110 protein-coding genes and 7 tRNA genes (2 of these 117 cut by a window edge) are annotated in these 115,343 nt (G+C 52.7%); 41 read left to right on the top strand and 76 right to left on the bottom strand.

The features are described 5' to 3' along the window. Positions 1-406, top strand: partial view of an endonuclease SmrB gene (gene smrB, locus OGY67_RS00895; protein ID WP_003839296.1) — the 3' portion only. It extends 146 nt beyond the left edge of the window; 406 of the gene's 552 nt are visible here — the last part of the coding sequence; the start codon falls outside the window, past its left edge; it ends in the stop codon at positions 404-406. Between the two features lie 74 nt (positions 407-480). Here the strand turns inward: smrB and sixA are convergent, their stop codons facing one another. From sixA to OGY67_RS00875, 4 genes are all read right to left on the bottom strand, one after another. After that, entirely contained in the window at positions 481-966 is a 486-nt protein-coding gene (gene sixA, locus OGY67_RS00890) for a phosphohistidine phosphatase SixA (protein WP_003028179.1), read from the bottom strand. 208 nt (positions 967-1,174) lie between these two features. Next, a complete protein-coding gene (fadJ, locus tag OGY67_RS00885; protein ID WP_286573130.1) occupies positions 1,175-3,322 on the bottom strand; it encodes a fatty acid oxidation complex subunit alpha FadJ in 2,148 nt (715 codons plus the stop codon). Then, positions 3,322-4,632, bottom strand: a complete 1,311-nt coding sequence (gene fadI / locus OGY67_RS00880; protein WP_008785369.1) for an acetyl-CoA C-acyltransferase FadI — start codon at positions 4,630-4,632, stop codon at positions 3,322-3,324. Before fadI ends, fadJ begins: the two co-directional genes overlap by 1 nt. 177 nt (positions 4,633-4,809) lie before the next feature. Continuing rightward, positions 4,810-5,094, bottom strand: coding sequence for a YfcZ/YiiS family protein (locus OGY67_RS00875; protein WP_003834838.1), 285 nt, complete (start codon positions 5,092-5,094; stop codon positions 4,810-4,812). Positions 5,095-5,465: 371 nt separating this feature from the next. Between OGY67_RS00875 and fadL the strand changes: the two genes are divergently transcribed. After that, positions 5,466-6,797, top strand: a complete 1,332-nt coding sequence (gene fadL / locus OGY67_RS00870) for a long-chain fatty acid transporter FadL (protein ID WP_020996688.1) — start codon at positions 5,466-5,468, stop codon at positions 6,795-6,797. 59 nt (positions 6,798-6,856) lie between these two features. Here the strand turns inward: fadL and mlaA are convergent, their stop codons facing one another. Then, positions 6,857-7,612: a phospholipid-binding lipoprotein MlaA gene (mlaA, locus tag OGY67_RS00865; RefSeq protein ID WP_003028190.1), complete on the bottom strand. Its 756-nt coding sequence runs from the start codon at positions 7,610-7,612 to the stop codon at positions 6,857-6,859. Positions 7,613-7,900: 288 nt separating this feature from the next. Between mlaA and OGY67_RS00860 the strand changes: the two genes are divergently transcribed. Next, positions 7,901-8,842 (top strand): formate/nitrite transporter family protein, encoded by a 942-nt coding sequence (locus OGY67_RS00860; protein WP_048215842.1) that lies wholly within the window; start codon positions 7,901-7,903, stop codon positions 8,840-8,842. 75 nt (positions 8,843-8,917) lie between these two features. Next, a tRNA-Arg gene (locus OGY67_RS00855) sits at positions 8,918-8,992 on the top strand. 46 nt (positions 8,993-9,038) lie between these two features. On the opposite strand, the gene OGY67_RS00850 is transcribed toward OGY67_RS00855, so the two are convergent. Both OGY67_RS00850 and OGY67_RS00845 read right to left on the bottom strand, forming a co-directional pair. Next, entirely contained in the window at positions 9,039-9,671 is a 633-nt protein-coding gene (locus tag OGY67_RS00850; protein ID WP_020996689.1) for an ECs1377 family protein, read from the bottom strand. A 186-nt stretch (positions 9,672-9,857) separates the two neighbouring features. Then, entirely contained in the window at positions 9,858-11,756 is a 1,899-nt protein-coding gene (locus OGY67_RS00845) for a methyl-accepting chemotaxis protein (RefSeq protein ID WP_286573129.1), read from the bottom strand. 372 nt (positions 11,757-12,128) lie between these two features. On the opposite strand from OGY67_RS00845, the gene OGY67_RS00840 reads away from it, so the two are divergent. Continuing rightward, positions 12,129-12,668, top strand: coding sequence for a DUF2058 domain-containing protein (locus OGY67_RS00840; protein WP_020996692.1), 540 nt, complete (start codon positions 12,129-12,131; stop codon positions 12,666-12,668). A gap of 105 nt (positions 12,669-12,773) precedes the next feature. Here OGY67_RS00840 and pgtA read toward each other — a convergent pair whose 3' ends face one another. Genes pgtA through pgtC form a run of 3 tightly spaced genes read right to left on the bottom strand, consistent with a single transcriptional unit; the run spans position 12,774 to position 17,216 of the window. Continuing rightward, complete coding sequence (gene pgtA / locus OGY67_RS00835) at positions 12,774-14,021, bottom strand: two-component system response regulator PgtA (RefSeq protein WP_286573128.1); 1,248 nt, start codon at positions 14,019-14,021, stop codon at positions 12,774-12,776. After that, entirely contained in the window at positions 14,011-16,005 is a 1,995-nt protein-coding gene (pgtB, locus tag OGY67_RS00830; RefSeq protein WP_172111188.1) for a two-component system sensor histidine kinase PgtB, read from the bottom strand. Before pgtB ends, pgtA begins: the two co-directional genes overlap by 11 nt. Before the next feature lie 11 nt (positions 16,006-16,016). Further along, a complete protein-coding gene (gene pgtC, locus OGY67_RS00825; protein ID WP_103285598.1) occupies positions 16,017-17,216 on the bottom strand; it encodes a phosphoglycerate transport regulator PgtC in 1,200 nt (399 codons plus the stop codon). 415 nt (positions 17,217-17,631) lie between these two features. On the opposite strand from pgtC, the gene pgtP reads away from it, so the two are divergent. After that, positions 17,632-19,023 carry a phosphoglycerate transporter PgtP gene (gene pgtP / locus OGY67_RS00820; protein WP_048234793.1) on the top strand — a complete coding sequence of 464 codons (1,392 nt, stop codon included), beginning with the start codon at positions 17,632-17,634 and terminating at the stop codon, positions 19,021-19,023. A gap of 109 nt (positions 19,024-19,132) precedes the next feature. Here pgtP and OGY67_RS00815 read toward each other — a convergent pair whose 3' ends face one another. Then, entirely contained in the window at positions 19,133-19,375 is a 243-nt protein-coding gene (locus tag OGY67_RS00815) for a DUF2545 family protein (protein ID WP_008785383.1), read from the bottom strand. Positions 19,376-19,815: 440 nt separating this feature from the next. On the opposite strand from OGY67_RS00815, the gene lpxP reads away from it, so the two are divergent. Continuing rightward, positions 19,816-20,736, top strand: coding sequence for a kdo(2)-lipid IV(A) palmitoleoyltransferase (lpxP, locus tag OGY67_RS00810; RefSeq protein WP_020996694.1), 921 nt, complete (start codon positions 19,816-19,818; stop codon positions 20,734-20,736). A gap of 41 nt (positions 20,737-20,777) precedes the next feature. Here the strand turns inward: lpxP and OGY67_RS00805 are convergent, their stop codons facing one another. Then, positions 20,778-21,392 (bottom strand): lysozyme inhibitor LprI family protein, encoded by a 615-nt coding sequence (locus tag OGY67_RS00805; RefSeq protein WP_032944115.1) that lies wholly within the window; start codon positions 21,390-21,392, stop codon positions 20,778-20,780. Positions 21,393-21,735: 343 nt separating this feature from the next. Here OGY67_RS00805 and ypdK point away from each other — a divergent pair, with 343 nt between their 5' ends. Then, positions 21,736-21,807, top strand: coding sequence for a membrane protein YpdK (ypdK, locus tag OGY67_RS00800; protein ID WP_010723117.1), 72 nt, complete (start codon positions 21,736-21,738; stop codon positions 21,805-21,807). A 67-nt stretch (positions 21,808-21,874) separates the two neighbouring features. On the opposite strand, the gene alaC is transcribed toward ypdK, so the two are convergent. Next, complete coding sequence (gene alaC / locus OGY67_RS00795; protein WP_111465284.1) at positions 21,875-23,113, bottom strand: alanine transaminase; 1,239 nt, start codon at positions 23,111-23,113, stop codon at positions 21,875-21,877. A gap of 387 nt (positions 23,114-23,500) precedes the next feature. Between alaC and OGY67_RS00790 the strand changes: the two genes are divergently transcribed. The 3 genes from OGY67_RS00790 (at position 23,501) to OGY67_RS00780 (ending at position 27,115) form a co-directional block, all read left to right on the top strand. Further along, positions 23,501-25,198: a sensor histidine kinase gene (locus OGY67_RS00790; protein ID WP_286573124.1), complete on the top strand. Its 1,698-nt coding sequence runs from the start codon at positions 23,501-23,503 to the stop codon at positions 25,196-25,198. Positions 25,199-25,212: 14 nt separating this feature from the next. Further along, a complete protein-coding gene (locus OGY67_RS00785) occupies positions 25,213-25,947 on the top strand; it encodes a LytR/AlgR family response regulator transcription factor (protein ID WP_003834866.1) in 735 nt (244 codons plus the stop codon). A gap of 121 nt (positions 25,948-26,068) precedes the next feature. After that, a complete protein-coding gene (locus OGY67_RS00780) occupies positions 26,069-27,115 on the top strand; it encodes a hypothetical protein (RefSeq protein ID WP_286573122.1) in 1,047 nt (348 codons plus the stop codon). Positions 27,116-27,117: 2 nt separating this feature from the next. Here the strand turns inward: OGY67_RS00780 and glk are convergent, their stop codons facing one another. After that, the gene (gene glk / locus OGY67_RS00775) at positions 27,118-28,083 is read right to left on the bottom strand and encodes a glucokinase (protein WP_286573118.1); all 966 of its coding nucleotides are present in this window, start codon (positions 28,081-28,083) and stop codon (positions 27,118-27,120) included. 204 nt (positions 28,084-28,287) lie between these two features. Between glk and OGY67_RS00770 the strand changes: the two genes are divergently transcribed. After that, on the top strand, positions 28,288-29,523 hold the full coding sequence (locus OGY67_RS00770) for an ion channel protein (RefSeq protein ID WP_008785389.1): 1,236 nt from the start codon (positions 28,288-28,290) through the stop codon (positions 29,521-29,523). Here OGY67_RS00770 and OGY67_RS00765 read toward each other — a convergent pair whose 3' ends face one another. Continuing rightward, positions 29,524-31,176, bottom strand: a complete 1,653-nt coding sequence (locus tag OGY67_RS00765) for an alpha-keto acid decarboxylase family protein (protein WP_286573116.1) — start codon at positions 31,174-31,176, stop codon at positions 29,524-29,526. Positions 31,177-31,358: 182 nt separating this feature from the next. Here OGY67_RS00765 and mgrA point away from each other — a divergent pair, with 182 nt between their 5' ends. Both mgrA and ypeC read left to right on the top strand, forming a co-directional pair. Beyond that, positions 31,359-32,348 carry an L-glyceraldehyde 3-phosphate reductase gene (gene mgrA, locus OGY67_RS00760; RefSeq protein ID WP_071445181.1) on the top strand — a complete coding sequence of 330 codons (990 nt, stop codon included), beginning with the start codon at positions 31,359-31,361 and terminating at the stop codon, positions 32,346-32,348. A gap of 137 nt (positions 32,349-32,485) precedes the next feature. Next, entirely contained in the window at positions 32,486-32,812 is a 327-nt protein-coding gene (gene ypeC / locus OGY67_RS00755) for a DUF2502 domain-containing protein YpeC (RefSeq protein WP_003834889.1), read from the top strand. 32 nt (positions 32,813-32,844) lie between these two features. Here ypeC and OGY67_RS00750 read toward each other — a convergent pair whose 3' ends face one another. Beyond that, positions 32,845-34,083 (bottom strand): Nramp family divalent metal transporter, encoded by a 1,239-nt coding sequence (locus tag OGY67_RS00750; RefSeq protein ID WP_008785392.1) that lies wholly within the window; start codon positions 34,081-34,083, stop codon positions 32,845-32,847. Next, positions 34,080-34,154 (bottom strand): hypothetical protein, encoded by a 75-nt coding sequence (locus OGY67_RS23745; protein ID WP_418219455.1) that lies wholly within the window; start codon positions 34,152-34,154, stop codon positions 34,080-34,082. Before OGY67_RS23745 ends, OGY67_RS00750 begins: the two co-directional genes overlap by 4 nt. A 273-nt stretch (positions 34,155-34,427) precedes the next feature. On the opposite strand from OGY67_RS23745, the gene nupC reads away from it, so the two are divergent. Continuing rightward, positions 34,428-35,630, top strand: a complete 1,203-nt coding sequence (nupC, locus tag OGY67_RS00745) for a nucleoside permease NupC (RefSeq protein WP_003834893.1) — start codon at positions 34,428-34,430, stop codon at positions 35,628-35,630. 150 nt (positions 35,631-35,780) lie between these two features. On the opposite strand, the gene OGY67_RS00740 is transcribed toward nupC, so the two are convergent. Both OGY67_RS00740 and OGY67_RS00735 read right to left on the bottom strand, forming a co-directional pair. After that, positions 35,781-35,856, bottom strand: a tRNA-Ala gene (locus OGY67_RS00740). A 42-nt stretch (positions 35,857-35,898) separates the two neighbouring features. Continuing rightward, a tRNA-Ala gene (locus tag OGY67_RS00735) sits at positions 35,899-35,974 on the bottom strand. A 221-nt stretch (positions 35,975-36,195) separates the two neighbouring features. On the opposite strand from OGY67_RS00735, the gene OGY67_RS00730 reads away from it, so the two are divergent. Together OGY67_RS00730 and OGY67_RS00725 are read left to right on the top strand one after the other, a co-directional pair. Further along, positions 36,196-36,558, top strand: coding sequence for a YfeC-like transcriptional regulator (locus OGY67_RS00730; RefSeq protein ID WP_003028277.1), 363 nt, complete (start codon positions 36,196-36,198; stop codon positions 36,556-36,558). A gap of 1 nt (position 36,559) precedes the next feature. Beyond that, complete coding sequence (locus OGY67_RS00725; protein WP_267442252.1) at positions 36,560-36,952, top strand: MerR family transcriptional regulator; 393 nt, start codon at positions 36,560-36,562, stop codon at positions 36,950-36,952. Positions 36,953-37,008: 56 nt separating this feature from the next. On the opposite strand, the gene gltX is transcribed toward OGY67_RS00725, so the two are convergent. Beyond that, positions 37,009-38,424 (bottom strand): glutamate--tRNA ligase, encoded by a 1,416-nt coding sequence (gene gltX / locus OGY67_RS00720; RefSeq protein ID WP_008785393.1) that lies wholly within the window; start codon positions 38,422-38,424, stop codon positions 37,009-37,011. 258 nt (positions 38,425-38,682) lie between these two features. Here gltX and OGY67_RS00715 point away from each other — a divergent pair. The 4 genes from OGY67_RS00715 (at position 38,683) to OGY67_RS00700 (ending at position 39,083) form a co-directional block, all read left to right on the top strand. After that, a tRNA-Val gene (locus OGY67_RS00715) sits at positions 38,683-38,758 on the top strand. 46 nt (positions 38,759-38,804) lie between these two features. Next, positions 38,805-38,880 (top strand) — tRNA-Val (locus OGY67_RS00710). Between the two features lie 47 nt (positions 38,881-38,927). Beyond that, positions 38,928-39,003, top strand: a tRNA-Val gene (locus tag OGY67_RS00705). 4 nt (positions 39,004-39,007) lie between these two features. Then, a tRNA-Lys gene (locus OGY67_RS00700) sits at positions 39,008-39,083 on the top strand. A gap of 229 nt (positions 39,084-39,312) precedes the next feature. On the opposite strand, the gene OGY67_RS00695 is transcribed toward OGY67_RS00700, so the two are convergent. The 7 genes from OGY67_RS00695 to OGY67_RS00665 all read right to left on the bottom strand — a co-directional run bounded on the left by OGY67_RS00695 (position 39,313) and on the right by OGY67_RS00665 (position 46,187). Continuing rightward, positions 39,313-40,197 carry a LysR family transcriptional regulator gene (locus OGY67_RS00695; protein WP_191226957.1) on the bottom strand — a complete coding sequence of 295 codons (885 nt, stop codon included), beginning with the start codon at positions 40,195-40,197 and terminating at the stop codon, positions 39,313-39,315. Positions 40,198-40,295: 98 nt separating this feature from the next. Beyond that, positions 40,296-41,552: a nucleoside permease gene (locus OGY67_RS00690; RefSeq protein WP_003834901.1), complete on the bottom strand. Its 1,257-nt coding sequence runs from the start codon at positions 41,550-41,552 to the stop codon at positions 40,296-40,298. Positions 41,553-41,608: 56 nt separating this feature from the next. Further along, on the bottom strand, positions 41,609-42,442 hold the full coding sequence (gene xapA, locus OGY67_RS00685; protein WP_008785395.1) for a xanthosine phosphorylase: 834 nt from the start codon (positions 42,440-42,442) through the stop codon (positions 41,609-41,611). Positions 42,443-42,767: 325 nt separating this feature from the next. Next, the gene (locus tag OGY67_RS00680) at positions 42,768-43,037 is read right to left on the bottom strand and encodes a YdgH/BhsA/McbA-like domain containing protein (protein ID WP_008785396.1); all 270 of its coding nucleotides are present in this window, start codon (positions 43,035-43,037) and stop codon (positions 42,768-42,770) included. Between the two features lie 230 nt (positions 43,038-43,267). After that, positions 43,268-43,663, bottom strand: coding sequence for a DUF302 domain-containing protein (locus OGY67_RS00675; protein WP_286573109.1), 396 nt, complete (start codon positions 43,661-43,663; stop codon positions 43,268-43,270). Positions 43,664-43,740: 77 nt separating this feature from the next. Next, a complete protein-coding gene (locus OGY67_RS00670) occupies positions 43,741-44,832 on the bottom strand; it encodes a YVTN family beta-propeller repeat protein (protein WP_153752525.1) in 1,092 nt (363 codons plus the stop codon). Between the two features lie 428 nt (positions 44,833-45,260). Further along, complete coding sequence (locus OGY67_RS00665) at positions 45,261-46,187, bottom strand: LysR family transcriptional regulator (RefSeq protein ID WP_003834913.1); 927 nt, start codon at positions 46,185-46,187, stop codon at positions 45,261-45,263. 89 nt (positions 46,188-46,276) lie between these two features. Between OGY67_RS00665 and OGY67_RS00660 the strand changes: the two genes are divergently transcribed. Continuing rightward, the gene (locus OGY67_RS00660) at positions 46,277-47,275 is read left to right on the top strand and encodes a bile acid:sodium symporter family protein (RefSeq protein WP_003038103.1); all 999 of its coding nucleotides are present in this window, start codon (positions 46,277-46,279) and stop codon (positions 47,273-47,275) included. On the opposite strand, the gene OGY67_RS00655 is transcribed toward OGY67_RS00660, so the two are convergent. The 3 genes from OGY67_RS00655 to zipA form a co-directional block, all read right to left on the bottom strand. After that, positions 47,272-47,490 carry a DUF3820 family protein gene (locus OGY67_RS00655; RefSeq protein WP_153752523.1) on the bottom strand — a complete coding sequence of 73 codons (219 nt, stop codon included), beginning with the start codon at positions 47,488-47,490 and terminating at the stop codon, positions 47,272-47,274. The two genes, OGY67_RS00660 and OGY67_RS00655, sit on opposite strands and share 4 nt — an antisense overlap. 1 nt (position 47,491) lies before the next feature. Further along, a complete protein-coding gene (gene ligA / locus OGY67_RS00650) occupies positions 47,492-49,507 on the bottom strand; it encodes an NAD-dependent DNA ligase LigA (protein ID WP_060683464.1) in 2,016 nt (671 codons plus the stop codon). A 71-nt stretch (positions 49,508-49,578) separates the two neighbouring features. Continuing rightward, positions 49,579-50,592 (bottom strand): cell division protein ZipA, encoded by a 1,014-nt coding sequence (gene zipA, locus OGY67_RS00645; protein ID WP_048215814.1) that lies wholly within the window; start codon positions 50,590-50,592, stop codon positions 49,579-49,581. A 230-nt stretch (positions 50,593-50,822) separates the two neighbouring features. Between zipA and cysZ the strand changes: the two genes are divergently transcribed. The 5 genes from cysZ to crr all read left to right on the top strand — a co-directional run bounded on the left by cysZ (position 50,823) and on the right by crr (position 55,683). Further along, positions 50,823-51,584, top strand: coding sequence for a sulfate transporter CysZ (gene cysZ / locus OGY67_RS00640; protein ID WP_057066948.1), 762 nt, complete (start codon positions 50,823-50,825; stop codon positions 51,582-51,584). Between the two features lie 163 nt (positions 51,585-51,747). After that, on the top strand, positions 51,748-52,719 hold the full coding sequence (gene cysK / locus OGY67_RS00635; RefSeq protein ID WP_003038091.1) for a cysteine synthase A: 972 nt from the start codon (positions 51,748-51,750) through the stop codon (positions 52,717-52,719). Between the two features lie 383 nt (positions 52,720-53,102). Continuing rightward, on the top strand, positions 53,103-53,360 hold the full coding sequence (gene ptsH / locus OGY67_RS00630) for a phosphocarrier protein Hpr (protein WP_002913505.1): 258 nt from the start codon (positions 53,103-53,105) through the stop codon (positions 53,358-53,360). A 45-nt stretch (positions 53,361-53,405) separates the two neighbouring features. Then, complete coding sequence (ptsI, locus tag OGY67_RS00625; protein WP_008785405.1) at positions 53,406-55,133, top strand: phosphoenolpyruvate-protein phosphotransferase PtsI; 1,728 nt, start codon at positions 53,406-53,408, stop codon at positions 55,131-55,133. Positions 55,134-55,173: 40 nt separating this feature from the next. After that, positions 55,174-55,683 (top strand): PTS glucose transporter subunit IIA, encoded by a 510-nt coding sequence (crr, locus tag OGY67_RS00620; RefSeq protein WP_000522253.1) that lies wholly within the window; start codon positions 55,174-55,176, stop codon positions 55,681-55,683. 148 nt (positions 55,684-55,831) lie between these two features. Here the strand turns inward: crr and OGY67_RS00615 are convergent, their stop codons facing one another. Together OGY67_RS00615 and pdxK are read right to left on the bottom strand one after the other, a co-directional pair. Further along, positions 55,832-56,071: a hypothetical protein gene (locus tag OGY67_RS00615; RefSeq protein ID WP_008785406.1), complete on the bottom strand. Its 240-nt coding sequence runs from the start codon at positions 56,069-56,071 to the stop codon at positions 55,832-55,834. After that, positions 56,068-56,934: a pyridoxine/pyridoxal/pyridoxamine kinase gene (gene pdxK, locus OGY67_RS00610; protein ID WP_057066918.1), complete on the bottom strand. Its 867-nt coding sequence runs from the start codon at positions 56,932-56,934 to the stop codon at positions 56,068-56,070. Before pdxK ends, OGY67_RS00615 begins: the two co-directional genes overlap by 4 nt. 82 nt (positions 56,935-57,016) lie before the next feature. Here pdxK and ptsJ point away from each other — a divergent pair, with 82 nt between their 5' ends. Together ptsJ and OGY67_RS00600 are read left to right on the top strand one after the other, a co-directional pair. Then, positions 57,017-58,309: a MocR-like B6 salvage transcription factor PtsJ gene (gene ptsJ, locus OGY67_RS00605; protein WP_286573105.1), complete on the top strand. Its 1,293-nt coding sequence runs from the start codon at positions 57,017-57,019 to the stop codon at positions 58,307-58,309. A 13-nt stretch (positions 58,310-58,322) separates the two neighbouring features. Next, entirely contained in the window at positions 58,323-59,039 is a 717-nt protein-coding gene (locus tag OGY67_RS00600) for a type 1 glutamine amidotransferase (RefSeq protein ID WP_286573103.1), read from the top strand. A gap of 91 nt (positions 59,040-59,130) precedes the next feature. On the opposite strand, the gene cysM is transcribed toward OGY67_RS00600, so the two are convergent. The 10 genes from cysM to OGY67_RS00550 form a co-directional block, all read right to left on the bottom strand. Continuing rightward, complete coding sequence (gene cysM, locus OGY67_RS00595) at positions 59,131-60,042, bottom strand: cysteine synthase CysM (protein ID WP_003835014.1); 912 nt, start codon at positions 60,040-60,042, stop codon at positions 59,131-59,133. A 119-nt stretch (positions 60,043-60,161) separates the two neighbouring features. Continuing rightward, a complete protein-coding gene (gene cysA, locus OGY67_RS00590) occupies positions 60,162-61,259 on the bottom strand; it encodes a sulfate/thiosulfate ABC transporter ATP-binding protein CysA (protein ID WP_048234762.1) in 1,098 nt (365 codons plus the stop codon). Continuing rightward, on the bottom strand, positions 61,249-62,124 hold the full coding sequence (gene cysW, locus OGY67_RS00585) for a sulfate/thiosulfate ABC transporter permease CysW (RefSeq protein ID WP_003038064.1): 876 nt from the start codon (positions 62,122-62,124) through the stop codon (positions 61,249-61,251). Before cysW ends, cysA begins: the two co-directional genes overlap by 11 nt. Further along, complete coding sequence (gene cysT / locus OGY67_RS00580; protein ID WP_003038061.1) at positions 62,124-62,957, bottom strand: sulfate/thiosulfate ABC transporter permease CysT; 834 nt, start codon at positions 62,955-62,957, stop codon at positions 62,124-62,126. The genes cysW and cysT overlap by 1 nt, the downstream gene beginning before the upstream one ends. After that, positions 62,958-63,974, bottom strand: coding sequence for a thiosulfate/sulfate ABC transporter substrate-binding protein CysP (gene cysP / locus OGY67_RS00575; RefSeq protein ID WP_003835019.1), 1,017 nt, complete (start codon positions 63,972-63,974; stop codon positions 62,958-62,960). Positions 63,975-64,131: 157 nt separating this feature from the next. Next, positions 64,132-64,923 carry an SDR family oxidoreductase UcpA gene (gene ucpA / locus OGY67_RS00570; RefSeq protein WP_003835020.1) on the bottom strand — a complete coding sequence of 264 codons (792 nt, stop codon included), beginning with the start codon at positions 64,921-64,923 and terminating at the stop codon, positions 64,132-64,134. 172 nt (positions 64,924-65,095) lie between these two features. Further along, positions 65,096-65,995 carry a porphyrinogen peroxidase gene (yfeX, locus tag OGY67_RS00565; RefSeq protein WP_153752515.1) on the bottom strand — a complete coding sequence of 300 codons (900 nt, stop codon included), beginning with the start codon at positions 65,993-65,995 and terminating at the stop codon, positions 65,096-65,098. A 93-nt stretch (positions 65,996-66,088) separates the two neighbouring features. After that, the gene (locus tag OGY67_RS00560) at positions 66,089-66,664 is read right to left on the bottom strand and encodes an RpoE-regulated lipoprotein (RefSeq protein ID WP_100272046.1); all 576 of its coding nucleotides are present in this window, start codon (positions 66,662-66,664) and stop codon (positions 66,089-66,091) included. A gap of 59 nt (positions 66,665-66,723) precedes the next feature. Beyond that, on the bottom strand, positions 66,724-67,173 hold the full coding sequence (locus OGY67_RS00555) for a DUF2919 domain-containing protein (protein WP_003835027.1): 450 nt from the start codon (positions 67,171-67,173) through the stop codon (positions 66,724-66,726). Next, positions 67,160-67,585 (bottom strand): GNAT family acetyltransferase, encoded by a 426-nt coding sequence (locus OGY67_RS00550; protein WP_003038048.1) that lies wholly within the window; start codon positions 67,583-67,585, stop codon positions 67,160-67,162. The genes OGY67_RS00555 and OGY67_RS00550 overlap by 14 nt, the downstream gene beginning before the upstream one ends. Positions 67,586-67,797: 212 nt before the next feature. Here OGY67_RS00550 and amiA point away from each other — a divergent pair, with 212 nt between their 5' ends. Beyond that, entirely contained in the window at positions 67,798-68,667 is an 870-nt protein-coding gene (amiA, locus tag OGY67_RS00545) for an N-acetylmuramoyl-L-alanine amidase AmiA (protein WP_003038046.1), read from the top strand. A gap of 2 nt (positions 68,668-68,669) precedes the next feature. Continuing rightward, positions 68,670-69,569: an oxygen-dependent coproporphyrinogen oxidase gene (hemF, locus tag OGY67_RS00540; protein ID WP_048224960.1), complete on the top strand. Its 900-nt coding sequence runs from the start codon at positions 68,670-68,672 to the stop codon at positions 69,567-69,569. Positions 69,570-69,664: 95 nt separating this feature from the next. Here hemF and eutR read toward each other — a convergent pair whose 3' ends face one another. The 18 genes from eutR to maeB all read right to left on the bottom strand — a co-directional run bounded on the left by eutR (position 69,665) and on the right by maeB (position 86,964). After that, the gene (gene eutR / locus OGY67_RS00535; RefSeq protein ID WP_286573098.1) at positions 69,665-70,717 is read right to left on the bottom strand and encodes an HTH-type transcriptional regulator EutR; all 1,053 of its coding nucleotides are present in this window, start codon (positions 70,715-70,717) and stop codon (positions 69,665-69,667) included. Positions 70,718-70,765: 48 nt separating this feature from the next. After that, positions 70,766-71,296 carry an ethanolamine utilization microcompartment protein EutK gene (eutK, locus tag OGY67_RS00530; RefSeq protein ID WP_003835033.1) on the bottom strand — a complete coding sequence of 177 codons (531 nt, stop codon included), beginning with the start codon at positions 71,294-71,296 and terminating at the stop codon, positions 70,766-70,768. Positions 71,297-71,307: 11 nt separating this feature from the next. Then, the gene (gene eutL / locus OGY67_RS00525) at positions 71,308-71,967 is read right to left on the bottom strand and encodes an ethanolamine utilization microcompartment protein EutL (RefSeq protein WP_003838537.1); all 660 of its coding nucleotides are present in this window, start codon (positions 71,965-71,967) and stop codon (positions 71,308-71,310) included. Positions 71,968-71,976: 9 nt separating this feature from the next. After that, positions 71,977-72,873, bottom strand: coding sequence for an ethanolamine ammonia-lyase subunit EutC (eutC, locus tag OGY67_RS00520; protein WP_008785418.1), 897 nt, complete (start codon positions 72,871-72,873; stop codon positions 71,977-71,979). Between the two features lie 20 nt (positions 72,874-72,893). After that, positions 72,894-74,255 (bottom strand): ethanolamine ammonia-lyase subunit alpha, encoded by a 1,362-nt coding sequence (gene eutB / locus OGY67_RS00515; protein WP_003038029.1) that lies wholly within the window; start codon positions 74,253-74,255, stop codon positions 72,894-72,896. 11 nt (positions 74,256-74,266) lie between these two features. After that, a complete protein-coding gene (gene eutA / locus OGY67_RS00510) occupies positions 74,267-75,670 on the bottom strand; it encodes an ethanolamine ammonia-lyase reactivating factor EutA (RefSeq protein ID WP_071446821.1) in 1,404 nt (467 codons plus the stop codon). Beyond that, entirely contained in the window at positions 75,667-76,899 is a 1,233-nt protein-coding gene (gene eutH, locus OGY67_RS00505) for an ethanolamine utilization protein EutH (protein ID WP_003835043.1), read from the bottom strand. Before eutH ends, eutA begins: the two co-directional genes overlap by 4 nt. Before the next feature lie 119 nt (positions 76,900-77,018). Then, entirely contained in the window at positions 77,019-78,206 is a 1,188-nt protein-coding gene (gene eutG / locus OGY67_RS00500) for an ethanolamine utilization ethanol dehydrogenase EutG (protein WP_008785420.1), read from the bottom strand. Beyond that, entirely contained in the window at positions 78,196-79,035 is an 840-nt protein-coding gene (eutJ, locus tag OGY67_RS00495) for an ethanolamine utilization protein EutJ (protein WP_048234757.1), read from the bottom strand. Before eutJ ends, eutG begins: the two co-directional genes overlap by 11 nt. Before the next feature lie 12 nt (positions 79,036-79,047). Beyond that, positions 79,048-80,451 carry an aldehyde dehydrogenase family protein gene (locus OGY67_RS00490; RefSeq protein ID WP_003835050.1) on the bottom strand — a complete coding sequence of 468 codons (1,404 nt, stop codon included), beginning with the start codon at positions 80,449-80,451 and terminating at the stop codon, positions 79,048-79,050. 11 nt (positions 80,452-80,462) lie between these two features. Next, positions 80,463-80,750: an ethanolamine utilization microcompartment protein EutN gene (gene eutN / locus OGY67_RS00485; RefSeq protein WP_003038011.1), complete on the bottom strand. Its 288-nt coding sequence runs from the start codon at positions 80,748-80,750 to the stop codon at positions 80,463-80,465. A gap of 114 nt (positions 80,751-80,864) precedes the next feature. Further along, positions 80,865-81,158 (bottom strand): ethanolamine utilization microcompartment protein EutM, encoded by a 294-nt coding sequence (gene eutM / locus OGY67_RS00480; RefSeq protein WP_003835054.1) that lies wholly within the window; start codon positions 81,156-81,158, stop codon positions 80,865-80,867. Between the two features lie 36 nt (positions 81,159-81,194). Next, complete coding sequence (pta, locus tag OGY67_RS00475) at positions 81,195-82,211, bottom strand: phosphate acetyltransferase (RefSeq protein WP_286573095.1); 1,017 nt, start codon at positions 82,209-82,211, stop codon at positions 81,195-81,197. Next, a complete protein-coding gene (gene eutT, locus OGY67_RS00470; protein WP_003835057.1) occupies positions 82,208-83,011 on the bottom strand; it encodes an ethanolamine utilization cob(I)yrinic acid a,c-diamide adenosyltransferase EutT in 804 nt (267 codons plus the stop codon). Before eutT ends, pta begins: the two co-directional genes overlap by 4 nt. A gap of 9 nt (positions 83,012-83,020) precedes the next feature. Beyond that, on the bottom strand, positions 83,021-83,719 hold the full coding sequence (gene eutQ / locus OGY67_RS00465; protein ID WP_032944171.1) for an ethanolamine utilization acetate kinase EutQ: 699 nt from the start codon (positions 83,717-83,719) through the stop codon (positions 83,021-83,023). After that, positions 83,697-84,176: an ethanolamine utilization acetate kinase EutP gene (gene eutP / locus OGY67_RS00460; RefSeq protein WP_003037998.1), complete on the bottom strand. Its 480-nt coding sequence runs from the start codon at positions 84,174-84,176 to the stop codon at positions 83,697-83,699. The genes eutQ and eutP overlap by 23 nt, the downstream gene beginning before the upstream one ends. A gap of 12 nt (positions 84,177-84,188) precedes the next feature. After that, on the bottom strand, positions 84,189-84,524 hold the full coding sequence (gene eutS / locus OGY67_RS00455) for an ethanolamine utilization microcompartment protein EutS (protein WP_003037995.1): 336 nt from the start codon (positions 84,522-84,524) through the stop codon (positions 84,189-84,191). A 160-nt stretch (positions 84,525-84,684) separates the two neighbouring features. Beyond that, complete coding sequence (gene maeB, locus OGY67_RS00450; protein ID WP_003835063.1) at positions 84,685-86,964, bottom strand: NADP-dependent oxaloacetate-decarboxylating malate dehydrogenase; 2,280 nt, start codon at positions 86,962-86,964, stop codon at positions 84,685-84,687. Between the two features lie 280 nt (positions 86,965-87,244). On the opposite strand from maeB, the gene tkt reads away from it, so the two are divergent. Continuing rightward, on the top strand, positions 87,245-89,239 hold the full coding sequence (gene tkt / locus OGY67_RS00445) for a transketolase (protein ID WP_267445841.1): 1,995 nt from the start codon (positions 87,245-87,247) through the stop codon (positions 89,237-89,239). Here tkt and OGY67_RS00440 read toward each other — a convergent pair. From OGY67_RS00440 to aegA, 3 genes are all read right to left on the bottom strand, one after another. After that, on the bottom strand, positions 89,229-90,272 hold the full coding sequence (locus OGY67_RS00440; protein WP_079935173.1) for a DUF1176 domain-containing protein: 1,044 nt from the start codon (positions 90,270-90,272) through the stop codon (positions 89,229-89,231). The two genes, tkt and OGY67_RS00440, sit on opposite strands and share 11 nt — an antisense overlap. A gap of 123 nt (positions 90,273-90,395) precedes the next feature. Further along, positions 90,396-90,971, bottom strand: coding sequence for a GDP-mannose pyrophosphatase NudK (gene nudK / locus OGY67_RS00435; protein WP_008785426.1), 576 nt, complete (start codon positions 90,969-90,971; stop codon positions 90,396-90,398). A gap of 156 nt (positions 90,972-91,127) precedes the next feature. Further along, complete coding sequence (gene aegA / locus OGY67_RS00430; protein WP_008785428.1) at positions 91,128-93,107, bottom strand: formate-dependent uric acid utilization protein AegA; 1,980 nt, start codon at positions 93,105-93,107, stop codon at positions 91,128-91,130. A gap of 260 nt (positions 93,108-93,367) precedes the next feature. Here aegA and narQ point away from each other — a divergent pair, with 260 nt between their 5' ends. Together narQ and acrD are read left to right on the top strand one after the other, a co-directional pair. Continuing rightward, the gene (narQ, locus tag OGY67_RS00425) at positions 93,368-95,065 is read left to right on the top strand and encodes a nitrate/nitrite two-component system sensor histidine kinase NarQ (RefSeq protein ID WP_286573087.1); all 1,698 of its coding nucleotides are present in this window, start codon (positions 93,368-93,370) and stop codon (positions 95,063-95,065) included. Positions 95,066-95,249: 184 nt separating this feature from the next. Further along, positions 95,250-98,363 (top strand): multidrug efflux RND transporter permease AcrD, encoded by a 3,114-nt coding sequence (gene acrD / locus OGY67_RS00420; RefSeq protein ID WP_079935150.1) that lies wholly within the window; start codon positions 95,250-95,252, stop codon positions 98,361-98,363. A 75-nt stretch (positions 98,364-98,438) separates the two neighbouring features. Here the strand turns inward: acrD and ypfM are convergent, their stop codons facing one another. Further along, the gene (gene ypfM / locus OGY67_RS00415) at positions 98,439-98,498 is read right to left on the bottom strand and encodes a protein YpfM (protein WP_001386977.1); all 60 of its coding nucleotides are present in this window, start codon (positions 98,496-98,498) and stop codon (positions 98,439-98,441) included. 389 nt (positions 98,499-98,887) lie between these two features. On the opposite strand from ypfM, the gene OGY67_RS00410 reads away from it, so the two are divergent. Genes OGY67_RS00410 through OGY67_RS00400 form a run of 3 tightly spaced genes read left to right on the top strand, consistent with a single transcriptional unit; the run spans position 98,888 to position 100,603 of the window. Continuing rightward, positions 98,888-99,244 (top strand): ArsC family reductase, encoded by a 357-nt coding sequence (locus tag OGY67_RS00410; protein WP_003835078.1) that lies wholly within the window; start codon positions 98,888-98,890, stop codon positions 99,242-99,244. 3 nt (positions 99,245-99,247) lie between these two features. Beyond that, positions 99,248-100,375 (top strand): succinyl-diaminopimelate desuccinylase, encoded by a 1,128-nt coding sequence (dapE, locus tag OGY67_RS00405; RefSeq protein WP_003037976.1) that lies wholly within the window; start codon positions 99,248-99,250, stop codon positions 100,373-100,375. Between the two features lie 27 nt (positions 100,376-100,402). Then, the gene (locus OGY67_RS00400) at positions 100,403-100,603 is read left to right on the top strand and encodes a YpfN family protein (RefSeq protein ID WP_003835080.1); all 201 of its coding nucleotides are present in this window, start codon (positions 100,403-100,405) and stop codon (positions 100,601-100,603) included. Positions 100,604-100,706: 103 nt separating this feature from the next. On the opposite strand, the gene ypfH is transcribed toward OGY67_RS00400, so the two are convergent. The 6 genes from ypfH to dapA form a co-directional block, all read right to left on the bottom strand. After that, positions 100,707-101,405, bottom strand: a complete 699-nt coding sequence (ypfH, locus tag OGY67_RS00395) for an esterase (protein ID WP_057066931.1) — start codon at positions 101,403-101,405, stop codon at positions 100,707-100,709. 73 nt (positions 101,406-101,478) lie between these two features. Beyond that, complete coding sequence (locus OGY67_RS00390) at positions 101,479-103,494, bottom strand: tRNA(Met) cytidine acetyltransferase TmcA (RefSeq protein WP_286573085.1); 2,016 nt, start codon at positions 103,492-103,494, stop codon at positions 101,479-101,481. Between the two features lie 15 nt (positions 103,495-103,509). Then, entirely contained in the window at positions 103,510-104,373 is an 864-nt protein-coding gene (ypfJ, locus tag OGY67_RS00385; protein WP_032944186.1) for a KPN_02809 family neutral zinc metallopeptidase, read from the bottom strand. Positions 104,374-104,501: 128 nt separating this feature from the next. After that, a complete protein-coding gene (gene purC, locus OGY67_RS00380) occupies positions 104,502-105,215 on the bottom strand; it encodes a phosphoribosylaminoimidazolesuccinocarboxamide synthase (RefSeq protein ID WP_003835086.1) in 714 nt (237 codons plus the stop codon). Between the two features lie 110 nt (positions 105,216-105,325). Continuing rightward, positions 105,326-106,360 carry an outer membrane protein assembly factor BamC gene (bamC, locus tag OGY67_RS00375; RefSeq protein WP_286573083.1) on the bottom strand — a complete coding sequence of 345 codons (1,035 nt, stop codon included), beginning with the start codon at positions 106,358-106,360 and terminating at the stop codon, positions 105,326-105,328. Between the two features lie 16 nt (positions 106,361-106,376). Continuing rightward, complete coding sequence (gene dapA, locus OGY67_RS00370; RefSeq protein ID WP_003037957.1) at positions 106,377-107,255, bottom strand: 4-hydroxy-tetrahydrodipicolinate synthase; 879 nt, start codon at positions 107,253-107,255, stop codon at positions 106,377-106,379. 145 nt (positions 107,256-107,400) lie between these two features. On the opposite strand from dapA, the gene OGY67_RS00365 reads away from it, so the two are divergent. Both OGY67_RS00365 and bcp read left to right on the top strand, forming a co-directional pair. Continuing rightward, positions 107,401-107,973 carry a glycine cleavage system transcriptional repressor gene (locus OGY67_RS00365; protein ID WP_003037954.1) on the top strand — a complete coding sequence of 191 codons (573 nt, stop codon included), beginning with the start codon at positions 107,401-107,403 and terminating at the stop codon, positions 107,971-107,973. Beyond that, positions 107,973-108,443: a thioredoxin-dependent thiol peroxidase gene (bcp, locus tag OGY67_RS00360; RefSeq protein WP_286573081.1), complete on the top strand. Its 471-nt coding sequence runs from the start codon at positions 107,973-107,975 to the stop codon at positions 108,441-108,443. The genes OGY67_RS00365 and bcp overlap by 1 nt, the downstream gene beginning before the upstream one ends. A 107-nt stretch (positions 108,444-108,550) precedes the next feature. On the opposite strand, the gene iadA is transcribed toward bcp, so the two are convergent. The 4 genes from iadA to OGY67_RS00340 form a co-directional block, all read right to left on the bottom strand. Then, positions 108,551-109,714: a beta-aspartyl-peptidase gene (gene iadA / locus OGY67_RS00355; RefSeq protein ID WP_079935146.1), complete on the bottom strand. Its 1,164-nt coding sequence runs from the start codon at positions 109,712-109,714 to the stop codon at positions 108,551-108,553. Between the two features lie 11 nt (positions 109,715-109,725). Next, positions 109,726-110,187, bottom strand: a complete 462-nt coding sequence (locus OGY67_RS00350; protein ID WP_003835099.1) for a YjiG family protein — start codon at positions 110,185-110,187, stop codon at positions 109,726-109,728. A 1-nt stretch (position 110,188) separates the two neighbouring features. Beyond that, a complete protein-coding gene (locus OGY67_RS00345; RefSeq protein WP_032944189.1) occupies positions 110,189-110,848 on the bottom strand; it encodes a nucleoside recognition domain-containing protein in 660 nt (219 codons plus the stop codon). A gap of 166 nt (positions 110,849-111,014) precedes the next feature. Continuing rightward, complete coding sequence (locus OGY67_RS00340; protein ID WP_286573079.1) at positions 111,015-112,079, bottom strand: AI-2E family transporter; 1,065 nt, start codon at positions 112,077-112,079, stop codon at positions 111,015-111,017. A gap of 226 nt (positions 112,080-112,305) precedes the next feature. Here OGY67_RS00340 and bepA point away from each other — a divergent pair, with 226 nt between their 5' ends. Next, positions 112,306-113,769: a beta-barrel assembly-enhancing protease gene (bepA, locus tag OGY67_RS00335; RefSeq protein ID WP_286573077.1), complete on the top strand. Its 1,464-nt coding sequence runs from the start codon at positions 112,306-112,308 to the stop codon at positions 113,767-113,769. A 122-nt stretch (positions 113,770-113,891) separates the two neighbouring features. Beyond that, positions 113,892-114,251 (top strand): arsenate reductase (glutaredoxin), encoded by a 360-nt coding sequence (gene arsC / locus OGY67_RS00330; protein WP_003037937.1) that lies wholly within the window; start codon positions 113,892-113,894, stop codon positions 114,249-114,251. Positions 114,252-114,286: 35 nt separating this feature from the next. Here the strand turns inward: arsC and OGY67_RS00325 are convergent, their stop codons facing one another. Together OGY67_RS00325 and uraA are read right to left on the bottom strand one after the other, a co-directional pair. Beyond that, positions 114,287-114,988 carry a DnaA inactivator Hda gene (locus tag OGY67_RS00325; protein ID WP_211924219.1) on the bottom strand — a complete coding sequence of 234 codons (702 nt, stop codon included), beginning with the start codon at positions 114,986-114,988 and terminating at the stop codon, positions 114,287-114,289. 95 nt (positions 114,989-115,083) lie between these two features. After that, positions 115,084-115,343 carry the 3' end of a uracil permease gene (gene uraA / locus OGY67_RS00320; protein ID WP_003835107.1) on the bottom strand. Its footprint extends 1,030 nt past the window's final position, so the window shows 260 of its 1,290 coding nt (coding positions 1,031-1,290); the start codon falls outside the window, past its right edge; the stop codon is at positions 115,084-115,086.

Here is a 115,343-nt window from a genome sequence, read left to right as displayed (position 1 = left end):
GGAGCAGGCTGATGCCAGCCACTATTTCTCGGATGAGTTTCAGCCGCTGCTGAATACGGACGGTCCGGTAAGATACCTGCGCGCCGACGTCAGCCATTTCGAACTGAAGAAAATGCGCCGTGGCGATTACTCTCCGGAGCTGTTTCTCGATCTGCATGGGCTGACCCAGCAACAGGCCAAACAAGAGTTAGGCGCGCTGATTGCCGCCTGTCGCCGTGAGCATGTGTTTTGTGCCTGCGTGATGCATGGCCACGGAAAACATATTCTGAAACAGCAGACGCCGCTCTGGCTGGCCCAGCATCCGCACGTAATGGCCTTTCATCAGGCACCGAAAGAGTACGGTGGCGACGCCGCGCTGCTGGTGCTGATTGAAGTGGAAGAGTGGCTACCGCCCGAACTTCCGTGATGCAAAAAAACAAAAAGAGCCGCATTTGCGGCTCTTTGATTTTCCGGGTGGCGGCTGCGCCTTATCCGGCCTGTTTAAATCGCTTTTGCCATTTTCAGGTTACACGGGCTCATCTGCCAGTTAAAAGTACCCTTCCCGCTCTCATCAAGCGTAACGCTGGCAATCGCTGATGTGGTAAACATCGGCGGTGTTTCACCTGGGCAAAGCTCAGACACCAGATATCCCACTAAAGGCAAGTGAGAGATAACCAGTGCCGTGGCGATACCTTCATTGGCCAGAGCCTGTAAATAGGCGCTGACCAGACCGACATCGCCGCAGGGAGTCAGCTCCGGCAAAACATCAACACCGGTTGGCAGGTTCATACACTCCCCCACCACATCCAGCGTTTGTTCGGCTCGTAGGAACGGGCTCACCAGAACACGTTCGATATCCACTTTTTGACCTTTCAGCCAGTTCGCCATCAGGCGAGATTCGTCACAACCACAGGAGGTTAAGGGACGAACCGAATCACTGGCGGCATCGAGGGCCGCGTCGCCGTGACGCATGATAAAAACTTGCATATTGCACCGCTTTTGTTAACCAGAATCACCACTACCTTTATTCACAGCCCCTATTGGCTGTGGTAACGATATGGTGGCCGGCATTGTGCCTTATCCATTCACCGAATGAAACGCTGTTTTTTACCTCAACGGCGTAAGTATAGTCAATCTCTGTTTACATTTTGAGCGCGACCCATACATTCAGTGCGGATTCATCCTACCTTTGACCTCATGAATTCAGGTCAGTTTCCCCAATATTCCAGAATCTTTCACTGCGTTCCGCCATCTGCAATAACTGCTCACACGGTGTAAACCGCGAGCCGTACTGCGTGGTCAGCCGTTGCAGAACCGCAACCACTTCACCCGCGCCGAGAGAATCCATATACCGGAACGGGCCGCCGAGGAATGGCGGAAAACCAATACCAAATACAGCGCCGATGTCGCCATCACGTGCGCTGCGGACTATCTTCTCGTCGAAACAACGGGCTGCTTCATTGAGCATTAACATAACGCACCGCTCTGCTATCTGCGCAGCGGTAAGTCGGCCCTGACCCTGGACGCCAATAAGCGTATAAATTGCAGGGTCGACCTGTTTTTTGCTTTTACGCCCTTTCGCACCATAAAGATAGAAACCCCGACCATTTTTTCTACCTTTGCGATCGTCATTCAAAATTGAAGCAACAACATTTGCAGGCGCGCTAAAACGTTCTCCATATGCAGCCTCAAGCACTGGTATAATTTTAGTGCCCGTATCAATTCCGACCTCATCCAAAAGTTGGATTGGCCCAACTGGAAAACCAAACTTAACCAGCGCGGCGTCTATGGTTTCGACCCGCTCGCCTTCGGTCAACATGCGAATCGCTTCGTTAATATAAGGCGCTAAAATGCGGTTAACGTAAAAGCCGGCCTTATCTCTGACCACTATCGGCGTTTTACCCTGTTTTTTCGCTAACTTAACGGTAGTTGCAATTGTCTGCTCAGAGGTCGTGGCATGCGGGATCACTTCGACCAAAGGCATTTTTTCCACCGGACTAAAAAAGTGTAAACCAATCACTTGTTCGGGCCTTGCAGCGTTCGCAGCAATATCGCCAATGGGCAAAGATGAGGTGTTAGAAGCAAAAATGGTATGAGGTGCGCAATTTTGCTCAACTTCTGCCACCATCCTTTGTTTTAGCGACAGATCTTCAAACACGGCTTCAATAATTAGATCGCGATGCGCAAAGCCACGGTAGTCGATTGATCCCGAAATCAGCGCCAGCTGTTTATCGCGTTCGCTGGCTTTGATATGACGGCGGCGAACCTTCGTTTCAAGCTGATCCCAGCTGTACTTCAGCGCGTGGTTGATTCCCTTAGCGTTTATATCTTTGATGCGCACAGGCAAGCCGCCTTTACAGGCCGTCACGTAGGCAATACCGCCGCCCATCAGACCGCCGCCCAAAATACCTACGCTGTTTAGCGGGCCAGGTTTCGCATCACTTCCGGGATCTTTTTTCACATCGGTGTTGGCAAAAAAGATGTGCCGTAGCGCCTGAGACTGGGATGTCATCACCAGTTCACCAAACGCGCGGGCCTCAGCGTCGTAACCGCTACTGCTGCCTTGCGCTAGCCCGGTTTCGATGACCTCAAGGATACGTTCTGTTGCAGGGTAGTTACCTTGCGTTTTTTGCACCGTCTTTTTACTGGCCATGCGGAACAACAGCGCCCGCCCTAGCGGCCCCGCCAACACTCGCTCTCTCACGGGCAGTGTTCGATGCGCAGAACTGTCCTTTTTAGCCAGTTCAACGGCCGCTTCCAGCAAAATGGAATGCGGTACAACTTCATCTACTAAACCAACTTTCAGCGCCTGTTTTGCGCGTAATTGTTTTCCGGTGAGGATCATATCCAGTGCGGTACTTACGCCAATCAGGCGCGGCAGCCGCTGCGTACCACCGGAGCCGGGCAACAAGCCAAGTTGTACTTCCGGTAAACCCAGTACGGTTTTAACATCATCGGTACAAATACGGTTGTGACACGCCAGCGCCATCTCCAGGCCACCGCCGAGGCATGCGCCATGAATCGCGGCGATAACCGGGATCGGCAAGGCATTAATTTCCGCCATCATCTGCTGCCCCTGACGGGCCAGCGTTTCGGCTTCCTGCGCGCTGCGACAGCTACCAATCATGTTGATATCCGCCCCGGCAATGAAGTTATCGGGTTTAGCCGAAATAAACACCACGCCGCGCAATGCTTTGTTATCGCGGATTTGCTTCAGAATGGCCCGTACCTGAGAAGCAAACTCCGCTTTCAGGGTGTTCATTTTCTCTCCGGGCACATCAATGGTGACAACAGCAACGTTATCCAGACGTACGTTTAGTGTAAAAGCCGATGCCATTTCCATTATTCCGCCTCCAGAACCATGGCTGCACCCAAACCACCAGCTGCACAGGCGGTCACTAAACCAAAACCACCGCCACGACGTCGTAACTCATGGAGGGTTTGGGTAATCATGCGCGCACCAGTGGCGGCGAAGGGGTGTCCATAGGCAATCGATCCACCCAGCACGTTAAATTTACTGTCATCAACTTCGCCAGTGGCATGTGCTCTGCCCAGCACGTCGCGGGCAAAACGTTCGCTACCCAGCAACTGAATATTCGCCAGCGTTTGAGCGGCAAAGGCTTCATGCATATCGATTAGGGTTAAATCTGCCATGGTCAGACCCGCTCTCTCCAGGGCAAGCGGCGTTGACCACGCAGGTCCCAGCAGCATGTCCTGCCAGACATCGATGGCGGTAAAAGCAAAACTACGCAGGTATCCCAGCGGCACCAGCCCCAACTCTTTCGCACGCGACTCCGTCATCATGATCACGGCGGCTGCACCGTCCGTCAGTGGGGTACTGTTTGCTGCGGTGACAGTGCCGTGCTTGCGGTCAAACGCCGGACGTAGTTTGGCGTAATCGGCCAGCGTAGAGTTACCGCGAATATTGTTATCTTCTGAAAAAGGATCTTTAAACGGTGGCGCGTAGGTAGTCATTACCTCATCTGCCAGCTTTCCTTCAGCCCACGCCTGAGCGGCACGCTGATGAGAGCGGTGCGCCAGAGCGTCCTGCTGTTCTCGGGTAATACCATAGGTTTTGGCCATTTGCTCAGCCGTATCCCCCATACGCAAACCGGTGGAATACTCAGCGACGGCTGGCGGCACAGGCATCAGGTCACGTAAACGCAGTCGGGAAAAGAGTTTAAGGCGTTGACCGGTAGTCCGGGCCTTATTGACATCCACCAGCACCCGCGCCAGCTTTTTACTAACGCCAATAGGCAAGACTGACGAGGAGTCCGCACCACCCGCAATTCCCGCACGAATAGACCCCGCCATCAGGCTTTCCGCGACATTCGCCACTGCCTGAAAACTGGTCGCGCAGGCTCGGCTTACGCTATAGGCATCCGTATGCACATTCATGCCGGTTCCCAGCACGATTTCACGAGCAATATTTGGCGCTTCAGGCATTTGCACCACCTGACCAAAAACCAGTTGCTCAATCACATCAGCAGGTATTTCGCTGCGCGCCAGCAGCTCACCGACGACCATTTTTCCTAAATCAACGGCGGGAATGCCATGAAACGCGGTAGCCTGACGAGCAAATGGCGTACGCAACCCACTTACAATGGCAATACGGTCGCCCTGGCGGGTAACCAGCGGTAAAGCCTGACTCATAACACTCCCCTGTAAAAAAATAAAATAAGTGGTCTGACCTGATCATAGTCTTAACCAATTTTTTACATTTAGCCAAGCGGAGAGAAAAGAAAGTGGGAGCTAAGACACAGTGAATAATCACTGACAGTTACGAAAAAGCCCTTGCTATCAGATAGCAAGGGCTTTTGCAGAGGGGGATTAACGCAGGCCCAGCTGGAAGATCAGCGTTTCAGCTTCACAGGCAAAAACAAAGTCGATATCCAGACGCACACCTTCTGACTCTTCAGTAAAGGTCGAGGTGATTTGGCAAGGCTCAGATTCCACGCCACGCGCCTTTTCGGTCAGAGCAGCCAGCGTTTCTTCTGCCTCTGCGCGGTTCGCGAACACACGGCTGTAGGACGCGGTGCAATCGGAGTTGTCCATGATGGTGCCAACATCCATACAGCAGCAAACCGGGGTTTCATCAGCACTGCATTTACTCATTGTAGATTTCCTCTGTATTCGCACCTGAGGTGCCAGATAAACGATAGGGATATTTTACGCTCCCATTATTCGCCTCTCCAGTCGTTAATTGTATGAAATGCGATAAGTGACCGAAATCACACTTAAAAATGATCTAAAACAAAAATCGCCCAAACAGGTGAGTGCGCACCCCCGCAATTTTGCCAGCTGGATCGCGTTTCTCTGATCAAATTTGAAAATATTTATAAACATACTTGCAACATTCCAGCTGGTCCGACCTATACTCACGCCACTGGTCTGATTTCTAAGTCGTACCTCAGACCCTACACTTCGCGCTCCTGTTACGGCATGTAACATTGTTTGTATAAAAATAAATCTATGAGGTTATGGTCATGAGCCAGAAAACCCTGTTTACAAAGTCTGCTCTCGCAGTCGCAGTGGCAATTATCTCCACACAGGCCTGGTCTGCAGGCTTTCAGTTAAACGAATTTTCTTCCTCTGGCCTTGGCCGGGCATATTCGGGTGAAGGCGCAATTGCAGATGATGCAGGTAACGCCAGTCGTAACCCGGCATTGATTATGATGTTCGATCGCCCTACTTTCTCAGCAGGTGCAATTTTCGTTGACCCGGATGTAGATATTTCCGGTCGCTCGCGTATTGGCAATGACGCCAGCCAGGATAATATCGCCCCAACAGCCTGGATACCGAACGTGCATTTTGTTGCTCCAATTAACGATCAGTTTGGTTGGGGGGCCTCAGTCACCTCTAACTACGGCCTGGCTACGGAGTTTAACAATAATTACACAGCAGGCTCGATGGGCGGGAAAACCGATCTGGAAACGCTCAATCTAAACCTGAGCGGTGCTTATCGCCTGAACAATCATTTTAGCTTCGGTCTCGGTTTAAACGCCGTCTATGCAAAAGCGAAGCTTGAACGCTATGCTGGCGATTTACCACAGCAGATCGTTGCAGGCTCCGGGGGCAGAATTCCTCCATCACTGGCCGCGCAATATCCGGCAGATACACAGATTGCGCGCCTGAAAGGTGACGAGTGGGGCTTCGGTTGGAATGCTGGCCTTCTTTATGAAGTAGATAAAGATAACCGCTACGGTTTCACCTACCGTTCTGAAGTAAAAATTGACTTCAACGGCGATTACCGCAGCAATCTGCCATCAATGGACCGTATTCCTGCGCAGTTGCGTCCGGTGTTCGCGAGCCTGCCAGCAGGAACCAACGGCAGTACGATCGATGGTTCACTTGATCTGAACCTGCCAGAAATGTGGGAGTTTTCAGGTTATAACCGCGTTGCACCACAGTGGGCGGTTCACTACAGCATGGCTTATACCAGCTGGAGTCAGTTCCAGGAGCTGAAAGCAAAAGGCAACAACGGCCAAACCTTGTTCTATAAAGAAGAAGGCTTCAAAGACTCCTATCGCATCGCGCTCGGTACTACCTATTACTATGATGATACCTGGACGTTCCGTACCGGTATCGCCTTTGATGATAGCCCGGTTCCGGCAAACCGTCGTTCCATCTCTATTCCGGATCAGGACCGCTTCTGGCTGAGTGCGGGTACAACCTACGCCTTTAATAAGGATGCATCGTTGGATGTTGGCATCTCTTATATGCACGGTCAGAAAGTGAAATTCGAAGAAGGCCCATACTCCTTTGAATCTGAAGGGAAAGCCTGGTTGTACGGTATGAACTTGAACTACGCATTCTGATTTTCTTCAGACGTAAAAAAGGTGAGCTTTTTAGCTCACCTTTTTATTTGCCCAATTCCTTACTCAGAATCGATCTCTTTTAAATCATCCTGAATATCTTTCGCGTTCGGGTTTTCTTCTGGTTTGAGTTTCCCGCCGTTCGCAATAAAGTCATGACGCTGGAAGTAAGCTTCACGCACCATGATGTAAGGATCGGAAGACTGACGCAGCAGACCGTCAGAGTCGAGCAATTGCGCGCGAGTTTCAATCCCTTCAACCGTCCATTTGCCTATCGACAACGGCCAGGTCAGCCAGGACAGTACCGGATACAGCGTATCGACCATATCGCCGCCGTCATCACGCAGCGTGAAACTACCGTAGAACGGAAGCTGCATATACGGCCCGTAACCAACATCATAGTGGCCTAACGTACTGCCAAAGCGGTGTGGTTCAACGCGCTGCAACTTCGGATTAGCCATACCTGCCACATCGATAAAGCCGCCCATACCTAACAGGGTATTCAGGAAGAAACGGGTAAAGTGCACCATCCCCTGATAAGGATCGCCTTGCAGGAAATAGTTGACCATGACGGCCGGCTCTTCAAGGTTCCCCGTAAAGTTGCTTAAACCATTACGCGCCGGCTGCGGAACATAGTCACGCCAGGCAACAGCTACGGGTCTAACAACGTATGGATCTAAAACATTAAAGTTGAAGTTGTACATGGTGCGGTTGAACCCTTCAAATGGATCCGAACGCCCCTGCTGTTCAGTACCGGAGCTCGCACACCCCACCAAAAGTGTGGTTCCCAGCGCAAGCGCCGACAGGCGAAGCTTCATAAGTGTCTCCCTGTGTTTTATGGCTATCGCTGATTGCCATCCATGACGGAACGATGACGTATCCGCCTGTTTAGATGTGAGCGATTGTAACAGCACGTCAAATGATGTCTATATACCCTGTCTTACTGATTTGATCATAGCCTGGTAATGCGCACTCCGCGGCGGTTCTATTCTAACTAACCCGATAAAAACAAACGTTACTATTTTTGCTATCTCAGACTTTCTCCCGCTGATTTTCAGACAAAAGCCGCTACGCTTTAGCAATACGTGCTTATTCAGGATTCGGCCATGAATGACATCAAGAAAGATAAGATCGATCGACACAGCGACGAACTCGAGGTGGAAAGCGATGAAAAGCTAACAGGGAAAAAGATAGAGCTTGATGAGGACAGACTCCCCTCCCGCGCCATGGCAATCCATGAACATATTCGCCAGGATGGGGAGAAAGAGATGGAGCGTGACGCGATGGCGCTACTGTGGTCAGCCATCGCAGCAGGACTGTCGATGGGAGCCTCGCTACTGGCAAAAGGGATTTTTCACGTACAGCTGGAAGGCGTGCCAGGGGGATTTTTACTCGAGAACCTCGGTTATACCTTCGGCTTTATTATTGTCATTATGGCCCGCCAGCAACTTTTTACCGAAAATACCGTCACCGCTGTACTGCCGGTGATGCAAAACCCTACCCTCGGCAATTTTGGCCTGTTGATGCGCCTGTGGAGCGTGGTTCTGCTGGGTAATATTATTGGCACCGGGGTTGCCGCATGGGCCTTTGAACATATGCCGATTTTTGATGAAGAGACCCGCGATGCTTTTGTCAAAATCGGCATGGATGTGATGAAAAATACGCCAACAGAGATGTTTTCCAACGCCATCATTTCTGGCTGGTTAATTGCCACCATGGTGTGGATGTTTCCCGCCGCCGGAGCGGCAAAAATTGTGGTCATTATTCTGATGACCTGGCTGATTGCCCTCGGTGATACCACACATATCGTCGTCGGCTCGGTGGAAATTCTCTATTTGGTCTTTAATGGCACGCTGCACTGGAGTGATTTTTTCTGGCCCTTTGCGCTACCAACGCTCGCCGGGAATATCTGTGGCGGAACGTTTATTTTCGCGCTAATGAGCCATGCGCAGATCCGCAATGATATGAGCAACAAACGCAAGGAAGAAGCCAGGTTGCAAGCAAAGCGTGATGAGCAAACGCAGAAAAACCAGAAAAAACAGGCCTGAATGGTGACTGTTTGAGCAGTCGGGCGGCTTGAGACTTACCGTTGTGAGTAAAAAACGCTATACTCGTGCCGCTTCGTCCCCTTAGTTAAATGGATATAACGAGCCCCTCCTAAGGGCTAGTTGCAGGTTCGATTCCTGCAGGGGACACCATGAATTCTTATGCTCCCCGTTATAATCCCTTCATTTACCAGTCAGTTCATCCCTGGGCCAGGCGATAAAAAGGCACATTCCTCACTGTTGCAGTAAGATTGTCGGACACCATTGTCTGCTTTGTCGCTATCCGCATCCCTGCTTTTCTCAGCCTCAACACATCAGCGGCAATACGCTGGCTGCCAAACCAGAAAAGCCCGTCCAGCGCAGTAACATCAAGGCCCAATTCCAGTGCCAGCTTCAGACGTTCACGCGGCGCTTTTACTGTTTTAGCAATCTGCTGATATGGCGCTTCGCTTGAACCTTCAGGACTAATGCGCCGGATACGATGTGACAAGCGGTACTGAAATTCATCCGGTATCCCACCGAGACTCGCTTTCAGGCTGTAAACACAACCAAAGCGTTTGCCGTTAAAGATGACGTTTTTCTGACTAATCTGCAGCTCTTCACGCACGCTGGCAATCAGTTGCGGGGTACGGAGTAATAACAGGCGGAAAGGCAGCTCAAAGCTGGTCACGTAGTCCACATTCAATAAAGCAATACGCAGACGTTCTTGGGGCCCCGCCTTCATTTCCCGGCATTCAGCAATAACATCAGCCCACTGGCCGGTAAGACGGGAACACTCTGTCGCCTCAGTAAAACTATATTTTTCAGCCTGATAATCAATACGCTCGGTCACACTGAATTCCCTTCTGGCCAGATCTCGGTATTGGTTGCTCACTTTACCAGCGACGACATCCCTGTGTCAGAAATCTTTTTCTAACCCACTGAAAGTGCCTGACCAATCTTCCCTCGTATCCTCACCATGAGGATACGACAACTAACCGACCCGGTATGTTTTCCGGATCGGTTAAACTGCATCACGTCAGACAACAAAACGGTTAACCAGCTCCTTCATGGTTGCCGACAGATTGTCCAGCCGCTGGCTGTCGCTCGCAGCCTGAGATACCAACGCCGCATTTTGCTGTGTAACCTGCTCCATCGGTCGCAATGCCAGGTTTATCTGGGTTACCCCTTGTGACTGCTCCGTCGCCACACGAGCGATATCTGCAATATATTGCTTCATACTGGTGGTATTATCCGCCGCGGCTTCCAGCGCGGTAGCAGATGCAGTAACCCGCTCAACGCCCTCACTAATTTTGACCATATTCTGCGCGACCAACTCACGGATTTGGTTAGCCTCTTTGGCGCAACGCTGCGAAAGATTTCTCACTTCACTGGCTACGACAGCAAACCCCCTGCCCATCTCTCCTGCCCGAGCAGCTTCCACTGCCGCATTCAGCGCCAGTAAGTTAGTCTGAAACGAAATATCATCAATCGAGGTCACAATATTCGAGATTTTCTCACTGGAAGCGCGAATATCCCCCATGCTCTGGTTCGCCGCACTGGCAACGTTACTGGCCTGTCGGACCTCTTTTTCCAGTCTGATTGTCAGATGCTCAGCTTCGCGGGCATTATCCGCCGTTTGCGTAATCGCAGTTGATAGCTGCTCCATGCTGGCCACAGCTTCTACTATTGATGCAGCCTGTTCATCTGTACGTTGAGCCAGATCCTGATTTCCCGCCGTAATACTGCTACTGGCATCGGACAAAACCACGGAGCCTTGCTTAATCTCCTGTACGATATGCTGAATACTTTCCAGCATCGTGTTATATGCACGATTAAGTGAGGAAAGCTCATCTTTGCCCGGGGTCGCCAGACGTTGAGTCAGATCGCCATTCATACCCGCAATCTTGCGTAGCGTGTCACTAAACTGACGGTGCATATTGATTGCGATGGCCCCAGCGAACGTCAATGATGCCAGGAGCGCTAACAGGCTAACAGCCATATATATTTGCCAGTTTTTTCGTGCATCCTGCGCGAGTTTTTCTGCATTCGCCAACAGACGATTCGCCGTCACATTTTCTATCTGCCGCATCACTTCAATACGCTGGGTTTGTACTTTAAACCAGACCGTAGGATCGACACCAAATCCACCGTTCTCGACATGGTTAAACGCGATCTCGCGAAATGAGAGGGCTTTTGACGCTTCTGCTGACTGTAAGCGGCTTTTCAACATGGCCGCCTGTTCCGGTGAACTCAGGCGTAACGATTCTGCCAACCAAACGTTCTGTTTACTGACGACATCACTGAGTTGATGTAACTGTCCGTCGGCGAAATGGCCGGAGGAAAAGATATTTGATAACAGCGCCCGTTCAATACCCGCCTGTTCTTTCAAATTCAGCAGGTTGTAGTAGGCGGCGAATGCGTTTGCCATCTCACCAGAATCCGTCAACTGCCCCAATCTACCCACAAAATTCAGCACATCAGCAATGACGTTGGTATAAAACTTAACCACATCTGAAGCCGGAAGCCCCAACTGCGTGACGTTTTCGCGGATGGTAGCGAGCGAAAGAATATTTTTCTTAAACGCAGCGACAGAAGTGGCGACATCCCCTTCCGGTAAGGCAGTATCGGACAGTGACCGCACAAATATCTCGATCTCGCGATCGGTCAAAGTCCGCTGTGCGTTTAACTCATCTTTGAACGTCTTCCCTTCAGCCCCCAGAAACCCGACACTCATGCCGCGTTCTTTTTGCAATTCATGCACTACATTTCCGGCACTGCGTGCGAGCGCTGTCAGTTGGGCAATATTCTCCATCTGCCGTTCTGTCTCAATGCGCGTTAATATTCCTGAACCAGCAAGCCAACATAACGCCAGTAATAATGGTTGTAGCGCAATTATTAACTTCATTTTCATCGGCATTCGATAAACCCACCACATGCCACTTCCCTCCATTATCCATATTTTCATTATGGTTATCGGCGTAAAGAAGCGGCTCTTTAAATTTGAACAATGGGCAACTGTTTGTTTTTTAGATTAAATTTTTGCCAAGATAACTCTATTTAATTACTTCAATTAGAATAAAACTCTAAATAATTAACACATGCGAATCTATGCTCCATTTTGCTAACTTATTTGGCATATTATTTTTTATTAAAGAATCAGGTAATCATCAACTGATTCAGATAGAGAGAGAAGCACAGGACAATGACAGCAGCCCGAGATAACAGCCATGGCGCGGCCATCATTCTGGCGTCCCGTCGAACGTTAAGGTTATAATCCTTACAACGATTTTTTGGATTAGAAGCGACAATGACAAAACTTACCCTACAAGAACAGATGCTTAAAGCAGGTCTGGTCAGCAGCAAAAAAATGGCGAAAGTGCAGAGAACGGCGAAAAAATCGCGCGTTCAGGCTCGTGAAGCCAGAGAAGCGGTTGAAGAAAATAAAAAAGCACAGGTCGAGCGTGATAAGCAGCTCAGCGAACAGCAGAAGCAGGCCGCATTGTCTAAAGAATACAAAGCGCAGATCAAGCAACTGATTGAAATGAACAAAATCACCATTTCCCGTGGCGATATTGGTTACAACTTTACCGACAATAACCTGATCAAAAAAGTTTATGTTGATAAAGTAACCCAGTCTCAGTTGATCAAGGGCCGTCTGGCCATTGCCCGCCTGACGGCTGAAAGCAGCAGCGAGAGCGAATACGCCATTATCCCGGCTGTTGTCGCCGACAAGATTGCCCAGCGCGATGCAAGCTATATTGTTCTCAATTGCGAACTGAGCCAGGAAGCGAAGGACGAAGACGATCCGTATGCTGATTTTGTCATTCCTGACGATTTGATGTGGTAAGAAAAACACCCCGATAATCACCCAGAGTTCCGTCGCGTATTTCGGTGAACGCTAGCGCCGCCACCGAAATGCCGTCAACCGCTCTTCTTCCCCACACGCCATCTGCTAAAACTTATAGTGTTCCTTGCTCAGTCCGTATTTTCTCATGCGCAAATACAGTTTCTTACGCGGAATTTGTAAATACTCCGCCACTTCATTAATACGTCCCTGATGAATATTAAGCGCTTCGGTAATGATCTGTCGCTCGTACTCGTCGACCCGACGATCGAGCGGTGTCGGTTCGGGCAAATGTAGCTGTGGATTCGCGGTTTCAGCCAGTGGCAATAACCCAACGGCAAAAAGCTCGGCGGCATTGGCCAGCTCTCGAACATTGCTTAACCACACGCGACGCCGCATTCCTTTTAGTAATTCCCCGTCAACCTCGGGCACGGGATGATTCAGGCGCAGACAGGCTTTCTGCAGATAATGGCGAAACAGCGGCTCAATATCATCCGGGCGCTGAGACAGCGGCTGGCAACCAATTTGCGTCATCGCAAAACAGTAATAAAGTTCGGCCACAATCTGATTAGTTGCCGCCAGTTCCACCAACGAAGTGGCGCCAATGCCAATTAAGCGAAACGGACGCCGCTCCTGGCTTTGCAAATGCACCAGCTGGTGCTGCTGTTCGCGCGTCAGGCACTCAATATGGCTCAGGACCAGCGTTCCCCCTTGCGCCTGGGCAATAAGGTCATTGAGTTGCCCCGCATTCTCTAACGTCAATTCCCCGCGGATAAACGGTCCTTCAGCGCTGCGCCCAAGCTGATGCAAATAACGGGCTCCGGTCATACGCCCCGTTCCCGGCTCGCCATAAAACCAGACGGCAATATCCGTTTCAGCCAGTTGCCGTAAGCGCTGGCGGTACTGATTAACCCAGTCACTGTAGCCGACCAGTTCAACCTGGAGCTTTTGCTGGCAATAGTGACGACGTGCAATCACAGATTTTCTCTGACGCAACGCATCCTCTACTAACACCAGCAGTTTGCCTGGATCAGCCGGTTTTTGCAGAAAATCCCACGCACCTTTCTTCACCGCGTCCACCGCCATCGGGACATCGCCATGTCCGGTGATCAACAGGATCGGAAGCTGATTGTCATCCTGATGAAACAACGTCATCAGGTCAATTCCATTACAGCCAGGCATACACACGTCGCTCAGGACAATCCCTGGCCAGTCGGCCTGCAGCCAATTTCGGGCATCAAAAGGGTTACTGCATGCGAATACATGATATCCCTCCTGTTCAAGCAACAAGGTGTAAGCGTCAAGAACATCGGCATCATCATCAATAAGTAGAACAGAATATTCATCACTCAACATCGTTTACATCCGTCAGATTAAATTGCAGAACGACGCAGGCATTGCGCCCCGGGGTCGACGCCAGGCGCAGTTCGCCGTTCATTTGCATCATTAACGATACACAAATCGATAAGCCAATACCGAGGCCAACATCCTTACTGGTGGTAAACGGTTTTAACAGTGATGGTAATAATGCTCCAGGCCAACCGGGGCCGTTATCGCTGATAAATACGCACAACCGGCTGCCTTCGGTCTGCCAGTGAACCTCTATTTTCGCCGCAACCGGACAGGCATCCAGCGCATTTGCCAGGACGTTTACCAGCACCTGCTGGATACGCACTTCATCACCAGCCACCCACACGCCCCGGTCTGGGAGCGTCAGCGTACCCTGCTGTGGCTTGTGTCGCATGGCCAACAGTTCCCAGGCAGCGTTGAACGTTTGTCGGAGATCGACCGGATGCAGAGGCGTGCCAGGCTCGGCCCGGCGCGCAAACTGACGCAGTGAACGGATAATGGCATCGATGCGAGTAATCAGCCCCTCCGCTTTGGTTAATGTGCTTCTGGCCTGAGCGGGTTGCCCCTGTTCGATTGCCCTCCCCGCCGTAAACAGGTACATCGACAGCGCATTCAGCGGTTGATTAATCTCGTGCGCCAGCGTGGTCATAGTCTGGCCGACCACCGCCAGTTTTGCCGTCTGGATCAGCTCATCCTGCGTTGCGCGAAGATCGGATTCAATCTCCTTGCGTTCGGTCACTTCCTGCTCCAGCTGATTTTTTTGCGCACTCAACTGGCCCAGGGTATGACGCAGCAAGCCTGCAATACGCCCCAGTTCATCGCGTCCATATACCGGAATAGAGGCATCCGTTCTGCCAAGACCAATTTGCACCACGGCCTGGTTGAGCGCAGTAAAACGCTTCACCAGACGCGAGCGAATGAAGTAGTGGTTAAGCCCCCAGGCGAGAAGTAGCGCCAGCAGCGTCGCCAGCAGGATAAGTCCACCGCTGACGCGAACAATTTGTTCCAGCCGCTGGTTAAACGTCTGCATTTGCTGATGGCTACTCCCCAGTTGCGCTTCCAGCAGTGTTCGAAAGCGCCCAAGCGTGGCCTCTCTGGCATGGCTGGCATCAACCAGCGCTTTTTGCGCTGCGACATAATCGCGCATCGTATCGGGCATTTTATTTTTCATCATCCCGATTTCCAGCAGCTCATCGATAGTTTGTCGCAGTGTGATAGTACTGGGCCAGTCATCGAGGGTGCGGATATTTTCATCCGCCGTTTTCTTCAGATTTTCCAGGTAGCGGATGTGATTCTCCACCAGCATGCCATCGTCGCTACCCGATTTCAGTTCATTGAGCCTGTCGCGTAAATCATCAACGATCTGGTTTTCAATTCTTGCCAGGGTGTAGACCTGCTGCTGCTCGTTTTGCACCTCTCGGGCACGTTTGAGATACAGCGCCGCATCACCATTTTTGGCCTCGATTTGATCCAGCAACGTCCCCTGCTGCCAGGTAAAATCCTGCACCAGTGAATTCAGCTCAGTAGTAAAATCATCATGTAGCCAATCAATGCGCGCGGAAAGCTCGCTCACTTTTTCGCGTACAAGGAACATGTTGTAGAGCACCCGGTCCAGTTCCGCCATCAGCGCCCGGCTGTCCTGCAAAATCACCGCCAGCTGCTGCTGTTCTGCTGGTTGCAACCCCCTGCTCAGCACTTCGATTTTATCCAGATGCGAGATTATCTGATTGCGCAGTTGCAGCCTTACTGTTGTATTGGGAGCCAGCAGGAATTCATTTAGCTGGTCCACAACCAGGTTAAGATTTCCTTCAATCAAGAAAGCGGAATGCACGCGCGGGAAGTAATCATCAAGCGAATAGCGTATCTGCGAGCTCTGCTCATGCCAGGAGTATAAACTGACGCAGCTTACGCTCAACGTCAGTAATGCGCCCGTTAGAAAGGCTCCCCGCAGGCTGCTGCTGATGCTGAGTTGGCGAAGGCGTTGCAGTATCGATCCACCTTTCATTTTAATTCTTCCAGTTTTGATATCGCCTGACGCTGGTTTTTAAGAAACCAGAGCTGCCACTCCATCATCTGCTGTTCGGCAACGCTTTTATTATCAAACTGCGCAAGCCAGGCTTCATCTTCACTACTTTTGGCATCTATCGGAACGCTGGTCAGTAAGGCTCTGATTTCGGGTAGCGGGCGTTTCAGGCGTGCTTCCGCACTGTATAGTGCCCGCCATGCATCCTTCAGTTGCGCAAGACGAAAACTGATGGCGGTATCAAACATCCGCTGCACTAACTGTTGTCGCTTAAGGATCAGCCGATAATTAAGCGGAGGCTGGTTCAGTAAAATAGCCTGCTGAGCAGCGCGGGGATTATCAGATGCGAGCTGCGTTACCGGATATTTCCCCGTATTCGCATCAGCAAGGATCCGCTGTCCCTCCGGGCTTAACAAATAGCGGATAAAACGACGCGCTTCATTGGGGTGCTGGCTGTTCTTGAGAACAGCAACATAGGTTGGCGATACCGCCGAGCGTGGAAAATAGGTAAAAGCCAGGTGAGGATCGTTAAGCAACAGGTTGGCATAATTATCAATGACCGGCCCCGCCACGCCCAGGCCACTCTTAATTTTGTCGGCTACGCCAAAACTGCGTGATGAAATTGTCACCAGATTTCCAGCACTCGCCAGCAGCGTCGCCCACCCCGCTTCCCACCCTTTTTGCTGTAGCAATGACTCAACCATCAGATGGTTGGTATCCGAACGCGATGGGCTACTCATCAACAGCGCGTTCTGATATTTGGGCAGCGTTAAATCCCCCCAGTCGGCAGGAGGCGACAGATGTCGTGCCACCAGCGCAGAACGATTAATCAACAGACCAAAACCAGATATCGCCACTGCCACGGAGGTCGAACGTATAGAGTCTGGCACCAGCCGCTGGCTTTCCGGCAACGCATTTTCGAAAGGCGCCAACTTCTGATGTTCCTGCAGATGCTGCAACAGCATAGGGGATGAGGTCAAAATCAGATCAACATTTTCCGCATTCGCGGTATCCAGCAGTTGCTCCAACGAACTGCTGGTCCGGTTTAAGGTGCGAATCATCACCGACCCCGGTTCAGTCTGCCAACGCTGAATAATCCAGGCCGTTGCCCCAGGGGAAAAGGTTGTCGCCATTACCAGCTCTTTACCCTGCGCCAGGCAACTCACCGACAACGACATAAAACAGAGCGAGAACGCCCAACAACGCCCCCGGCCCAAAAGTCTGTTTGTGATCCCGTTCATAAATACCAACATATGCAAAAAATAATATTGAGACAAAACTTACCCGTTTATCACCGACTGGGGGAAGAATAAGGTTATTCGTAGAATAACCAAACGGAAAGTGACGACATCGGTAAAGAATACCCGAAAACGCAGTCTGAATTTGTTAATATCCGCACACGCCGATGATAAAAGCGTTCGTAAAAGAATAGAATTGAAAAGCCATTATTTAAAAAGAGTCAAAATCAGCCACGTAATCCACAAATTGTGTCAATAGTGACTCATTTCATCAACTTGAGTTTCTCTGCCGTCTATTTCACTCTTCACTGCGAAAAATCCTGATATTCACATCAATATAAATTTAGGTGATGATATGTTATCCATATTTAAGGCAGGGCCAGCGGCAAATAAAGTCCCGGCGGAGAAAGTCCAGGAAACTTATGGCCGATACCGCATTCAGGCATTACTCAGCGTATTTCTTGGCTATCTTGCGTACTATATTGTGCGTAATAACTTCACGCTATCAACACCGTACCTGAAAGAACATCTGGATCTCAGTGCCACGCAAATTGGTCTACTCAGCAGCTGCATGCTTATTGCCTATGGGATCAGTAAAGGCATTATGAGTAGTCTGGCAGACAAGGCCAGCCCTAAGGTCTTTATGGCATGCGGCCTGGTTCTGTGCGCCATCGTAAACGTCGGTTTAGGATTCAGTACCGGATTCTGGATTTTTGCCGCTCTGGTCGTTTTCAACGGTTTGTTTCAGGGAATGGGCGTTGGTCCTTCATTTATTACCATCGCCAACTGGTTTCCGCGTAAAGAACGTGGACGCGTCGGCGCATTCTGGAATATTTCTCACAACGTTGGCGGTGGTATTGTCGCTCCGATTGTTGGTGCCGCCTTTGCCATTTTAGGGAGCGAGCACTGGCAAAGCGCCAGCTATATTGTCCCGGCCGGTGTTGCCGTACTGTTTGCTTTTATTGTGCTTATTCTGGGGAAAGGTTCACCGCGCCAGGAAGGCTTACCGGCTCTGGAACAAATGATGCCGGAAGAAAAAGTAGTATTAAATTCCCGACACACTGACCAGGCGCCAGAAAATATGAGTGCCTTCCAGATCTTCTGCACCTATGTGCTGCGTAATAAGAATGCCTGGTATGTTTCACTGGTAGATGTCTTCGTCTATATGGTGCGTTTTGGCATGATTAGCTGGTTGCCTATTTATCTGTTAACCGAAAAACATTTCTCGAAAGAGCAAATGAGCATCGCTTTTCTGTTTTTTGAATGGGCGGCAATCCCTTCCACATTACTGGCGGGCTGGCTTACCGATAAACTGTTTAAAGGCCGTCGCATGCCGCTGGCCATGATTTGTATGGCGCTGATTTTCGTCTGTTTGATCGGCTACTGGAAAAGTGAATCCCTGCTGATGGTCACTATTTTTGCCGCCATTGTGGGTTGCCTGATCTATGTTCCACAGTTCCTCGCTTCTGTTCAGACGATGGAAATCGTCCCCAGCTTCGCAGTAGGTTCTGCAGTAGGACTGCGCGGATTTATGAGCTACATTTTTGGCGCATCGCTGGGCACCAGTCTGTTTGGCGTAATGGTCGACAAAATGGGGTGGCACGGCGGCTTCTATCTGCTGATGGGGGGTATTGTTTGCTGCATCCTGTTCTGCTACCTCTCTCATCGCGGTGCGCTGGAACTTGAGCAACAGCGAAAAAATGCTCAGCAAGAGGAAGCATCACTCCAGTTGGCGGATGCCCGGTAATTCATTTCGGTCTCACAAAAAAGTGCCAGCGATGCTGGCACTTCGATAAACTCAGATAAATAATAAATAACTCAAAGTGATAATTTATTGCTAAACGTAAGATTGCAAATTATTGCTTACCATCCGCGACCATAAAGCGAATGATCAAACCACATGTCGGAGCAAGAAACAGGAATAATCCAGTTACCATTTCGTTACCATTGGTCAGCCGCATAGTAAAAACGTAAATTAATGCCGTAAGGATGGCCATGCCGAGAAAAGCGCTAATTGACGCCGCAGCGCCTATAACCTGCCAGATATAGCAACTGACGCACAGAATGCTCAGTATGAGAAAGGTCCAGAAATAGAGCATAGCGATACCTCCTGTCTGCCGTAAACTTAACGTAAGTCCTTACACTCCCTTAACTTTATATTCTAAGACAATTCCTATCCGCATGCAATTTGAGCAACATTTTATTCACAAAAATTATTCGACCGCTTACTATTACACTGTTTCTCCGTCGTTTATTTAATCATCATAAAAACAACGAATTATATATAGGCGAAATTTTGCCCTTAATCGCCCTAAAAACATTTACGAATCTTGAGTAATTATTTCTGGCTGACATTAATTTTCGGGTGTACATTGTGCGTCCGATCATTCATGCCCCCTCGTGGTTTTGTCCTGACTCAGTTTTACACTCTTTACAGGAACCAATGTCGTTCATGGCGGCCTAACGATCAGTGCAGAGTGTAAAGCGACAGCCAAAGAATCTTCGCGATACATCTATTTCGTATCAACAACAGGTGCTTATGTTCCCTCAATGTAAATTTTCACGCGCGTTTTTGCATCCGCGCTACTGGCTCACATGGTTTGGTGTTGGTGTGCTCTGGTTACTGGTACAGCTTCCCTATCCCGTATTGTGTTTTCTTGGTACCCGTACAGGAACGCTGGCTCGTCCATTTTTAAAACGCCGTGAATCTATTGCACGTAAAAATCTCGAACTCTGTTTCCCAAATCTGTCACAGGAAGAAAGAGACAAACTGGTCGATGAGAATTTCCGTTCGCTCGGCATGGGGCTACTTGAAACAGGTATGGCCTGGTTCTGGCCGGACCGTCGGGTGCGTAAATGGTTTGATGTAGAAGGGCTGGACAACCTGAAGCGCGCTCAGATGCAAAACCGTGGCGTGATGGTCGTTGGCGTACACTTTATGTCGCTCGAGTTGGGTGGTCGCGTAATGGGGCTTTGCCAGCCAATGATGGCAACCTATCGTCCGCACAATAATAAGTTGATGGAGTGGATCCAAACCCGCGGTCGTATGCGCTCCAACAAGGCGATGATCGGCAGAAATAATCTGCGTGGTATTGTCGGCGCCCTGAAAAAAGGCGAGGCAGTGTGGTTTGCCCCCGATCAGGACTATGGTCGTAAAGGGAGTTCATTCGCCCCCTTCTTCGCAGTCAAAGACGTGGCGACCACCAACGGTACCTACGTGCTGTCACGATTATCGGGCGCAGCAATGCTGACCGTAACCATGGTGAGAAAAGCAGATAACACCGGTTACCGCCTGTTCATCACCCCAGAAATGGAAGGTTACCCGGCAGATGAAAGCCAGGCTGCGGCGTATATGAACAAAATTATCGAAAAAGAGATCATGCGTGCACCCGAGCAGTATCTCTGGATCCACCGTCGCTTCAAAACTCGCCCGATGGGTGAAGCTTCGTTGTATATCTAAAAAGAAAGGCCGTAAGGCCTTTCTTTTTTTCTACGGTTGAATTACTTAACGCCCCATTTGCTGTGCAGCTCAGCCATTCGCTCGTTGTAGTTGCGGGCGATGCAGGCTGATTTATCCTGTTCCTTCCAGCACTCGTTGCGCCCTTTCACCCAACCGCGCTGCTCTGCTTTCAGCGTCGGGTTATTGCTCGATTTAACCAGCGCCTGCTTGTAGGCCCCGTTTAACGCTAAATCCATTTCTGAGAGCGAAGGACTCTGGCAGATAATCTCTTCGATACTGCCCTTTGCAACCGCAGCGCAGGAAAAAGAGGGTCCAGTGCTGGTCGATTTTTTGGCCCCAGAAAAGTCAATATTATCTTCAGGCAGGCATACCCCGTGCTTTCGATTCGGCCCACTCCAGGAAACGTCCGGGTTTCCGTCATCTTTACGAGAAATAGAAACCGTATTGTTCCCGCTTTTGGCTTCCCAGTAATTTTCATTGAAGGCCTTCACCGTCGCCTTCGAGCCATCAATCCAAACATTGCCTTTGCCATCACTATTCACACCACCAATACTTGCGCAGCTGAAATTAAACGCCAACGGTGAGGCCGCCATCGACGTCAGTGGCGTAAAAACGAGTGCTAACATCATTAATCTGGTCATTTTTAACCTTTTCATTATCTCATTCCGCGAAAAATTAACCGCATTAACATCATGGCGATATGAGAATTCTCCGAGTAACCATTCCGTCGCTCAATAGCAATTTATTACCGGCAGAAATTAAACTGTCGCCGAATCACGACAGTTGTAAGTTATTAAAATTAAATAAAAAAATGCCTCTTGTCTCTCCTCATTTTTAGGCGTACATTAGCGCCGTCTGGAGCATTAAAGCTCAGAATTCTGAGGTGATGCAGCCAAGCAAATGAGGGGTATTCTCCCTTTCGTTCGCGAGTGCATCAGCTCTCTGTCAGGTAAGCATATGTTCATTTAGACGTACCTCAGGTACGCGGAGAGATGAAAAGTGAAATATTTCTTTATGGGCATTTCTTTTATGGTCATCGTTTGGGCCGGTACTTTCGCCCTGATGATCTAAATTAAAAGACGCAGCAAAAAAACAGGAGCCATCAGGCTCCTGTTTTGCATTTTGGGGGAACATTCTGTCAGTCGGTACTTTCAGAAGTCGATTTTGCACTGGTCGGTAACAGGCCATCTGCGCGAAACATCGCCTTGATGCCGCGAATAGCCTGGCGGGTACGGTCACGGTTTTCAATCAACGCAAATCGCACATGCGTATCACCATAATCACCAAACCCAATCCCTGGCGAAACGCATACCTTCGCTTCGTTCAGCAGCTTCTTGGCAAACTCAAGTGACCCCATCCCGGCGTATTGCTCTGGAATTTTCGCCCAAACGTACATTGAGGCCTTTGGCATCTCGACCATCCAGCCTGCTTCATGCAGTCCTTTGACCAGTACATCGCGACGACGTTTATATTGCTCAGCGATATCCCGCACACATTGCTGATCGCCTTCCAGCGCGGCAATTGCCGCAACCTGCAGTGGCGTAAAGGTCCCGTAATCGTGATAGCTCTTGATTCGCGCCAGCGCGTTCACCAGCGTTTTGTTGCCCACCATAAACCCGATACGCCATCCCGCCATGTTGTAGCTTTTCGACAGGGTGAAAAATTCAACAGCGACGTCGCGAGCGCCGGGTACCTGCATAATCGATGGTGCCTTCCAGCCGTCATAAACAATATCAGCGTAGGCCAGGTCGTGAACCACCAGCACGTCATAGCGTTTAGCCAGGGTCACCACTTTCTCAAAGAATTCCAGCTCGACGCACTGCGCGGTCGGGTTGGATGGGAAACCTAAGATCATCATCTTCGGCTTCGGGTAACTTTCGCGTATTGCGCGTTCCAGCTCATTAAAGAAGTCGACCCCCTCAACCAGCGGCACTGAACGCACCTGCGCGCCGGCAATCACCGCGCCATAGATATGGATGGGATAACTTGGGTTGGGCACGAGGACCGTATCACCGTGATCGAGTGTTGCCAGCATCAGGTGCGCCAGCCCCTCTTTGGAACCGATGGTCACAATGGCTTCGGATTCAGGATCGATCTCAACGTCATAGCGTTCCTGGTACCAGCGGGAAATCGCCCGACGCAAACGCGGAATGCCGCGTGAGGTGGAATAACCGTGAGTATCCGGGCGCTGCGCCACGGTACACAGTTTTTCGACAATGTGAGGAGGCGTGGCCCCATCCGGGTTCCCCATACTGAAATCGATAATATCTTCGCCGCGCCGACGCGCAGCCATCTTCAGTTCAGCGGTGATGTTAAAAACGTACGGGGGAAGGCGATCAATACGCGTAAAGCGACGTTCAGGGCGGGAGTCAGCCATAATATCCTCAGATTAACGTTAGCGCCCGGACCGTCCGAGCGACGCTGCCACGATGGTGGCACGTTTAGAAAATAGCCTGAATAATTTCCTTCTGTCGAGAGGCAAAACAAAATATTTTTTCCTGACGAAAAAGAGGAACAGATGAGTAAAATGAGGAAATAACCATTTTCACAACCCGCCAAAAATTACCATCATTTAACATTTTGTTGTTAAATACATTACCTTGAACGCAGCACTCACAGGACAGGTATTGTAAATACAACAATCATGCAACAATCCCCTTTTAATATTATGGTTTTTCCCCATTAGCTCTGAACTGCGGGGGTGCTGGTCATCCTGCCTCAGGTTACCTATCATAGTGGTTTAACCCTTGCGCAAGAGTCACCCGTGCACGAAATATTCAATATGCTGCTGGCGGTATTTGACCGGGCAGCACTGATGCTGTTCTGTCTGTTTTTCCTGATTCGTATCCGCCTGTTTCGCGAACTGTTGCACAAGTCAGCCCACTCCCCAAAAGAGCTGCTCGCCGTTACCGCGATTTTCTCCATGTTTGCCCTGTTCAGTACCTGGTCAGGCGTACCGGTAGAAGGTTCTCTGGTCAATGTGCGTATTATCGCGGTCATGTCAGGAGGGATCCTGTTCGGTCCATGGGTTGGCATTATTACGGGGCTGATCGCAGGCACCCACCGTTACCTGATCGATATTGGCGGCGTAACTGCCCTACCCTGCTTTATTACCAGCATTCTGGCTGGCTGCATTGCCGGGTGGATCAACCGTAAGATCCCCAAAGCGCAGCACTGGCGCGCGGGTATTTTAGGCGGAATGCTGTGCGAATCACTGACTATGATACTGGTCGTCGCCTGGGCACCCACCACCGAACTGGGGCTGGATATTGTCTCAAAAATCGGTATCCCGATGATCCTCGGCAGCGTCTGTATTGGTTTTATCGTGATGCTGGTACAAAGCGTTGAAGGTGAGAAAGAAGCCAGCGCTGCAAAACAGGCCAAGCTGGCGCTGGATATCGCCAACAAAACGCTGCCGCTCTTTCGCCAGGTCAACAGCGAGTCGTTACGTCAGGTGTGCGAAATTATTCGTCACGATATCCACGCTGACGCGGTTGCCATCACCAATACTCAGCACGTTCTGGCCTATGTTGGCGTTGGAGAGATCAACTACTGCGATAACGATGACTTCGTCAGCCCCACCACGCAGGAGGCCATAAATCACGGTAAAATAATCATAAAAAACAATGATGAAGCGCATCGCACCCCGGAAATTCACTCCATGCTGGTGATCCCGCTTTGGGAGAAAGGCGTCGTGACCGGCACGCTGAAGATCTACTACTGTCACGCTCATCAAATCACTTCCTCGTTACAGGAAATGGCGATCGGTCTGTCGCAAATCATCTCCACCCAGCTTGAAGTCTCCCGCGCAGAGCAACTACGAGAAATGGCAAATAAGGCAGAGCTACGCGCACTGCAAAGCAAAATAAATCCCCATTTTCTGTTTAATGCCCTGAACGCGATTTCATCGTCGGTGCGGCTTAACCCGGACACCGCACGTCAGCTCATTTTTAATTTGTCGCGCTATCTTCGCTATAATATTGAATTAAAAGACGATGAGCAGATCGACATTAAGAAAGAGCTGTATCAAATCAAGGATTACATCACCATCGAACAGGCCCGCTTTGGCGACAAGCTGACCGTTATTTATGATATCGATGAAGAGGTAAGCTGTTTTATTCCCAGCCTGCTGATTCAGCCGTTGGTCGAGAACGCTATCGTCCATGGGATCCAGCCCTGCAAAGGGAAAGGTGTGGTCACTATCAGCGTTGCGGAGTGCGGCAACCGGGTACGGATTGCCGTACGAGACACGGGTCATGGTATCGACCCAAAAGTGATTGAACGGGTCGAGTCCAATGAAATGCCGGGCAATAAAATTGGTCTGTTGAATGTGCACCATCGCGTTAAGCTGCTCTACGGTGAGGGATTACATATCCGCCGTCTGGAGCCAGGCACAGAGATTGCCTTTTATGTACCTAATGTGCACTCGCCCGCAGCCGCGCCAACTACATTATTGCTTTAACCAGGAGTGAAGTCGTGAAAGTCATCATTGTTGAAGATGAATTCCTGGCCCAACAGGAACTGAGCTGGCTGATAAAAGAGCACAGCCAGATGGAGATTGTCGGCACGTTTGACGATGGTCTGGACGTGCTGAAATATCTCCAGCACAACCGCGTTGACGCCATTTTTCTGGATATTAATATTCCCTCGCTGGACGGGGTATTGCTGGCACAAAATATCAGCCAGTTCGCACATAAACCCTTTATTGTATTTATTACCGCGTGGAAAGAGCATGCCGTTGAAGCCTTCGAACTGGAAGCTTTTGACTACATTCTGAAGCCGTACCAGGAATCACGCATTGTCAGTATGCTGCAAAAGCTGGAAGCCGCCTGGCAGCAACAGCAAACGGGAACGTCCCCTGTAAGTCCGGTGGCCCGCGAAAACGATACGATCAACCTGATCAAAGATGAGCGGATCATCGTGACCCCAATCAACGACATCTACTACGCTGAAGCGCATGAAAAGATGACGTTCGTCTATACGCGACGAGAATCATACGTCATGCCGATGAACATCAGTGAATTCTGCAGCAAACTGCCGGCTTCGCATTTCTTCCGCTGCCACCGCTCGTTCTGCGTAAATCTGAATAAAATCCGCGAGATCGAACCCTGGTTTAACAACACTTATATTCTGCGTTTAAAGGATCTGGAATTTGAAATCCCGGTTAGTCGGAGCAAAGTGAAAGAATTCAGACAATTAATGCATTTATAGTGCTGAAAAAGCGTGACGAATGGAGAGTACAGCGCGCTTTCAGTCGTTTCCGCGACGAACAGGATAGCGGAACTAAGTTTGTAGTATATTGGTCGTCACTCTATTTTTTACAGGTGATGTCATGGCAAAGCTGAGCGAAAAATATCAACGTACATATCTACGCGAATACGCAAAAGAAGCGGAAAAAAATGCCCTGATATGGATAAGTACGGACGATTATTTAGCTGAGTGCCTGGATATTCATGAACAATGCCATCTGGATTATTCACTGCAACAACAGCTGAGTTCATGGCTTTTTATGCTGCGCATGAAGCGCAGCCCGGATTTATTAGGATATAAAACCGCGATACAGTCAAATGATATGGAATCTCTACACTTATCCCTGCGACAGTCTGCAATGATTAAACATGTGACGCAGGGTGTGGACTCAGGCTGCGATCACAGTATTAATGTATGGACGACACTAGAGATTCTTGCCGCGGGTTTATTTGACCGAGTACCACTCTTATTGCCTGAAAAATTGGGTATGAGTGATAACGGTCACCCTGTTAACCTGGCCATGACGAATTTAATGATGGCGGTGTGGTACAAACGTGCAGACTTTGCAGTGGATGCCAGAAAAAGAGCGCAAAAGGTACTGACCACGAAGCAAACAGTAAGCGATATGTTCATCCTCCGCTATCTGATGGCGCTCCTGGATGAGGATGTGACAGAAGCAGGCACGCAACTCGATTTATATTGTAAAAGCGTGTCTGCATTGAGAGAACCAGGGCTCACTAAGCTCCATAAAATGTTCTGGCCATACGCGCACGGGTTATACAATCTGGCTTATATTGTGTTGAGCAAAGATAAAGCCAGCGCGATGCCGAAACCAACCGCAGAGTGTTTTATGGACGATCTGGCGGAATGGCAAAATAAACATAACTATCGCCATGGCCCGCTATTTGTTGAATACCCTAAACCAATTGACCTTATTAACACCCTGATCTCATGCACGCCGCCAGAATGTTGTTTGCATCAACCCTATCTGGATACCGATAAAAAATATAAAAACACAAGATACCTGCATGCCGATTTATTTGAACAACAGATGATCAAGATAATTTTAGAAAATATGAACAGCCAGAACGACAAGGCCGGAGAAGCGCTGAGCGCCATCCGGCCCTGACCTTACAAAATATGGCCCAGCGTCTGACGTAAATGCGCACCAGCGCCAAGTAGTCCAGGATTATCGTGCACGATCAGATACACCGGAATATCCTGCACGTAGGCTTTAAAACGGCCTTTATCTTCAAAACCACCGCGGAAGCCCGACACTTTAAAGAAGTCGAGGAAGCGCGGCACAATACCGCCGGCGATGTACACACCGCCAAATGTGCCCAGCGTTAACGCCAGATCGCCACCAAAACGTCCCATGATGACGCAGAACAGCGACAGCGCACGACGACAGTCAATGCAGGAATCTTCCAGCGCCCGTGCGGTGATATCCTTCGGCTGCAGATTTTCCGGCAGGCGTCCGTCAGATTTGACGATCGCGCGATACAGATTCACCAGTCCCGGACCAGACAGCACGCGTTCTGCGGACACGTGACCTATTTCCGCGCGCAGAACCTCAAGGATAATTCCCTCTTCCTCGCTGTTAGGCGCAAAATCCACGTGGCCGCCTTCACCAGGGAGACTTACCCAGCGTTTATCCACGTGGACCAGATGCGCCACGCCAAGCCCGGTTCCTGCGCCATAAACCGCAATAGGTTTACCTTCAACAGGTTCCGCGCCACCAAACTGGATTAAATGCTCTTTTTTCAGCATCGGGATCGCCATCGACACAGCGGTGAAATCATTGATGATTTCCAGATGGCTGAAGCCCAGGTTTTTTTTCATCTCAGCAATAGAGAACGCCCAGGTATGGTTGGTCATTGCCACCCAGTCGCCGGTTATCGGACAGGCAATGGCAATACAACCATCTTCAACGCTAACGCTATGCTCATCCAGGTACACGCGCACCACCGCCTCCAGACTTGGAAAATCCAACCCGGAATAGGTTTTTGCCTGCGAAATCTCGCCGCTGGCAATATCGCACAGAGCAAGACGCGCGTTGGTGCCGCCAACATCCCCTACTAAAGCATATTTTGTCATTCTTCCACTGCTCCGCTAAAGTCAGAATAAATCTTTGCCACACTGTAAATTCATGGGGACATAACAACAACGGTCTGAAGGCTGATGCCCGTGGAAAATCGATCCAGATCACACAATTACTTTATCGTTTCAGCACCATTTGCAGCGATGTCGTCAGACAGGCTGTGCAAACTATGTCTATGACTCTGTTTTAAGGAATAGAAAATGCTCCATCCGCGAGCCAGAACGATGCTCTTGCTATCAACCCCAGCGCTAATCATTGGCATAGCGTCCAGCCTGGTGTTGATCGTTGTGATGAAAGTGGCTTCCGTTTTACAGCAGTTTTTGTGGGAACGTCTGCCTGTTAGCATCGGTATAGCCCAGGACTCTCCGGTCTGGATTATCGGTATGCTGACACTCACGGGGATCATGGTCGGGTTAGTAATCCGTTACAGCCATGGCCACGCAGGCCCGGATCCGGCCTGTGAACCGTTAATTGGTATGCCGGTGCCAACGTCAGCAATACCGGGTCTGCTGGCAGCACTAATCCTCGGCCTCGCGGGTGGCGTCAGTCTGGGTCCGGAACACCCCATCATGACCGTAAATATCGCTCTGGCAGTGGCACTTGGTAGCCGGATGTTTCCGCGCATTGCAAAGCTGGACTGGACCATTCTCGCCTCTGCCGGTACCATCGGCGCGCTATTTGGTACCCCCGTTGCCGCCGCGCTGATATTTTCGCAAACGCTGAATAGCTCAAACGATGTGCCCTTGTGGGATCGCCTGTTTGCACCGTTAATGGCCGCCGCCGCGGGTTCGCTAACCACCAGCCTGTTTTTTCACCCCCATTTTTCACTACCCATCGCGCACTACACGCAGATGCACTTGATCGATATCCTCAGCGGCGCGGTTGTTGCTGCCATCGCCATTGCCGCTGGGATGGTTGCCGTCTGGTGTCTGCCGCGTTTGCACCATTTAATGCATCGATTAAAACACCCGGTGCTGATCCTCGGGGCAGGCGGTTTTATCCTTGGCATTTTGGGTGTTATCGGCGGGCCGCTTACCTTGTTTAAGGGACTGGACGAAATGCAGCAAATGGCGTTTAGCCAAACGCTGGGGACATCAGATTATTTCATGCTCGCCGTGATCAAACTAACGGCATTAGTGGTTGCAGCGGCGAGTGGTTTTCGCGGCGGACGAATCTTCCCGGCGGTATTCGTTGGCGTCGCGCTTGGCCTGATGCTGCACGCCCATGTTGAAGCGGTGCCGGCTGCCATCACGGTTTCTTGCTCTATTCTCGGGCTGGTGCTGGTCGTCACCCGTGACGCCTGGCTGAGCCTGTTTATGGCAGCAGTGGTGGTGCCAGATTCCACCCTGCTGCCACTGCTGTGCATCGTCATGCTGCCCGCCTGGCTGCTGCTGGCAGGCAAACCGATGATGGTCGCTGAGCGCCCTGATAAATAGCTATCCGCCGTTGCGAGATTCCAGCGCACGGGTCACCGTGCGCAATAATTCAGGAAGATCGGCTTTCGGTAGCACCACCTCAATTAACGACAGTCGTTGCGGATGGGACAACCGGGCCAGCACCTCTTCCAGCTGTACCGCCTGCTTCACCCGCCAACATTCGGCCTGACATTCACGACTAAACGCCTGCGGCACCGACGTCCAGCTCCAGGCGGCGATGTCGTTATAGCACTGATTTGCCCCGTGTATGGCCCGCTCCACGGTATAACCGTCATTGTTGAGCAGTAAAATAACCGGCGATTGCCCGTCTCTGAGCATGGAGCCCAGCTCCTGAATGGTGAGCTGCGCCGCGCCATCGCCAATAATCAGGATCACCCGACGGTCCGGACAGGCCGTTTGCGCGCCGAATGCCGCCGGGAGCGCGTAGCCGATAGATCCCCACAACGGTTGAACCAGTACTTCCGCCCCGCAAGGTAGTGAGAGCGCAGCCGCGCCAAAGGCGGCGGTTCCCTGATCGACGAGGATAATGTCATCAGGCTTCAGAAACTGCTGCACCGTGTGCCAGAAGTTTTCCTGCGTCAGTGGGCCCTTCTCAACCTGAACATGCCTAATTGGCGGACGTTCTGGCGGTAGAGAAAACGACATTTCCAGGCACAGCTCACGTAATGTGGTGACCGCCTGCTCCATCGGGATGTTAAACCAGTGGGATCCAATTCGTGACGCATGGGGCTGAACGTCAATGGTGCGATCCAGCGGTAGCTGTTGTGTAAACCCAGCAGTCAGGGTGTCGACAAATTGTGTGCCGACACACATTATCGTATCGGCATCTTCTATCGCCTGACGTACATAATCGCTGCTGGCTCCAGCGCTGTACGTGCCAACAAACGCCGGGTGACGCTCATCAAACAGTCCTTTGCCCATCAACAACGTGGCATGAGCCATCGGCGTTTCCGCCATCCAGCGCTGTAAAACCGGCTGCAGGCCAAAACGCAGCGCGAGGAAGTCGGCCAGCAACGCTACGCGTGGGCTGTCCAGCAATCGTTCACGGGCATGGTAGCGAAACGCCTCTATCACGCTGCTTTCCGGCTCGCTCAGAGGAACAATCATAATATCATTCGGTGGCGTAGCAGGCTGTTTAGCCACATCAGCAGGTAGCATCAGATAGCCCGGCCTGCGCTCGCTGAGCATCATTCGCAACACACGGTCAATCTCATAGCAGGCATTTTGTTCATCCAGTATCGCGCTGGCCGTCGTTACCGCCTGCTGCATGCGGTAAAAATGCTGAAAGTCACCGTCACCCAAAGTGTGATGCATCAACTCTCCGCGACGCTGCGCGCCGCGACAGGGTGCGCCGACAATATGCAAAACAGGAACATATTCCGCGAAGCTACCCGCGATACCGTTAATTGCGCTTAACTCCCCCACACCAAACGTGGTGAGCAGCGCCCCAACCCCGGATACCCGGGCATAGCCATCTGCCGCATAAGCCGCATTCAATTCATTCGCACACCCGACCCAACATACGTTGGGATGTTCAATCACGTGGTCAAGAAACTGCAAATTATAATCGCCCGGCACACCAAAGAGATGGCCAACGCCACAGCCTGCCAGCCTGTCCAGCAGATAATCAGCAACGGAATACGGGGTTTGCATGACAGCTATCCTTCTGACGGTAACCTCATGTTGAGTATCGAAGAACTGTGATGACTGTCCAGGAAAGTCGCTGTGAAGGGGTGGAAAGCAAGATTTACAGTTCTGGCGGTAAAAATTCATTGAAGAATCGACGGTGTAACCGTATACACTGAAAGGCACACGCATTGTGGAAGGGGGGTGACATGGTTTATCACGCAGATGAAAATCGTTATCAGACAATGGAGTACCGCCGCTGCGGTCAGAGCGGCCTTAAGCTCCCGATTGTCTCTCTGGGTTTGTGGCACAATTTTGGCGATACCACACAGGTCGAGAACAGTCGCGCATTGTTACAGCGCGCATTCGATCTGGGAATCAACCATTTTGATCTGGCAAATAACTATGGTCCACCACCGGGTTCGGCAGAACGTAATTTTGGTCGGATCCTGCAGGAAGATTTTTTACCGTGGCGAGATGAGCTTATTATCTCCACAAAAGCGGGCTACACCATGTGGGAAGGTCCCTACGGTGACTGGGGTTCACGCAAATATCTGATTGCCAGTCTCGATCAAAGCCTGAAGCGTCTGGGGCTGGAGTATGTCGATATCTTCTACCACCATCGCCCCGACCCTGAAACACCGCTCAGAGAAACCATGCGCGCGCTGGATCACATCGTCCGTCAGGGCAAAGCGCTGTACGTCGGGTTGTCTAACTATCCGGCAGATCTTGCCAGGCAGGCGATTGAAATACTCGACGATTTAGGTACGCCATGCCTTATTCACCAGCCCAAATATTCCATGTTTGAACGTTGGGTCGAAGGTGGCTTGCTGTCACTATTACAGGAAAAAGGTGTCGGCAGTATCGCCTTCTCACCGCTGGCTGGCGGACAGTTAACCGACCGCTATCTGAACGGCATTCCTGCGGATTCTCGTGCGGCAAGCACCAGTCGCTTTCTGAATCCGGACCAGATCACTCCACAAAAGCTGGAAAAAGTGCGGGCGCTGAATGTGCTGGCAGAACAACGCGGGCAAAAGCTTTCCCAAATGGCGCTGGCATGGGTGTTACGGGATGACAAAGTCACGTCCGTGCTGATTGGCGCGAGTAAAACGGCGCAGATTGAAGACGCTGTCGGTATGCTGGCAAACCGTCACTTTACGTCTGAAGAGTGCGCGGAGATTGATGCTATCCTGAGTTGATTGAAATAAAGACACATTTATTAACAAAAAGTGCTCTCACTTGCGATTTAAGAGTTAAGGCGATGAAACGGGGCTTTACTGCCCCGTAATATTACGTTAACAGGCCGGCTACGGCTCGATCGTGAAGGAGAGAAAACATGTTCAGGTCACTGATTCTGGCGGCAGTCTTATTGGCTTTTACACCGCTGGCCGCGAACGCTGGCGAAATCACCCTGCTGCCATCAATAAAATTACAAATTGGCGATCGCGATAACTACGGTAACTACTGGGATGGCGGCCGCTGGCGCGACCGGGATTACTGGCACCATAACTATGAGTGGCGCAAAAATCGCTGGTGGCGTCATGACAACGGCTACCATCGTGGCTGGGACAAACGCAAAGCTTATGAGCGTGGTTATCGTGAAGGCTGGAACGATCGTGACGACCACCGCGGTCGCGGGCGTGGCCACAAACATCATCATTAATGTAACAAAAGGGCCAACGGGCCCTTTTGTTTTTACAAACCGAGTGCGGTTCCTACCAACAGCCAGATATTAAGCGCCACCACCAGTACAACAATCACCCAGCCTACCTGTTTTACCCAACGGGTATTCACCAAATCGCCCATCAGCTTACCGTCACTGGTAAAGATCAGTAGCGGCACCAGCGCCAGTGCAATACCAAAACTGAGCAATACCTGGCTCATCACCAGAATACGCGTCGGATCCAGTCCCATCAAAATCACAATAAATGATGGCATCATGGTGACGGTACGGCGTACCCAAAGCGGAATGTGAAAGCGGATAAACCCTTGCATCACCACCTGCCCGGCCAACGTACCGACCACGGTAGAAGAAAGTCCCGCAGCCACCAGGCTTAAACCGAATACCGTCGCCGCAGCGTGACTCAACAGCGGTTCAAGTGTCAGATACGCTTGATCGAGATCGGCAATACCGGTATGCCCGCTAAAGTGAAATGCAGCGGCAGCCGTCGCCATCATCGCCAGATTGACAAATCCAGCAATCGTCATGGCGATTGCCACATCCCATTTCGTGGCCGCATAGCGCTGTTGACGTGTTCCGCCGTGCAGATGCTGAGTTAAGGAAGAGTGCAGATAAATGACGTGTGGCATGATAGTCGCGCCGAGCACGCCAGCCGCCAGGAACACCGCTTCGGAATTAGGCAGGCTCGGGATAACCATTCCCTTGCTAAGTTGCGCGAAGTTCGGCTGGGAAAAGATCAGTTCCACAATGTAAGCCGCAGCCACAAACAGCAGCAAGCCGCCAATCACTTTTTCCAGCGGTTTTTGCCCACGGCGCTGCAACATCAGAATCAAAAAAGTCGCGATACCGGTGAGCACGGCCCCCTGCAATAACGACACGCCGAGGATCAATTTGAAACCAATCGCGGCACCAATGAATTCAGCAAGGTCTGTCGCCATGGCGATAATTTCGGCCTGCACCCAATAGAACCACACCACCGGACGAGGATAGTGATCGCGAATTTGCTCCGCCAGGTTTTTACCCGTGGCAATACCCAGCTTTGCCGACAGCACCTGAATCAGCATCGCCATCAGATTTGCCCAGACCACCACCCACAACAGTTTATAGCCAAAGCTGGCCCCTGCCTGGATGTTGGTGGCGAAGTTGCCCGGATCGATGTAGCCGATCGCCGCGATGAACGCAGGTCCCATTAATGCGAGCTTCAACTTGCGCGCTGCCCGTCCACTGCTACTCTCAACGCGATCGTTAGTCATTTTAGTGCCTCAGAAACATAGCCTTTGCTATGTTTCAAGCTACGCCTATTGAGAATGATTATCAAATTCATTTTAATGGGTGAAGTTGATTTCTCTGATAGCGTTTGTCTATGGATCGATAAGGATTCTGGAAATACCGGTGAGATGTTTAATTATTGTTATGAGATTAGCACAATGACATAACTTTTCACTTCCATACTAAACATAACAGAAGTGTATCACCGATCACTAATTTTGAATCTCGTCACAGGTCCTTATTATAGTGTGTGTTTGATCTCGTTTTCTTTATGGTTGTTACATAGAATGTGCACGAAAACTAAACCTGCCTCATATTTGGAGCAAATATGGACCGCGTTCTTCATTTCGTCCTGGCCCTTGCCGTGGTTGCGGTACTCGCACTGCTGGTAAGCAGTGACCGTAAAAAAATCCGCATTCGTTATGTTATTCAATTGCTTGTTATTGAAGTGTTACTGGCATGGTTCTTCCTGAACTCTGATGTCGGTCTGGGCTTCGTGAGAGGCTTCTCCGAGATGTTTGAAAAACTCCTCGGATTCGCTAATGAAGGGACAAACTTTGTCTTCGGCAGCATGAACGACAAAGGCCTGGCATTCTTCTTCCTGAAAGTGCTGTGCCCAATCGTCTTCATTTCCGCTCTTATCGGTATTTTGCAGCATATCCGCGTTCTGCCGGTTATCATCCGCGCGATTGGTTTCCTGTTATCCAAAGTGAACGGTATGGGCAAGCTGGAATCCTTCAACGCCGTCAGCTCCCTGATCCTGGGTCAGTCCGAGAACTTTATCGCCTATAAAGATATTCTCGGCAAAATGTCTCGCAACCGTATGTACACCATGGCTGCAACGGCGATGTCGACCGTTTCCATGTCTATCGTCGGCGCGTACATGACCATGCTGGAACCGAAGTACGTGGTTGCGGCGCTGGTTCTGAACATGTTCAGCACCTTTATCGTGCTGTCGCTGATCAACCCGTACACCGTTGATGCCAGCGAAGAAAACATTCAGATGTCTAACCTGCACGAAGGCCAGAGCTTCTTCGAAATGCTGGGTGAATACATCTTGGCAGGTTTCAAAGTGGCAATTATCGTTGCGGCGATGCTGATTGGTTTCATCGCGCTGATTGCAGCCCTGAACGCCCTGTTCGCCACCGTGACCGGCTGGTTTGGCTACAGCATCTCCTTCCAGGGCATCCTGGGCTACATCTTCTACCCTGTTGCATGGGTAATGGGTGTGCCGTCCAGCGAAGCGCTGCAGGTGGGCAGTATCATGGCAACCAAACTGGTTTCCAACGAATTCGTTGCGATGATGGATCTGCAGAAAATTGCCGCCACGCTCTCTCCGCGTGCAGAAGGTATCCTGTCCGTGTTCCTGGTCTCCTTCGCTAACTTCTCTTCCATCGGTATTATCGCCGGTGCGATTAAAGGTCTGAACGAAGAGCAAGGTAACGTGGTTTCCCGCTTCGGTCTGAAGTTGGTGTACGGCTCTACGCTGGTGAGCGTACTGTCTGCATCTATCGCCGCACTGGTGCTGTAAGCGCAAGACAACGTCGTATTGATAAGACCGGGGAGATTCTTCTCCCCGGTTTTTTTATGCCTGCTATTCAGCAAACCGAAGAGATACAGGATAAGAACAGGTAGGAAACAGAAACAAAAAACCCCCGCTTTTCAGCGAGGGTTTAAATTTTGGTGGAGCTAAGCGGGATCGAACCGCTGACCTCTTGCATGCCATGCAAGCGCTCTCCCAGCTGAGCTATAGCCCCACGATGCTATTACGTACGTACCAAATTTATTGGGATTAAATTTGGTGGAGCTAAGCGGGATCGAACCGCTGACCTCTTGCATGCCATGCAAGCGCTCTCCCAGCTGAGCTATAGCCCCATTACGTAAAGCTTGTCGAGTTGACGGGCGGCATCATATGAATTCCCTTCGCGTGTGTCAACGGTAAAATTAACTCATAGAATTCAATCGCTGAAAAAGCAGTCAAATGAAGAACATTGCGTAACAACTCGCATTCAGTAGTTAAACGCGTCACGGTTTCTACTAAAATGGTGCTATAAAATGAGCCACTAATTAACCCCACGACTATTCAGGGAATCGTTATGTTCAAGGAACGGATGACGCCAGAAGAACTTGCTAATCTGACCGGATACAGCCGACAGACCATCAATAAATGGGTGCGCAAGGAGGGTTGGGCTACATCACCAAAACCAGGCGTACAGGGCGGTAAAGCGCGTCTGGTTCACGTCACCGAACAAGTTCGTGAATACATTCGCAGTGCTGAGCGTTCAGCCGAAGGTTTATCAGATAATTTATCGTTATCCGGCGATACCTCTATCGAAGCTCTACTGATTAGGCTCGCCAAAGAGATGACTCCTTCAGAACAAAAAATGTTTACGTCACTGATCCTGCGTGAAGGCATTACGGGTTTGTTACAACGCTTAGGGATCCGCGACAACAAATAATATGAAAAAATTACGCAGCAAAATGACGACCGAAGAACTAGCGGAATGTCTCGGGGTTGCCAAACAAACCGTCAATCGTTGGATCAGGGAACAAAACTGGACCACCGAAAAGTTTCCCGGCGTTAAAGGGGGTCGTGCAAGGCTGATCCATATCGACTCCAGCGTCCGTACGTTTCTGCTCAATATTCCGGCTTTTCGCAAAGCCCCTGAAATTTATCAGGCTGAGGAACCGCTGGCAGAATACACCCACGTGGTGCGTAGCCACGCCTGTCGCCAGATAATTAGCGCACTGGACAACATGTCCCCAACGGAACAAGAAAAGCTGGCAATGTATATTTCGCGCGAAGGTATTCGCACTTTCCTTACCCGTCTGGGTATTGATGAGTCTGAATAACAGGCAAAAAAAACGGCAGGATGCGCTCCTGCCGTTGTTTCATCGCTCAACCGGTCTTACTGCTGGCTTTCACGCTCAGCAATAAACGCCAGCGCTTTATTAATACGCTCAATGCTGCGGGATTTACCAATCGCATGCACCGTGACGTCTAACGCCGGAGACTGACCCGCGCCGGTTACGGCTACGCGCAGCGGCATCCCAACTTTACCCATACCCACTTCCAGCTCATCAGCGGTTGCCTGAATCGCGTGGTGCACGTTTTCTGCCGTCCACTCGCTGATAGCAGCCAGCTTATCGCGAACCACTTCCAGCGGCTGACGCGCTACCGGACGCAGGTGTTTCTTAGCTGCATCCGCGTCGAACTCAGCAAAGTCTTCGTAGAAGTAGCGGCAGCTCTGCGCCATCTCTTTCAGCGTTTTGCAGCGCTCACCCAGCAGTTTAACCAGCTCAGACAGCTGCGGGCCGACGCGAGTATCGATATTTTCCTGCTCAATGTGCCATTGCAGATGCGTTGCCACATATTCAGGTGCCAGCGAATTAATGTAGTGATGGTTCAGCCACTGCAGTTTTTCGGTGTTGAACGCACTGGCAGACTTGCTCACCGCACCAAGGGAGAACAGTTTGATCATCTCTTCACGGGTGAAGATTTCCTGATCGCCGCTGGACCAGCCCAGACGCACCAGATAGTTCAGCAGCGCTTCCGGCAGGTAACCGTCGTCGCGATACTGCATAACGCTGACCGCACCGTGACGTTTAGAGAGTTTTTTACCGTCGTCGCCGTTGATCATCGACACGTGTGCATAAACCGGCACCGGCGCATTCAGCGCTTTCAGGATGTTAATCTGACGCGGAGTGTTGTTGATATGGTCTTCACCACGAATAACGTGAGTGATTTCCATATCCCAGTCGTCGACAACAACACAGAAGTTGTAGGTCGGGGAACCGTCAGTACGGCGGATGATCAGATCGTCCAGCTCCTGGTTGCTGAATTCGATCGGCCCACGGATCTGGTCGTCAAAAATAACGGATCCATCCTGCGGGTTGGCAAAACGCACCACGCATGGTTCATCAGCAGCATGATGTTCATGCCCGTGGCGGCAGCGACCGTCGTAACGTGGCTTCTCACCGTTTGCCATCTGCTCTTCGCGCAGTGCGTCCAGACGCTCTTTGGAGCAGTAGCATTTATACGCGGTACCGGCTTCCAGCATCTCATCAATCACGGCATTGTAGCGATCAAAACGTTTGGTCTGGAAGTACGGGCCTTCATCCCATTCCAGATTCAGCCAATTCATGCCATCCATAATGGCTTCAATAGCTTCCGGAGTGGAGCGTTCGAGATCGGTGTCTTCAATACGCAGCACAAACTCACCGTCATGGTTACGTGCAAAAAGCCAGGAATATAGAGCAGTACGCGCACCACCGACGTGCAGGTAACCTGTCGGGCTTGGCGCGAAGCGAGTTTTGATTTTCATGAAATGGCCTTACGTTTATAAAGATGCCGACAACCGGCAAATCCTGGAAAGATTATCAGGCTCGTATTCTATCACTGTGGTCTGATTCCTCAATGTTGTTCAGGTTGGAACATCACGCTTTGCCATTTTCGTATACAAATCATGCTGCATGGATTGATTTACGATCGTTTTGTTTAAATTTACGACGAACGAACAAATTCTTTAGAAAATGCGTTGACTCATTTTCAACTCTCCCTATAATGCGACTCCACACAGCGGGGGTGATTAGCTCAGCTGGGAGAGCACCTCCCTTACAAGGAGGGGGTCGGCGGTTCGAACCCGTCATCACCCACCAACTACTTTGTGTAGTCTCCGCCGTGTAGAGTAAGAAATTGAGAAGTGGGTGATTAGCTCAGCTGGGAGAGCACCTCCCTTACAAGGAGGGGGTCGGCGGTTCGATCCCGTCATCACCCACCACTTTCTCGCCAGCTGAATTTCTTACAATAAAATTGAAGTACCGAAGTGGGTGATTAGCTCAGCTGGGAGAGCACCTCCCTTACAAGGAGGGGGTCGGCGGTTCGATCCCGTCATCACCCACCACTTCGGGTCGTTAGCTCAGTTGGTAGAGCAGTTGACTTTTAATCAATTGGTCGCAGGTTCGAATCCTGCACGACCCACCAATGTAAAAAGGCGCCCTAAAGGCGCCTTTTTGCTATCTGCGATATATAAGATTCGAACCTGCATCGCCTGATGCGCTACGCTTATCAGGCCTACAGACAATACCGCACGCGTAGGCCGGATAAGACGTTAATCGCCATCCGGCACAGACAACACTACACGCGCAGGCCGGATAAGACGTCAGTCGCCATCCGGCGCAGACAACACAACACGCGCAGGCCGGATAAGACATCACATCGTCAATGCCGCTACCAGTTTCTCCAGCGCGGGTGTCGCCTGCTGTTGGTCATACACAATATACAAATCTGCGGGAATACGTTCCTCTAACGGTCGAAATACCACGCCAGGCCAATTCATCTGCGCATAGCTGTCAGCAATTAACGTAATACCAATCCCCATGCTGATCATCGCCAGCACCGTTTGCGGCTCCCTCACCTCACGAATAATCATCGGGGAAAATCCAGCACTCAGGCAAACTCGCTGCAAAAATGCCCAGTCAGTATGAATGGAAGGCATTGTGACAAAATATTCATTTCTCAACGCCTCCAGCGGTATGGACTCACAGGCAGTAAGAGGATGTTCTTCCGGCATGGCAACCAGAAAAGAGGACTCATGCAAACGCAAACTGGTAAACCCGGGAGGAAGCTCAGTGGCCATCCGCCAAATTCCCGCATCCAGTTCACGCCGTTCCAGCATCGTCATCTGCATCGCGGGCATGTTCTCGCGAAACAGCACCTCAACATTGGGATTATCCTTCATAAAACGGCGCATCACCGGACGCATTTTTCCCCACATCGCTGTACCGATAACGCCAAGCTCAATTCGCCCTGCCTCACCACGACCAATTTGCTCCACTCTCGCCAGCGCCTGATTAGCACTGGATAACAGTCGGCGCGACTCTTCCATCAATATCTTTCCCGCGTGAGTTAACGCCACGCTGCGGGAATGACGGATAAATAGCAAAGTGCCGAGCTGTTGCTCCAGCTCTTTAATATGGGTACTGAGCGGCGGTTGTGACATATTCAGGCGAGCAGCAGCACGTCCAAAATGCAGTTCTTCTGCGACAGCAAGAAAATAACGCAGTAACTTCAGATCGATGCGGTGCGTGCGTTCCATGGATAATGCGCTCCTGAAATAAGGATAATGCGCAAAGTTACCACATTGCCTCGCAGAAAATGAAACGGCGGGTATCAGATCCCGCCGCCAATGGAGTGTTAATGTGCCGGTGATTTCTGTGCCAGTCGTTCAGGCTCATGCTTGTACTTAAAGAACAATGCAAAGATAACCGCCAGAGCCAGCGCATACGCGGCAAACACCAGCCAGATAGTTTGCCAATCCTTGACGCCATCGACAGAAAAATAGTCTACCGCCATACCACTCAGGATTGATCCCACCCACGCGCCAACGCCGTTTACCATCGTCATAAACAGCCCCTGCGCGCTGGCGCGAATGTTAGAGCTAACCTCCTGCTCGACAAATACCGATCCCGAGATATTGAAGAAATCAAACGCACAGCCGTAGACGATCATCGACATCAGCAGCAGCACAAAACCAAACGGAGACGGATCGCCAAAGGCAAAGAAGCCAAAGCGCAGCGTCCATGCCAGCATGCTCATCAGCATCACCGTTTTAATGCCAAAGCGTTTAAGGAAGTACGGAATAGTGAGAATAAAGCCCACCTCCGCCATCTGTGAAACGGAAAGCAATATGGAGGGATACTTCACCACAAAGCTGTCGGCAAATTCCGGGTTACGGGCAAAATCATGCAGGAACGGATTGCCAAAGACGTTGGTGATTTGCAACACCGCCCCCAGCATCATCGCAAACAAAAAGAAGATTGCCATCTGCGGTTTTTTAAACAGAACAAAGGCGTCCAGACCGAGCTTGCTGGCAAGCGTGGTGTTTGCTTTCTTCTCAGCAACCGGGATTTTCGGCAACGTAAGTGCATACAGAGCCAGCAGCAGCGATGCGCCTGAAGCGATATACAACTGCGCGCTGCTCAGTTCCAGTCCCATCAAACTGACTGTCCACATCGCCACAATAAAACCTATGGTGCCAAACACACGAATTGGCGGGAACGCGGTGACCGGATCCTGACCTGATTGCGCCAGGCACGAGTATGAGACGCTATTCGATAACGCAATCGTCGGCATATACGCCATTGCGTTAACCAGCATCACCCAAAACATGGTCTGCGGATCGGTAACGGTTGTGGCATATAGCAACACGCCCGCACACACCAGATGACAAAGCATATAGGCGCGCTCGGCGCGTAGCCATTTATCGGCAATGATGCCCATAATGCCCGGCATGATAATCGCCGCCAGCCCTTTCGAACTGTAAATCATACCGACGTTCGCGCCGGTAAAATCCAGGGTATTAATCATGTAGGAACCCAGGGTTACCAACCAGCTTCCCCAGATGAAATATTGCAAAAACGACATGAGCTTTAAGCGAGATGCGATACCCATTTTTCCGTTCCTTGCCATAAAGTAAGACCCCGCAAGCGGGGTCATTTTTTAGTTATTCAGGCCAGTTTGCGCAAGAATCCGCAGATCAAATTGATGAAATTCTGCCGGGAGAGTTCCGCCGCAGCCAGCGTCTGCGCGTGAGATAATTTAACATCACCCAGACCTTCCGCCAGGTTGGTGATGGCCGCCACCGCAACCACTTTCAAACCGCAGTGGCGCGCAGAGATAACTTCAGGCACCACCGACATCCCCACCACGTCACCACCGATAATTTGCATCATGCGGATTTCTGCCGCGGTTTCAAAGTTCGGCCCCGGATAAGAGACAAAAACCCCTTCACTCAGCGGGAATCCTTCCTCAGCGGCAACAGTTTGCAGGATCGCACGGTAGTCAGCATCATAGGCATTCGCCAGTGAAAAGAATCGCTCGCCAAAACGCTCATCGTTTGGCCCTACCATCGGCGTACCCGGCATCGTATTGATGTGATCGCTAAGCGCAACGAGGCTACCCGGTCCGACTTCGGGACGCAAAGAGCCTGCAGCATTGGTGCAAAACAGCAGCTCACAGCCCAGCAGCTTCAGCGTACGAATGGCATCCGTCATCACCGTCATACCGCGACCTTCATAGAAATGTCCACGTCCTTTCATACAGGCCACCGGAATTCCCGCCAGATTTCCCAACACCAGTTCACCAGCATGACCGTGTACGGTACTCACCGGGAACCCTGGTAGTTTCTCGTAAGAGATGGCAACCGCATCCTCAATTTGATCCGCCAACGCCCCCAGGCCTGAGCCGAGGATAAAGGCTACGCGCGGCGTAAAATCCGGTTTGTAACCACGAATGATATCAGCGCTATACCAGGGATTTTGCGAGAAAAGAGAGTGGCTCATGAGATGTCCTTAATACTGAGTAATCGAAATAACGTAGCGTACCGCATTGTTATAGCGAGACTACGCAATCGATTACCAATACCGTTTATCCCGATAACCGATAGTAAATCGGTATAGATGGCATGTGCTAAATCGGCCTGAACTCACATTTTTTTTCTGCCAGAAATGGCAAGGAGTACCAACACATCAGGAATTCGTCAGACGAGTGGGCTGACAAAGCCCGCCTTGCAAATGACTGACTAACATTTGTTGATTATTAATAAGCGAAAGCAGGTACAACAACGCACTTTCGCTAATCAATAATTAAAATGGGGGAAACTGCTGTTTACTTCTTATAGAGTTCGCTGGTCACTACAGCCTGAGAACCATTGCCTATAGAAGAGAAGTTCTTAATGACAAAGAAATCAGCACCTTCTTTATCTGCCATTTTCGAAATTTTGTGCATACATTGATTCACCGTATTTTCCGTTACGGTGATTGACTTGACATGCTTTAAACTATTGGCTTCTTGTTGCGAGATTTCTGTAGCAGCAAAGGCAGACAGACTGAGAAAACACAAAGAAGCGGCCAATGATGTGACTAATGTCTTTTTCATAACTATCCTCATAACTTTCATATTAATATTTGAGCGTCAAGATATACTCTTCACATAATATTGCAAACAAAAACTCTTCTATTTATAAAATAGACGAATTGACAAACATTGAAGAGTAATGAACATCATATGTATTATTCAATAGGTTTATTATAGCGGGTTAAATACTTGCATAATAAACGCAGAAAAATAACACTAAATATCCACGAGGCATTTAGTGTTATTTGCAATTAATTACCAGCCACTTCGTTAAGAAGGGTTGCCAGGATGCTAACTGGAGCAAAAATATTATGTGCAACACCATAATCAAACTCCAGAACAGTACTTGCATCCTGATAATCTATATGGGTATCACCATTATCATCCTGCCAAATAACCACCCTTAGGGGTAACTCTATTGCCGCATGAGGATTTGCTTGCATGGCAGGAGTACCACCCTTTGGGTTACCAAACAGAAATAACATCGTCGGTCGCAGAGCAAGACCTGCTTCCGTTGCCGCTTGCTGTTGATCAACCTGCACAAAAATACGAATATTTTTAGCATTCAATACGCTGACGAGTCTGTTTACAGTATCATCAAAATTGAACTTACTAGGCAGCGTTTTTGTCCGCTCCGGCTTTCTCATCTGTCGTTCCTTTATTTATAGAATATTCATGAAAATACCCGCCAGCGAATGACGGGTATTGATAAATGCTAGCAAAGTTATTTAGGCGTCACTTCGACAGAGCCCCAGCTGATACCATTTGGGTTGTTGTCTACCGGGAGCGTGTTCACTACCTTACGCTCATTAATGTCAATCATCGAAACAGAGTTTGCAAATGAGTTAGTTACGTAAGCATACTTGCCATTTTTATCGACAACCACGCCATGGGCCCCATCGCCAGTAGTGATGGTTTTCGCTACCGTAAGGCTTGCGATATCAATCATGTTTATTGTGTTACCCGGCTTGCTCTTCGAGCCCTGATTGGTTACCAGCATGCTTTTACCATCCGGAGTGCCAAACAGCTGGATTGGTACGGTACCAACATTAATTTTCTTCACAACTTTACGCGTTGCTGTATCAATCACCGCTACAGCGTCTTCACCAGACAGGGAAACAAACACCCGTTTTCCGTCCGGTGAGAAACCTACCTGGGCTGGCATTTTACCTAATGGGATCTGCGCGACTTCTTTATTACTGGCTGTATCGACAACGGATACCGAGCCCCCTTTCATATTCGCGATATAAACTTCTTTACCGTCAGGACTCACTCTGAGGCCATGAGGGAATTTACCTACATTAACTGTCGTTAAATTTTTCAAATGTTCTGCATCAATCACGCTGATAGTGTTATCTGCACTATTTGAGATATATGCCATTTTCCCATCAGGGGTGACGACAACATGCGCAGGGTGTGCGCCAACCGGAAGTTTTGCAATAACCGTATCATTTTCGGCATTAATAACCCAAACTTCGCCATGTTCCTTTTTGCCTGCATGAGAATCTTTGCCCATATCCATTTTCTCAGAATGGGCATCTTTACTCATATCCATATGTTCAGAGCCTGATGAATGTGTCCCGTTAGCACCAAGGTTGGTTACCCAAACTGTTTTATTGTCTGGTGACACCTGAACGTTATGCGGCATTTTACCAACATGTACTTTATCTACAGTCTTTAAAGACGCAGCATCAAGTACATTAACTGAATCTGCACCTTCATTTGCTACATATACTCTGTCTGCTGCAAACGTATAACCAGACCATGCCAGCATACTAATTTGCATTGCAATTAAAATTTTATTTTTTCTTATCATCGCCGCCAATACCCCATTAGTTAAATATATTTACCGGATTAGTTTCAGCAACCAGCTATTGTAGGATTATTTAACATGTCACTAATATTACTCCATTGGGATCGTGTTAATTCTACCTATAACGAGTTACTGTATAAATTGCTTAGTCATTTCATTAATCAATCGCTATACATCATTGTATTAGATACTGCTATCCGTACTTGCGTATAAAGAGTATCAACCTTCCAGCAAGTGGAAGGTCAAGAAAAAAAGTAATAATTTAAAATAGCCTTACAAATCCGCAAGCTAAGCAATTGCCTAAGAATATCGCAGGAGAATTTATAAATATAAAGAGGTAGTCCGGTGCCGGGTAAAAATATAAAAGTTAACGATCAGTTCATCGATACTGAAAGCCAAACTTAACGACATGACAAACACCAGCCATATCGTTAAAGCTGGTACAAAGGATCCCGTGCCCGACCGGCGGTTAATTCACTGGCCTGCATCCGTACTACGTCCCACAGCGCCTGGGCCGCAGTCGATAAAGAACGATTTTTACGTCGTGCCAGCATCAATTGTCGTTCCACAACCGGCGTCAGGCGTTTAACCTGCAAATGGCTGCCCTGTGGCAGAGGAAGCGCCAGCGCAGGCAGCACGCTGATACCAATCCCCGCCTCAACCATCGGGAAAAGCGTGGCAGGGTGACCTATCTCCTGAACGATATTGGCCTCAATGGAAAAGTGAGCCAGTGCCGCATCGATCAACGGTCGACTGCCGGAAGCGTAATCCTGTAATACCAGGCGCTCATGATATAAATCCTGCCAATTTACCCATTCGCGTTGGGCTAGCGGATGATCCTCTCGACACAACAGCAGGAACGGTTCGGATAACACCGCTTCACACTGTAGATCGGTCACAGCACCTGGATCTATCACAATGCCAAAATCCACCTCGCCCTGACGAATACTCTCCAGCACCCACTGTTGCGGACGATCGTGCAGCACAAAATCGATTGCTGGATAAAGCTGATTACTCTGGGCAATACACTGTGGAATAAGGTGAGCAGATATTGTCTGGCTGGCGGCAACGCGCACCGTTCCGGTTAACTGCGTTCCCACCTGGCCTGCTTCACGCAGCGTGCTGTGCAGTTCATCCAGAATACGTTCCAGCCGCGCCGCCAACTGGTGCCCTGCTTCTGTCAGCACCACTTCCCGCGTTGTTCTATCTAACAACCGCACACCCGTCTGCCCTTCCAGCTCTTTAACGCTGTGGCTGACCGCAGACTGGCTTAAGCCAATGATATCCCCCGCCCGGCTAAAGCTTTTGGCCTGAGCGACGGTAACAAAGATACGGAGCTGACGCAGAGAGTAATTCATCTATTCGATTCATATATGGATGCAATAAATCAATTTTATTTCTCAAACAGAAAAACGCAAAATGTTCCTACCGAATTTCAGGAGCTTTTATGAAACTTTTTCGTATCCTTGATCCGTTCACGATAACGTTGATTACGGTCGTTTTACTGGCGTCCTTTTTCCCGGCCGAGGGTGGCTTTGTACCTTTCTTTGAAGGCTTAACCACCGCTGCCATTGCCCTACTGTTTTTTATGCACGGGGCGAAGCTTTCACGTGAAGCCATTATTGCCGGCGGTAGTCACTGGCGTTTACATCTGTGGGTGATGTGCAGCACGTTTGTTGTTTTCCCGGTGCTGGGCGTTCTGTTCGCCTGGTGGGCACCGGTAAATGTTGACCCGATGCTGTACACCGGTTTCCTGTACCTGTGTATTTTGCCGGCCACGGTGCAGTCGGCAATCGCTTTTACGTCGCTGGCGGGGGGTAACGTTGCTGCCGCCGTGTGTTCCGCTTCGGCCTCCAGCCTGCTGGGTATTTTTCTCTCGCCGTTACTGGTTGGCCTGGTAATGAATATGCATGGCGCAGAAGGCAGTCTGGAGCAGGTGGGGAAAATCATGCTGCAGCTGCTGCTGCCGTTCGTACTGGGACATCTTTCACGTCCGTGGATTGGTAACTGGGTGTCCCGACATAAAAAATGGATCGCCAAAACGGACCAATCCTCCATCTTGCTGGTGGTATACTCCGCCTTCAGTGAAGCCGTGGTTAACGGGATCTGGCACAAAGTGGGGATTGGCTCACTGCTGTTTATCGTGGTGGTCAGCATCGTATTGCTGGCAATCGTGATTGGCATCAACGTCTTTGTTGCGCGGAAATGCGGCTTCAACAAAGCCGATGAGATCACCATTGTCTTTTGCGGATCGAAAAAGAGCCTGGCGAATGGGATCCCAATGGCAAATATTCTGTTCCCGACGTCAGTGATAGGAATGATGGTGCTGCCGTTGATGATCTTCCATCAAATTCAGTTGATGGTGTGTGCCGTGCTGGCACGTCGCTACAAGCAACAAACGGACGCATTGCAGGCGCAGCAGAAAAGCCGCGCCGCAAAGGCTTAGCGCGGGCGCTTCAGGGGCTGCACCAGTTGCGTCAGCCCTTCAGTTTTAATCAGCAGCGTGATTTGCATCAGCTCGCCGAGCTTGCCCGGCGGGAATTCATCTTTACGGGCAAACCACAGCAGATACTCTTCCGGTACATCAATCAGCCGACGCCCTTTATATTTGCCAAAGGGCATCACGGTATTGGCGATTTCAACCAGCTGCTCTTTTTCCATCTCAGGCACCCAGTAAGCGGATCATTTCAGCTTCATCGATCACGGCAATACCCAGTTCCTGCGCTTTTGCCAGCTTCGAACCCGCCGCTTCACCGGCAATCACCAGGTCGGTTTTCTTCGATACGCTGCCGGCCACTTTTGCACCCAACTCGGTCAGTCGCGCTTTGGCGTCATCGCGTGACATCAGGCTCAGGCTCCCGGTCAGCACTACCGTTTTACCCGCGAAGGGGCTGTCGATTTCTTCAGCGTTGATGACCACCGGCGCCGGCCAGTGAATCCCCTGCGCCAGCAGTTGGACGATCACCTCGCGGTTACTCTCTTCAGCAAAGAAATTAAACACGTGGGTCGCTACCACAATGCCGACATCCGGCACTTTTTGCAGCTCTTCAATGGAAGCCGCTTCCAGCGCCTCAAGGGTGCCAAAATGCGCCGCCAGACCAGCCGCCGTAGCTTCGCCGACTTCGCGAATACCCAGCGCATAGAGGAAACGGGCAAACGTTGTTTCTTTCGCTTTTTCCAGCGCATTCACCACGTTTTGTGCCGATTTCGGCCCCATACGATCAAGACCGGTCAGCTTACCTGCGGTCAGTGTGAAGAGATCCGCTGGTGTGTGGACATACTCCTTCTCGACCAGTTGATCGATAATTTTGTCGCCCATGCCGTCAACGTCCAGCGCACGGCGGGAAACGAAGTGTTTCAGCGATTCCTTACGCTGCGCTCCGCAGATTAAACCACCAGTACAGCGAGTAACCGCTTCGCCTTCCACACGCTCAACGTCTGAGTTGCATACCGGACAGTGTGTGGGAAACTCAATTTCACGCGTATCGTCCGGGCGCTCGGAAAGCACGACATTCACTACCTGCGGGATGACATCGCCCGCACGGCGAATGACGACTTTATCGCCAATACGCAAACCAAGACGCTCAATTTCATCCGCATTGTGCAAGGTGGCGTTACTGACCAACACCCCGGCAACCTGAACTGGCTCAAGGCGGGCGACAGGTGTAATCGCCCCGGTACGTCCAACCTGAAACTCAACATCACGTACGAAGGTCATCTGCTCTTGCGCCGGGAACTTAAAGGCCACCGCCCAGCGCGGCGCGCGGGCAACAAAACCCAGTTGTTCCTGCAACACCATAGAGTTGACTTTGATCACCACACCGTCGATATCGAATCCCAGCGTCGGTCGGTCTTCTTCAACCTTGTGATAGTAAGCAAGTACTTCCTCCGGAGAGTCGCAAAGCGTAACTCTGTCGCTCACCGGCAATCCCCACTCTTTAAATTGCAGCAGACGGCCCAGGTGGGTATCAGGCAGCACACCACCTTCCAGCACACCAACGCCATAGCAGAAGAAAGTAAGCGGTCGCTTCGCTGTGATACGCGGATCGAGCTGGCGCAATGACCCGGCCGCTGCGTTACGCGGGTTAGCAAACACTTTGTTGCCAGTGCGGCGGGCCTCTTCGTTAATTTTTTCAAATCCGGCCTGCGGCAGGAACACTTCACCGCGCACTTCCAGACGCGTCGGAATGTTATCGCCTCGCAGTTTTAACGGGATCGCACGGATGGTGCGCACGTTCGAGGTAATATCCTCACCCGTAGTACCATCACCACGCGTTGCGGCACTGACCAGCACACCGTTTTCATACAGGATACTGACCGCCAGCCCGTCCAGCTTCAGTTCGCAGCACCAGGTTAGTTTATCCGTACTCTTTAGTCTGTCCTGCACGCGCTTGTTGAAGGCGAGAAAACTCTCTTCATCAAACACGTTATCCAGCGACAGCATTGGCACTTCATGGCGAATCTGGCTGAACGCTGCTAACGGGGCGGCGCCAACACGTTGGGTTGGCGAGTCGGGGGTGATAAGTTCCGGATGCTGCGCTTCCAGCTCGCGCAGTTCACGCATCAGGCGATCATATTCCGCATCGGGAATTTCCGGCGCATCCATCACATGGTAGAGATACTCATGATGGCGAAGCGTGGTTCGCAGTTCTGTCAGTTGTTGTTCGATTGATTCCATATCGCACCATCAATGATAAAAAACCCCCGACAGGCGGGGGTTTAGCAAGGAGATGTCACGCCAGAGGAAAATCAGGCGCGAGATTCTTTAACTTCGCGGATGCGGTCCTGATACTCGCGCAGTTTCTGCGGCGTCATCATGCGACGTTGATCGTCGAGCACCACACCACCCACTTCATCGGCAATGTGCTGCGCGGACTGCAGCATCAGCTTAAAGTTTTGCAGCTCGTCACCGTAGGACGGAACCTGCATAAAAATAGTCACGCCAGGGGTGCTGAAATCACCCGTCATTTCGGGGTCAAACGTTCCTGGGTTAACCATATTGGCAAGGCTGAACAGCGAAGGACCGCTGCCATCCGGGCTCAAATGACGATGGAAAATATTCATATCGCCAAATTTAAAACCGGCTTGCTGAATGCTGTTGAGCAGCACTTCACCGTTGAGCTCACTACCGTGATGCGCCGCAACGTTCATAATAATGACCGCTTCTTTACGCTGCGGTTTTTCAGCAACAGGCGCTTCTTCAACTACCGGCTCAGGCTGCGGTTGATGTTCAACGGCAGGCTCTGCGGGCTGGAAAGCCTGCGGCGCAGGTTGCGGTGCTTGCTGCACGGGCTGCTGAACCTGCGGAGCAACGGGCTGATGCTGCATCGGCTGCTGCACAGGTTGTTGCTGAACAGGCTGATGCTGCACCGGCTGCTGCGGTTGCACGGGCTGCGGCTGCTGCTGAGCATGCGGCGGCGGTACCGGCGCTTGTGCAGGCTGCGGCGCGGGTTGACGCGGCTGAGCAGACGCATAAGGCGGCTGGTACTGGTGTTGCGGCGACTGAGGAGGAACACCATGTTCCTGCGCGTTACCGGGAGCATGATTCACACGATGAACGCGAACTTCGCCCACGCCTTCGTCTTCCTCGACGTTGTCGTCGAACGAATCCTCGTCTTCACGTTTAGACTTCATGCGTTTCAGTGGGCGATCGCGGAATATAGAAGACCGCTCTTTACGGCTAGTCCAAAAACCATGTACCAGTAAAGCGATTATGGCGATCGCGCCAACAATGATTAATATCAGACGCAAATCCTGCATCATTATATTCTCTGTTGTTCTAACACCTTGCCACCACGGCAAACATTTACTCACTAAGAGTATTTGTCGATTACGCCAAGTGCAAGTGCACTCTTGGCTTTCACGGCATAAAGATGAACAAAATTGTGCTTTTTGCTGTTTTTTCGAACATTTCTGAACAGCTTAACGCTCAACAACCCGGTAAGATACGCAAAGTTTACCAGAGCTTATATAACAAGGAGTATGTCCTGACCATGGTTTCATCATCTGCAGTCGTACCTCGCAGCGGCCTTTATTACTTTTCACAGGGATGGAAGCTCATCACCCAACCGGGCATTCGTCGCTTTGTCATCCTGCCTTTGCTGGTGAATATCCTGCTGATGGGCGGCGCATTCTGGTGGCTATTCACACAACTCGATAGCTGGATCCCCGCGCTGATGAGTCACGTCCCTGACTGGCTTCAGTGGCTCAGCTACTTGCTGTGGCCGATTGTCACTATCTCCGTACTACTGGTGTTCGGCTACCTGTTTTCCACCATAGCCAACTGGATTGCCGCGCCGTTTAACGGTCTGCTGGCAGAACAGCTGGAAGCACGCTTAACGGGCGCAACACCGCCTGACACCGGCGTTCTCGGCATCATGAAAGATGTTCCCCGTATTATGAAACGTGAATGGCAAAAGCTGGCGTGGTATCTCCCGCGCGCCGTCGTGTTGCTGATCCTCTATTTCATTCCGGGTATTGGTCAGACCGTCGCCCCGGTGCTGTGGTTCCTGTTCAGCGCGTGGATGCTGGCCATTCAGTACTGCGATTATCCGTTTGATAACCATAAGGTGCCTTTTAAGGAGATGCGCGTCGCGCTGCGCACACGCAAGGTCACCAATATGCAATTTGGCGCATTGACCAGCCTGTTCACCATGATTCCGGTGCTCAATCTGTTCATCATGCCGGTCGCGGTTTGTGGTGCCACGGCGATGTGGGTAGACTGCTATCGTGCTAAGCACGCGTTATGGAAGTAATGCAAAAATGTGTAAAAGCGGGCTGGCTTATGCCCGCTCTTATTCCATACTGCAACGCATTATTTCCTGGTGGCATATAGATATACGAATTCCTTACTTCCCCATACTTTCTCAACAGGTATGCTGAAGCGGTATCCCAATTTCATACAGTTAAGGACAGGCCATGAGTAAGATTTTTGAAGACAACTCGCTGACTATCGGTCATACGCCGCTGGTTCGACTGAACCGTATCGGTAACGGACGCATTCTGGCGAAGGTGGAATCACGCAACCCAAGCTTTAGCGTCAAATGCCGTATCGGTGCCAACATGATTTGGGATGCCGAAAAACGTGGTGTACTGAAACCGGGTGTAGAGCTGGTCGAACCAACCAGCGGCAACACAGGGATTGCGCTGGCCTACGTTGCCGCAGCTCGCGGTTACAAACTGACTCTGACCATGCCTGAAACCATGAGCATTGAGCGCCGCAAGCTCTTAAAAGCGCTGGGCGCAAACCTGGTGCTGACCGAAGGCGCAAAAGGTATGAAGGGCGCGATTCAGAAAGCGGAAGAAATTGTGGCCAGCGATCCGGAAAAATTCCTGCTGCTGCAGCAGTTCAGCAACCCGGCAAACCCGGAAATCCACGAAAAAACCACCGGCCCGGAAATCTGGGAAGATACCGATGGCCAGGTTGATGTCTTTATTTCCGGCGTCGGTACTGGCGGTACGTTGACTGGTGTGACCCGTTACATTAAAGGCACTAAAGGCAAAACCGATCTGATCACCGTCGCGGTTGAACCTACCGACTCCCCTGTTATCGCCCAGGCGCTGGCAGGTGAAGAACTCAAACCAGGCCCGCATAAAATTCAGGGCATTGGCGCAGGCTTCATTCCGGGTAACCTTGATCTGAAGCTTATCGATAAAGTCGTTGCCATCACTAATGATGAAGCTATTTCTACTGCGCGTCGTCTGATGGAAGAAGAAGGTATTCTGGCTGGGATCTCCTCCGGTGCTGCGGTTGCTGCCGCGCTTAAGCTCCAGGAAGATGAAACCTTTACCAATAAGAATATAGTGGTTATTCTACCGTCATCGGGTGAGCGTTATCTGAGCACTGCACTGTTTGCCGATCTCTTTACAGAGAAAGAACTGCAACAGTAGTGCCAGCATGTTAAAAACGCGTAAAAAAGCACCCTTTTGGGTGCTTTTTTGTGGCCTGCTTCAAAGTTTCAACTCGCCTGGCATTGATTCAGCCCGCCGGAACTGGTATTTAACCAAACTAATTATTTTGATGCGCGAAATTAATCGTTACAGGAAAAGCGCTAGCTGAATCGATTTTATGATTTGGTTCAACTCTTCCTTTCGCGGCATAATGTTTAATGACGAACGAAACGTCAGCGGCAAGAAGTTGCCAGCAACGGATTGCACCGAACTCCTTTTGTGTCGCGTCCAGTTTACGCCGATGCTAACAATACAGGCTAAAGTTGAGCCGCCAGGCTAGACTTTAGTTCCACAACACTAAACCTATAAGTTGGGGAAATATAATGTTCCAGCAAGAAGTTACCATTACCGCTCCGAACGGTCTGCATACTCGCCCTGCTGCTCAGTTTGTTAAAGAAGCAAAAGGCTTTACTTCTGAAATTACTGTGACTTCCAACGGCAAAAGCGCTAGCGCCAAAAGCCTGTTTAAACTGCAGACTCTGGGCCTGACTCAGGGTACCGTTGTCACCCTGTCCGCAGAAGGTGAAGACGAGCAGAAAGCAGTTGAGCATCTGGTTAAACTGATGGCTGAACTCGAGTAAGTTCAACGAGTTCTTTTAAATATCAGTCACAAGTAAGGTAGGGTTATGATTTCAGGCATTTTAGCATCCCCGGGTATCGCTTTCGGTAAAGCATTGCTGCTGAAAGAAGACGAGATCGTCATTGACCGGAAAAAAATTTCTGCCGACAAGGTTGATCAGGAAGTTGAACGTTTTCTGAGCGGTCGTGCCAAGGCATCTGCGCAACTGGAAGCGATCAAAACCAAAGCTGGTGAAACGTTCGGTGAAGAAAAAGAAGCCATCTTTGAAGGGCATATCATGCTGCTCGAAGATGAGGAGCTGGAGCAGGAAATCATAGCCCTGATTAAAGATAAGCACATGACGGCTGATGCAGCTGCGCATGAAGTTATCGAAGGTCAGGCCACAGCCCTGGAAGAGCTGGATGATGAATACCTGAAAGAACGTGCGGCTGACGTACGTGACATCGGTAAACGCCTGCTGCGTAACATTCTGGGTCTGGCAATTATTGATCTGAGCGCTATCCAGGACGAAGTTATCCTGGTTGCCGCAGACCTGACCCCGTCAGAAACCGCACAGCTGAACCTGAACAAGGTGCTGGGTTTCATCACTGATGCGGGCGGACGTACCTCTCATACCTCTATCATGGCGCGTTCTCTGGAACTGCCTGCCATCGTAGGTACGGGCAGCGTCACCTCTCAGGTGAAAAACGACGACTATCTGATTCTGGATGCCGTAAACAATCAGGTTTACGTCAATCCGACCAACGACGTTATTGAGCAACTGCGTGCCGTTCAGGAGCAGGTTGCAACCGAGAAAGCGGAACTCGCTAAGCTGAAAGATCTGCCGGCTATCACGCTGGACGGACATCAGGTTGAAGTTTGCGCCAACATCGGTACCGTTCGTGACGTTGAAGGCGCCGAGCGTAACGGCGCTGAAGGTGTGGGTCTGTACCGCACCGAATTCCTGTTCATGGACCGTGAATCGCTGCCAACTGAAGAAGAACAGTTTGCTGCGTATAAAGCCGTTGCTGAAGCCTGTGGCTCTCAGGCGGTCATCGTCCGTACCATGGACATCGGCGGCGATAAAGAACTGCCGTACATGAACTTCCCGAAAGAAGAGAACCCGTTCCTGGGCTGGCGTGCCGTGCGTATCGCCATGGATCGTAAAGAGATCCTGCGTGACCAGGTTCGCGCTATCCTGCGCGCCTCTGCTTTCGGCAAACTGCGTATCATGTTCCCAATGATCATCTCTGTTGAAGAAGTGCGTGCACTGCGCAAAGAGATCGAAATCTACAAACAGGAACTGCGCGACGAAGGTAAAGCATTTGACGAGAGCATTGAGATTGGCGTGATGGTGGAAACACCAGCTGCGGCAACAATTGCGCGTCATTTAGCCAAAGAAGTTGATTTCTTTAGTATCGGCACCAATGATTTAACGCAGTACACCCTGGCAGTTGACCGTGGTAATGATATGATTTCACACCTTTACCAACCGATGTCGCCATCTGTGCTGACGCTGATCAAGCAAGTTATTGATGCTTCTCATGCTGAAGGCAAATGGACTGGCATGTGTGGTGAGCTTGCAGGCGACGAACGTGCTACACTTCTGTTGCTGGGGATGGGTCTGGACGAATTCTCTATGAGCGCCATTTCTATCCCGCGCATTAAGAAGATTATCCGTAACACGAACTTCGAAGATGCGAAGGTGTTAGCAGAGCAGGCTCTTGCTCAACCGACAACGGACGAGTTAATGACGCTGGTTAACAAGTTCATTGAAGAAAAAACAATCTGCTAATCCACGAGATGCGGCCCAATTTACTGCTTAGGAGAAGATCATGGGTTTGTTCGATAAACTGAAATCTCTGGTTTCTGATGATAAGAAAGACACCGGAACTATTGAGATCGTTGCTCCGCTCTCTGGCGAGATCGTCAACATCGAAGACGTGCCGGATGTAGTTTTTGCTGAAAAAATCGTTGGTGATGGCATTGCTATCAAACCAACCGGTAACAAAATGGTTGCTCCTGTTGATGGCACCATCGGCAAAATCTTTGAAACCAACCACGCTTTCTCTATCGAATCCGACAGCGGCATTGAGCTGTTTGTTCACTTCGGTATTGATACCGTTGAACTGAAAGGCGAAGGCTTCAAACGCATCGCTGAAGAAGGTCAGCGCGTGAAAGTGGGCGACCCGGTTATTGAATTCGATCTGCCGCTGCTGGAAGAAAAAGCCAAGTCTACCCTGACTCCGGTTGTTATCTCCAACATGGACGAAATCAAAGAGCTGATCAAACTGTCCGGTAGCGTGACAGTGGGTGAGACTCCGGTTATCCGCATCAAGAAGTAATTCTTTTTGCAGAGAAAGATGGCGCCAGCAGGCGCCATTTTTTTTATCTGATGGATATCAAAACCCTGCCGGATGGCGCTACGCTTATCCGGCCTACAGCAAACTCCGTAACGTAGGCCGGATAAGACGTTCTCGTCGCCATCCGGCATTAAATCTGTGAGGTGACCGGTCGGTAACACGCCTCGCGCATCAGAATCTTCATCCCTTCCGGCCCGCTTTCCAGCATCCTTCGCTCCGAGTCTGCCACTAACAATTCACAGTCGTAGCCACCCGCAATACCAAACATGGCCCGCGCTACACAGATATCTTCCAGCGCTGCTGCCCCGTTGGTGTCAAAATGTCCAACCATACGCCCATTCTGGCGAACTACCAGCCGGTAACTCTTCATCGCGCCTCCCCTGCCGGTGGCAGAATTAATTCATCACAACCGCACAGGTGCGTCCACGTCATCACGTCCAGCACCCGCTGCGCGGCGTCGTGCGTCGCGGTCGTCAGCGCTTTCCCCAGTACAAGGCCGCTCACCAGCTCTGCACAAAACAGATCGCCAGTCCCCTTCAGATCCGTTTTCACTCGCGGATGGGCTAACACCTCAACCGTTTCAGCCGTCACCACCGCAACGTTAATAATCTCTTCGGTATCCCCCGGCGCGCTGGTTATTACCACCCATTTCAGGGTGTCAGTGAGCAGTGATTGTGCCGCCGTAATGGCTTCATCAAGCGTACGACACGGCTTTCCGCTTAGCATTTGCAGCTCGAACACGTTCGGCGTCAGCCCCTGTGCCAACGGCAGCAGGTGCTGACGATAAGCTTCCGGGATTTCGGCTTTCACATACATGCCGCTATCCGTATCGCCAATCACGGGGTCGACCAAAATGCACAGGTCCGGATGCGTCGCCCGAACGGTTTCCAGCCACTGTGCCAGCAAGGCGATTTGCTCCGCGCTGCCCATGTAACCTGTAGTCACCGCCTTTAGCTCACGCAAGGCATCACGCTCGCTTAAGGCGCGGAGATAGCCGCTAAACCAGTCAGACGGAATAACGCCGCCATAAAAGGTTTCATAATGCGGGGTGTTACTGAACAGTACCGTGGGTACTGCCGTCACGCGTAATCCCTGCGCTTTAATAGCCGGAACAGCGATACTGTTGCCTACGCTGCCATATACCACCTGTGACTGGACGGCGACGATATCGGTCTGTAACGCCCGATTCGTGTCGTCAAAGAGCACTGACTGGATATCACTCTCCTGCTCCATAAATTTCTCCTCTCGCTGGACAGCGGGCCTACGCCTCACTATTATCGTCATATGCTAAAATTCATTTTGTCATAGGTCAATAATGATCGACGGAAAAACCGCTAACGAAATTTTTGACAGTATCCGTCAACATGTCACTACAGGCACGCTGGCAGCGGGAGAAACGTTGCCACCAGTACGGGAACTGGCAACGGAATTAAACGTGAACCGCAATACTGTCGCGGCGGCTTACAAACGACTGGTCACCTCCGGGTTGGCGCAGAGCCTGGGACGCAACGGCACGGTGATTAAGGGGATTACTGCCCCCGTTGCGCTGGAAGGTGGTAATCCGGATACCCCGCTTATAGATCTTTCCGGCGGTAATCCAGCGCCCTCGCGTCTTCCTGACCTGAGTAGTTATTTCGCGAAGATAAATAAGAATCCGCGTTTGTACGGCGATGCCGCTGTGTCACCAGGGCTTAAGGTATGGGCATCACAATGGATGCAAAATGCAATGCCCGGCAAAGGGGAAATTGATATCACCAGCGGCGCCATTGATGCTATCGAACGGCTACTGTGCGCCCATTTACTGCCTGGTGATAGCGTTGTCGTAGAAGATCCATGCTTTTTGAGCAGCATCAACATGCTGCGTTATGCTGGTTTCTCCGCCAGTCCGGCCAATGTTGACCACGAAGGCATGCTGCCGGATCAACTGGAACTCGCGCTACAGAAAGGTGCGCGGGCGGTGATTCTGACACCGCGCGCGCATAACCCCACAGGATGCAGCTTGAGCGCCTCACGCGCGGCGCAATTGCAGGAAATCCTGGCTCGCTATCCGCAGACGCTGGTGATCGTCGACGACCACTTTGCGCTGCTATCTGCTTGCCACTGGTATCCGGTGATTGCGAAGGAAACCACGCACTGGGCGATTGTCCGTTCGATGTCAAAAACGTTAGGTCCGGATTTACGCCTGGCCATTGTGGCCAGCGATCCGCTCACTTCAGGGAAGCTACGTTTACGGCTCAACTCCGGCAGTCAGTGGGTCAGCCACCTGCTGCAGGATTTGGCCTGCGCCTGCCTGAGTGACGAGACTTATCAACACACGATGGCGCAAACTCAGCAGTTTTACGCCGCCCAGCAGCAAACGTTGGCGGCAGCACTGCGGCGACATGGCATTGAGTTGCCCGTTGGTGACGGTCTGAATATGTGGCTACCGCTGGAAGATAACAGCCAGGCGATCGCTTTTGCGCTGGCAAAGTCCGGCTGGCTGGTGCGGGAAGGCGAAGTGTTTGGCGTCAAAACGCCTGCCCACGGCCTGCGTATTACGCTGTCAACCTTAACTGACAGCGACATTGATAAGCTGGCGGCTGATATTCATCAGGCGCTAAAACGCTAACAGGAGAGAAAAAGTGCGAGTTCATTTTGTTATTCATGAGTCTTTCGAATCTGCTGGCGCGTATCTGCCGTGGGCCAAATCACGCGGCTATAGCGTCAGTTGGTCGCGCGTTTATGCCGGAGAAGCGGTCCCTGCGAACGCCGATGATTTCGATATGTTGGTGGTGTTTGGCGGTCCGCAGTCACCACGAACCACGCTGGCAGAGTGCCCGTACTTTGATTCTCAGGCCGAGCAGCATCTGATCAACCAGGCGATTGCGGCACGTAAAATTGTGGTGGGGATCTGCCTGGGTTCACAGTTAATCGGCGAAGCGCTGGGTGCGAAGGTGTGCCAGAGTCCGGAAAAAGAGATTGGTCACTACCCCATCGTTCTGACCGAAGCCGGTCAACAGCACCCGCTGTTCAGCCATTTCGGCTCACCGCTTACCGTCGGTCACTGGCACAACGACATGCCAGGATTAACCGACCAGGCGACCATTCTTGCTGCTAGCGAGGGCTGCCCACGACAAATCGTGCAATACGGTAATTTTGTTTATGGTTTTCAGTGCCATATGGAGTTTACGGCTGATGCTATAGAAGGGCTTATTCAACACTCCGAACAAGAACTGGCGGAAGCTAAAGGCAAGCGTTTCATCCGTTCCGTTGAAGAGATGCGAGCATGGGATTATCAGCAGATGAATGAGAAACTGTGGCAATTCCTTGATAAGCTTGTGGAAAAACGTAACGATTGATTATGCCAGGCCGGATAAGACGCTTTACGTCGTCATCCGGCGCTCGTGCCGTACGTTTGCCTGATAGTGCTATGATTATCAGGCCTGAAAACTAAATCCCTAATCCCTGGTTAAAGTGCTCTTCGCCAAACACGCCGGTTGAAAGGTAGCGATCGCCGCGATCGCAGATAATCGCCACCACCACCGCTCCCGGGGTCGCGCGCGCCACACGTAACGCCCCCGCTACCGCGCCACCAGAACTGACACCACAGAAAATCCCTTCGCGAACGGCCAGTTCACGCATGGTGTTTTCCGCATCGTTCTGATGAATATCCAGCACCTCATCCACCAGCGAGGCGTTAAAAATGCCCGGCATATATTCCGCAGGCCAGCGGCGAATTCCCGGAATACTACTGCCCTCTTCCGGCTGCAGGCCAACGATAGTGACCGCTTTTTCTTGCTCACGCAGAAAACGCGACACACCGGTAATGGTGCCTGTCGTTCCCATACTGGAGACAAAGTGGGTAATACGACCTGACGTCTGCTGCCAGATTTCCGGTCCGGTGGTAGTGTAATGCGCGTACGGGTTATCCGGATTATTAAACTGATCCAGCAGCTTGCCTTCTCCACGCTGCGCCATCTCAAGGGCTAAATCGCGCGCGCCTTCCATCCCCTGCTCTTTGGTGACCAGAATCAGCTCGGCACCATAGGCGCGCATCGCCGCACGGCGCTCCTGGCTCATGTTGTCTGGCATCAGCAGCTTCATGCGATAGCCCTTCAGCGCGGCGATCATTGCCAGCGCAATTCCGGTATTACCGCTGGTCGCCTCAATCAGCACGTCGCCTGGCTTAATTTCTCCGCGTTTTTCCGCTTCGACGATCATCGACAACGCGGCGCGGTCTTTCACCGAACCTGCGGGATTATTGCCTTCCAGCTTGACCCAAATTTCACTACCGTTATCCGGCGCCAGACGTTGTAATTTCACCAGAGGCGTATTGCCAATTGTTTGTTCTAATGTGTTCACGTTTTCAGCTCAATAAAAATGCCGGGTGGCGCTGTACTTACCCGGCCTACAGGTCATGCTGCACCTGGTAAGCCCGGTAAGCGCAGCGCCACCGGATGATAACTATACGAATTAACCTATCAGGCGCTTTGCGCCAGGGCAAGTTCCTCTTCCCGCGTTTCAATACGCTGGTCGCCGTTATACAGGCGCGCATTTTGCAACCCGACAAACAGACGTTCGCCGCGGCCAGGGGAATCATCGCCCTGCATGACTACCGTCAACGGTTCGTTATACCACCCCAGGGGTTGCACAACTAATTGGGTGTAGTGTCCTTTCGGGCTGGCTTCCAGCACTTGTACCGGCAACGGCGAATCCAGGCTGGTACGACGGCTCACGTCCACTTCCCACGGGCGCAGGAACAGATCCACCGGTCCCTGGTAGCCAGGCGTATAACCCAGCGGCCAGCGGTGTGCGCCCACATGGAATTGGCCGCCACGAATCGTCCCCTGCAGGCGGTTAACCTCACCCATAAATTCCAGGACGAAACGAGTAGCCGGTTCGCGCCATACCTGATCCGGCGCATCAGCCTGTTCGATATGACCCTGACTCATCACCACTACGCGGTCTGCGACTTCCGTTGCTTCTTCCTGATCGTGGGTAACAAACACGCTGGTAAATTTCAACTCTTCATGCAACTGGCGCAGCCATCGACGCAGCTCTTTGCGCACCTGCGCATCAAGCGCGCCAAACGGTTCGTCGAGCAGCAGGATCTGCGGCTCTACCGCCAGCGCACGCGCCAACGCCACGCGCTGTTTTTGCCCGCCGGAGAGCTGTGCCGGGAAACGGTCCGCCAGATGAGCCAGTTGAACCATTTCCAGCAGTTTGGTCACTTTTGCTTTGATGGCCGCCGCATTCGGGCGCTCACGCCGTGGCAGGACCGTCAGACCAAACGCGATATTGTCGAAAACGGTCATATGACGAAACAGCGCATAGTGCTGGAACACGAACCCCACCTTACGGTCGCGGGCGTGCAATCGGCTGACGTCGGTACCGTGAAAACGGATATGCCCGCTGGACTGATGCTCCAGCCCGGCAATAATGCGCAGCAGCGTGGTTTTGCCCGAGCCGGATGGCCCCAGCAGCGCGACCATCTGACCTGAAGGAATATCCAGCGAGATATCGTTCAGCACCTGGGTGCGACCAAAAGACTTCTTAATATTGGCAATCTCAATGCTCATGATTTTCCTCCTGCTGCGCGCGTTTTTCCTGGTTCTCCAGACGCCATTGCAACATGCTCTTCAAAAACAGGGTAATAATCGCCATCAGCGTTAATAGCGCCGCGGCGGTAAAGGAGCCGACCGTGTTGTAGTCCTGCTCCAGTAATTCAATCTGTAGCGGCAGCGATAAGGTTTCGCCGCGAATCGAGCCGGAAACCACTGACACCGCGCCAAACTCACCAATCGCACGGGCGTTGGTCAACACCACACCGTACAGCAATGCCCAACGGATATTCGGCAGCGTAACGCGGCGGAACATCTGCCAGCCGGATGCACCCAGCAACACAGCCGCTTCATCTTCATTGCTGCCCTGGCTTAACATCACCGGCACCAGCTCACGCACCACAAACGGACAGGTCACGAACACTGTCACCAGCACCATCCCCGGCCAGGCAAACATAATTTGCAGGTTATGCTCATCCAGCCACCCACCAAGCGGGCCGTTAGAGCCGTAAAACAGCAGATAGACCAGACCGGCGACTACCGGCGAGACAGCAAATGGAATATCCAGTAACGTCAGTAGTAGTTGGCGTCCTGGGAAGTTAAAACGGGTCACCAGCCAGGCCAGCAACACACCAAACACCAGGTTCACCGGGACCGCAATCAGCGCAATCAGCACCGTCAGCCAGATGGCATGCAGCATGTCCGGATCCGCCAGGTTCTGTAATACCGGCATTAATCCCTTGCTGAACGCCTGCACGAAGATGTAAATCATCGGCACCAGCAAAATAAACGCGGAGACCAGCATGCCCGTGCCGATCAGAAACCATTTCCCCCAGTTGATGCGGGGTGCGCCATAGCGTTTCAATTGGGTAATGTCTGCCATCAGTGACCTACCACACGTCGACCAAAGCGACTTTGCAGAGTGTTAATTGAAAACAGCAGCAACAACGAAGCCCCGAGGATCACAGAAGCAATCGCGCTGGCGGCCGGGTAGTCAAACTCCTGCAAGCGAACAAAAATCATCAGCGAGGTCACTTCCGTTTTCCATGCGATGTTTCCGGCGATAAAAATAACCGCGCCAAACTCACCGAGGCTGCGGGTAAACGACAGCGCAACGCCCGCCACCAGCGCAGGAGACAGCTCCGGCAGCACTACTTTACGGAAACTTTGCCAGCGCGTAGCACCGAGCGTTTCAGCTGCTTCTTCATATTCCGGGCCTAACTCTTCCAGTACCGGTTGCACGGTACGCACCACAAACGGAATGCTGGTAAAGGCCATCGCTACCGCGATACCGAGCCAGGTGTAGGTCACCTTGATATCCAGCTTCGCCAGCCACTCGCCGTAGAAGCCATTAACCGAAAACAGTGACGCCAGCGTCAGACCTGCCACCGCCGTAGGCAGTGCGAACGGCAGGTCCATCAGCGCATCCAGCAGCGTACGGCCCGGAAAGCGATAGCGTGTTAAGATCCACGCCATCAGCAAACCGAACACGCCGTTAAAAATCGACGCCACAAACGCCGACAGCAGCGTCACTTTATAAGCCGCCACCACCTGCGGATTGGTAATCACATCCCAGTATTGCGCCCAGCTCATTTGCGCCAGTTGCATCACCAGCGCGCTCAGCGGCAGCAGCAATATCAGGCAGACAAACAGTAAGCTGGTGCCCAGGCTCAAAGTGAAGCCGGGCAGCACACGTCGGGAAGAAACAGCAAACATTTACTTACGCCCCGCCGCCAGCAGTTTGTCCAGCTCACCGCCGCTGACAAAGTGCGTTTTCATCACTTCAGGCCACGAGCCAAACTTATCTTCCACACGGAACAATTCGGTCTGCGGGAATTTATCTTTCAGCTTGTCCATTACCTGCGGGTTATTCACGCGGTAGTAGAAATCGGTAATGATGGTTTGCGCCTGCGGGCTGTACAGCCAGTTCAGGTAAGCTTTCGCCGCTTTTTCAGTACCGTTGGCCTGCACATTTTTATCTACCCAGGCCACCGGGAACTCCGCCAGAATGTTGACCTTCGGCACCACCACTTCGAAGCCCTGGTCTTCGTACTGTTTACGGATATTGTTCACTTCCGATTCAAAGGTAATCAGTACGTCGCCCAGACCGCGCTCCACGAAGGTGGTAGTTGCACCACGACCGCCGGTATCAAATACTTCCACGTTTTTCAGAAACTGGGTCATGAACTGTTCGGTTTTGGCTTTATCCCCACCGTCCGCTTTATCTGCCGCGCCCCACGCTGCCAGATAGGTATAGCGTGCGTTACCGGAGGTTTTCGGGTTCGGGAAAATCAGCTTCACGTCCGGGCGAACCAGATCGTTCCATTCGTGGATATTCTTCGGATTGCCCTTACGCACCAAAAACGCCATGGTGGAATAGAATGGCGAACTGTTATTCGGCAGGCGGCTTTGCCAGTCGGCAGGGATCAGCTTGCCTTTGTCATGCAGGATCTGCACGTCGGTCACCTGGTTATAGGTCACGACGTCAGCTTTCAGCCCCTGCAAAATCGCCAACGCCTGTTTTGATGACCCGGCATGAGATTGTTTAATCGTCAGTTTGTCGCCGCCGTTATCCTTCGCCCATTGCTGTTCAAACGGCGGATTAAGGGCGGCAAACAGCTCGCGGGAAACATCGTATGAACTGTTCAGCAGTTCCGTTGCCTGCGCCTGCCCCACCAGCAACAGCATGGCTGCCAGCGTCAGTGTTCTTTTTTTCAGTAAGTTAACGGCCATTGCGCACCCTTATAAATTAAATGACTTTCTTATGGTCATCATATTTATAACCAGTGCTAAAGGAGTAACGGTTTTATATACCGTTTGATGATTTGAAAGTTGAAAAGAGAATAAGGGGTACCTCCTCCCCAGCACATGGGGAGGAGACCGGCATCAATCAGACGCCGACGCTTACGCTTTCAGGCAAAGTGCTGCCGCCATCAATCACGTTTTGCGTGCCAGTTAAATAACTGGACTCATCCGATGCCAGGAACGCCGCCAGTTCACCGACCTCAAGCGGGCAGGCCAGACGACGCATCGGGATAGCTTTCGCCATTTCGACTAAAACGGATTCAGGATCTTCCGGGTTAGACTGACGCGCAATGCTTTCCGCCATCGGCGTACGAACGTAGCCAGGGCAAATGGCGTTCACGCGAATGCCGGACTGCGCATATTCTACCGCCAGGGATTTGGTCAAACCGATGATCGCGGCTTTCGACAGCGCGTAGGCCGTTTCGCCCGGGTCAGCAACCATATCGCCGGTCACCGATGACATCATCACGATGCGCCCATCTTTGCGCGCAATCATCTCCGGCAGAACGGCTTTCGTCACGTTCCAGACGCCTTTAATGTTGATATCAATGTGGAAATCGCGATCTTCATCGCTCATATCAAGGAAATTGCCGAGGCGGCATACGCCGGCATTGTTCACCAGAATATCGATTTTGCCTTCAATCTGCTTCGCGCGCGTCACCGCTTCCTTGACCGACGCAAAATCTCTGACGTCAGCGTGAACAGCTGTGCAACGGTGCCCTCGCCCAGCCAACTCATCCGCCAGTTTTTCAATCTCATCGGAGATATCCAGCAGGATCAAGTTCGCACCATGGCGGGCAAACGTTCTGGCGATACCCTCGCCAATACCCTGAGATGCGCCCGTAATCAATGCTGTTTTGCCCGTGAGTTTTCCCATTTCAATATTCTCCTTTTGAATATGAAGCCTTCACTTCATTCACGCAGAAGATACAGCAATAACAAATTAGTGCTGAGGAATAGCTCACTAAATCAGGTTAATCTCAGGTAAAAAAAATCCCCGACGATGCGGGGATGTCTATTTCGTGGCCGATAACAGGATTAGCTCACCATTACAGCGCCATTAAACGGTCCAGCGACGGTGCATAGTAATAGCCGCCGGTTACCGGTTTGGTGAAGCGCAGCATCGCATCACGCTTACCGTCAGTGTCACCAAACATGCTCAGCAATTGTTGTTCAATGTTGTACAGACGAGCGCAGTAGGCGCAGAAATAGAGACCATGCGTGCCGCTGGCAGTACCGTATGGCAGGCTCTGGCGCACAATTTTCAGCCCTTTACCGTCTTCTTTGAGGTCAACACGGCTCAGGTGAGAGGTGACCGGACGGTCATCACCGTCGATCTCTTCGTTGGCTTCCTTGGTACGACCAATCATCATTTCCTGGTCATGGATGCTCATGCGATTAAGCTGCTTCAGGTTATGTTCCCAACGCTGCACAAACACATAGCTGCCACCGGCATCCACACCATCTTTGATAACGGCAACTTCACGGCGCGTTTCTTCGCCTGCCGGGTTTTCCGTACCGTCAACAAAGCCGCTGAGATCGCGCTCTTCGACCCAACGGAAACCATGGATTTCTTCTTTAACTTCAATACAGTCGCCAAATGCTTCCATTGCCGCCTGCGCAACAGAGAAATTCACGTCATGACGCAAAGAGAGAATATGGATCAACACGTCATATTGGGTTGCTGGTGCCAGACCTTTACCGTAAGGGATAAAGTCTTTTAACTCTTCAGCACCGACGCCGCCGCTCAATGCACGCCAGGTGTTGTTGCCAAAAGCGACAACCGCGCCCAGATGCGCATCCGGGAACTTAGCTTCAAAGGTCGCCAGCTTATCGGCGAAGGTTTTGCTGGCCGCACGCAGGGCATCAACGTCGCCTTTAACATTGGCTTCAATCCAAATCGCCGCACGGCAATGTTCTGGCAAAATGCCACTCTGAACCTGAGACATTGTTCCTCCTGAAAAAAAGATGCCACGACATCGTGGCATTGATGGGCGCTATTCTACCTGTTTTTTTAACAAGCCGATTTGTTCAGACGCAAATTAACGCCGCCAGATAATTTTGCTTACTTTCCACGCTTTCAGCGTGTCGTCAGACGGCATTATATCCTCAGGCCCGCTCCATTCACCGGAAAAAATATAGCTAATATGTTGACTTCCTTCAGCTTTACACTCAACGCCCGCGCTGTCATCTCCGGTTGCTTTTTGGCAATTACCGAAAGCTTTAGTGTAAAGGTCGCTAAACGGTGTACCGATTTCGACACCCGCGGCTGACGAAATATCGTGATCTAATACATCAATACGACTGATGGTTCCCTGGCTGCCGTTGATGACTATCGCCAGCTTGTCGTCTTTCATCGCTTCATAGAAGCGCACCACATTACCGTTATCGGTCTTCATTCCGCTACGCAGGCGGTAATCGCCGCCCAGCGCATCAGCAATGGCTTTTTCATCCAGCGGCGTAGCGCCTGTTAACGCTCCGACGCCCTGCTCTGTGACCTGCGTTGAAGAACCAAACCAGTTCCACGGATTGGCGGCAGACCAGTTCACCGAGGACAACGTTGAACACCCGGCCAGTAGCAGCGGCATCGCGCATAAAGTCAAACGCAGTGATTTCATTTCACTTCCTTCCTTATTTATCAACGGTGCTTGGAGTCCGGTTTCCCCAAAAAGTGCCGTTATTCTTTCTCAAGGGAAAAACAGGCACGCAGACGTTGATTGGTTAACAGCCAGATCAGCGCGACGATATCCGCCACCAGCAGCGCCAGCCCGACGCCGTTGAGCGGATCTCCTGCCAGCCACATCACCGGCTGCCAGCACAGCAGCACCAGTTGAGCGAGAATCAATAATCCTCGCAGCCAGCGCCAGATCACCGGAAACGCAAAGCGTCGCCCGCTGAGTAAAAACGCCAACACGGCGGGAACGCCGGGAAGCAACCCCAGCCAGAATGCGTCATGATCGGGATAAAACAGATTCAGTAAGGTGTTGCCCTGCTCACGGGAAGAACCGGCAATCACAAACAAAACCCAGGTGCGTGCCTGCAACAGCAGTACGCACCAGAAGAGAAAAGGCAGGCGCAGACGCCCATGACCATCATAGTCGGCCGGATGAAACTCAGTACTCTTCATCTTCGATCAAACGCTTGCCCAGATTGAGTACATCCGCATGTTCATAGCCCAAACGTTCATACATGCCCTGTACGACGTCGTTATCGTCACGCACCATGATTTGAATCTTCGGACAACCGCGGGCAATGAGCTTTTTCTCCAGCCGGTTGAGCAGCGCATTGGCGATGCCGCGACCGCGAAACTCAGGATGCACGCCCAGGTAATAGGCGGAACCGCGATGCCCGTCGTATCCGCCCATCACCGTGCCGACCACCTCGCCGTTCACTTCAGCAACGAGGAACAAGCTGACGTCATGATTGACTTTACGTTCGATGTCCATTTCAGGGTCGTTCCATGGACGCAGCAAATCACAACGCTCCCAGAGGGTGATCACCTCTTCGAAATCTTCCTGGCGAAAAACGCGTATTTCCATGGTATTGGGTACCTTTTCAGGACGTTAAAAAGCGATTATGGCGCGAACGGCTGATTTAGCCAATATCTGACGCGAAGCGGCGGAAAAAATGGCATAATACGGAATTGTCACGTATTGAAATGAAAAGTAAAACAATTCTTATCTCGATCCGTCGCAACGGACTACGCGATACGATATAACGTTTAGAACCTTTTTTTTACAACTCAGGCCGTATGAGCACTTTTAAACCACTAAAAACACTCACATCGCGCCGCCAGGTGCTGAAAGCCGGGCTGGCCGCCCTGACGCTGTCAGGCATGTCACAAGCCATCGCTAAAGAAGAAGCGCTAAAGACCAGCAATGGACACAGCAAACCGAAAGCGAAAAAATCCGGTGCTAAGCGCGTTGTTGTCCTTGATCCGGGGCACGGAGGGATTGATACCGGCGCAATTGGTCGCAACGGATCGAAAGAAAAGCACGTGGTACTGGCGATTGCCAAAAATGTGCGCTCGATCCTACGTAACCAAGGGATTGATGCACGCCTGACCCGCTCCGGCGATACGTTTATTCCGCTCTACGATCGCGTCGAGATCGCCCACAAACATGGTGCCGATCTGTTCATGTCGATCCACGCCGACGGTTTTACCAATCCGAGCGCTGCGGGTGCTTCGGTCTTTGCCTTATCCAATCGCGGTGCCAGTAGCGCCATGGCGAAATATCTGTCCGATCGTGAAAACCGGGCCGATGAAGTCGCCGGAAAGAAGGCCACTGACAAAGATCATTTGTTGCAGCAGGTGCTGTTCGATCTGGTGCAAACTGACACCATAAAAAACAGCCTGACGTTAGGCTCGCATATTCTTAAGAAGATCAAGCCGGTACACCGTCTGCACAGTCGCAGCACGGAACAGGCCGCCTTCGTGGTGCTAAAATCACCTTCGATTCCGTCGGTCCTGGTCGAAACCTCGTTCATCACCAACCCGGAAGAAGAACGATTGCTGGGTACGGCGGCGTTTCGTCAGAAAATCGCCACCGCTATCGCCAATGGCATCATCAGCTATTTCCACTGGTTTGATAACCAGAAAGCACACTCGAAGAAACGTTAACCATGAAGCCCGATGCACAGCGCGTAAAACAGTTCCTGCTCAGCCTGCAGGATGAGATTTGTCAGCAGTTATCCACCGTAGACGGCAGCGAATTTGTTGAGGATAACTGGCAACGCGAAGCGGGCGGCGGCGGGCGCAGTCGGGTGTTGCGTAACGGCGGTATTTTCGAGCAAGCAGGCGTCAACTTCTCCCACGTCCACGGCGATGCAATGCCGGCCTCGGCTACCGCACATCGCCCGGAGCTTGCCGGGCGCAGTTTTGAAGCCATGGGCGTCTCGTTGGTGGTGCACCCGCAGAATCCCTACATTCCAACCAGTCATGCCAACGTACGGTTTTTTATCGCGGAAAAACCGGGGGCCGATCCCGTGTGGTGGTTTGGCGGCGGCTTTGACTTAACGCCCTACTACGGATTTGATGAGGATGCAGTTCACTGGCATCGCACGGCGCGGGATCTGTGCCAGCCGTTTGGCGATGACGTTTATCCACGTTACAAAAAGTGGTGCGATGACTACTTCTTCCTCAAGCACCGCAACGAGCAGCGCGGCATTGGCGGGCTGTTTTTCGATGATTTGAATACCCCTGATTTCGACCACTGCTTCGCTTTTATGCAGGCAGTAGGTCAAGGTTACACCGAGGCGTATCTGCCCATCGTCGAACGCCGCAAAATGATGAGCTGGGGCGAGCGCGAACGTAATTTCCAGCTTTATCGTCGTGGTCGCTATGTGGAATTTAATCTGGTGTGGGATCGCGGCACGTTGTTCGGTTTGCAAACCGGCGGGCGCACGGAATCGATTCTGATGTCGATGCCGCCGCTGGTACGCTGGGAGTATGACTGGCAGCCGGAAGCGAACAGCCCGGAAGCTGCCCTTAGCGAGTTTATTCAGGTCCGCGACTGGGTGTAATTGCCTGATGGCGCTACGCTTATCCGGCCTACAACAACGGCAAACCCGTAGGCCGGATAAGACGCGTTAGCGTCGCATCCGGCACAATAATCTCATCATGCCCACTGGCGCATACGCTGATGCAGCGTCAACGATGGTTTCTCCGCAAACAGCTGCTGGTAGTCGGTGGCAAACTGCCCTAAATGCCAGAATCCCCACTGCATGGCGGCGTCTTTCACCGTCGCACTCTGCGACCATGGGCTTATCAACTCACGGCGCACGGCGTTCAGACGAATACGTTTCAACCAGGCATTCGGGCCAATACCGAGGATCGCGTGAAAGGCGTTTTGCAACGTCCGGCGGCTAACGTGCAGCTGATTGCATAAGTCGAGCACGGTCAGCGGCTCTGACATATTTTCCAGCACATATTCGCGCGCACGTGACAGCAAGCGACGATAGCTCTGATGGCTGATGCTCTCCGCAGTCATAATCGGCTGCGCTTCTTCCAGCATGGTGCCCATCGCCAGCAGCAGGTTATCCCCCAACACTTTACGCACCGCGGGTTGGTGAAGGTTTTCAGGATTCTCACTAAACGTCGCCAGCGCCTGCTGCACAAAGCCCCATAGCGCGGCTTTGTGTTGTTCTTTAACTTCCAGTGCCGACTGATTGCGCAGCATATGCAACACCCTTTCCGGGTTATGCAGGAAGTTGGCCTGACGAGCAATGGCATCTTCCGAAATGACGACACCCAAAATGGTGTAATCATCCGGCGTACTCAGTTCAAACTCCGTCCCGCCAGGGCGGGTGGCAATTTCAGCGCTACCCAAACACTGGGTACCAATAAATCCCTGCTCGCCGCGCGTGGCCGGAATGCCAAACCAAAATGAGTTTGGCCAGACAAGGCACGACTGACGCAGCGCCAGTCCGGTGTATTCACGGAACACCTGAATATCATCGAGCAGGATTTCCGTGAACTCGCCATGAAATTTTCCCGGATGCAGCTGGTCGTAGATCTGCTGCCAGGCGGTAATCGTCAGCGCGTGCTCATACACATCCGTTGTTCGCCGTTGGTGAACGTTGTCCACTTCCACTTTCGGCGTCAGTTTAACGTCTTCGGGTAATACTTCATGATAAAGATGGTGCAAGTTTGCAGTACGGTTCTTTTTCATGATCTTTTAAGCCGGAAGCTTCAACGAAGCCCCCGGCCCTCCGACAGGTTAATTTTTTAAGCGGTAGCGACTACTGCGTTTACGCAACGCTCCATCAGAAAAGAGCTGTTCCAGCGCATTTCTGGCTTCATCAAGTGACCAGCCAAAGTGGGCCGCCACTTCCCCTGCCGTCATTCCTTGACGGACCGATGCTAACAGCGTCAGAAGTTGGGCAGAGGATTCAGACGTCACTGGGGCGTCCTGTGTCTTCTCTGGTTTCACTTCTGTTTTCGCTTCTGGCTTCTGTTCAGGTTTCTTCGGCTGGCGTTTAAAACCGCCGATCAGCCACTGGGTGTCATCGTCCGGCCGGCCTATTTCCTTACGGCTGATAACACGGCCCGTACGCGCTGCGGCTGCACTGCCAGCATCCAGCGCTGCGCGGCATGCCGCCAGATCGCCTTCCACCACCAGCGTCAGCCGACCAGGATCGAGCACTTCGTGGCTAAGCAGACGCACGTTCGCGGCTTTCAGCATGGCATCGGCCGCGTCCACGGCAGCCACCATGCCATCCACTTCCAGTAATCCCAGTGCATTGATCATCACTACCTCTCTTACGCGCGCTGGATTGGATTACGGGCAATATCCAGAACGGCATCGGCAAAGGCGTTACATGCGGCTTTACAAGCGGCCTGGCTACCGGTCAAAAACGCGGCTGAATAGTTAGTTTCTGACGGCGGTGGTACATAGGTCACCAGTTGTACATCGGCAGATTTCAGCGCGGCATCAATACCAAATGTCGCTTCCAGCGGCGGTGCTACCAGATACGCCATCGGATCGCCCAGTCGGCATCCCGCGGTTGCGGAGAGATACGAACCGGTACGCGAAACCACATGCGCCAGGAAGGCGGTATCTTCTGCGTCATTCGCCCACTGGAATGCCGCCCCGCTTTCAATATTGGCCACCATCGCGTCCAGACCCGCGCGAACTTCGGCCGGGTTTGGTCCACCGAGCATAATCAGCACTTCGCCCGATGTTGGAGAGGGACTGTGCGCCGCACCGGCATACAGCGAGCGGCCATAAACCACTTCGACCATTGCCTGTTTTGTCGCTTCGTCTGCGGCAATATACGCCACGTCATCAGAATCTGCTGTGATGAGTCCGAGGCTACGTATATGTGGCGGTAATTTAAGTTCGCGGGCAAAACCGTCATTTACCGAGGCAATCACACGCATTGCGGTGACTGAAGGTCTAATTAAATCTAATGCTGGCATGATGCCTCCTTAACGGGTCATATTGATGCCGGATGCTTTTTGCTCCAGCATGCGCTTGGCCAAATCCACAATCACCGCCGCCGCTTCAACCGGTGGCGTACCGCCCTGGTGAATGTTCGAGATACAGGTACGATCAGCCTCAACGGTGGTCGCCACACGCGGCGAATAGACGGCATAGCAAGAAAGACTTTCCGACTGGCCGAGGCCCGGACGTTCACCAACCAGCAGGATCACCGCTTTTGCACCCAGCAGTTCGCCGATCTGATCTTCGATTTTCACGCGCCCATAGCGAACAAAGAACGGCGTCCCGACCTTCAATCCGGCCTGTTTTAAGCCCGACAACAGCGGCGGCAGGATCTCTTCATAGTTAGCGGTAATCGCGTCGGTAGACAGGCCATCAGAAATAATCACCTGCACATCCGGATTCATTACACACTGTGATTTCAGTGCTTCAATGGCTTCCGCACTCAGACGACGCCCCATATCCGGACGCGTCAGATACAGGTTTTTGTCGCTGATTTCCGAGCGCACTTCCAGCAGCCCCTGGGCTTTTACCCACTCTTCCGGCACTTCTTTCAATACCGTATCTTTCGAACGCGAGTGGTCAGCCAGGAAACGCAGCAGCGCCTGGGTACGCGGACGAGGACCGGCACGACCGGTACATACACGCGCAGCGGTGCTACGGCGAAGTTCAGTCAACACCTCTGCACGGTGCGGATTCTCAACGCCAATCCACGCTTTGGCTTCGGCTGAGCCTAAGTCCATCGCGCAGCTTTCACCGGTCGGCGCGGCGCACTGCGTGGTGCTGCATTTTGCTGGTGCTGACGGTTCTTGAGCCTGCGGTTGAGACTCACCCATTGACGCCATTACGCTGCGTACAATTTCTTCAATCTGTTTTTGATCCATCGTGTGTCATCCCCGCGTCATCAGAAGAACAGTGACGGATCGCCCGCCCGTTTGGTCAGGCGACCGTTTGCCATAATGCCCATGGTTTCCAGCCAGCGTTCAAACTCCGGCGACGGACGCAGGTTCAGCAGCTGACGCACGGTCGCGGTGTCATGGAAGGCGGTGGTCTGATAGTTGAGCATGATGTCGTCACCGAGCGGCATGCCCATGATGTAGTTGCAGCCAGCGGTGGCGAGCAGAATCATCAGGTTTTCGTTAAGGTTCTGGTCAGCATCAGCATGGTTGGTGTAGCAGCAGTCGCAGCCCATCGAGATGCCGCTCAGCTTGCCCATAAAGTGATCTTCCAGACCCGCGCGAATAATCTGACGGTCGTTGTAGAGATACTCTGGCCCGATAAAGCCCACCACGGTGTTCACCAGGAACGGATCGTAGTGACGTGCCAGCCCGTAGTTACGCGCTTCCATCGTCACCTGATCGGCACCGAAGTTCGCGCCCGCGGAAAGCGCAGACCCTTGCCCGGTTTCGAAGTACAGGCAGTTTTCCCCGGCGATACGGTTGAACTCAGCGCCCACTGCGCGCGCTTCATCCAGCATGGCCAGTTCAACGCCAAACTCTTTTAAGCCTTTTTCGCTACCGCAGATACTCTGGAAAATCAGCCCGCCCGGCGCGCCGCGACGAATCGCTTCGATCTGGGTAGTCACGTGTGCCAGTACGCAGCCCTGGGTCGGGATGTTGAATTTGTCGATAACGCCGTACACGGTATCCAGTACGCGGCTTAAGTTTTCCACGTCATCCGTTACCGGGTTAACACCAATCACCGCATCGCCCGCTCCGAAGGACAGCCCTTCGTAGATTTGTGCGGCAATACTCTGCACGTCATCACGGGTGTCGTTCGGCTGCAAACGGCAGCTGAAGGTGCCCGGCAGACCGATGGTGGTATTGGCCTTTTTGATCACCGGCATTTTCTTACCGCCGTAGATCAGGTCCGCGTTAGAGCAGATTTTTGCTACCGCAGCGACCACTTCCGACGTTAACCCTTTGCGCGTAAACGCAATGTCATCAACGGAGGTTTCATCGCTCAGCACGTACTCGCGCAGCTCGCTGATACTCCAGTTTTTGATACGGTTATAGGCCGTCTCGTTGACGTCATCCTGAATCAGACGAGTAACACAGTCCTCTTCATAGGAAATCACCGGGTTATTGCGGATATCCGCCACCGTCATTTCCGACAGTACCTGCTTGGCCGCCACGCGCTCCTGCGAACTGGTTGCGGCCACTCCTGCCAGCACATCCCCCGAACGCAGTTCGTTGGCTTTTGCCAGCACCTCTTTAACATCCTTAAACTGATAAACATTGCCGAACAATGTGGTCTTTAGTTTCATAAGTCGTTCCCTCAGGAAGGAAATGCGAGTGATTTCACCGTCACCGGCACAACCGATCCGCCAAAAAGAGGCGTACCAATGTCGATATAGTCCCCCGCCCGGACAACCACCTCATCGATGACTGCCAGCGGGTGTTGCTGTAACTGTGGGCGTAACAGCATGCCCAGGGCCTTACCAAAATCCTGCTCGGCTACCACCAGCAGGGGATGCGGATTCGGATAGCGCGCGACAAAGGCCAGCAGCGCATCAATCACCGTTAACAGCGCGGCATAGCGCACCGGCAGCGAACCGGGCAGCGCCAGCACGTAGGCGTCCGTTTGCGGGTCCAGATCGAGCTGCATTAGCGCCTGTTGCCAGGCGGCCACCAAATCAGCCTCATTAACCGGAATCGCCACCGGCAGATTGCGCAGCGGAAGCGCCACGCCTTCCAGCCAGATGGTGCTGCCCGAAAGCGACAGCGTATGCGCACCGGCGCCAATCACCGTGGCGCGCACGGTTTGCGCCGGGAACTGCACGTTCATCTCACGCAGGCGCGGATGTTCATGCAGTGCCGTTGCTAACAGCGGGCCAATGTCGGAAAAACAGAACGGATCGGCTGGTTGGTTGCGGTAGCACTCGCCCACCCCGCCGGACAACGTAATCACTTCCGGTTTCACGCCCGCCGGTAACAGGCCGGTTTGCATCAGCGCCTGCGCCAGCGGTGATAACGTGCCGTCAATCACCTCCACAATCAGCGCCGCCATCCGTCGGGCTACCTGAACAAGCTGCGCCGCATTGAGGATTCGGGCGTCGGTGCCCGGACCAAATACGTCATCAACAATCATCTGCCCCGGCTGATGCGCATGTACTACTCGCCCCTGGCCGTCCGTTTCCAGCAGTCGCCCGCCGACGTTGAGGCAAGCCGAACCGCTGACCTTTCCGGCATCAAACAGAACGTAGTTCGACGTACCGCCACCAATGTCGATATTCAGTACGCAGCACAACTTCTGCTCGGACAGGGTTTGTGCCCCCGCACCGTGACCGGCAATCACCGATTCCAGATGCGGTCCGGCGCTGGCCACCACAAAATCCCCCAGCGACTGAGAGAGCGCCATCACCGCCGGGCGCGCATTACGGGTTTTGGCACTTTCTCCGGTGATGATGATCGCGCCGGAATCGACAGTCTCAGGTGCAATACCCGCCGCCTGATACTGGGCGAGGATCAGCGCCTTAAGTTCGGCCTCTTTCAACCCGCCCTGCTTATCAACGGGGGTAAAGAACACCGGGCTTTGCCAGCTAATTTCGCGTTTGATGAATTCGTAGCGCGGCACCTGCGACACTGCCGCACGGTTGACTAACTCAAGGCGCGAGAAAATCACCTGAGTGGTAGTGGTGCCGATATCGATACCGACGCTCAGTAGCTGGCGAGTATTCACGATTGCGCCTCCGGGTTGGTTTCTACTTCTGCTGGCACATCTTCATCTTTCGGTACCAACAGCATAGCCACACCAATCGCCGTCACGCCGCCAATCAACTTGCCGACAATCATCGGGAAGATCATCGCGTTCATGTTGGCAGCGGCGAAGCCTAAGTGGTCACCCAGTGCAAAGGCCGCGGAGACCGCAAAGGCGCAGTTGATCACTTTGCCGCGGGTATCCATATTCTTCATCATGCCGAACATTGGGATGTTGTTCGCCAGCGTCGCAACCATACCGGCAGCCGCAATATTATTGATTTTTAACAGGTTACCGACGCTCATCAGCGGTTTTTCAAACCAGCGGGTCAGCAGCAGTACCATTGGGTACGCACCGAGCAGTACGCAGGAAATAGAACCGATAACTTCGATGGCGCGCATCACTTCACCTGGCTTGTCGCCCGGAGCCATGAAGATAGGATCAAGACCAGGGATCAGCTCCCAGCCGAGCAGGAATTTGACCACTGCTGCTGCCAGGCCGATGGTGATCAGCGCCACCAGGAATTTCGCGAAGATCTGGAAGCCGTTGATCATTTTTTCCGGGATGAATTTCAGTCCCAGCGCCACCAGCACAGCCACGATCAGCACCGGGATCATATTCATCAGGATCAGCGCGAAGGTGAACTCCACCGGCTGCCCGTTGATTTCGACGCCGGAGTACATCGCAATCAAACCGCCCGCAATACAACCAATCGGAATGGTGACAATACCCGCCAGCACGCCCAGCGCCAGATAACGACGGTCAGACGGTTCAATAATCCCCAGCGCAACCGGAATGGAGAAGACCAGCGTCGGCCCCATCATCGCCCCGAGGATCAGGCCAGAGTACAGCCACGCCGCAACGTCGCCGCCCGCCAGTTCTTTCGCCAGGAAGAAGCCGCCCATATCGCACGCCAGCAGCGTTCCGGCAAACATCGACGGATTCGCGCCCAGCATTTCATACAGCGGAATAATCACCGGCCCGAGCACATGCGCCAGAACCGGTGCCAGCGCGGTCATACCGACCATCGCCAGGCCCAGCGCGCCCATCGCCATAAAACCTTCTTCAAACTGGCCGCCCGATCCCTCAATACTCTTACCGAACTTACCGAGGAAGCGTGCCGAACCGCCGAACTGCGACAGGATCCTGTCCACGGCGGCAATCAGCATAAAGAACATCATGATGTACATGATGATTTCGTTAATTCCCATAGCCCCTACTCCCTGTCATTTGTGATTTGTAGGCCGGATAAGACGTTTACTTCGCCTCCGGCATTAACGCCGTGTTATTGCCGGATGGCGGTGCGAGCACCTTATCCGGCCTACAGGCATTACCCGGCAGCCGCGTACAGGTCGATGATCTGTGCCTGCGTGGCGGTGCGTGGGTTACTGCGAATACAAATATCCTCCAGCGCGGCGTGAGCCCATGCGCTGTACTGCTCGGGCTTTGCCCCAACGTCAGAGAGTCGTTTGGTCTGGCCCACTTCGCTAATCAACTCGCTGACCGCGTTGATAGCATCACGATCGTCCGATTTCTTGTTGGTTAACGCGCGTCCGATATGGCTAAAGCGCTCACGACACACCATGCGGTTGAATCCCATTACCGTGGGCAGCAGCATGGCGTTAGCCTGTCCGTGCGGGATGTGCAACGTCGCTCCCGGCTGGTGCGCCATCGCATGGCACAGGCCAAGCCCAGCGCTGGAAAACGCCATCCCGGCCATACAGGAAGCCAGCAGCATGCTTTCGCGCGCAGCCAGATCCTGACCGTAGCCGACGGCCTTCGGCAGCGATTTACCGATCATCGCTATCGCGCCAATCGCCAGGCTGTCGGTAAACGGCGTCGCGTTCAGTGCGCTATACGCTTCAACGGCGTGCGTCAGTGCATCAATCCCGGTCATCGCCGTTACGTGCGCAGGCACGCCTTCCGTCAATGCGGCGTCAAGGATCGCCACATCCGGCATCAGGGTTGCGTGGGCCAGTACTTTTTTGAGTCCGGTCGCGGCGTCGATAATCACCGTGACGTTCGTGGTTTCTGAGCCCGTTCCGGCGGTAGTCGGTACGGCAATCAGCGGCAGACGCGGGCGTAACACGCTACGCTCGTCCATGTCAGCCAGCGTCTGGGTAGGATTGGTCACCAGCAACGCCACTGCCTTGGCGGCATCCAGCACGGAACCGCCGCCGAAAGCCACGACACCGTCGCACTTTGATTCACGCAGTTGCGCGACTGCCGCGCAGACGTCCGTAATGCACGGTTCACCAACCGGACATGGCCACAGCGTCATTGCCACACCTTTCATCGCCAGGCTGCGCTCCAGTGCGGCGGTCATCCCCGCCTGATGCAGAAAGCTGTCAACCATGACGAACATATGCGTCAGTCCGCGCGTTTGTGCTTCCTGTCCGCAGGTACTAAGCGCTCCCAGTCCACATAACGTAACCGGGGGAACGCTAAACGTTTTTACGCGTTGCAGATTCAGGGTATCGAATGCCTGAAAGAGCGCGGTCTGCAATTCAGCTTGCATAGATTCCTTCCGCTTTTTCTTTTCCGCTGTTTGCAATCGCCAGCGGAGTCATAAACAGGCTGTGCTGGGGTAAATGCACCTGCAGCTCCGGGAAACGCTTACGGAACAGTTCATCAACGCCTGGCTGCATACAGGAGCCACCCGCCAGCCACAAATCAGCGACATCCTGTCCGGCAATATGGTGCGCCACGATTTCCGCCATCTTTTCGTAGACAGGCTTCACCACCGGCCAGATTTCTTTGCCATTGCTGCGCTTGTACTGCTCGGCTTCTTCCAACTGGATACGACGGTTCCCGGCCAGCGTCAGAGAGATATGGTGCCCGCCAGTCGCTTCATCAGCGGAGTAAGTCACTTTGCCCTGTTTAACAATCGCAATCCCGGTAGTGCCACCACCAATATCCACCACGCCGGCGTTATCAAGCTGCAACAGATCCGCCACCGCGGTTGGTTCGTCGAGGACATGGCTCACTTCAAGCCCGGCAGACTCCAGCACGTTAATAGAGATGCGTGGGTCAGTTCCCGGTGGAAACGAGGTTGCCGCATGGGTAAAACGGCAACCCAGTTGTTGTTCGAGCGTATCGAGATGGCGACGAACGATGGTCACCGCACCAAAGAAATCCCAAACGATGCCATCGCGCACGACATCGGCCCAGTCCAGGCAAACCGCGACCGGCTGTCCGTCACTGTCCACAACCATCGACACCACATCACACGTTCCCAAATCAATGCCCAACCACAGCGGTGAATCGCTCTTTGCGGGCGTCTGGTTACATAGCGTTGCCGCTTTTAGCAGTCTGGGTGTCAACCAACGTTGTTCGTCGTGCGCCATCTCATTTACTCCTTATACAATTCTGAAGGCGTCTACCAACACACAGCGACGCAGACGCACAAACGTACGCGCACTGGTCACCCCTTCCCCGGTTGGTGTGGTAATAGTCATCGTGGTCCAGCCTTCACCGCCCAGTCCAAGACCGGCAATGCACGGTCCGTTCTTAACGAAGATGCTGGTATCAATGGCGTTTGCCATACGGTTCATATTTTCGATATTGCGTGAGTGCATCGCCGCCGTATGGTGGCAGCCGCCTTCCAGCTTGACCGCCAGTTCAATGGCTTCATCGACGTTGGCAACCCGCACGACCGGCAGCACCGGCATCATCAGTTCGGTAACGGCAAACGGATGCGTCGCGGAGGTCTCTACGAATAACAGACGGGTTTGCTCCGGTACGTTCAGACCAATCGCCGCAGCGATTTTTCCGGCATCGCGCCCGACCCAGTCACGACTGACCGTGCCTTTACCGCGCTCATCGATATTTTTCAGCAGCACCGGCTGCAGCTGTTCGGCCTGAGCCGCGGTCAGTTTCACCGCATGCTGGCTTTCCATCAGACGCATCAGTTCATCAGCGACGCTATCGACCACGATCAGCACTTTTTCATCGGCGCAGATGATGTTGTTGTCAAACGATGCACCTTTGACTATCGACTGCGCCGCGCGTGCCAGGTCAGCCGTTTCATCAACCACCACTGGCGGATTACCCGCACCAGCGGCAATCAGACGTTTGTTGGTGTGCTTACGCGCGGCGTCCACCACGGCTTCACCACCGGTAACCACCAGCAGGCCGATACCCGGGTACTTGAACAGACGCTGGGCAGTCTCGATATCCGGGTTGGCAACTGTCACCAACAGGTTTGCCGGACCGCCTGCGGCAACTACCGCCTGGTTAAGCAGAGTGATAGCGCGCTGAGAGACTTTTTTCGCCGCCGGATGCGGTGCGAAGACCACGCTGTTACCAGCGGCAATCAGGCTGATGGCGTTGTTAATGACGGTCGCGGCCGGGTTGGTGGATGGAGTTACCGAGGCCACCACGCCCCACGGTGCGTTTTCAATCAGCGTCAGACCGTTATCGCCGGTCAGAACCTGTGGAGACAGGCATTCCACACCCGGCGTGCCGCGCGCCTGCGCCACGTTTTTGGCAAATTTATCTTCGACGCGTCCCATGCCGGTTTCAGTGACGGCAAGTTCCGCTAATTCTCTGGCGTGCTTTTCGCCCGCCTCACGTAGGGCCGTGATAGCCAGTTGGCGCATGGCGACGCTTTTCAACCCCTGCTGGGCTAGTTTTGCTGCCGCCACTGCGTCATCCAGGGAGGCAAAAACGCCCATTTCTTGAACGGCACTGACGGGTTGGCTGCTGTCTTTCATTTTCAGCAGTACCGCTTTCACGACCTGTTCAATATCCTGTTGATTCATGATTTTCTGCCTTATTTATGGAAGATCACCTGACCACCTGCCACCACTTCATCGACAATGCCAATCACGCACAGATCGACAGGCGATGATTCATTCCGGTGCGCCTGACGGGCGGAGCTTCCGCTGACCAGCAGCACCCACTCTCCGGTTCCCGCCCCGATGCTGTCGATAGCAACAGCACATTGCCCGTCGGGATTTCCCTGGGCGTCAATCATTTCCACCATCAGCAACTTGTCGTGCGCGAGCCCCTGATGGCGTACGGTACAAACAATTTGTCCTGTAACGATTGCCAGTTTCATACGCGCCTCCGTGGCATATTTCAGGTAAAACCTCCCCCTACCCTCCGCAGAAGGTAATGTGAAAAGGAGAGAGGGTGACGCCAGCAATGAAGTCTGTGGCGTCACATGGACGACTTACATGTCGTTGCTGTCGCCTTTAAAGCTGATCGGGAACACTTCTTCCAGATCGCCGTGCGGACGTGGGATCACGTGTACTGAAACCAGCTCGCCAATACGCTGTGCTGCCGCAGCACCTGCGTCCGTTGCAGCTTTACATGCCGCTACGTCGCCACGGACCATGGCAGTGACCAGACCGCCACCGATCTGCTTCACGCCAACCAGTTTCACCCGTGCCGCTTTAACCATTGCGTCAGAAGCCTCAATCAGTGCAACCAGGCCCCGGGTTTCAATCATTCCTAATGCTTCCATTGTGTTTTCCTCTCATTAAGGGGTCCAGAACGGGACCTAAACAACCAGTGTTTGTGAGGCGTTTTCACGACTCACGTCAGTCTGGCGCGGCACTGCTGCCACCAACGCCAGTTCGATAATTTCCTGTACGCTACAGCCACGAGAGAGGTCGTGAAGCGGTGCGGCAAGCCCTTGAATCAACGGACCTACTGCGCGATACCCTCCCAGACGCTGAGCGATTTTGTAGCCAATATTGCCTGCCTCCAGCGATGGGAAGACCATCACATTGGCATTGCCCTTTAACGGACTGGCGGACGCTTTTTGCGCTGCGACATCCGGAACAAAGGCGGCATCAAATTGCAGTTCTCCGTCCACGGTAAGCTGCGGGGCACGCTCACGAACGATCTCGGTCGCCTGCTGCACGTTAGCGACGTTAGGATGGCGAGCACTGCCATTACTTGAAAACGACAGCATAGCCACGCGCGGCTCTTCACCAGTGATCGCCTGCCATGTCTGCGCGCTGGCAATCGCAATATCCGCCAACTGTGCAGCGGTGGGCTGCGGCACGACGCTGCAATCGGCAAAACCTAATGACGGACCAAGGTACTGCGGCAGCATCAGGAAAATTGACGACAGCGTTTTACAGCCAGGCTGTAGCCCGATAATGCGTAATCCGGCACGCAGCACGTTCGCTGTTGATGAGAGATTGCCCGCAATACAGACGTCAGCTTTACCCGCGCTGACCATTGCAGCGGCGAACATCAGCGGATCGTTGAGTTTTTCCAGCGCATCCGCAGGCGTTTTATCTCCCGCGCGAGCCAGCCAGCGCAGCGCAAACTCTTCGCGCATTGGCTGATTGCTTTGCGGATCGATAACCTGAATGCCATCCATTGCCACCCGGTGGCTGAGGGCAAACTGGCGCAGCGCAAACGGACTGGCGACGAGAATGGGATGTGCCAGACCGTGCTGATGCAGGTAATTCGCCGCCTTCAGCACCCGGACATCCAGCGCATCCGGGAACACCACCCGTGCCGGTGAGCGTTGGGCGAGTTGACGAGCACGTTCAATGATCATTGCTTCTCCCCCAGTCGCTGTTGAATTTGGTTAACCGTCAGCGGATGCTTCGCAACGCTCAGAATCATCATCACGTAGACCGTACTGGAAAGGCGGTTGAGCGCCTGCATAATGTCCGGTCGCATAACCTCAAAACTGCGAGTGATGAACACCTGGGCCGCCACCGTCTCCGTTTCACGGACTTTGGTACGCAGCAGATTAAGCAGCGCGCAATCACGTCCGTGGCTGGCTTCAGGCACCAGATGGTCGTGGTCCAGATAGCGCAGCGGTTGATGCGAAAGACGGTGTAAATCTTCGTCACTTAAACCCACGACAGCTTGTGCTGCCAGCGGCTCATCCATGGCGTCAGCGCGCATAATATTGCCCAGGCGCGAGCGGATATCCGCCAGCCACGGCTGCCACGGTTCTGCCATCTCAATCTGCAACCACACAGCCAGGGCGATGGTGCTGTCCAGCGCGGCGCGAAATCCCAGCCGAGGGTCACTTTTGGCGACCATCTTGTCCGCCGTCAGATGCGTCAGGGTGTCCGGTTTCTTCGCCACCGGTTGATGGCACAGTTCGCAGCTGGCCTGTGGATGCGTATCGCTGCTGGTTAATCCATGCACCGGCTGCGGCTGCTGTTCTTCGTCATCAATAAACAGGCTGCCCTGCTCGTCGATAAACTTAATACGCAGATGTCGGCTTTCCAGTAATTCCCGGGCAGACGGCGTCAGGCGAGCGTCAGCGGGGAGATGAATTTCAGCCCCTTCGCTGAGCGTATGATTCGCTCTGAGCCATGCTTCGGTAATGAAATCCTTCATACATCCGCCTTAGCAGGACTGCCAGTTCGCAGGCCAGGCCACATACAGAAACTTCACCGTCGATGGCGTACCAAATTCGATGCTGGAACCTTTCGGGATAAACATGACGTCCCCGGCTTTTGCAATCATGGTTTCGCCTTCGTGGCGAACGTGCAGCTCGCCTTCCAGAATCATGTCGATTTCGTCGTAGTTCAGCGTCCATGGGAAAAAAGCGTTATCCCACTGCATGAACCCGGCGGCCATGCTGCTACCGTCCTGGTCGGTCACCAGATCGGTTAAGCCCACGCAGTGCGGCTGCGCGCCGTCAAAACGACCAAACTTCACGCTGCTACCGTCGATGACTTTGACGCCGCCTTTGCCGGTTACCGAGTTAAAGCTCGGCTGCATTCCGCCCTGCTCCAGCGACTGCTTCTCCTTCATAACTTTGTCCATCAGCTGGGCGACCAGGCTTTCGGTAAACTGCCCTTCCGGTAACTGCGCAATGATGGTTTCGCGAATGCGCTGGCTTTCCGTTTTGCCATCATCAACCGCCGCCGGTACAGCAGCAGTTGGCGCGGATTCATCGCATTCACTGATGGTAACGCCCAGCAGCTCCGCAACTTCGCGCGCCTCCGGGGTAATGATGCTGGCGCGCAGAACAACCGACATTTCCTGTTCGCCGCGTGCGTGGGCCGCACGAATATCGTTAGCTGTGATGAGTTTTTTCACCTGCCCTTTCCTCCTTTTGGCTGAGCTCAGTCAGATAATCCACCAGGTGCTGCACGCTGCGCGGGTCATGGCTATTGAGCTCAAAAATCGGCTCCTGAAACCCCATCCCGCGAAGTAGTTGTCGCGTTGCGGCGACGTCGGCATCCGGCATGTCCGTTTTACTGATAACGGCGATTTGTCGTTTACTGGCGCCGATATCCAACAGCCCGGCAGGTAAGCGACTTTCTTTATCATTTGCCGCGTGTATATAAATCAACGTATCGACATCCTGCAGCGTGGTAATTAAGGCGTGATACCAACGCGGATGGCTAAAATATTCCCCTGGCGTATCGATATCGCCATTTTCATTAAACTCCACGGCCTGTGTTTTTCTGGCGAGGGAATAATTCCCCTGTAGCGCATTAAAGAGCGTTGTTTTCCCCGCCCCCACCGTACCGACAAATGCAATACGTTTCATCGCCGCCTCTGATTAACTTTTTGTCAGGTTGCACAAAGTGAAATTTAATAATCGACCCAGACCACTTACCGTCTGTAATAACGCTTCTTCTACTGCGCCTACCGAACCGTAGATCACCAGTGCGCCGCTGAATCTATCGAGAAAACCGATATGTACATCCGCCGCCTTCATGGCTAAGTCACCGGCAATCATCGCGGTTTCGCCTGGCGTCAGCGTCATTATGCCGATAGCGCCCGCTTCGGGTACGCCGATCTTTTTCGCTAATTCCTCGCCGGGGTGCGCAATGAGATGCGCCAGCGTGACCTGTTTCCCCGGCACAAATTCCTGAATAATGCGTTCTTTTTCCATTGCTCACCGCCTCCGCTAAAACTGCCCTCATCGTGGCAATTTTTTGTCAGAGTAAATAACAAAATTCGGCAACCAGGTTTAAAAGGTGAAGTAGATCACTAAGAAAGGGAAAATAAAAAGGCGCGGGAGAAAGCCGCGCCGGAAATAAATTAAAGTGAAATTACAGCGGCTGCGTTTGGGCTTCTACAACCGCCAGCGCCACCATATTAACGATACGACGAACAGAGGCGATCGGCGTTAATACGTGAACCGGTTTCGCAACCCCCATCAGCACCGGGCCAACCGTTACGCCTTCAGAACTGGAAACGCGTAGTAAGTTGTAACTAATACGGGCAGCTTCCATATTCGGCATCACCAGAATATTCGCTGAGCCTTTCAACGGACTGTCCGGCATGCGGTCATTACGGATGCTTTCCACCAGCGCGGCGTCGCCGTGCATTTCGCCGTCAATCATCAACTCTGGCGCGCGCGCCTTAATCAGCTCCAGCGCGTCGCGCATTTTGCTGGCCGACGGACAGTTAGAGGAACCAAAGTTGGAGTGCGACAGCAACGCCACCTTCGGTTCGATACCAAAGCGACGCACGGTCTCTGCCGCCATCACGGCGATTTCCGCCAGTTGCTCAGGCGTAGGATCGTCGTTGACGTAGGTATCGGCGATAAAGGTGTTACCGCTTGGCAGCAGCAAGGCGTTCATCGCCCCGGCAGTATGCACGCCGTCGCGATGACCAAACACCTCTTTTACCACGCTGAAGTGTTCATGGTAGTCGCCAATCGTACCGCAGATCATCGCATCCGCTTCGCCGCGCTGTACCATGATTGCGCCGATCACCGTAGTGTTGGCGATCACCGCACGCTGCGCCTGCTCCTGGGTAATCCCACGACGCTTCATAATCTGGTAGTACTCGCTCCAGTACTCTTTAAAGCGCGGATCGGACTCATTGTTGACGATTTCAAAATCGACGCCCGCTTTGATCTGCAGACCCAGTTTCTGGATGCGCATCTCGATCACGCTCGGACGACCGATCAGGATCGGTTTTGCCAGCCCTAACGTGATCAGCTCCTGGGTAGCGTGCAGTACGCGCGCTTCTTCCCCTTCGGTCAGCACCACGCGCTTCGGCGCTTTGCGTGCCAGGGAGAAAATCGGCTTCATGAACAGGTTGGTTTTGTAGACGAATTCAGTCAGCTTATCGATGTAAGCGTCAAAGTCGGCAATCGGACGCGTTGCCACGCCGGAGTCCATCGCCGCTTTCGCCACAGCAGGGGCGATTTTGACGATCAGACGCGGGTCGAACGGTTTCGGAATGATGTATTCCGGGCCGAAGCTCAGGTCCTGATCGCCATAAGCAGAGGCCACCACTTCACTCTGCTCGGCATGCGCCAGCTCAGCAATGGCGTGCACCGCCGCCAGTTTCATCTCTTCGTTGATGGCCGTCGCACCAACGTCCAGCGCACCGCGGAAGATGAACGGGAAGCACAGGACGTTGTTAACCTGGTTCGGGTAGTCTGAACGACCGGTACAGATGATGGCGTCGGAACGCACCTCTTTTGCCAGCGGCGGCAGGATTTCCGGCTCCGGGTTGGCGAGTGCCAGAATCATTGGCGCACGCGCCATCTTCTTAACCATTTCCTGCGTCAGCACTTTCGGGCCCGAGCAGCCGAGGAAAATATCTGCGCCGTCAATGACATCATCCAGCGTACGCTTACCGTCATCCACCACCGCGTAAGCCGCTTTGGTTTCCGCCATGTTCGGTTCGCGGTCTTTGTAAATCACACCTTTGGAGTCACAGACCACAATATTGTGTTTCTGCATACCCAGCGCTACCAGCAGGTTCATACAGGCAATCGCCGCCGCACCTGCACCAGACACCACCATGCGCACGTCAGAGATATTTTTCTCAACCACCCGCAGACCGTTCAGAATAGCGGCTGTACTGATGATTGCCGTACCGTGCTGATCATCGTGGAAGACCGGAATATTCATGCGCTCGCGCAGTTTTTGCTCAATGTAGAAGCACTCCGGCGCTTTAATATCTTCGAGGTTGATACCGCCAAACGTGGGCTCCAGGGCCGCAACCACATTGATAAACTTATCCGGATCGAGTTCATCGACTTCAATGTCGAACACGTCGATCCCGGCGAATTTCTTAAACAGAACGCCTTTACCTTCCATCACCGGTTTGCCGGCCAACGCGCCAATGTTGCCGAGACCCAGCACCGCTGTGCCGTTGGAAATAACCGCAACCAGGTTGCCGCGCGCGGTGTATTTGTAGGCTGCCAGCGGATCCTTTTCAATTTCAAGACACGGTGCAGCCACGCCCGGCGAGTAGGCCAGCGCCAGGTCGCGCTGCGTTGCCAGAGGCTTGGTCGGAGAAACCTGGATTTTACCGGGTACCGGAAATTCGTGGAAATCGAGGGCGCTTTGTTTTAACTGGTCATCCATCTTGTTGTTCCTTTCACGTATCTATCAAAAAAGTGGCGCGGGTAACCATTCTACTGAGCCGCACATTATCACCTCAGTCAACGGTACAAACTTTGAAGGTCCCCAAACTCTCACCATTCAAAGAAAGAATTTGTTATCAATTTATAACAACCATGTTACCTGCTTAATCCAGCAATACCATGCCTGTCTGCTATGCTTTTTGCTGACAACGCCCGCAATTTTCCCAAAAGTGTGAATCACAACACGCATCTAACACTTTACTTTTCAAGGAGTATTTCCTATGACCCGTAAAGAGCTTGCCAATGCCATTCGTGCGCTAAGTATGGATGCCGTCCAAAAAGCTAACTCCGGCCACCCTGGAGCACCAATGGGGATGGCCGATATCGCCGAAGTTCTGTGGAACGATTTTCTACGCCATAACCCGACCGATCCCACCTGGTACGATCGTGACCGATTTATTCTGTCCAACGGCCACGCCTCAATGCTGCTTTACAGCCTGTTGCATCTTTCCGGTTACGACCTGCCGATCGAAGAATTAAAGAACTTCCGTCAGCTCCATTCGAAGACGCCAGGGCACCCGGAAATTGGCTACACGCCGGGCGTGGAAACCACGACAGGACCGCTGGGTCAGGGTTTAGCCAACGCCGTCGGCATGGCCATTGCCGAACGTACGCTGGCAGCGCAGTTTAACCAGCCGGACCATGAGATTGTTAACCACTTTACCTGGGTCTTTATGGGCGACGGCTGTCTGATGGAGGGTATTTCACACGAGGCTTGTTCGCTGGCGGGCACGCTGGGGCTTGGCAAACTCATCGGCTTCTACGATCACAACGGCATCTCGATTGATGGTGAAACCTACGGCTGGTTTACCGACGATACTGCAAAACGCTTTGAGGCTTATCACTGGCATGTGGTGCACGACATTGACGGCCATGACCCAGAGGCGGTGAAAAAAGCCATTCAGGAAGCGCAGGCTGTTACCGATAAACCATCGCTGATTATCTGCCGCACGGTGATCGGTTTTGGGTCACCAAATAAAGCAGGGAAAGAGGAAGCGCACGGCGCTGCGCTGGGCGAAGAAGAGGTGGCACTGACCCGGCAGAAGCTGGGGTGGCATCATCCTGCTTTTGAGATCCCCAAAGAGATTTACCGGGCGTGGGACGCACGCGAGAAAGGCGAAAAAGCGCAACAGGGCTGGAAGGAGAAATTCGCAGCTTACCAACAAGCCTACCCGGAACTGGCGGCAGAGTTTTCTCGCCGGATGAGCGGTGGGCTGCCGAAAGAGTGGGAGGCAACAACCCAGAAATATATTACCGAGCTGCAGGCCAATCCGGCCAAAATCGCCACCCGTAAGGCCTCGCAAAATACCCTTAACGCCTACGGGCCTATACTGCCAGAGCTGCTTGGCGGATCGGCGGATTTGGCCCCCAGCAACCTGACCATCTGGAAAGGCTCTTCCTCTGTTAAAGAGGATCATGCAGGAAACTACATCCACTACGGAGTGCGGGAATTTGGCATGACCGCGATTGCCAACGGTATCGCCCATCACGGGGGCTTCGTTCCGTACACCGCTACGTTCCTGATGTTTGTCGAATATGCCCGAAATGCCGCGCGTATGGCGGCACTGATGAAAGCCCGACAAATCATGGTTTATACCCACGACTCGATTGGCCTGGGGGAAGATGGTCCTACGCACCAGGCCGTTGAACAGCTCGCCAGCCTGCGCCTGACGCCTAATTTCAGTACCTGGCGACCGTGTGATCAGGTTGAGGCGGCGGTAGGCTGGAAGCTGGCAGTCGAACGTCATGACGGGCCAACGGCGCTGATCCTCTCGCGGCAGAATCTGGCACAGGTTGAGCGCACGCCTGAGCAGGTGCAGCAAATTGCCCGCGGCGGCTATGTGCTGAAGGATGGCGGCGGTAAGCCGGATGTTATTTTGATTGCTACCGGTTCAGAAATGGAAATCACGCTGCTGGCAGCGGAAAAACTGACCGGAGAAGGTCGTAACGTGCGAGTGGTTTCTCTGCCCTCAACCGATATCTTCGACGCCCAGGATGAGGCGTACCGGGAATCGGTCCTGCCAGCAAACGTCAGCGCTCGCGTGGCGGTAGAAGCAGGAATTGCTGACTACTGGTACAAATATGTCGGGCTGAAAGGGGCAATTGTTGGGATGACGGGTTATGGAGAGTCGGCTCCAGCGGACAAATTGTTCCCGTTCTTCGGCTTTACGGTAGATAACATCGTCGACAAAGCGCACAAGGTGCTTAACGCGTGATCCACAGCGTGGGCCAGGCATCTGGCCCATGCCAGTTATCGCAGCTTGGCTCCTGGGCATAGCGCACCAGGCGAAAACGTTGACCGTCGTAGCGCCAGCGGGTCTGGATACCGCAATCTGCCAACCCTCGTCCTTTAGCAAGGGTGACCAGCTCCCGCGACTTCTCGTCAAACGTAGCGTTGGTCAGCTCCATATCGCGACTTTCTGCATCCGTTTTAAACGGCAGGCTTAACCGTACCGCGCGTGAAGTCAACGGAGTCGTACGTGAAACCACCCACGCCAGATCGATGGTGTTATACGCCCCGGCCTCACAGCCAATCATCAGCAGCGCTTTATCATCTGTTAGGGCCGTGACGCGCATCTCGCGACGCAGCGGATCGATAGAGCAACGAATACCGTTGATCCGCCAGTTACCATAGTCCAGCAGTTCACCGCGCTCCTGCTGTGAGAGAGGCGTTGGCGTTGGATTAATGACCGCTACACCTTTCAGCGCGGGGGCCGGAGGTACGCTGAGCGGAGGCTCGTCACCTTTTTCAATCCATGCGGTTTCGCTCCCCACCCGTTTTTGCTGGGCGTCGATAAACAACAATGCGGCTTTTAGCCCGACCAGCGAAAGGTTTTGCGCACCTTTTTGCAGGGTAATCGCCTTCGCGTCCTGTACGGTTTGTAAAAATGCGCTGATGGTGGCGGGATCATCGGTCGTCAGCTGCCAGGGAGTTATGCGCCAGTGCTCGCCGCTCAGCGAGAGTGGCGCACCATCCAACAGCAGACGCGGCGCAATATCGCTCTCTTTGACGCTGGACGATTCCAGCCCGCCCAGCTCAATACGCAACACGGCGTCGGTATGTGCCCCGGCGCTGCGGCTCAAGGTCATGACCAGGCCGTGGTGCTCTCCGGTATTGCGCGCCACGCAAAAATTTTGGTTATTACACGTCACCTGCCAGTCAGAAAACGCCTGTTGCGCGGGCGCAGCCCACAGCAATCGGGCGGGTAGCAACCCGAGCAGGAAAAGGAGAATAACGCGATAGCGCATGGACGGTACAACCCCGAAGTCAAAACACACAGCCTAAGCGGTATCTTCCTTGCGCGACTGATGTGGCTCAATAAGAATCGTCGGATTGGCCGTAAATTTGTAAAGAAATATAAATCCCGCGCATTAGTCCATGAGATGCGATGACTGCAAATAGTTCAGCAATAGCACCGTTTTACCGTCACGGATCTCACCCGTTTTGATCATTTCCAGCGCCTGTGTGAACGGCAGTTCCAGAACTTCAATATCTTCATCTTCCACGCCGCCACCCGCGTTTGTCCGCTGACTGTCACGGTATTGCGCGATGAAGAAGTGGATTATTTCCGTCACACCGCCCGGCGACATGTATAGCTCAAACAGTTTACGTACTTCACCCACTTCAAAGCCGGTCTCTTCAATCGCCTCTTTTCGAATACATGCTTCCGGTTCGTCGTTATCCAGCAGCCCGGCGCAGGTTTCAATCAGTTGACCGTCTTCGTTACCGTTGACCCATGTCGCAACGCGAAACTGGCGGATGAGCACCACCGTTTTCTTCTCCGGGTTATACAGCAGGATTGTGGCGCCGTTGCCACGATCGTAAACCTCACGTTTGTGACGGATCACCTCTCCATTCTTACGGGTCAGGTCATAAGTGATATTGCGCAGGACGAAGTAGTTATCGGAAAGGACTTTATCTTTGATGAGGGTAATTTTTTGCGACATACCGGCTCCACAGCAAGAAGTGAGAAATAATACTACGCCGTGAAACCGGGTTTGTCTTGGAACAATGTAGGCCTGATAAGCAAAGCGCCATCAGGCATTCATGCGGCACATTGCCGGATGGCAACGCTAACGCGTTTTATCCGGCCTACTCGCCGATTAATGAGATTTGACTGATTTTACGCCCAGCCAGTCGACGATCCCCTGGGCGGCGTGCCGCCCTTCCGCCATAGCCGTCACCACCAGGTCTGCACCGCGTACCGCGTCACCACCGGCAAAGATTTTCGGGTTACTGGTTTGATAGCGGTATGCACTTTCAACATCGGCGGCAATGCGCCCCCAGTTATCGACCTTAACGCCATGCGACTCCAGCCACGGCATGCCATGTGGGTGAAAACCAAACGCCATAATCACCGCATCTGCGGGCATCACAAACTCACTCCCGGCAATGGGAACCGGGCGACGACGGCCCTGTGCATCAGGTTCGCCAAGTTGAGTACGTAAGAAACGCACACCGCTGACTCGCCCATCGGCATGCAACACCAGCTCAACCGGCTGAACGTTAAACTCGAAATTTGCCCCCTCTTCCCGGGCGTTCTTCACCTCTTTTTTCGAGCCGGGCATGTTGGCTTCATCACGACGATAGGCGCAGGTCACCTGGCTTGCGCCATGACGCAGGGCGGTTCGCACACAGTCCATTGCCGTATCGCCTCCGCCCAGCACAACCACGTTTAGTCCGGCGGTATCGATAAACGGTTCTTCAGGCAGTTCCTCCAGCCCCATCACCTGCTTGGTGTTGGCAATCAGGAACGGCAGCGCATCATACACGCCTGGCGCGTCTTCATTTGGCAGGTCCGCCTTCATGGAACGATAGGTTCCTACGCCCACGAACACGGCATCGTAATCCTCCAGCAGCTTTTCAAGCGCGACATCCTTACCCACTTCACAGTTAAGTTCAAAATGAATGCCCATGGCGCTGAAGATTTCACGGCGACGCGCCAACAGCGATTTGTCCAGCTTGAAGGCCGGAATACCGAACGTCAGCAAACCGCCAATTTCAGGATGGCGATCGTAAACGGTGGCGCTGACGCCGCTGCGCGCAAGCACATCCGCACAGGCCAGACCCGCCGGACCCGCACCGATGATGGCAACACGCTTGTCCACTTTCTGCACATGGCTTAAGTCCGGTCGCCATCCTTTACTCAGCGCCCGATCGGAGATGTAACGCTCAATATTACCGATAGTAACTGCGCCATGCTCGCTACGCACCGTACATGCCCCTTCGCAGAGTCGATCCTGCGGGCATACACGTCCGGTCACCTCCGGCAGGCAGTTGGTCTGGTGAGAAAGCTCAACCGCCGCGTCGATATTCCCGGCTTTGACCAGTTCAATCCACTGCGGAATGTGGTTATGCAGTGGACAGGTCCATTCGCAAATACTGTGGTCGCCGCATTTCAGGCAGCGAGAGGCTTCGCGCTCCGCCTGCGCCGTACGAAACGGCAGATAGATCTCTTCAAAGCTGGTTTTCCGGGCCTCAATCGCCAGTTTATCCGGCTCCCCGCGCGCAGGCGTCGCCTGCATTTGCTCACGTTTAGTGATGACATGTGGAACAAAATCGGTAGTGCTGGCATGCCATGGCTGGCTTTCCAAACTTGCGGTACGCAGCCTGCGCGCTTTTGACAGACCGGTAAGCGAATTTTCCGTCACCAGCTGTAACGCCTGCGCCGGACAGTTCTCTACGCAGGCGGGTCCCTGTTCACGCCCCTGGCACAGATCGCATTTGTGCGCGGTAGCTTTCACCTTCCCTTTGGCGACGGGAGTGAGTACGATCTGCATCGTGCCGAAAGGACAGGCTACAACGCACGATTTACAGCCAATACACTTTTGCGGGTTCACCTGAACGCTGTCGTTATCATGGCTAATTGCCCCGTTTGGGCAACTTCTGGCGCAGGGTGCATCTTCGCAGTGGTGGCAGGTCACCGCGCTGCGCTGCTGCTGATGCTTAATGACGGTAATTCGGGGCTGAAAATGCCGTTGGCTCAGGACATGCTGTTCGCCATTGTGAGCCATGACGCAGGCGACCTCACAGGCATGGCATCCCAGGCACTGCTGGCTATTGACCATAATAAAACGATTCATGGCTTCCTTCTTTTTTGGTTGCAAAAACCTTATTCTTTATAAGAGTGTTATTAACCGACACGGAAGGAAGCGGCAATGTTCATTTGCCCAGGAAGCACAACTATTTATCCAGAACCTGTGGCAGATCAATTTATTTCATCGCATATGAAATTGTGTTTCAGTTACCATCCAGTTTCATGGCGTTTTATTAACATTTATCAAATACACCGCATCGTTCACGCTGTTTTCAGGCGCGACGTGTATTGTGTGAGGATGCACAAGTGACGGTAAAGCGTCCGGTCTCGGCCAGTCTGGCTAAAGCTTTTTTCTACATAGTGATGCTGTCGATTCTCTCAACGGGTATTGCGCTGCTCACGCTGACCAGCAGCTTGCGAGATGCCGAAGCCATCAACGTTGCTGGCTCATTGCGCATGCAAAGCTACCGTCTGGGTTACGATCTACAAAGCCAGAGCCCGCAGCTTAACGCCCACCGCCAGCTTTTCCAGCAGGCGCTAAACTCGCCAGCATTACAGAATCTGAACGCGTGGTATGTGCCACAAGCGGTAAAAAGCCGCTATGGACGTCTGCATGCTAACTGGCTGGAAATGAACGCCCGCCTGATCGACGGCGATTTAAAATGGTACCAGGCCAACATCAACAACTACGTCGATCAGATCGATCTCTTCGTGCTGGCGTTGCAGCATTATGCCGAGCGTAAAGTAATGCTGGTATTTGGCATCTCGCTGGCGGGCGGGATCGGCATATTCACCCTCGTCTTCTTTACCCTGCGGCGCATTCGCCAGCAGGTGGTGCGTCCGCTGAATAAACTGGTGATGGCCAGTCAGCAAATTGAACACGGTCAATTTGATATCCCACCGCTGGATACCGGTTTGCCTAATGAACTGGGATTGCTGGGCAAAACGTTTAGCCAGATGTCGAGTGAATTACACAAGCTGTATCGTTCGCTGGAAGCGTCTGTGGCCGAGAAAACTCACGATCTGCACGAAGCCAATCGCCGTCTGGAGGTGTTGTATCAGTGCTCGCAGGCGTTAAATACCAGCCAGATTGACGTGCACTGCTTCCGCCATATTTTACAGATCGTCCGCGAACATGACGCCGCGTATTTCCTTGAACTCACCGTCGGTGATAACTGGCGGATTAGCGAAGGGACTAAAAGCCTCGAGCTACCGATGCAGATCCTGCCTGTCACCATGCAGGAAACCGTCTACGGCGAACTGCACTGGCAAAGTCCAAACGTCAATGCTTCTACTCCGCTGCTCAACAGCGTCTCCTCGATGCTGGGACGCGGGTTGTACTTCAACCAGGCGCAAAAACATTTTCAGCAGCTGTTGTTAATGGAGGAGCGAGCGACGATTGCACGCGAGCTGCACGACTCGCTGGCGCAGGTGCTCTCTTATTTACGCATTCAGCTCACGTTGCTTAAACGTTCAATCCCGGAGGATAACGCCCCGGCGCAAAGCATTATGGCGGATTTCTCCCAGGCGCTGAACGATGCCTACCGTCAGCTACGCGAACTGCTCACCACCTTCCGTCTGACCTTACAGCAGGCAGACTTACCCTCCGCCCTGCATGAAATGCTGGAAACGCTGCAAAATCAGACCTCAGCTAAACTCACACTCGATTGTCGGTTGCCTACGCTGGCGCTGGATGCGCAAATGCAGGTGCATCTGTTGCAGATCATCCGCGAAGCGGTGCTGAACGCCATTAAGCATGCGAGTGCGAGCGAAATTACCGTCAGTTGCGTAACGGCTCCGGACGGCAACCACACGGTTTATATCCGCGATAACGGCATCGGCATTGGCGAGCCGCATGAGCCTACAGGGCACTATGGACTAAATATTATGCGTGAGCGGGCGGAAAGACTAAGCGGCACGTTGACCTTCTCTCAACCTTCTGGAGGGGGAACGTTGGTGAGCATCAGTTTCCGTTCGGCTGAATCAGACAGTGAGCTAACGTAAAGAACCGCAAAGCGCCGTCGGGTCTGGATCCAGGCCTGACGGCGTTGGCACGAAAGGTATGCTGTAAACGGGCATGATAATTTACATTATCTTCTTTTTTTCTCCACGTTTGACCCGTACCTTGCCGCTAAAGTGAAGCAAGCCATACCCATAACGATACGCAGAAACACGAGGTCCTCTTTTAATGGCGAATTTTTTCATCGATCGCCCCATTTTTGCCTGGGTGTTAGCTATCCTGTTGTGCCTGACAGGAGCCCTGGCTATTTTTTCACTGCCCGTTGAGCAATATCCCGATCTGGCACCGCCAAACGTGCGGGTCACCGCCAACTATCCTGGCGCTTCGGCTCAGACTCTGGAAAACACCGTCACCCAGGTTATCGAGCAGAACATGACCGGTCTCGATAACCTGATGTACATGTCATCGCAGAGCAGCGGGACAGGTCAGGCTACGGTTACGTTGAGCTTCGTTGCCGGAACCGATCCTGACGAGGCCGTCCAGCAGGTGCAAAACCAGCTGCAATCGGCAATGCGTAAACTGCCGCAGGCGGTACAGGATCAGGGGGTCACGGTGCGTAAGACCGGGGACACCAATATTCTGACTATCGCCTTTGTCTCCACCGATGGCTCAATGGATAAGCAGGACATCGCCGACTACGTCGCCAGTAACATTCAGGATCCACTCAGCCGTATTAACGGCGTGGGAGATATTGACGCTTACGGCTCACAGTACTCCATGCGTATCTGGCTTGACCCGGCCAAACTGAACAGTTTCCAGATGACCGCTAAAGATGTGACCGACGCTATCGAGTCACAGAATGCGCAGATTGCCGTCGGACAACTTGGCGGCACACCTTCAGTGGATAAGCAGGCGCTGAACGCGACGATCAACGCCCAGTCGCTACTGCAAACTCCGGATGAATTCCGCGCCATTACGCTACGCGTCAACCAGGATGGTTCAGAAGTTAAACTGGGCGATGTGGCAACGGTCGAAATGGGTGCTGAAAAGTATGATTACCTCAGCCGCTTTAATGGAAATCCTGCCTCCGGCCTGGGCGTGAAGCTGGCTTCAGGCGCCAATGAAATGGCGACAGCAACGCTGGTCATTAACCGTCTGAACGAGCTGTCACAATATTTTCCGCACGGGCTGGAATATAAGGTGGCTTATGAAACCACCTCCTTTGTCAAAGCCTCAATCATCGACGTGGTAAAAACCCTGCTGGAAGCTATTGCACTGGTATTCCTCGTGATGTACCTGTTCCTGCAAAACTTCCGCGCCACGCTGATTCCCACCATCGCCGTTCCCGTCGTCCTCATGGGTACCTTCTCCGTGCTTTACGCCTTTGGCTATAGCGTAAACACCTTGACGATGTTTGCGATGGTGCTGGCGATCGGTCTGCTGGTCGATGACGCCATTGTGGTGGTGGAAAACGTCGAGCGTATTATGAGTGAGGAAGGACTCTCACCACGGGAAGCGACACGAAAATCTATGGGGCAAATCCAGGGCGCGCTGGTCGGTATCGCCATGGTGCTGTCAGCGGTGTTTATCCCGATGGCCTTCTTCGGCGGCACTACCGGGGCTATTTACCGCCAGTTCTCGATTACTATCGTCTCCGCCATGGTGCTGTCTGTTCTGGTGGCGATGATCCTGACCCCCGCTCTGTGCGCCACCCTGCTCAAACCGCTGCATAAGGGCGAGCATCACGGACAAACCGGTTTCTTCGGCTGGTTTAACCGAATGTTTAATCGCAACGCCGAGCGCTACGAAAAAGGCGTTGCCAGAATTCTGCACCGCAGCCTGCGCTGGATACTGATCTACGGCCTGCTGCTCGGTGGAATGGTTTTCCTGTTCCTGCGCCTGCCAACCTCCTTCCTACCGCTGGAAGACCGCGGCATGTTTACCACCTCGGTACAGCTGCCCAGCGGCTCCACACAGCAGCAAACATTGAAAGTGGTTGAGGAAGTGGAGAAGTATTACTTCACCCATGAGAAAGACAACATTATGTCAGTCTTTTCCACGGTCGGTTCTGGCCCTGGCGGGAACGGTCAAAACGTGGCACGTATGTTTGTCCGCTTAAAAGACTGGGATGAGCGCGACACCACTACCGGAACCTCTTTCGCCATCATCGAACGTGCGACCAAAGCCTTTAATAAGATTAAAGAAGCCCGCGTCTTCGCCAGCAGCCCTCCGGCTATCAGCGGCCTCGGAAGCTCTGCCGGTTTCGATATGGAGCTGCAGGATCACGCCGGTGCGGGCCATGATGCGTTAATGGCCGCGCGCGACAAACTCATTGAGCTGGCAGGGAAAGACACGTCCCTTACCCGCGTTCGTCATAACGGTCTGGACGACAGCCCGCAGTTGCAAATTGATATCGATCAGCGCAAAGCCCAGGCGCTGGGCGTTTCCATCGACGACATCAATGACACATTGCAAACGGCCTGGGGTTCCAGCTACGTCAATGACTTTATGGACCGGGGCCGCGTGAAGAAGGTTTACGTGCAGGCGGCAGCAAAATATCGCATGCTCCCGGACGACATTAACTTGTGGTACGTCCGCAATAACAACGGTGGCATGGTGCCTTTCTCGGCCTTTGCGACTTCACGCTGGGAAACGGGTTCTCCACGTCTGGAACGCTATAACGGCTACTCCGCAGTCGAGATTGTCGGCGAAGCTGCGCCCGGCGTCAGTACCGGTACGGCAATGGACGTGATGGAATCGCTGGTGCGCCAGTTGCCGACAGGGTTTGGCCTCGAATGGACTGCGATGTCTTATCAGGAACGGCTGTCGGGCTCTCAGGCCCCTGCCCTGTACGCCATTTCTTTGCTGGTCGTGTTCCTGTGTCTGGCGGCACTGTACGAAAGCTGGTCGGTACCCTTCTCCGTCATGCTGGTCGTGCCATTGGGGGTTATTGGCGCGCTACTGGCGACCTGGATGCGCGGCCTGGAAAACGATGTGTATTTCCAGGTCGGGTTACTTACCGTGATCGGGCTATCGGCGAAGAACGCAATATTGATTGTTGAATTCGCCAATGAGATGAACGAGAAAGGACACGATCTGCTCGACGCCACGCTCCATGCTTGTCGCCAACGTTTACGCCCAATTCTGATGACGTCACTGGCGTTTATCTTCGGGGTGCTGCCGATGACCATCAGCAGTGGCGCTGGTTCTGGCGGTCAACATGCGGTGGGGACAGGCGTAATGGGCGGGATGATTTCAGCCACTATCCTGGCGATTTACTTCGTTCCCCTGTTCTTTGTGCTGGTGCGCAGACGCTTCCCATTGAAGCCACGCCCAGAATAATCGGACACAAAAAAGGCGACTTACGTTGAGTCGCCTTTTTTTATCCTTTACAGGATATGAATTTCTTCCAGAAAATTATTTACGAAGCATCACTTCGATAAAGTCTTTCCAGTTCCCCAGTTCACGTTCAATCATAACAACCTCTCTTATTATTATGGGCATTCTACGAAATCATCATCATTAAAAGAAGGCAATTTAACCGATGGTTGCGATTGATTCCTCCAGTGTTTGGGGTTTATGTGATCACTATGCGCTATACCCATAAATTTTATGTGACTTACTGCAATATTTTGAAATATTCATACATCATCTACTACTTTTGCAATTCTGATGGAAAAACAGGCTGATGCAAACAGGCAGATTCTGATTTTTAGTTATACGGTATTTTTTGGAGCTTTCAGGAATCATTATTCACTGTTGTTCAACAATGTTATATTTTTCTATAACGATTGAATGACAATATGTATTATTCATTGCCACAGAATAAAAGAATAAATATTCAAGTTACGTCAATAAGGATTCAAATGATCACCCTTTACGGCATTAAGAATTGCGACACGATTAAAAAAGCCAGACGCTGGTTGGAGGCTCAAGGTATTGACTACCGCTTTCATGATTATCGCGTCGACGGTCTGGACAACACGCTATTACAGTCCTTTATCAGCGAATTAGGTTGGGAGGCGCTGCTCAATACGCGTGGAACCACCTGGCGTAAACTCGATGAATCCACGCGCAGTCAAATCACCGATGCGGCTTCCGCCGCCGCGTTGATGATTGAAATGCCAGCAATTATCAAACGCCCATTGCTCTGCGCGCCGGGTAAGCCTATGCTGCTTGGTTTCAGTGAATCCAGTTATACTCTGTTTTTTAATGAGGTGTAGTCTATGTCGTGCCCGGTCATTGAGCTGACACAGCAGCTTATTCGCCGTCCTTCCCTGAGCCCGGATGATGCCGGGTGCCAGGCGTTAATGATTGAACGCCTGCGCGCGGTAGGTTTTACCGTTGAGCGAATGGACTTTGGTGACACACAGAATTTTTGGGCATGGCGCGGTAAAGGTGAGACCCTGGCATTTGCCGGTCACACCGACGTAGTGCCTGCCGGCGATGTCGATCGCTGGATCAATCCACCGTTCGAACCGACCATTCGCGATGGCATGTTGTTCGGGCGTGGCGCTGCCGATATGAAGGGTTCACTGGCGGCGATGGTCGTGGCCGCAGAACGTTTTGTCGCCCAGCATCCAAACCATCAGGGTCGTCTGGCCTTTTTGATAACGTCTGACGAAGAAGCCAGCGCCAAAAACGGCACCGTGAAGGTGGTTGAAGCGCTGATGGCGCGTAATGAACGACTGGATTATTGCCTGGTGGGTGAGCCATCCAGCACGGAAATCGTTGGCGACGTGGTGAAAAATGGACGTCGTGGTTCACTGACCTGCAACCTGACCATTCACGGCGTGCAGGGCCACGTAGCCTATCCGCATCTGGCCGATAACCCGGTACACCGCGCGGCCCCCATGCTCAACGAACTGGTGGCGATCGAGTGGGATCAGGGTAACGAATTCTTCCCGGCGACCAGCATGCAGATTGCCAATATTCAGGCTGGAACCGGAAGCAACAACGTTATCCCTGGAGAACTGTTTATCCAGTTCAACTTCCGTTTCAGCACTGAGCTGACCGATGAGATGATTAAAGCACGGGTTCACGCGCTGCTGGAGAAACATCAGCTGCGTTATACCGTCGACTGGTGGCTTTCCGGTCAGCCGTTCCTGACCGAACGCGGTAAACTGGTGGATGCAGTGGTGAACGCCATTGAGCACTATAATGAGATTAAACCGCAGTTACTGACTACAGGCGGGACGTCCGACGGGCGTTTTATTGCCCGCATGGGGGCGCAGGTAGTAGAACTTGGGCCGGTCAACGCCACTATTCATAAAATTAATGAATGTGTTAATGCCGCCGACCTGCAGCTGCTTGCCCGTATGTATCAACGTATCATGGAGCAACTCGTCGCCTGATGAGTGTTCCTGTAAGAGGAAATGAGCATGGACTGGCTGGCAAAATATTGGTGGATTCTGGTGTTGGTGTTTCTGGTAGGCGTGCTGCTGAACGTGATTAAAGATCTCAAGCGCGTCGATCACAAGAAATTTCTTGCCAACAAGCCGGAGCTTCCCCCACATCGTGACTTTAACGATAAATGGGATGACGACGACGATTGGCCGAATAAGGACCAACCGAAGAAATAATTAGTAGGCCGATAAGTCCCGTAGGCCCGGTAAGCGTTAGCGCCACCGGGCATTACGTGCCGGATGGCAACGCTTCGCGTTTTATCCGGCCTACGGTGATCAATCAGATCATGGCAATCACATCATCATCGTGAGGCTTACCGCCGCTCAGCGCTTCATCAAAGTAGTGCTTCGGTACGGTAAAACGCAGATGATCGAGCGCAAACTGCATGCTGCGTTCATCAATGGCATGCCCCAGATTTTCGACGATATCCAGCGTCACATCCCCACCGGCGCGAATTAACGCTTCCTGCGCGGCAACGGCATGAGATAACTCAATTACCCGGTCTTCACCACCGTGAATCAAATGCACCGTCGTCGCGGTGGTTGCAGCCTCTGGCAAGGTGGCATAGCGGCCATTGAAGGCGATGACCCGCGATGCCAGCCCCGGCTCAGCTTTGATGCTCTCAAGTGACATAATTGAACCCTGAGAAAAACCAATCAGCGCGGTTGCCTGCGGCGAAACGCCGCTTTGCTTCTGCCAGTAGCGCACGGTTTCGATAAACACCGGCATAATGGCGTCAACACGTTCCTGACGATTCTCTTCTGTTACGCCCTGCACCGAAAACCACTGACGTCCGGACGTCGTTCCGTAAGGCTCTGCTCCACCAATGCTAACGATTAGCGCATCCGGAAACAGCGGCGCAAACCAGGAGCCGATTTCGCCCATGGCAACCGGGTTATCGCCGACGCCATGAAACAGCAGCAGTAGCTGTTGAGCGGGTTTATCGGGACTTTGAACAACAAAATGGTCATGTTTCATGGCGATCTCCTTAACTGATGAGAATCATTCTACGCCGCTTAACCGCAATGACCATGCCAGGAAATTGAAGAAGTTAGTGAAAAAATTGCCATTGCATAATGCGATTATGTAGCCGTTGTTCACGCTCTGCATCTAACTGATTTAATGCCTGCGCCGCTTCGGCGCGCTGAATGATCAGCAACGCTTTACGACCAGAAATCTTGAGCTGTTGGCACAATTCGGCGTCGCTACGTTTTGCCTGGATGCGTCCGCGCAAGGCCGGAAGAGGTAACTCACTGTGCTCAAGCAGACGACTCAGACAGCCTAGCGACGTCAATAATGGCCGATGCGCGAAGGCAAACCCAGCCAGCTCAGCCCAGTCATCCTCATTAAGCGTAGTCTCTTTCAGCGGGACCAGCGGAATGCTCTCACCGTTCCATCGCGCAAGGATTTCCGCATCACGGCGCAAATGCTGGTGCTCCCGCTCGGCAAGGCGTTTCCCCGCTTCGCTAATGGGAAGTAACGCCATGGCGGTATAACAGCCGCTGCTGGCTTCCCGATGATTTCCCATTCGCACCAGCACAAAACCGCAGCGTTGCCAGAAACGCCATAGTTCAGCCGTATAACCAAAGCTGACGGACAGATAATCACACTGCATGGAATAACGCAGGGCCTGCATAATCAACTGCTGTCCGATACCTTCTCGCTGGCGCGCAGGATGAACCGCAATTCGACTGACCCGTCTCCCGACGAGCGTCGCCGCCAACGGGTCACCACCGTGCGCCGCCAGCGACTGCGCAACCAGATTCCCTCTCGGTCGACGATATCCGGCCCAGACGGCCTGGCTTAATTCCGCGGATAGTCCCCCTTCATCGACCAACCAGACGGCTCCCGCTACGGAGTCAGCGGTTGATGCCTGAAGAAAATGCTGACCAGGCGCGTCCATCATCCGCCGCAGGTCCAATGGCGAGGTGCGATAATGCGCTCCGGAAAGCAGCAGGTATACCGCTAACGGCAGCGCCGGATTAGCATGCCAGGACTGTTGCTCAAATGCCGAGAAGTGAAGCTCCCCCAATGGGGCATGCGTGAACGTTTCATCATCAAACACCAGCGCATCGCTGACGATTTGCTCCAGCGGACATCCCTGCGCCCAGCGTACCGGTTGTTGCAACTCATAGCGTTGAAGATTGGGGAAGCGGGCACAGAATTTCAGCAAGAAGCCTCGACCCGTTCCCTCGTAGCCTTGTACTGTAGTGGTTAACAGCGTACGAGGAAAACACGCCACCAGTTGATGCAGCAGCGGCGCGGGGATCGCGGCGGCTTCATCCACAATCAGCCAGTCTGCGATTGCAGAACTGCTTAACAGCGCATCCGGGGCCATAAAACGGTAACGCTCTCCGGCAAATTGCGCCAGCACATCCGTTGCCGCTTTGGCAGGCGCTGTCACAATCGCAGTGCCGTTAATCCGCGCTATGAGTTGCCCTGCCAGAGCGGACTTGCCCCGACCCCGTGCGGCCGTCACCGCAACCACACCGGGAGGCATAGCCAGTAATTGATTTAATACCATCGCCTGTTCTGGCTGGGGTTCGCCGGTTGCCGCGTGCCAGGCTGCGCGAGCAGGAAAGTGCGGACAGGAAACCGGCTGATGCTGCTGCCAGTGCAGAGCCTGTCTATCGCGGGAAATCACCCGTTTGACGTGTTCAATAAAGTGCGGTGTAGGGATAGGTTCAGCACAATCGCTCCAGCGTAGTGAATCCGCGTCCGGATGCGTGTGCCAGGAATGCCAGGGTGGGGTCAGCAAAACCAGCCAACTGCCAGCAAGCAGTGTGCCGCTTAAGGCGGCAAACGCCGCAGCGTCAAAACCCTGCCCTGCGTCAAAAACCGCATGACGAAACTCGCGCCCTAATAATGTTTTTAGCGCCTGCGGCGTACAGCACGGCTCGGTAGGGGCTTGCTCCCCTACCCACAGCCAGTCGCCGGGTAACGTGCTACGTAGCGCTAATGCCTGTTCCTGACACCAGTTATCCTCGCCGCTGATAATCAGCAGACGACGGATCCCTTCGTGGGTCATTTGTTCGGTTAACGCGCTCAGCGCCGTGTTATCGGACATCCCTGCCTCAGTATCTTAAATACCTTTACCAAAAGTATTACATTGCCCCGGATCGCCGCTATCAAAACCGCGTTTGAACCAGGTAAAACGCTGTTCAGAGGTTCCGTGAGTAAAGCTGTCCGGCACGACGCGTCCTTGTCCCTGCTGTTGCAGACGATCGTCACCAATGGCCTGTGCGGCGTTCAGTGCCTCTTCCAGGTCACCAGACTCCAGAACGCCCTGCTGCTGCATGCTGTGGCCCCAGACACCGGCAAAGCAGTCTGCCTGCAGTTCCATTCGAACGGAAAGACGGTTCACTTCTGCCTGTGAGGCATTCTGCTGCATCTGACGAACTTTAGGTTCAATGCCCAGCAGTTTCTGCACGTGGTGACCCACTTCATGGGCGATAACATAGCCCTGAGCAAAATCACCATCGGCGCCCAGCTTGTTTTTCATGTCGTCATAGAATGAAAGGTCGATGTAAACCGTACCATCTGCCGGGCAATAAAACGGTCCCATCACGGACTGACCCGCGCCGCAGCCGGTACGCGTCGCGCCCCGGTACATCACCAGCTTCGGCTGTTGGTAGGTGCGACCCATTTTTTCAAACTGCTGTCCCCAGGTATCTTCTGTTGTAGCCAGAATCACCGAGGTAAATTTTGCCGCTTCATCATCGTTTGGGCTGATGGAGCGTGATGATTGCTGTTGGGAGACCGGCTGGCCAGTCATTAGCCCGGTGAGATCCACGCCATAGTAACCCGCCACCAGCACCACAATCAGCAGGATGATGCCTCCTTTACCACTGGGCAGACGAAAACCAGGCCCACCCATAGAGGGGCCGCCAGAGCTGTTTCGTCTGTCTTCCACGTTGTCACTTTCACGACGCCCTTGCCAGCGCATAATCACCTCAACTTTTTATTCATTATGATGATGATCGTAGGCGGTTCGGAACAGGATTACCATAAGAAATAGTAATCAAATCAGGTGGGGTTAATGAGCCGGAGAGCGATCGCCGGCTCAGGGGAAGATTAGTCTAACTTCACACCCAGGCGATGCGCGACGGCTTCATAGGCTTCGATCAGGCCGCCCAGACTCTGGCGGAAGCGATCTTTGTCCATTTTATCCAGCGTTTCTTTATCCCACAGGCGGCTACCGTCCGGTGAGAATTCATCACCCAGGACCACTTCACCTTTATACAAACCAAACTCAAGTTTGAAGTCGACCAGAATCAGACCAGCATCATCAAACATCTTTTTCAGCACGTCGTTAGCTTTGTAGGTCAGCTCTTTCATACGTGCCAGATTCTCTTTGCTCACCCAACCAAAAGTTTCGCAATAGGAATCGTTAATCATTGGATCGTGCATAGCATCGTTTTTCAGGAACAGATCAAACAGCGGCGGATTCAGTTCAATACCTTCCTCAACGCCTAAACGCTTAACCAGAGAGCCTGCCGCGCGGTTACGTACCACACATTCAACCGGTACCATCTCCAGTTTTTTCACCAGACATTCGGTATCAGAAAGCAGTCGCTCCATCTGGGTAGGAATACCCGCTTCTTGCAGTTTAGTCATAATGAAATGGTTGAATTTGTTGTTCACCATGCCTTTACGGTCAAACTGTTCAATGCGCGCGCCATCCCCTGCTGACGTATCATTGCGGAATTCGAGCACCAACAGGTCCGGGTTTTCCGTGCTGTATACGGTCTTCGCTTTACCACGATACAACTCAGCTTGCTTTTGCATCTTTATTACTCCTGGGTGTGAATTAACGATAAATATTGCGTTTTTCTGCCGACGCACACGTTTGCGTATCATATCAGAAAAAAGGGCTGGAGTTATCCAGCCCTTTATTTTTACTTACTGAACGCTGCCTGGAAGACGGCGACCAGCGCGTCGTTCTGGCTTTGCGTCAGGGTATGCCCCTTCGGATCGATAAACTGCAAGCTGCTGCGGTTGTCTAAATCACCGACCTGCAGTTTATAGTCGCCGGATACCAGACCCGGATCGCTTGCGCCCAACTCCTGCCAGTTGCTATCGGACAGTGGTTTGTAGGTCACCGCGATGCTGCCCTGAGAACGGGTGCTGTCGGTTACCTTCATCCCCACTTTCTCAAGCGCTGCCGGCAGACGCTGCCACACCACGTTGAACGGTCCACGTACCACCAGCATTGGTAAACCGGTGTCATCGGCGGCGCTCTGAACATCCATGGTGGCTGCAGAGCGGTTCTGCGCGGCATTCGCGGCGTCGGTGGCGTTCTTATCCAGACCAGCAGAGATAACGTTCATCATCTCAGCGCTGTAACGCTGCATTAATGCCGCATCGGCTACGGGTTTACCCGCCTGCTCGAGGTTAACCAGTTTCACCGTTACCGCTTGCTGATAGCCCTGCGGTTTAACCGAGATTTGATAACGTCCACGGTACTGCTCGTCTTCATCCAGACGGTTCCAGTCAACCCAGTCGGTGGTCAACGTCTGGCTGGCATCATCACGTTTGGTGATCGTGTAGTTTTTAGACTGAATGACGCTAACGACCTGCGGCCACAGTGTGTTGCCACGACCGTTTTCCACCAGTAATGTCGACGTATCACCCGCGATCTGTGTGCGAGCACCGGTGACTAATGCTAACGGCTGAGCCGGTGGACGAATATCCAGCGCTTTACCCACGGCACCACTGCCGTTGGTTACCGGGATATTATAGTCGCCCGACATAACCGGCAAAATCATCCCAGCTGGAGCATGAAGCTCAGCAAGCGGTGCGGCCTCCAGATAGGATTCATCACCGCTCACCTGGCGCTTATAGCGCGAGTCAGAGCTACAGGCCGCGAGCAACATAACAAGCGAAACACCCGCAACCTTGGCCAGGCGCGACTTTTGTACTGAGTAAGCCATCAAATCTCCCTAAACTTTACAGCAAACCGGCATGCTTAAGCGCCGCTTTGACGATTTCACGAGCATTGTCCGTGATTGGCGTCATCGGCAGACGTAGCGTATCGGTCGCCACAAGTCCCAACTCCTTACACGCCCATTTCACGGGGATAGGATTGGGTTCGACAAATAGTTTGTTGTGTAACGGCATCAGACGCTGGTTAATCACCCGCGCCTCGGCAAATTGCCCGGCTGCCGCCAGTTTGCACATTTCAGCCATATCACGTGCCGCAACGTTAGACGTTACGGAAATCACGCCATGACCACCGAGCTGCATAAAATCCAGTCCGGTCGCGTCATCACCGCTGAGCAGAATAAAGTCGTCCGAAACCAGCTCTTTGATCTGGTGAACGCGACTTAAGTTCCCCGTGGCCTCTTTAATAGCGATAATATTTTTAACTTTCGCCAGACGACCAACGGTTTCCGGCAGCATATCGCAGCCAGTACGGGACGGCACATTATACAGAATTTGCGGCAGGTCAGTATGCTCAGCGATGGCTTTGAAATGCTGGAACAAACCTTCCTGGGTTGGGCGGTTGTAGTAAGGCGTCACCGTCAGGCAGCCGACAACACCGCTGTCGTTGAAACGCTGCGTCAGACTAATGGCTTCCGCGGTCGCATTGGCGCCGGTTCCGGCAATCACCGGAATACGCCCGTCAGCCAGTTCCAGCGTCATCATCACCACATCGCCATGTTCATCATGACTCAGGGTGGCGGACTCACCGGTGGTGCCAACAGAAACGATCGCCGAGGTGCCGCTGGCGACATGATAATCAATCAGTTTTTTCAGGCTCGACCGGCAGACTTTACCTTTCTCATCCATCGGCGTAACAAGCGCGACAATACTTCCCGTGAACATGGGCCATCCTCTGTGCAAACAAGTGTCTCAATGGTACGTTTGGTACGACAATAAAAGCAAGCGACCAGAGCCGTTCTGATTGTTGTATGCATGTTTTTTTTATGCTTTCCTTATGATTACCTCACCGCTCAAAGGAAGAACAGGTTTGACATCGTCATCGCAACACTATCTGGTCATTACTGCGCTGGGTGCCGATCGCCCAGGAATTGTGAACACCATCACGCGTCATGTCAGCAGTTGCGGCTGTAATATCGAAGACAGCCGACTGGCCATGCTGGGTGATGAGTTCACGTTTATCATGTTGCTGTCGGGAACCTGGAATGCCATCACCCTGATTGAATCAACCCTGCCATTAAAAGGCGCAGAGCTGGATTTACTCATTGTGATGAAGCGCACGACCGCGCGCCCCCGTCCGGCGATGCCTGCTACGGTATGGGTGCAGGTCGATGTCCCTGATTCTCCCCATTTGATTGAACGTTTCACCGCTCTGTTTGACAGCCACCAAATGAATATTGCGGAACTGGTTTCACGCACGCAACCGGCTGAGAATGGAAAGGCGGCGCAGTTGTTTATTCAAATTACCGCACATAGTCCTGCGTCACATGATTCGGCAAATATTGAAGATGCGTTTAAAGCACTCTGTACAGAACTCAATGCGCAAGGCAGTATTAACGTCGTCAATTACTCACAGCATGATGAACAGGATGGAGTTAAGTAATGAACCCACTGAAAGCCGGTGATATCGCACCGAAATTTAGCTTGCCGGATCAAGACGGAGAACAAGTAAATTTAACCGACTTCCAGGGACAGCGTGTTCTGGTTTATTTTTACCCGAAAGCCATGACACCCGGCTGTACCGTACAGGCCTGCGGCCTGCGCGATAACATGGATGAGTTAAAAAAAGCGGGTGTTGAAGTGCTGGGGATCAGCACTGACAAACCAGAGAAGCTTTCCCGATTCGCGGAGAAAGAAGTCCTGAATTTCACGCTCCTGTCCGATGAAGATCATCAGGTTTGCGAGCAGTTCGGCGTCTGGGGTGAGAAGTCATTTATGGGCAAAACCTACGATGGCATCCACCGCATCAGCTTCCTGATTGATGTCGAAGGAAAAATTGAGCATGTGTTTGATGACTTCAAAACCAGTAACCACCACGACGTGGTAATGAATTGGCTGAAAGAGAACGCCTGACCGTGAAATGCCGGATGGCGGCGTGAACGCCTTATCCGGCCTACAAATGCACGCGCGTAGGCCGGATAAGACGCGTTAGCGTCGACATCCGGCAGATGACTGCCCGGTTACTCAAACGTCCCTTTCACACACGCTTTCTGCTCCCTGACTACGGCTTTTCCCTTCGCCCACAGGTGATGAACTTCCAGCGCGTCGTTGAGCACCAGAATGTCCGCATCGCATCCCACCGCCAGACGCCCTTTATGCTCCAGTGCCAAAAATTCTGCGACCGTACGCGTCAGCGGACACAGCGCCTGTTCCAGCGGTATGGCATGAATCTTCACCAACTGGCGCACCGTCTCAGCCAGTGATTCAAACCCCGCGACACCGATGCCGGTGAGATTGCCAAGCTCATCAAATTCCGGCTGGCTGCCGTTGCCATCCGAACTAAGGGTAATGCGCGACAGCGGCACGTTCTGGCGCAGCGCCGTGGCGATAGCCGTGGCCGGGTCGACGGGCTCATCAATGCTGCTGGTAATGTCGATATAACCACCTTTACGGGCATACTCCAGCGCCGCCTGGAACAGCGGTTCCGCACGGTTAACGTGTGTCGGCAACAGTTTAGTAATCGGCACATCGCAACAGTCAAGGATCTGGTACAACGGTTCCAGCATGCGCGGGCTGTCGCCCATATGGAAAACGCTGATCCCCGGTTTGCGCCCTAACAATCCGCCGACACGCGACTGCGCCGCCATATTTGCCAGCGCCGAGGTATCCGGGGCTGAAGAACGATGGTCCGAAACCGCACATTTCACACCAATCACTTTATCGATCAGCGCTACATCGCGATCGATACTGCCGGTAATAGTCGGGGAAGGCAGAGAATACGCCCCGGTCAGCATCCATGCGCTGATGCCTTCAAACTCCAGCGCGCGGGTTTTTGCCAGCAGCGATTCCGGGTGACGGGTAATGCCATCGGTACCCAGCAAACCCACCACCGACGTGACGCCAGCTTCAACCAGCCGTGACAAGCGCACTTCCGGCGTGCGGGTATGCGGCCCCGCCTCCCCGCCGCCGCCAATAAGATGGACGTGTTGATCGATAAATCCTGGGCACACAATCGCGCCGTCAAGATTGATACACTCGCAACCGGGAAAGTCTTCAGGAGAAATTGACGGGGCGATGGCAACAATTTTGCTGCCGGAGACCAGTATATCCTGTCGCCCTAAATCTTCCGGCGCATACACGTGTCCCTGCTGGAACAACGTCAAATCAAGAATTGAACAGTTCATAACCTTCCTTGTCAGGCAATAACCTGCATAACCCAAATAGAGAGCAGCGCATTAATGACGCATACCGCAATAATTAGCGGGTAATAACGAGGATGAACCCCCGCGGTCCCCAGACAACGGCCCACATTTTGCACCGGATTGCCCATCAGGTAGATAGCCGGTAACAACACCGTGGCATCATGTCCCGAAAGCGTACCGGCGACAACCAGGCTGGCGCACACGCCGACGCCGCCTCCCATACTCATCACCGCTGCCAGCAGCACAGTGGCAGATTCCCCCGGCAGCCCCCACAGCGCCATTACCGGCTCGCATACCCGCCCGACAACCTCGAGCAGCCCTGTCACCTTCAGCGCCTGAATAATCACAAACGCCATCACCACGTTAGGTAACAGACTGGTTGTTGCAATGGTAAACCCGCGCCGTGCGCCATCGATAAACATATCCATGACGTTTTTACGTACCTGTGTTGTCATCTCACGCCTCCTGCTGCATACGGCGATTTTCCAGCTGCGCGATCCATACACGCAACAGGTTCGCGCCCACAAATTTGAAGACAAGGATCACCGCCAGCGGCGTAATCACCGGAACGGTCACCATCGTAAACAGCGCTGCGCCAGAAGAAAAATAGTTGGTAATGCACGCGCTGCCGCTGGTTTGCCAGCAGGCAAAAATTGCGCGTTCCTGCTCTGTGATAATGCCCTCTTCCGCCATTTCTTTGGTCATCCCTGCCGCGGCATCGGTATTTTGCAAATTCGCAATCAACGCCAGCGAACAAATACCCGGAATGCCCAGTAACGGACGCAGGACCGGCGTCATCAGCTGTTGTGCCGCGCGCAACCCACCCAACCCTTCGGTGACGGAAATAATCCCGAGCGAAAGAATGACGGAAGGCGCCAGTTCAAGCGCGAATAAGAAGCCGTCTTTTGCCCCCATCCCCCCAGTGCCACGAAAAGAGACTGCCGTGTCGCCCGCAGCATTAATCTGCCCAAACGCACCGTTGAGGACGGTGAAGTCAAAGACCCGCCACCATTCGGTACTTTTCGCAAACATGCCGGAAAAAAGAATAATCGTAATAAAAAAAGCGAGATAACCGCCCCATCCCACCTTTTGCTGCGTGTGTGTGCTGTGACCCATTTTGTTCTCCTGTTGGCCTTAATCCTTGTGTGACTAAAAGACATCACGATGGTCAAGTTAAAGACAAACGCGGAGAAAAACGACAGCAGAAGAGATTATTCAGAAAGTGTGGATAGAGGTCAGACAAGTTCAGATCCGGCGACATGATATCGCCGGATCTTGCAGATTAGGATTCGTCAACGACCTGACCATCCGGCCAGGCATGCATTACCGCTTTGATTAACGTCGCCAGAGGAATCGCAAAGAATACGCCCCAGAATCCCCACAGACCGCCGAAAATCACCACGGAGAGAATAATCACCAGTGGATGCAGATTGACCGCCTCGGAGAACAGCACAGGAACCAGCAAATTGCCGTCCAGTGCCTGGATTATCAGGTACACAGCAAAACAGCTCCAGAACTCGGTGCCAAGCCCGAACTGGAACAGCGCCACGCCAACCACCGGAATCGTCACCACAAAAGCGCCGATATACGGGATCAGCACAGAGAACCCGACCAGCACCGCCAGCAGCAGCGAATAGTTGAGACCAAACAGCAGGAAGCCGAGCCAGGTTGCTACGCCGACCACCACCATTTCCAGCACCTTCCCGCGGATATAGTTGGTGATTTGCTGATTCATCTCTTTCCATACCTGCCCCGCCAGCCCGCGGTTACGCGGCAGCACCCGGCGCACGGCGTTCAGCATCTGTCCTTTATCTTTGATCAGGAAGAACACCATCAATGGGACGAGAACCAGGTAAACCGCCAGCGTCAGCAAACCGACCAGTGAGGCCAGCGAATATTTCACCACCGAATCGCCCATGGTGAGCATTCGCGAGCGCATATTTTCCGCCATCGCATCAATGATGCCCGCATCCATCAGCGCCGGGTAACGTCGTGGCAAGGTGGCGGCAAAATCAGACAATTTATTGAGCATGCCGGGCATGTCGCGGATCAGGTAAATTCCCTGCTGCCACGCAACGGGCATCACCACAAAGGCCATCAGCAGTAAAATACCGACAAACACCACCAGCACAATCGATGTCGCCCAACGCCGTGAACACCCAATATGTTCCAGCCGCACTGTCGGCCATTCAAGCAGGTACGCCAGCACAATGGCGACCAGCAGCGGCGCCAAAAGACCGCTAAAGAAAAACAGGATGCCAAAACCGGCAACAAGAATAATCAGCAGGGCGATGGCTTCGGGGTCGCTAAAGCGGCGACGATACCATTGCATCAACATTTCGAGCATAAAACCCTTCCATGAACCCAATAGCGGGATTGCGATCCCGAATTGTATCGAAATGTCACAAAAAAGACTTCGCTTTTTATGGCTGATTACGCAAAGTGAAAAGACATTTTTCCTGGGTGTTCATCGTCAGGTTTCGCAGTTACACTCCGTAAGCTTGCAGAGTGTGAACGATACTTCACAGCATCGGTCAAATGGCTATCTCAAAAAAGAATACAGGACAGAGGTTATGTTCAGGCAGTTGAAAAAAAACCTGGTTGCTACCCTCATTGCCGCACTGACTATCGGTCAGGTTGCGCCCGCATTTGCTGATACTGCGGACACCCTGCCTGATATGGGAACGTCGGCAGGCAGTACGCTTTCCATAGGACAGGAAATGCAGATGGGCGATTATTACGTACGCCAACTGCGCGGCAGTGCGCCATTAATTAACGATCCATTGCTCACCCAATACATTAATGCACTGGGGATGCGTCTGGTCTCGCACGCCGACTCGGTAAAAACGCCCTTCACCTTCTTTTTGATTAACAACGATGAAATCAACGCCTTTGCTTTCTTTGGCGGCAACGTTGTCCTGCACTCCGCACTATTCCGCTATTCCGACAACGAAAGCCAGCTGGCATCGGTTATGGCGCACGAAATTTCCCACGTCACGCAACGCCACCTGGCGCGTGCCATGGAAGACCAGAAACGTAGCGCACCGCTAACGTGGGTTGGCGCATTAGGTTCAATTTTATTAGCAATGGCCAGCCCGCAGGCGGGTATGGCGGCGCTGACCGGTACGCTGGCGGGTACACGTCAGGGAATGATCAGCTTTACGCAGCAAAACGAACAGGAAGCAGATCGCATTGGTATTCAGGTACTGCAACGCTCGGGATTCGATCCCCAGGCCATGCCAACGTTCCTGGAAAAACTGCTCGACCAGGCTCGTTACTCTTCGCGTCCGCCGGAAATTTTGCTGACTCACCCCCTGCCGGAAAGCCGTCTGTCTGATGCCCGTAACCGCGCCAACCAGATGCGCCCGGTGGTCGTCCAGTCGTCAGAAGATTTTTATCTGGCTAAGACACGAACCTTAGGCATGTACAACTCTGGTCGTAACCAGTTGACCGATGACCTGCTGAGTAGCTGGTCGAAAGGCAACGTACGTGAGCAACGTGCGGCGCAGTATGGCCGGGCATTGCAGGCGATGGAAGCCAGTAAATACGACGAGGCGCGTAAAGCGCTGCAACCGCTGCTGGCGGCGGATCCTAACAATGCCTGGTATCTCGACCTGGCAACAGATATCGATCTCGGCCAGAAGAAAACCAGTGATGCCATTAACCGCCTGAAAAACGCCCGCGACCTGCGCACTAACCCGGTTCTGCAGCTCAACCTGGCGAATGCCTATTTACAGGGTGGACAAGCCAAAGAGGCGGCGACCATCCTGAATCGCTATACGTTTAACCATAAAGATGACCCTAACGGCTGGGATCTGTTAGCGCAAACAGAAGCCAACCTGAGCAACCGCGATCAGGAGCTGGCGGCGCGCGCGGAGGGGTATGCCCTCGCGGGACGTCTGGATCAGGCTATTTCGATGCTCAGCAGCGCAAGCTCTCAGGTGAAACTGGGTAGCCAGCAGCAGGCCAGATACGATGCCCGTATTGACCAGCTACGCCAGCTGCAAGAACGCTTTAAACCGTACACGAAAATGTAATTATCGAACCCTTGCCGGATGGCGACGCTGTAGCGTCTTATCGGCCTACGTCAGACGCAAAATGTAGGCCGGATAAGGTCTTTTGGCCGCCATCCGGCAGTATTGTTATGCAAGGAGAAGTCATGTCAGACGCGATTAAAATCTACCATAACCCACGCTGCTCCAAGAGCCGTGAAACGCTGGAATTACTGAAGTCCAACGGCGTGGACCCGGAAGTGGTGTTGTATCTGGAAACGCCGGCTGACGCAGCGACCCTGCGCGAACTGCTGCAAATGCTCGGTATGTCCAGCGCGCGTGAACTGATGCGCCAGAAAGAGGATCTCTATAAATCGCTTAACCTGGCGGACAAAAATCTGAGTGAAGATGCGCTGATTCAGGCAATGGTGGAAAACCCGAAACTGATGGAGCGCCCGATTGTGGTTGCCAAAGGTCAGGCTCGAATTGGACGCCCGCCTGAGCAGGTACTGGAAATCGTCGGTTAACCTGCAACCTGCCGCAGTCTTCTCGGCTGCGGCGCTTACAGCTTCAGAATTTCTTTTACGAACGGAATGGTCAGCTTACGCTGGGCGGTGATCGACGCATGATCTAACTGATCCAACGTCATAAACAGCGTTCGCATTTCACGATCCAGACGCTTTAGCAGAAAACGTCCCACATCTTCCGGCAGTTCAAATCCACGAAGTCTGGCGCGTAATTGCAACGCCTGCAGCTTATCTTCATCGGAAAGCGGTTGTAGCTTGTAGATTTGCCCCCAGTCCAGGCGTGAGGCGAGATCCGGCAACCCCAGATTCAGCTGTCTTGGCGGACGATCGCCGGTGATCAGCAAACGCGTTTTCCCCGACTCCAGGATACGGTTGTAGAGATCAAAGATCGCCATTTCCCACAGCGAATCACCGGCCACACATTCGATGTTATCAATGCAAACCAGCGATAAATGCTCCATCCCGTCGAGCACCTCGGGGACGAACCAGGTGCGTTTATCGAGCGGCACGTAGCCTACCGCATCGCCGCGCGCGGACAGTTCCGCACAGGCTGCATGCAGCAAATGACTACGGCCAGCGCCTTCACGCGACCAGAGATAAATATACCCGCTATGTTCCTGACGCAGCACGTTTTGCAGTGCAGCCAGTAAAGAGGAGTTATCCCCCGGCCAGAAACTTGCGAAAGTTTCGTCGTCAGGAAGATAAAGTGGCAAAGAGAGCTGTGCCGGTGTGTTCAGAGATACCTCAACCCAGGATTTCATAAAATCGCGTTGAGTTTAACACAGAAATACGTCGCGATAGAACCGGGCAGCGCTGCCGCCCGGTCAGAGATTTACTGTTGCGGACTGTCTGCATCTTTCGCGTCAAGCACGACTTCTTCCGGACGCAGCAGGCTGATAACTTTGAAAATCAGGCTCAGACAGACACCAACGATGGTCGCCAGCGCCATGCCTTTCAGCTCTGCGGCACCGATGTGAACTTTCGCGCCACTTACGCCGATGATCAAAATAACCGAGGTCAGGATCAGGTTCTGCGCCTTGTTATAGTCAACCTTCGACTCGATCAGTACGCGAATACCAGAAGCACCAATCA

The sequence above is a fragment of the Citrobacter sp. Cpo015 genome, from assembly GCF_030333035.1.
GTDB classification, from domain to species: Bacteria; Pseudomonadota; Gammaproteobacteria; order Enterobacterales; family Enterobacteriaceae; genus Citrobacter; species Citrobacter portucalensis.
Note: the sequence above shows the minus strand (reverse complement) of the source record. Positions and strands in the feature narration are given on the sequence as shown.

Bases quoted from the DNA above. Each gene is read 5' to 3' on its own strand.
- cysZ (WP_057066948.1), top strand. From the start codon at position 50,823: ATGGTTTCATCATCTGCAGTCGTACCTCGCAGCGGCCTTTATTACTTT.
- eutB (WP_003038029.1), bottom strand. From the start codon at position 74,255: ATGAAACTAAAGACCACATTGTTCGGCAATGTTTATCAGTTTAAGGAT.
- OGY67_RS00750 (WP_008785392.1), bottom strand. From the start codon at position 34,083: ATGACTAACGATCGCGTTGAGAGTAGCAGTGGACGGGCAGCGCGCAAG.
- maeB (WP_003835063.1), bottom strand. From the start codon at position 86,964: ATGGATGACCAGTTAAAACAAAGCGCCCTCGATTTCCACGAATTTCCG.
- OGY67_RS00560 (WP_100272046.1), bottom strand. From the start codon at position 66,664: ATGAAATCACTGCGTTTGACTTTATGCGCGATGCCGCTGCTACTGGCC.
- fadJ (WP_286573130.1), bottom strand. From the start codon at position 3,322: ATGGAAATGGCATCGGCTTTTACACTAAACGTACGTCTGGATAACGTT.
- OGY67_RS00675 (WP_286573109.1), bottom strand. From the start codon at position 43,663: ATGAGAAAGCCGGAGCGGACAAAAACGCTGCCTAGTAAGTTCAATTTT.
- nupC (WP_003834893.1), top strand. From the start codon at position 34,428: ATGGACCGCGTTCTTCATTTCGTCCTGGCCCTTGCCGTGGTTGCGGTA.
- OGY67_RS00615 (WP_008785406.1), bottom strand. From the start codon at position 56,071: ATGAAGAGTTACCGGCTGGTAGTTCGCCAGAATGGGCGTATGGTTGGA.
- pgtA (WP_286573128.1), bottom strand. From the start codon at position 14,021: ATGTTGAGTGATGAATATTCTGTTCTACTTATTGATGATGATGCCGAT.
- OGY67_RS00860 (WP_048215842.1), top strand. From the start codon at position 7,901: ATGAATGACATCAAGAAAGATAAGATCGATCGACACAGCGACGAACTC.
- OGY67_RS00400 (WP_003835080.1), top strand. From the start codon at position 100,403: ATGGACTGGCTGGCAAAATATTGGTGGATTCTGGTGTTGGTGTTTCTG.
- bepA (WP_286573077.1), top strand. From the start codon at position 112,306: ATGTTCAGGCAGTTGAAAAAAAACCTGGTTGCTACCCTCATTGCCGCA.
- eutP (WP_003037998.1), bottom strand. From the start codon at position 84,176: ATGAAACGTATTGCATTTGTCGGTACGGTGGGGGCGGGGAAAACAACG.
- lpxP (WP_020996694.1), top strand. From the start codon at position 19,816: ATGTTCCCTCAATGTAAATTTTCACGCGCGTTTTTGCATCCGCGCTAC.
- eutH (WP_003835043.1), bottom strand. From the start codon at position 76,899: ATGGGAATTAACGAAATCATCATGTACATCATGATGTTCTTTATGCTG.
- OGY67_RS00695 (WP_191226957.1), bottom strand. From the start codon at position 40,197: ATGGAACGCACGCACCGCATCGATCTGAAGTTACTGCGTTATTTTCTT.
- cysW (WP_003038064.1), bottom strand. From the start codon at position 62,124: ATGGCAGACATTACCCAATTGAAACGCTATGGCGCACCCCGCATCAAC.
- tkt (WP_267445841.1), top strand. From the start codon at position 87,245: ATGACCCGTAAAGAGCTTGCCAATGCCATTCGTGCGCTAAGTATGGAT.
- acrD (WP_079935150.1), top strand. From the start codon at position 95,250: ATGGCGAATTTTTTCATCGATCGCCCCATTTTTGCCTGGGTGTTAGCT.
- xapA (WP_008785395.1), bottom strand. From the start codon at position 42,442: ATGAGCCACTCTCTTTTCTCGCAAAATCCCTGGTATAGCGCTGATATC.
- OGY67_RS00655 (WP_153752523.1), bottom strand. From the start codon at position 47,490: ATGGAAAAAGAGCAGCTGGTTGAAATCGCCAATACCGTGATGCCCTTT.
- ligA (WP_060683464.1), bottom strand. From the start codon at position 49,507: ATGGAATCAATCGAACAACAACTGACAGAACTGCGAACCACGCTTCGC.
- bamC (WP_286573083.1), bottom strand. From the start codon at position 106,360: ATGGCTTACTCAGTACAAAAGTCGCGCCTGGCCAAGGTTGCGGGTGTT.
- aegA (WP_008785428.1), bottom strand. From the start codon at position 93,107: ATGAATCGTTTTATTATGGTCAATAGCCAGCAGTGCCTGGGATGCCAT.
- OGY67_RS00765 (WP_286573116.1), bottom strand. From the start codon at position 31,176: ATGCAAACCCCGTATTCCGTTGCTGATTATCTGCTGGACAGGCTGGCA.
- cysK (WP_003038091.1), top strand. From the start codon at position 51,748: ATGAGTAAGATTTTTGAAGACAACTCGCTGACTATCGGTCATACGCCG.
- OGY67_RS00875 (WP_003834838.1), bottom strand. From the start codon at position 5,094: ATGAGTAAATGCAGTGCTGATGAAACCCCGGTTTGCTGCTGTATGGAT.
- OGY67_RS00555 (WP_003835027.1), bottom strand. From the start codon at position 67,173: ATGAAGAGTACTGAGTTTCATCCGGCCGACTATGATGGTCATGGGCGT.
- pta (WP_286573095.1), bottom strand. From the start codon at position 82,211: ATGATCATTGAACGTGCTCGTCAACTCGCCCAACGCTCACCGGCACGG.
- OGY67_RS00345 (WP_032944189.1), bottom strand. From the start codon at position 110,848: ATGGGTCACAGCACACACACGCAGCAAAAGGTGGGATGGGGCGGTTAT.
- eutJ (WP_048234757.1), bottom strand. From the start codon at position 79,035: ATGGCGCACGACGAACAACGTTGGTTGACACCCAGACTGCTAAAAGCG.
- eutC (WP_008785418.1), bottom strand. From the start codon at position 72,873: ATGGATCAAAAACAGATTGAAGAAATTGTACGCAGCGTAATGGCGTCA.
- eutG (WP_008785420.1), bottom strand. From the start codon at position 78,206: ATGCAAGCTGAATTGCAGACCGCGCTCTTTCAGGCATTCGATACCCTG.
- OGY67_RS00350 (WP_003835099.1), bottom strand. From the start codon at position 110,187: ATGACAACACAGGTACGTAAAAACGTCATGGATATGTTTATCGATGGC.
- OGY67_RS00780 (WP_286573122.1), top strand. From the start codon at position 26,069: ATGGCAAAGCTGAGCGAAAAATATCAACGTACATATCTACGCGAATAC.
- cysA (WP_048234762.1), bottom strand. From the start codon at position 61,259: ATGAGCATTGAGATTGCCAATATTAAGAAGTCTTTTGGTCGCACCCAG.
- eutK (WP_003835033.1), bottom strand. From the start codon at position 71,296: ATGATCAATGCACTGGGATTACTGGAAGTGGATGGCATGGTGGCTGCC.
- eutL (WP_003838537.1), bottom strand. From the start codon at position 71,967: ATGCCAGCATTAGATTTAATTAGACCTTCAGTCACCGCAATGCGTGTG.
- mgrA (WP_071445181.1), top strand. From the start codon at position 31,359: ATGGTTTATCACGCAGATGAAAATCGTTATCAGACAATGGAGTACCGC.
- OGY67_RS00840 (WP_020996692.1), top strand. From the start codon at position 12,129: ATGACAAAACTTACCCTACAAGAACAGATGCTTAAAGCAGGTCTGGTC.
- OGY67_RS00815 (WP_008785383.1), bottom strand. From the start codon at position 19,375: ATGCTCTATTTCTGGACCTTTCTCATACTGAGCATTCTGTGCGTCAGT.
- zipA (WP_048215814.1), bottom strand. From the start codon at position 50,592: ATGATGCAGGATTTGCGTCTGATATTAATCATTGTTGGCGCGATCGCC.
- OGY67_RS00340 (WP_286573079.1), bottom strand. From the start codon at position 112,079: ATGCTCGAAATGTTGATGCAATGGTATCGTCGCCGCTTTAGCGACCCC.
- OGY67_RS00680 (WP_008785396.1), bottom strand. From the start codon at position 43,037: ATGAAAAAGACATTAGTCACATCATTGGCCGCTTCTTTGTGTTTTCTC.
- OGY67_RS00730 (WP_003028277.1), top strand. From the start codon at position 36,196: ATGTTCAAGGAACGGATGACGCCAGAAGAACTTGCTAATCTGACCGGA.
- OGY67_RS00725 (WP_267442252.1), top strand. From the start codon at position 36,560: ATGAAAAAATTACGCAGCAAAATGACGACCGAAGAACTAGCGGAATGT.
- dapE (WP_003037976.1), top strand. From the start codon at position 99,248: ATGTCGTGCCCGGTCATTGAGCTGACACAGCAGCTTATTCGCCGTCCT.
- iadA (WP_079935146.1), bottom strand. From the start codon at position 109,714: ATGAACTGTTCAATTCTTGATTTGACGTTGTTCCAGCAGGGACACGTG.
- OGY67_RS00845 (WP_286573129.1), bottom strand. From the start codon at position 11,756: ATGTGGTGGGTTTATCGAATGCCGATGAAAATGAAGTTAATAATTGCG.
- alaC (WP_111465284.1), bottom strand. From the start codon at position 23,113: ATGGCTGACTCCCGCCCTGAACGTCGCTTTACGCGTATTGATCGCCTT.
- arsC (WP_003037937.1), top strand. From the start codon at position 113,892: ATGTCAGACGCGATTAAAATCTACCATAACCCACGCTGCTCCAAGAGC.
- gltX (WP_008785393.1), bottom strand. From the start codon at position 38,424: ATGAAAATCAAAACTCGCTTCGCGCCAAGCCCGACAGGTTACCTGCAC.
- ptsJ (WP_286573105.1), top strand. From the start codon at position 57,017: ATGATCGACGGAAAAACCGCTAACGAAATTTTTGACAGTATCCGTCAA.
- eutS (WP_003037995.1), bottom strand. From the start codon at position 84,524: ATGGAAAAAGAACGCATTATTCAGGAATTTGTGCCGGGGAAACAGGTC.
- glk (WP_286573118.1), bottom strand. From the start codon at position 28,083: ATGACAAAATATGCTTTAGTAGGGGATGTTGGCGGCACCAACGCGCGT.
- ptsI (WP_008785405.1), top strand. From the start codon at position 53,406: ATGATTTCAGGCATTTTAGCATCCCCGGGTATCGCTTTCGGTAAAGCA.
- OGY67_RS00770 (WP_008785389.1), top strand. From the start codon at position 28,288: ATGCTCCATCCGCGAGCCAGAACGATGCTCTTGCTATCAACCCCAGCG.
- pgtC (WP_103285598.1), bottom strand. From the start codon at position 17,216: ATGTCGTTGTCGGTGAGTTGCCTGGCGCAGGGTAAAGAGCTGGTAATG.
- eutN (WP_003038011.1), bottom strand. From the start codon at position 80,750: ATGAAACTGGCAATCGTTACAGGACAAATTGTTTGTACCGTACGCCAT.
- amiA (WP_003038046.1), top strand. From the start codon at position 67,798: ATGAGCACTTTTAAACCACTAAAAACACTCACATCGCGCCGCCAGGTG.
- purC (WP_003835086.1), bottom strand. From the start codon at position 105,215: ATGCAAAAGCAAGCTGAGTTGTATCGTGGTAAAGCGAAGACCGTATAC.
- OGY67_RS00550 (WP_003038048.1), bottom strand. From the start codon at position 67,585: ATGGAAATACGCGTTTTTCGCCAGGAAGATTTCGAAGAGGTGATCACC.
- OGY67_RS00670 (WP_153752525.1), bottom strand. From the start codon at position 44,832: ATGATAAGAAAAAATAAAATTTTAATTGCAATGCAAATTAGTATGCTG.
- ypeC (WP_003834889.1), top strand. From the start codon at position 32,486: ATGTTCAGGTCACTGATTCTGGCGGCAGTCTTATTGGCTTTTACACCG.
- cysT (WP_003038061.1), bottom strand. From the start codon at position 62,957: ATGTTTGCTGTTTCTTCCCGACGTGTGCTGCCCGGCTTCACTTTGAGC.
- hemF (WP_048224960.1), top strand. From the start codon at position 68,670: ATGAAGCCCGATGCACAGCGCGTAAAACAGTTCCTGCTCAGCCTGCAG.
- OGY67_RS00440 (WP_079935173.1), bottom strand. From the start codon at position 90,272: ATGCGCTATCGCGTTATTCTCCTTTTCCTGCTCGGGTTGCTACCCGCC.
- bcp (WP_286573081.1), top strand. From the start codon at position 107,973: ATGAACCCACTGAAAGCCGGTGATATCGCACCGAAATTTAGCTTGCCG.
- ypfH (WP_057066931.1), bottom strand. From the start codon at position 101,405: ATGAAACATGACCATTTTGTTGTTCAAAGTCCCGATAAACCCGCTCAA.
- OGY67_RS00410 (WP_003835078.1), top strand. From the start codon at position 98,888: ATGATCACCCTTTACGGCATTAAGAATTGCGACACGATTAAAAAAGCC.
- pdxK (WP_057066918.1), bottom strand. From the start codon at position 56,934: ATGGAGCAGGAGAGTGATATCCAGTCAGTGCTCTTTGACGACACGAAT.
- OGY67_RS00390 (WP_286573085.1), bottom strand. From the start codon at position 103,494: ATGTCCGATAACACGGCGCTGAGCGCGTTAACCGAACAAATGACCCAC.
- OGY67_RS00660 (WP_003038103.1), top strand. From the start codon at position 46,277: ATGAAACTTTTTCGTATCCTTGATCCGTTCACGATAACGTTGATTACG.
- eutM (WP_003835054.1), bottom strand. From the start codon at position 81,158: ATGGAAGCATTAGGAATGATTGAAACCCGGGGCCTGGTTGCACTGATT.
- ucpA (WP_003835020.1), bottom strand. From the start codon at position 64,923: ATGGGAAAACTCACGGGCAAAACAGCATTGATTACGGGCGCATCTCAG.
- cysP (WP_003835019.1), bottom strand. From the start codon at position 63,974: ATGGCCGTTAACTTACTGAAAAAAAGAACACTGACGCTGGCAGCCATG.
- crr (WP_000522253.1), top strand. From the start codon at position 55,174: ATGGGTTTGTTCGATAAACTGAAATCTCTGGTTTCTGATGATAAGAAA.
- eutR (WP_286573098.1), bottom strand. From the start codon at position 70,717: ATGAAAAAGAACCGTACTGCAAACTTGCACCATCTTTATCATGAAGTA.
- OGY67_RS00805 (WP_032944115.1), bottom strand. From the start codon at position 21,392: ATGAAAAGGTTAAAAATGACCAGATTAATGATGTTAGCACTCGTTTTT.
- dapA (WP_003037957.1), bottom strand. From the start codon at position 107,255: ATGTTCACGGGAAGTATTGTCGCGCTTGTTACGCCGATGGATGAGAAA.
- mlaA (WP_003028190.1), bottom strand. From the start codon at position 7,612: ATGAAGCTTCGCCTGTCGGCGCTTGCGCTGGGAACCACACTTTTGGTG.
- OGY67_RS00690 (WP_003834901.1), bottom strand. From the start codon at position 41,552: ATGGGTATCGCATCTCGCTTAAAGCTCATGTCGTTTTTGCAATATTTC.
- ypfJ (WP_032944186.1), bottom strand. From the start codon at position 104,373: ATGCGCTGGCAAGGGCGTCGTGAAAGTGACAACGTGGAAGACAGACGA.
- pgtP (WP_048234793.1), top strand. From the start codon at position 17,632: ATGTTATCCATATTTAAGGCAGGGCCAGCGGCAAATAAAGTCCCGGCG.
- ptsH (WP_002913505.1), top strand. From the start codon at position 53,103: ATGTTCCAGCAAGAAGTTACCATTACCGCTCCGAACGGTCTGCATACT.
- eutT (WP_003835057.1), bottom strand. From the start codon at position 83,011: ATGAAGGATTTCATTACCGAAGCATGGCTCAGAGCGAATCATACGCTC.
- OGY67_RS00490 (WP_003835050.1), bottom strand. From the start codon at position 80,451: ATGAATCAACAGGATATTGAACAGGTCGTGAAAGCGGTACTGCTGAAA.
- fadL (WP_020996688.1), top strand. From the start codon at position 5,466: ATGAGCCAGAAAACCCTGTTTACAAAGTCTGCTCTCGCAGTCGCAGTG.
- sixA (WP_003028179.1), bottom strand. From the start codon at position 966: ATGCAAGTTTTTATCATGCGTCACGGCGACGCGGCCCTCGATGCCGCC.
- OGY67_RS00665 (WP_003834913.1), bottom strand. From the start codon at position 46,187: ATGAATTACTCTCTGCGTCAGCTCCGTATCTTTGTTACCGTCGCTCAG.
- yfeX (WP_153752515.1), bottom strand. From the start codon at position 65,995: ATGTCTCAGGTTCAGAGTGGCATTTTGCCAGAACATTGCCGTGCGGCG.
- fadI (WP_008785369.1), bottom strand. From the start codon at position 4,632: ATGAGTCAGGCTTTACCGCTGGTTACCCGCCAGGGCGACCGTATTGCC.
- nudK (WP_008785426.1), bottom strand. From the start codon at position 90,971: ATGTCGCAAAAAATTACCCTCATCAAAGATAAAGTCCTTTCCGATAAC.